This is a genomic window from Streptosporangium sp. NPDC023963 (assembly GCF_040639135.1).
GTDB lineage: Bacteria > Actinomycetota > Actinomycetes > Streptosporangiales > Streptosporangiaceae > Streptosporangium.
Window position 1 is genome coordinate 1 of the sequence record NZ_JBEZZK010000004.1, and the last position, 112,405, is coordinate 112,405.

The following is a 112,405-nucleotide window of genomic DNA, read 5'->3' on the forward strand; positions in this document are numbered from 1 at the left end:
ACTTCTGTGCCGAGGAGCCGAACCGGATCTGGACCGCCGACATCACGTACGTGCCGACCTGGCAGGGCTTCGTCTATCTGGCGGTGGTGCTGGATATTTTCTCCCGCCGGATCGTCGGCTGGGCGATGGCCGAGCACATGCGCACCGAGTTGGTGACCGATGCGCTGGCGATGGCGCTGCACCAGCGCCGCCCCGAGGCCGGGGTGATTCACCACAGCGACAAGGGGGGTCAATCACCTCGATTGCCTTCGGCCAGCGCTGTGAGCAGGCAGGTGTCCGCCCGTCGACGGGCCGGACCGGGGCGTGCTTCGACAATGCGATCACCGAGAGCTTCTTCGCCTCGCTGGAGTGCGAGCTGATTGACCGGAGCACCTTCCGCACCAGGTCAGAAGCCGAACGGGCCCTGTTCAGCTACATCGAGGGCTTCTACAACCCGCGCCGCCGTCACTCCGCCAACGGCCAGCTCAGCCCCGCCGAATACGAACGCCGACACGCGCTCAAGAACGCCCAAGACCTCGACTATGCTGCCGCGTAGTCGCAAGCCCTGATGTGTCTATCGAACCGGGGCAACTCCAACTCTCAAGTCGACTCTCAAGATCCGCGCCGAACTCTCAAGTTCGACAGTGCCAGACACTCATCCCAAATGCTTCCGACATTGTTGACATATCAAATGAACGTTCTTTTAATTGGCGCATGGGGCGTATCGCGGGCGTCACCGCCACCGAGACCCGGGAGCGGCTGCTGCGCGCGGCGGCCGAGGCCTTCGCCCAGCGCGGTTATGACGGCACGCGCGTGGCCGACATCGCCGTGGCCGCGGGGGTGAGCAACGGCGCCCTGTACGCCCACTTCGGCTCGAAGGCCGAGCTGCTGGTGGCGGCGCTGCGCGCGCACGGGCCGCAGCTGCTGGCCAAGTTGTTCGCCGCCGACCCGGACCGGCCGATCACGGAGTTGCTGGCCGTCGTCGGCCGCGGGCTCCCGCGCCGGCGCGACGCCCACGGCTACCTCATCGTCGAGGCGCTCGTGGCGGCGCGGCGCGACGAGGACGTCGCCCGGCCGATGCGCGGCTACGTCGGCGAACGCACCGACTGGCTCGCCGGGCTCATCCGTGCCGCCCGGAACGACGGCGAGCTGGACGGCGAGCTGTCGCCGGACGCGCTGGCGCACTTCTGCCTGCTGCTCGCGATGGGCAGCGCGCTCGTCACACCCGATCTGCACCCGGTCGACGACGGGGAGTGGGCCGCGTTGCTCGCCCGTGTCGTCTCCGCCCTGGCCCCTGCCGGCACCGCAGCACAGACCTCGGCCCCCGGCACCACAGCACACAGGGGAGCGTCACAGTGAAAGTAAGGATCGACCCCGAGCGATGCCAGGGACACGGTCGCTGCTACGACCTCGCTCCCGGCCTGTTCGGCGAGGACGACGAGGGCTACGGGCTGGTCGTCGGCGACGGCGTCGTACCCCCGGGCGAGGAGCAGACCGCGCGCCTGGCCATGGCGAACTGCCCGGAAAGAACGATCGAGATCCTTCAGGAGGCGCGACATGACCGTCGATGACCGCTTCGACCAGCGGGAATTCGAGGAGAGGCTGCGAGAGCGCCCTGACGGCGTGCGCAACGAGGTCATCACCGGACCGGTCTCCGACTGGGCGACCGACTTCTCCCACACCGAGCCGGAGTGGGCGGCCGACCCGTACCCGATCCAGGACGACCTGCGGCAGCGCTGCCCGATCGCGCACACCGACCGGTTCGGCGGCGCGTGGCTGCCGACCCGCTACGAGGACGTCGCGGCCATCGCCTACGACACCGAGCGCTTCTCCTCCCGGTCGGTCGTCATGAGCAACTTCCGGCCGCCGCGCGAGGTGGCGCCGGTGGGCGGCACGCCGCCGATCTCCTCCGACCCGCCCTTCCACCACGACGCGCGCAAGCTGCTGCTGCCGATGTTCACCAGGACGGTGGTCTCCAGGCAGGAGGCGGCGACGCGGGCGTTCTGCCACTCGCTCATCGACGGGCTGGAGGGGCAGGACGTCATCGACGCCGCCCGCGACTACGCCCAGCACATCCCGACGCGCGTCATCGCCGACATGCTGGGCTTCCCGCCCGAGGACGGGCCGCAGTTCCGTGAGTTCGTCGAGAACGCGCTGGAGGGCATCAACCTGCCGCCGGAGGAGCGCATCCCCCGGATGGAGAAGCTGTTCAGCTACCTGCTGGCGCAGATCCGCGACCACGTCGACAACCCGCGGGACGACCTCACGACCTACCTCGTCAACGCGGAGCTGTACGGCAGGAAGCTGGAGTCGCTCCACGTGGCGGGCACGATGGCGCTGCTGCTCATCGCCGGCATCGACACGACGTGGAGCGCGATCGGCGCCTCGCTGTGGCACCTGGCCAAGACTCCGGCCGACCGCGAGCGCCTGGTCGCCGAGCCCGCCCTGCTGCCGACCGCGATGGAGGAGTTCCTCCGGGCCTACGCGCCGGTCACGATGGCGCGGCTGGTCAAGGAGGACATGCACTGGCGCGGCGTCGACATGAAGGCCGACGACTGGGTCCTGCTGTCGTTCCCGGCGGCCAACCGCGACCAGGCCCAGTTCGACCGGGCGGACGAGGTCGTCATCGACCGCGAGGTCAACCGGCACGCCGCGTTCGGCCTGGGCATCCACCGCTGCGTGGGCTCGCACCTGGCCCGCATGGAACTGCAGGTCGCCCTCGAGGTCTGGCTGGAGCGGATCCCGGCCTTCAGCCTCGACGACCCGGCGGCGGTGACCTGGGCGACGGGTCAGGTCCGCGGGCCGCGCACGCTCCCGCTCCGCATCGGCTGACCGGGCCCGGGGCGGGACGGATCACCTACGCGGGGCGCCACAGGGCGCTCCCGTCCCGTCACGGGCATCCGCGCGACCCGCGACATCGTCCGCGTCCGGTGTGGCGGCGTCGAACACGGTCCGGTCCGGGCGTGACGGATCGCGTGACCGCGGCGCGGGCCCGTGCTCAGCCGTCCAGCGGGAGCGCCCCGGCCAGGCGACGCCACGCGTCGCGCGGCAGGTCGTGGAAGGGGTCGTCGGTCACCACCTGGATCGCGAGGTGATCGGCTCCCGCGGCCAGGAAGTCCACGGCCCTCCCGGCGACGGCGTCGGCGTCCCCGAGCGCGAACACCGCGTTCACCAGCCGGTCGCTGCCGCCGTCACGGAAGTCGTCCTCCTCGAAACCCAGCCGGAGCAGGTTGTTGGTGTAGTTGGGCAGCTTCAGGTAGAGGCGGAGATAGCCGCGCGCGGTGGCGCGGGCGCTTTCGAGGTCGGGATCGAGGACGACCTTCAGCTCGGGGGCGAGCAGGGCGTGCTCTCCCAGGATCTCGCGGGCCCGGGCCGTGTGTTCGACGGTGACGAGGTACGGGTGCGCGCCCGCGGCCCTGTCCCGGGCCAGCTCCAGCATCCTGGGGCCGAGAGCGGCCAGAACACGCGCCTGCGCGGGCACCGCCTCGGCGGCGGAGTCCAGCGCGTCCAGATACTCCCGCATCGCGGAGTACGGGCGCGCGTACCGCTCGGTGAAGCCCTCGTGGCTCACGCCGAGCCCCAGGACGAAGCGCCCGGGATACCTTCGCTCGAGAGCGGCCCGCCGGGCGGCCACCTCGGCGGCCTCGTAGTCCCAGATGCTGAGGATGCCGGTGGCCACGGTGATGCGAGGGGCCGCCTCAAGGACCGGTACGGCATAGTCGACGGCCGGGCTCCCGCCGAGCCAGAGGGTGCCGTACCCCAGCGCGTCCAGCTCGGCCACCGCGTCGTCGAACTCGCTCGTGTCGGCCGGGCCGTCGCCGCGCGACGCGTTGCTCCAGGCCCCGCTCCAGATGCCGAACCTGCCCAACCGGCTGTCTCGCGGCATGACGACCTCCCTGAACACAGGCGAACTGAACATAGGCGAACTGAACATGGGCGAACATGTCTGCCGCCCTCGGTCCTGCTCGCGGGAGCGAGGCGCGGCCACCGGCCCTCCGATGACACACCGGTCCTCCCACCTGCCCCTTCATCTCCACCATGTCCCGCGGTCAAACCGAACGTTCGCCCACGCTCCCGGGCGATGCCGGGTACCCGACCCGATGCGAAGAAGTTCGCGAACGCTGCCGGGAACCGGTGAAGTGCCCGACCGGAGCCGACCGTCGCGGGCGCGGGGAGCGCGGGCGCCGGCCCTGGCCTGGAGGTACCGGCCCGCCGCCCGGGATCAGCGTGGCGCCCGGCCTTGACCTGGAGGTACCGGCCCGCGGCGCGGGATCATCCCTCCCGCGTGGCGCCCGGCTTTACCGGCCGGAACCGGCCGCGGCTGGACTAAGGTGGCGGTGCCCCTGTCGCGCGGCCGGCCCGCGACGCGGGATGACCTCCCCCCTCACGCTTCGGAAGCCGAGGTCGAGGAGAGACTCACATGTCCCGCAGCCACATCGCCGCCACGGGGAGCGTCCTGGCGATCACCGCGCTCACCCTGACAGCCCTCCCGGCCGTCGTCGCGCACCGGGCGGCGGGCGCCGCCCACGTCCCCGCGCCTGCTCTGACACCTTCTCCTGCCGTCACCACGCCCCGGCCCGCGGGCACCGCACCCACCCCGCCGGCACCGACCCCGACCGCCTTCGCCCCGACGGTCCTCACCCCGGTGGCCCCACCTCGGACGGCGGCGAGCACTCCCCCCGCGATAAACCTGCCGCGGGGCGTCATCGAGGCGCTCCAGCGCGACCTCGGTCTCACCAGGAGTCAGGCCGAGACCCGGCTGCGCAACGAGATCCGGCTGGCACCGGTCGAGGAGCGGCTGCGCGAGGAGCTCGGCGGCCGCTTCGGCGGCTCCTGGCTCACGGGAACCCTCGCGCAGACCCTCGTGGTCGCCACCACCAGCGCCGCCGACATTCCGAGGATCATCTCCGCGGGCGCCAGGGCCGAGGTCGTCCGCGCGTCGCTGGCGACGCTCAAGGCGATCAAGCGGAAACTCGACGAGGCCCTGCCCGACCGCCCGATCGGGGGAAGCGTCCGGTACGTCGACGTGCGGAGCAACAAGGTCGTCGTCCTGTCCAGGCACGCCTCGGTGACCCAGAACGTCCTCAGGTCCATCGGGGTGGACACGGACCTGGTGGTCGTGGTGGCCTCCCAGGAGAACCCGCGTCCCCTGCACCTCGTGGAGCGTCCCCCGTACGGCCTCAAGGGGGGCGACGCCTACTACGTCGGGGAGAACCGCTGCTCCGTCGGCTTCCCGGTGACCCGCGGGACCCGGAGAGGGTTCGTCACCGCCGGCCACTGCGGCAGGAAGGGCGACGTCACCACCGGCTTCAACCGGATCGCCCAGGGCACCTTCCAGGCCTCGACCTTCCCGGTCAGCGACTTCGCGTGGATCGCGGTGAACGACCGCTGGGCGCCCACGGCGGAGGTGCGCGGCGGCGGCGCGGGAACCACCGTGCCCGTCGCCGGCGCCAGGGCGGCCGTCGAGGGCGCCTCGGTCTGCCGGTCGGGCTCCACGACCGGATGGCACTGCGGCCTCATCCTGCAGCGCGACGTCAGTGTCGTGTACCCCATGGGGAAAATCTTCGAGATGACCCGTACCAGCGTCTGCTCGGAGAGCGGCGACTCCGGCGGCGCCCTCGTCTCGATCGACCAGGCCCAGGGGGTCACCTCCGGCGGTTCCGGCGACTGCACCCCGAACGGCACGGGTGGCGTCACCTACTTCCAGCCGATCCGCGAGATCCTCAAGACCCACCGGCTGACCCTGATGACCGCCGCCCCCGCCCCGCTCCCGGCCCCCGCCCTCGCCGGGCGGGTCCGGTAGCCGACCGGTCCGGCGGGCAGGACCGGTCGGCAGGCAGGACCGGTGGCAGGGCCGGTGGCAGGGCCGGTCCGGTGGCAGGGCCGGTCAGCCCGCGAAGAGGAGAAGCAGGCCCACCACCGTGTAGGCCACCATCAGGACGAGGAGCGGAATCTGCCCGATGACGGCGGTCCGCCGCGGGAACAGGGCCAGCGCGCGGTCGTGGGCGAGCACGGTGCCGAGCACGTGACCGACGACGATGACCGTCACCTGGAGCATGGCGATCCCGGCCGGGGAGGTGCCGATCGCCTGGACGGTCCACCCCGCGGTGCCCAGCCAGTCGGCGCCGGTGACCAGCGGATCGGAGAGCAGGGCGAGGGTCCGCTGCCCTTCGAGGAGGAGAAGCGTGTAGTAGTGGGCGACCACGTACCCGACGGCGATCGGGACCACCGCGTGGGCGAGCTCGCCCGCCGTCGTGCCCGGCTCCGCCGCGCCCCACCTGCCGGCCAGCGAGGTCGCGCCGCGGTAGGCCGCGAGCACCAGGCCGATGACGACGAGCAGGCCCACCGTCCCCATGACCGGGGCCGGCACCGCGCTCTCCTGCACGAAGCGCACCCAGACCGGGGCGTTGGAGAGGCTGTCGTACATGGTGGAGCCCAGGAGCACCACCACCAGCACCGTCAGCCCCGGCACCGGCCGCAGCCCTGCCATCCCGTCCAGCGAGTTGCGCCAGGTCACGACGCCGTCGGGACCTCTCACCACCGGCGCGAGCCGGCCGACGAGGGTGCTGTAGACCTCGAACGCGTCCGCGTGGTCGAACCAGCGCGACCCGAAGAGCACCGCTCCCCCGAGCATGAACACGACGTACACGGCGAGCCAGGTCCCGATGACGGGCAGGGTGGCCCGCTCGGGGGCGACGAGTTCCAGCCAGACGAAGGCGAGGAGACCACCGGCGGCGGGCCAGTAGCCGAGCCCGCCCGGCAGCGGGCGCAGCCCGGTGCCGGGATCGCGTCCGAGCCCCCGGCAGGCCAGCAGGTGCAGCGTCCGCAGCGGGTTGAGGACCGGCCACACCGGCCCGAACAGCAGCGAGAGCGGCACCAGGCCGACCCAGAACAGGACGTAGAACACCCCCGCCGTGGGGTTCTCGACCTTGTCCGGGCCGAAGAGCAGGCCCACGCAGAAGTACGCCGCGGCGACGAGCCCGGCGACGCGCCAGAACCACGGCCACGCCCGCGCGGACACCACCCCCTGGACCAGGGAGGCCAGCGGGCGGGGACGGCGGAGGTCACCGCCCAGCCGCGGCTCGGTCCACAGGGCGCCCAGCGCCACGAACGACACCAGCAGGGCGAGGATCGCGCCGGTCAGCGCGGCCTCGAAGGGGATCGGCAGATCCTGGCGACCGCCGATGCCGTGAGCCAGGAACATCACGCCGGCCTAACGCACCACGAGCTGGAAGAGCTGCAGCTTCGAGTGGTGGGTCTCGACCTCGAACAGCCCGTCCTGGTCGGCGACGAACTCGATCGTCGCGGGGGTGCCCGGCTTCAGGTCCGCCGCCTTGTCGTAGCCGTGGACGTGCGCCTCGTCGGCCGCGTCACCGGTCACCGTGATCCGTACCGTCTGGCCCTTGGCCACGTCGATCCGTCCGGGCGGGGGCGTCACCTGCCGTCCGGCGATGGTCACCGCGATCTCCTTGACCGTCGAGGCGCCGGGGGCCGCGCTGGGCGAGCCGCAGGCCGTGGCCGTCAGCAGGGCCGTCAGCATGGTCACGCCGAGCATGAGCGCGGCGAGCAGCGGGCGGCGGCGGGCAAGGGGGGGCGTCATGGCTGTTCTCCTGGGGTGGGGGTGTCAGGCCGGCGCGGAGGCGGCGGGCCGGCCTGGCGGCGGGGACGGCGAATCGGTACGGGGGGCGGCGCCGGCGGGGCCGGGGACGGGCCGGTCAGCGCCGTTTGGCGGTCTTGACCGGTTTGGCGCCCTTCGCCTTGCGCGACGCGGTCGCGGGCCGGCCCGGGGGCGTTCGCGCGGGCGGGCCGGTGGGACGCCGCCGGACCTGCGCGCCGCGGGGCGACGGCCGCCGTGCCGCCCGGACCACCATGAACCCCACCCCGACGACGAGGACGGCGGGCAGCAGCCACACCGACAGGTCGAGGCCCGAGGCGGCCTGGGGCGCGTTCGACGCCGCGGCCTGCGGCGTGGTCTGAGGCGTGGCCTGGGGGGTGACGGGCGCGGCCGCTCCGGCCGACGGTCCGGCGGCGCCGGGTTCCGCGGGGTTGAGCAGCGCGGGGTCGGGCTCGTTCACGGGGGCCTTCCAGCCCTTGGGCGGTCCCGACGTCTTGCCCTTGTAGGTGAACTTGACCTCTCCGGTGACCTTCTCGCCGTCCGAGGCGACCGACATGTAACGGGCGACGTACAGGCCCTGCTCCGGCCAGTACGCGACCGGGACCATCGCCGGGAACCCGGTGTGGTAGAGGTTCGGCTGCCAGGTGCCGTCCACGAGGTTGTACTCCGTGACCGGCTCGTCGAGGCGCTTGGGCTGCCCGTGCGACCACGGCTCGTCGACGCGGGCACCGCTGGGGGTGGTGACGGTGAAGTACGCGTTCGGGGCGGGCTTCTCGGTGAAGTAGAGCGCGAGCGACTCCAACGGTTCTTTCACCGTGCTGTCCTTGGCCGGCGTCGACATCGCGAGCTGGCCGTGCGCGGACGCGGGCGTCGCGAGGGCGGTCAGCGCGACGCCGGCGACGACGGCCAGCACGAGCAGCTGACCCAACCAGCGCGCCATCGCCACCTCTGCTCTCCACCGGAAAGGCCCACTGGCCCTGGAAACCGCGGGCGATCCCGACCGCTCAAGGTCAATTCCCGTCGAGAGTAGCCGCTTTTGTCCCATATGAACAGAACTTCGACGCGCATCCAACCAAAGAGCGTCAGGGACTGTGAGCCACGCCGTCCCGCACCCGTTCCGCGACGCGAGGCGGACTCCCCCTGACCTCGCGGCCGGGCTTTGAGAGCGCTCTCAGGCTTTTTCCGACGGAGGTGTTGACCAAACTTAACCTTCGCGTAACAGTGAAACCAATCGGTCTTTACGCTGCAGCGACGTTCGGCCGTCCTTCTCGTTCGCCCTGTGAGAGGTTCCGAATGAGCAACCCCCCGCGAAGAAAGCGCTCTCTCGGATGGATCTCGGTCATCGCCGCCGCCCTGGTGCCGACGCTGATCGCGATCACCGCCCACGCCTCCGTACCGTCGACTCCGTCCGGGTGGTCCCTGGTGTGGAGCGACGATTTCAACGGCGGCGCCGGATCGCTCCCCTCGTCCGCCAACTGGATCGTCGACACCGGCCACGCCTACCCGGGCGGCCCCGCCAACTGGGGCACCGGTGAGGTCCAGCGCTACACCGACAGTCCCGCCAACCTGAGCCTCGACGGCGGCGGGAACCTGCGCATCACCCCGATCAGGAGCGGGAGCGAGTGGACGTCGGGCCGCGTCGAGACCCGCCGCGCGGACTTCAAGCCCGCCGCCGGGCGCGTCCTGCGCATCGAGAGCCGCCTGCAGATGCCCAACGTCACCGGCAGCGCGGCCCTGGGCTACTGGCCCGCCTTCTGGGCGCTGGGAGCGCCCTACCGCGGCAACTACTGGAACTGGCCCGGCATCGGCGAGTTCGACATCATGGAGAACGTCAACGGCGTCAACTCCGTCTGGGGCGTGCTCCACTGCGGCGTGAACCCCGGCGGCCCCTGCAACGAGACCACCGGCCTCGGCGCCAGCAGGGCCTGCCCCGGCTCCTCCTGCCAGTCGGCGTTCCACACCTACCGCTTCGAGTGGGACCGCGCCGTCACGCCGAACCAGTTGCGCTGGTACGTCGACGGGCAGCAGTTCCACAGCGTCAGCCAGGCGCAGTTCGACGCCGGGACCTGGAACGCCATGACCGGCCACCAGGGCTACTTCCTGCTGCTCAACGTGGCCATGGGCGGGGCGTTCCCCAACGCGCTGGCCGGGCCGACCCCGACCTCCGCCACGGTCTCGGGACGCCCGATGCTCGTCGACTACGTGGCCGTCTGGCAGAGCGGCTCCGGCTCCACCCCCACTCCGACGGTCACGCCACCTCCGGGCGGGGTGGACGCCCGCTCGACCATCCAGGCCGAGCGCTACCAGGCGCAGTCGGGCACGTCGCTGGAGACCACCACGGACAGCGGCGGCGGGCAGAACGTCGCGCAGATCGGCAACGGTGACTGGCTGCGCTTCGACGGCGTGAACTTCGGCACCGCGGCGGCCACGCAGTTCAACGCCCGCGTCGCGTCCGGGGCGGCCGGAGGGGTCAGCGGGCTGGTCCAGGTGCGCCTCGGCAGCCCGACGGCCACCCCGATCGGCGACTTCGCCGTCGGCAACACCGGGGGCTGGCAGAGCTGGCGCACGGTCCCGGCCAACATCGGCGGGGTGACCGGGACCCACACGGTCTACGTCACCTTCAGCAGCGGGCAGCCCGCCGACTTCGTCAACCTCAACTGGTTCTCCTTCGGCGGCTGACCCCCGGCCACCGGGCCCACCGCGGCTCGCGCGCCCCCCGGGACGCGCGAGCCGCACCGCTCCGGATCACACCCGCCGCGCCCCGTCCCGCCGGAGAGACACCGGAGAGACACCGGCCCGCCGGGGAGACGTCAGCCCGCCGGAGAAACGCCGGCCCGCCGGGGAGACACCGGCCGACCGGGGAGACACCGGCCGGCCTCAGTCGTCGACCCAGCCGTGGGACCGGGCGAACGCCAGGAAACGGCTCCTGACCTGCCCGATCTGCGCGCCCGTCAGCGTGGGCGCGTGCTCGATGAGCAGCTCGGTCACCGCACCGCTGAAGGACTTCGCCGACAACACGTCGCACACACCGTCGTCGTCACCGAGCTGCTGGGGGGCGGCGGTGGCGACCGGGGACGCCGCCGCGACCGGCCGCCGGACCGGCGGCGGGTCCAGAAGGGTGACGGTCGAGACCTTCAGGCCGCGCTCGCCCTCCATGACCTCGTACTCCACCCGCAGACCGGGCTGGACGGCGTGCCGGCTCTCGCCGAAGTCATTGGCGTGGAAGAACACATCCTCGCCGCCGCCGACGGCGGCGATGAAACCGTACCCGCGCACCTCATCGAAACGAAGAATCGTACCGAGTGCCACAACAACACCACCTGCACAGAGAATCGCGCCGCTTCGCTACCACTGTCCGGAACTATCCGGACAGTGAGTCCGCCTGCCTGTCACACCGGACGACCTGATGCTAGACCGGACGGCGCGCCATGTCCGAGCCGATTCCATGACACCGCCCGGTCCACCGGCTGTCCGGCGGGGATGGCAGGCTTCGAGTCCGAAGCCGTGCCGACCGAGAAGAGGCAGCCGATGTCCCCGTCACCGACGCCACCGACCTACGACGACGTCCTGAGCGCCGCCGCCCACATCGCGCCGCAGGCCCACCGCACCCCCGTGCTGCGCTCGCGTCGCATCAACGAGAGCGTCGGCGCCGACGTGGTGTTCAAGTGCGAGAACTTCCAGCGGATGGGCGCCTTCAAATTCCGCGGCGCGTTCAACGCGCTGTCGCGCTTCACCCCCGAACAGCGGCGCGCAGGCGTGGTCACCTACTCCTCGGGCAACCACGCCCAGGCGATCGCCCTCGCCGCCCGGCTGCTCGACATCCCGGCCACGATCATCATGCCGCACGACGCGCCGGCCTCGAAGGTGGCCGCCACCGAGGGGTACGGCGGGAAGGTCGTCCGCTACGACCGCTACACCGGGGACCGGGAGGAGATCGGCCGCGCGCTGGCCGCCGACCACGGCTTCACGCTGATCCCGCCGTACGACCACCCCCACGTGATCGCCGGTCAGGGCACCGCGGCCAAGGAGCTGTTCGACGAGGTCGGCGACCTCGACGCGCTCTTCGTCCCCCTGGGCGGGGGCGGCCTGCTCTCCGGTACGGCGCTGTCGGCCCGGGCGCTGTCGCCCGGCTGCGCGCTGTACGGGGTCGAGCCGGAAGCGGGCGACGACGGGCGGCGATCGCTGCGTGAAGGCTCCATCGTGCACATCGACACGCCCAAGACCATCGCCGACGGCGCGCAGACCCAGCACCTCGGCGCCCACCCTTTCGAGATCATCCGCCGCGAGGTCGACGACATCGTCACCGCCACCGACGCCGAACTCGTCGGCGCCATGAGGCTCTTCGGATCCGTCATGAAGATCGTCGTCGAGCCCACCGGCTGCCTCGGCCTGGCCGCCGTCCGCAACCTCGCCGCCGAGCTGGCCGGGAAGCGGGTCGGTGTGATCGTCAGCGGGGGCAACGTCGACCTGGAGCGCTACGCGTCACTGCTGGCCTCTTGACCGTCCGCCCCGCACCCGAGGTCCCGGCCGCAGGGCGCGCCCGGCCGGGAGGCGAGCCGGGGTCGTGGTCAGCGAACGGGACGGTAGGCCGGGATCGTGACCATCGGGGGGCGTTCGGCGACGGCGACGTCCCGGACGCTCACCTGGTGGCCGTCCGCGCCCCGGCGGAACTGGGCCAGGCGGGGAGAGGGCCGGTGCAGGGAGACCATCATGTTCTGGCGTTCCAGGCGCGACCACGAGGTCTGCAGGATCTGGGCGGCCATCCCGCCGAGCGCCTCCGTCGACTGGTGGGAGTGCACCCGGCGGCCCAGGTCGACCTGGGCCAGGGCGTCGAGACCGGCGAGCTCGAGCAGGTCGATCAGCAGGGCGAGCTCCACCCCGTAGCCGGTGACGAACGGGACGCTCTCCAGCACGGACCTGCGCCCGGCGTACTCCCCCGCGAGGGGTTGCACGAACCCGGCCAGCCGCGGCCAGTGCAGGTTGAGCAGGGGGCGGGCGACCAGCTCGGTGACCCGCCCGCCGCCGCTCGGCACGTTCCGCAGGGGCCGGTCGTAGCAGCCCTTGACGTAGACCACCGCCGGGTCGGCGAGCAGCGGGCCGAGCAGCCCGGTCACGAAGGAGGTGCGGAACTCGCGCAGGTCGGCGTCGACGAAGACCAGCAGGTCGCCGGAGGTCGCGGCGAGGGACTTCCAGAGCGCCTCGCCCTTGCCGTCCAGCGGTTTGAGATCGGGCAGGACCTCGTCCTGGGCGATCACCGTCGCCCCGGCCCGCGCGGCGCGGGCGGCGGTGTCGTCGACGGAGCGGGAGTCGATGACCACGAGCTCGTCGACGAGCGGCACGGCCTCCATGAGATCGCGGCGGATCGCGGCGACGATCTCCCCGACCGTCTCCTCCTCGTCGCGGGCGGGCAGCACGACGCTGATCGTCGTCCCCCCCTTGGCCCTCAGCAGCTCCGGCAGCGCCCAGTCGGCCGAGGATGAGGTGCGCCCGCGTAGCCACGCCTCGACCTCAGGCAGCACGACCCGTCCTTTCCATCACCTCGGTGGTTAGGGGTATCACCTTATGTGGCGCCGATTCCGCACACCTACCGGCTCCCGCCCCCATCGCGCAGGTGGGAAGATCAGTCCAGTCCGGAACGAGGGGGGACGGCATGAACCCGGTAGCCGTGATGCGGGCGGCGCGCGGCGTCCGCGACGAGCTCGACAGCTTGATGGGCGGCGCCTCCGGCGAGCTTCGCGACCGGCTGGATCCGCTGCTCGCCGAGGCGGGCAGCCGGCCTCCCGGGCAGCTGGCCGACGCGGTCATCATGCTCATCGCCGAGTACGGCCCCGCCTGGGACCGGCTCACCACGTTGCTGAGCCTGGACCGGGGCATCACCGCCGAGCAGGTGCTTCCCCTGCTCTCCCGGGGGGCGGGAGCCGAGTCCGGCTCGCACGGGAGCGGCCCCGGCTCGCACGGGGGCGGCGGGAGCAGCCTCAGCCCTCCGCCGCCGGGCGGCGCGGGTCCCACGCCGCCCTCCTGGGGCACGGCGCCGCCGACCGGTGCGGACCCCTCCGGCCGGGATCCGGCCGACGCTCCGCAGACCGCCGCCTACACCCCGGACTGGACGCTCCCCGGCGCGGAGGGGCAGGGGCATCCGGCGCCGGGTCCCGGGCGGGCACCGCGGGACCGGGGCGGGGACCCGCACGACGACGAGCGCGACAACGGGTACGGCGACATGCCGTCCACCGGCGCCATGAGCGCCGACTGGCTGCGCCCCGACCAGGTGCCGGACGCCGCGCCCCCTCAGTCCCCGCCGTCGCCTTCGCCGTCGCCGGGACCGTCGTTCGCGTCGCCTTCGCCGTCGCAGGAACCGTCGTTCGCGTCGCAGGAACCGTCGTTCGCGTCGTCGCAGGAACCGTCGTCCCAGGAGCCGCCGTTCCCCCGGCCGTCGCCGTCCCGGGAACCGCAGGACCCCCAGGTCCCGTCCCCGTCCCCGTTCCCCGGGACACCGCAGGCCCCCCAGGGGTCACCGCCGCCGGCGCCGGCCGAGCCGCCCGCCACGGCGGCGGCTCCCACCGAGGGGCGGGGGCCCTCGGTCCTCGACCGGCTGACCGGCGCCTTCCGCAGGCGGCGCAAGGAGACGCCCGCCGCGGCGCCGGGGCCCGAGTGGAAGGGGATCCCGCTGATCGAGTCCCCCGCCGAGGCGGTCGCGGGCTGGGGTGCCGAGGTGGCGATCGGCGTCGCCCCCGGCCAGGGGCAGGACGGCACCGCGACGCCGCGCGAGCCGCTCGACCTGGACATCCAGATCGTCGCCGAGGGCTTCGACGCGCCCGGCGGGTGGCGGGTGCGGCTGCGCGCGGACGAGACGGCACCGTACCCGCGCGCCTCGGTCAACCTGATCGCCCTCGCCCAGGAGGAGCCGGAGGTCTCCCGGCAGATCCAGGCGGCCTACACGGTACGCGGCCAGGTGATCGGGTTCGGCCTGCGCGCGATCACGGTCCACGGCTCGCCCGGCAGCCTGAGCGGGCACGAGGCGCTGGAGCCGGTCTCGGGTACCCGCATCCGCCCGGCCCTGATGGGCGAGCCCGCGGACGTCACGGCGATCATCGTGCACGGCGACAGGCCGGGACGGCTGTGGTGGACCTACCAGTCGCCGCACTTCGTCACCCCCGACCGCGCCGAGCTGTGCGACCTCGGCACGCGGGCCTCGGAGTTCGGCGGGCGTCTGACCGGGCGGGGCGGGCTCTCCGAGGAGCTGGGACGGGAGGTCGGCTCGCGCGTGCCGTGGGGTTTCTGGGAGTTGCTGAACGCGGTGGCCGGCCGGGTGGCGCCGCGCCGCCCGAGCGTGCTGATCCTCTCCCAGGAGCCGCACGTCCCCTGGGAGCTGGCCGTGCTGGAGCATCCGTACGACCCCTCGCTCCCCGGTTACCTGAACTGCCAGACGGTGACCGGCCGCTGGCCCCTCGGCGGGCGGCGTCCCGAGCTGCCCCCTCCTTCGAGCGCGCGCGCCGACCGCGTCGCGGTGGTGTACGGCGAGGCGCGGGCGCATCCGCTGGTGACGGAGTACGGCGCCACGCAGGTCTCCCCCGCGCTCGGCGACGTCCTGGGCGTGCTCGGCCAGGGCCCCGAGGTCGTCCACTTCACCGACGGCGGGGCCGCGTCCGAGGCGCTGGGCCACGAGCTGGCCGGGAACCCGTTCGTCTTCCTGGAGGAGCCGGGGGACGCCCGGGCGTTCCTGCTCGCGGGCGCGAGCGGGGTCGTCGCCCCGCTCTGGCCCGCCGGTGGCGGGCTGTCGCCGGAGTTCTACCGGCGCTGCTTCGCCGGTGAGCCGCCGGCCGAGGTGCTGCGGTCCATGCGCGGGCAGGCCCCCGACAGCGCGGGCGCCTACCAGTTCCACGGCCACCCGTCCCTGACGCTGCACCGGACGGCCCCGCCCGCGGGGTGAGGCCGGGTGCCCGCGCGTTCAGCCCGCGGCGTGGCGCTCCAGGAAGGTGTAGACGTCGGCCTCGTCCACCCCGGGGAAGGAACCGGGCGGCAGCGCGGCCAGGATGTGGGAGTTGCCGCGGGCCGAGGGCCAGGCGTACCCCTCCCAGCGCTGGGTCAGCTCGGCGGGCGGGCGGCGGCAGCAGTCGCCGGTGGGGCAGCCGGACTTGGTGCGGGTGGTGACCTCCCGGCCGCGGAACCAGCGCGACTCCCGGTACGGGACGCCCAGGGTGATGGCGAAGTCGCGCTCGCGCGAGATGTCGACGTGGGCGAGGCAGAAGTAGGTGCCGGTGGGCGAGTCGGAGTACTGGTAGTGGACGGAGAAGCGGTCGGGTGACAGGAAGACCTGGCGCCCCGACCACTGCAGGCACATGCGCTGGCCCTCGATCGCGCCCTGCTCGTCGGCGGGGAAGACGATGCCGTCGTTCTCGTACGCCTTGTAGATGATCCCGTCGGCGTTGTTGCGGACGAAGTGGCAGACCAGGTCCAGGAAATGGGTGGCCAGGTTGGTGAAGCGGTGCGCGGCCATCTCGTAGGAGACGGCGAACACGTCGCGCAGGTCCTCCACGCTCAGCGCGCGGTCCTTCTTGGCCTCCCGCAGGTACGGCACGGCGGCGGCCTCGGGCACCAGGACGGCGGCGGCGAAGTAGTTGGCCTCGGTCCGCTGGCGCAGGAAGTCGGCGAAGTCTCGGGGCCGGTGGTGGCCGAGGGAGAGGTGGCCGAGGGTCTGCAGCAGGATCGTCCGCGGGGTGTGCATGCCGACCTGCTCGTGCTTGACGTAGATGCGCCGGTTGCGCAGGTCGGAGATGGAGCGCACGGTGCGCGGCAGGTCCTGGACCGTCTGGACGGTGTAGCCGAAGTGGCCGACCAGCGCCTGGACCGTGCTCTGCGACAGCGCGCCCGAGCGGTAGCCGACCGCGGCGAGCGCCTCGGCGGCGGCCTGCTCGATCTCCGCGAAATAGTTGCCCTGCTCACGCTGCTTGCGGCGGAGCTCGGCGTTGGCGGCGCGGGCCTCCTCGGGGGTGGCGGTCCCCCTGGCCTGGCGTGAGCGCAGCTCACCGTAGAGGCCGAGGATGTGTTCGAGCACGTCGTTGGGGACGCGCGCGGAGAGTTTCAGCTTGGCCAGGCCGAGCCCGGCGTACAGGGGGTCGCGCTGCGCCTCCTCCAGGGCCATCTCCAGCTGGGCCCGCCGGTTGGGGGCCTGCCTGCGGAGCAGCTCCTCGATCGGCACGTTGAGCGCGGCGGCCAGGGACTTCAGCAGCGACAGCTTCGGCTCGCGCTTGCCGTTCTCCAGCAGGGAGAGCTGGCTGGGCGCGCGGCTCACGCGTTCGCCCAAATCGGAAAGGGTGAGGCCGCGCTGCTTGCGCAGGTGTCTCAGCCGCTGGCCGAACGCGATGAGATCGAGCTCCTGCGTCAAGGAAAGCGGTTCTTCACCCACCAAAGATGCCATGGCCCGATGCTAAACGAAATTTCCGAGGAAATTTCATCTCCTGGCGGGTCGTCCGGGCGAATGTCGCCGAGCCCGCCCCCGAAGCGTCGGACGCGCCCGCCCCGAGCCCGCCGCGCGCGCCGCCGGGGCCCGCCGGGCACGCCCGCGCGGCGGGGTCCGGCCACCGTCGACGATCACCGCGCCGGCCCGCCGGAGGCCCCCGCCGGCCCGGAACCGGCGCGCGCGACCCGGCGCGGACCTTCGCACACCTGATCCCAGCACAAGGATTGGTCTAGTCCATAGAGAAAACTATTAACTTCTTCCCTTCCAAATACCGATGAGTATTGATACGAGGAGAATAATCTCCATTCTTTCGTCCGAGTCGACCTTGTTTGCCCGTTTCGTCGAGGCACACACTCGAACTAGGCACCCAGGGGACGAAAAGGAGTCGCATCATGAATGATCGCCTCAAGGGAGCCGCAGACGAGCTGCGGCGCGAGTGGGAGAGCAACCCTCGCTGGAAGGGGACGGCGCGGACCTACACGGCCGAGGACGTGGTCCGGCTCCGGGGCTCCGTCCAGGAGGAGCACACCCTCGCCCGGCTCGGAGCCGAGCGGCTGTGGGACCTGCTGAACACCGAGGACTACGTGCACGCCCTGGGCGCGCTGACCGGCAACCAGGCCGTGCAGCAGGTCAAGGCCGGGCTCAAGGCCATCTACCTGTCCGGCTGGCAGGTCGCCGCCGACGCCAACCTCGGTGGCCAGACCTACCCCGACCAGAGCCTCTACCCGGCCAACTCGGTCCCGGCCGTCGTGCGGCGCATCAACAACGCGCTGCTGCGCGCCGACCAGATCACCTGGTCGGAGGACGACCGGGACGCGCCGCACTGGCTGGCGCCGATCGTGGCCGACGCCGAGGCCGGCTTCGGCGGCGTGCTGAACGCCTTCGAGCTGATGAAGGGCATGATCGCCGCGGGCGCCGCCGGGGTGCACTGGGAGGACCAGCTCGCCTCGGAGAAGAAGTGCGGCCACCTGGGCGGCAAGGTGCTCATCCCCACCGGCCAGCACATCAAGACCCTCAGCGCCGCCCGCCTCGCCGCGGACGTGCTGGGCGTGCCGACCCTGGTCATCGCGCGGACCGACGCTCAGGCCGCGACCCTGCTGACCACCGACGTCGACCCCCGCGACCAGGCGTTCACCACCGGCGACCGTACCGCGGAGGGCTTCTACCGGGTCCGCAACGGCGTGGACGCCTGCATCGCCCGCGGCCTGGCCTACGCGCCGCACTCCGACCTGCTCTGGATGGAGACCTCCACCCCGGACCTGGACGTGGCCCGTGAGTTCGCCGAGGCCATCAAGGCCGAGTACCCCGACCAGATGCTGTCCTACAACTGCTCGCCCTCGTTCAACTGGAAGAAGCACCTGGACGACTCCACCATCGCCAAGTTCCAGCGCGAGCTCGGCCACATGGGCTACAAGTTCCAGTTCATCACGCTGGCGGGCTTCCACTCACTGAACCACTCGATGTTCGACCTCGCCCGCGGCTACGCCGAGGACGGCATGACCTCCTACGTCGAGCTCCAGGAGGCCGAGTTCGCCTCCGAGGCGCGCGGCTACACCGCCACCCGCCACCAGCGCGAGGTCGGCACCGGATACTTCGACCTGGTCAGCACGGCCATCGCGCCGGACTCCTCCACCACGGCCCTGAGGGGGTCGACGGAGGAGCAGCAGTTCGCAGAGGCTCACTGACTCTCCGGACCGGGCCCGGCCGGACGGCTCCCAGGGCATGGGACGGTTCCCCCCGGACGAGCCCGACGACCAGGTCGACAGGCCCCGCCGCACGGATCTCCCGAATCCGCGCGGCGGGGCCTCCCCGTCTTCTCGGCCCCTCCCGCGCCGTGCGTCCCGCGCACCGGCCACGGCGGCCCCTCCCGCACCGATTCCCCACGGGTTCCCCACGGCCCGCGTCCCCGGGAGCTCTGCCCCCGGGGACGCGGACGGCGGACGGCGGGCGGCATCTCAGCGGCCGACGGCCTCGATGAGCTTGCGGCGCTGCTGGGTACCGAGACCTCCCAGACGGCGCGCCTCGTCCACGTCCGCCTGCGCCATCAGCTGCGCGGCCTTGACGGTCCCGACTCCGGGCAGGGCCCGCAGAGCCTGCGACACCTTGATGCGCTTGGCGATGTCGTCCTCACGGCCAAGCAGTTGCTCCAGGCTGAGCGCGCCGGTCTTGACCTCGGCGAGAAGCTTGGCTCGAGCTGTACGGGTCTCGGCGGCCTTGACCAGGGCGGCCTGACGCTGTTCGGGGGTGAGCTTGGGCAAAGCCATGGTGTTTTCTCCCTGATGACGGTAATTCCAGCGTCCTGCTACCCAAAGCCACCAGGTTAATCATCAGAGGACATACATATAGATCCACAGCCTCCATGCCGTGTAGCACGATATGCCCGTTTGGTTACCCCGCCCTTACCCGGTTCTCCGTAGCCTCGAGCTCATGGGTATCTGGCGAAGCCCCCAGGGCATCGAGGTCGAGGCGATCGTGGTCCGCGACGGCCCCTGTCTGCTGGTCACCCGCTGGATCGACGGGCGGCGGGTCCTGGTGGCGTACTGCATGAGCATTCGCGAGGTCGGAGAGCACGTCGACCTCGCGGAACTGGTCCCCGCGTAGCGAACCCCCGTGTATGCGAACGATCAACGGCCGATCACGTCCGAGTCTTGTTCGGTACGCGTGTCAACTCCCGCGACCCCTGAGGCGTCAAGTAGTCAGGGAGGCTCGATGGATGTTCTGATCGGCCTCGTTGACGAAGATCTCCTCCTGGAGCTCATCCTCGTCGAGGCACTGCACACGGAGGCGGAACGGCTGGCCGCCCAGCCCGACCGCTGAACGAGGCCGGGTGCCCGCCACCCGAAACGGCGGGCACCCGCGCGGCGAGCGGAAGACGGCCGGCCGCGCGGGGACCCCGTCACCGCGGAGACGTCACACCCGCGCGGCGAGTGGAGAACGGGGCTCGATTCACCGGGTGGTGATGGCGTTAACTGTTCCCATGAACAAGCGCGAGCTGATCGAGAAGGCCGCCGCCGAGGCCGGGCTCACCCGGAGGCAGACGGCCGCGGCTCTCGACGCGATCCTGGGGACGATCCAGACGGCCGTGGCGGCCGAGGACAAGGTGGCGATCCCCGGGTTCGGGTCCTTCGAGATGGTGCACAGGCCCGCGCGGAGCGGGCGCAACCCGCAGACCGGGGAACCGCTGGAGATCGCGGAGACCTGGACGGCGAGGTTCAAGCCCAGCCCGGGTTTCATGGGCCTGATCCGCCAGCGCAAGAAGGACTGATTCCCTCAGGCCCGTGTCGCCGTCCACAGCGTCATCGTCCCCGGCATCTCCGGACCGTCCACGACGTCCCTGTCCACGACGTCACCATCCGGGACGGGACGGGACGGATCGGAGGACCGCGGCGGGAGAGCGGCGGCGGGAAGGCGGCGGCCCCCGGGGAAGTATCCATTCCCCGAGGGCCTGGAGTGCCGCCATATCGCGGCACCGGCACGTTTAAGGATCCGGGTCACTCATGATGAGGTCGCACTCTGCCGTTAAGTTATAGACGCACGTGGAGCGTCCAGCGGGATTCGAACCCGCACTCGACCATCGTCGCCCGCATCCGTTCGATCCGGCGCCCGGCGGCGAATGCTGAATCTGGAGCGAGAGCCTGAGCTTGAGCGGCTGCCTCTACCGGTTGGGCTACCCCGGCAGGTGGTGCCGGGAGAGGGATTCGAACCCCCACTGTGACCGCGTGTCAGTCTGACGGTTTCAGTTTCAGCTTTCGCGCTTTCGCGCATCCCCGTGCTCCAACGGGGAGTCCTGTGATCTTACCCGAGCAGGTAGCCCAGCACCTTCTCACCGACGCGCTGGTAGGTGATCTCGGTGCCGTTGGCCTCCTCCCGGGCGAACTTCACCGCGTTCTGAAGCCTGCCGACCCGCTCCAGGAGCTCGTTGACCCGCTTCTGCGGCACGGCCCCCGAGAAGGTGACCTTGGTCCAGAAGCCGACGACGATGTCCTCGTGGTAGACCTCGACCTGGGCGGGGTGCTTGTCGGTGGCCTCCGCCTTGACGTGGTTGCGGGGCACCTTCTTGGTCCGGGTCGTCTTGACCGGCTCGGTCCGCCAGCAGTCGGTCGACTGGTCCAGCGTCCAGGCCTCGGCGGCGTCCAGGACGGGCAGCTTGGCGATGAAGGTGTGCAGGTCGACCAGCTGCTTCTCCAGGAACAGGAGATAGGTGACGGGCACGTCCTCCAGGAGGGTGGAACCGTCGACCTTCACATCGGCCCGCGCCGAGCAGTTGGCCCAGTCCTTGGTGGCGGTGACGTCGAACAGCCGGGTGAGCGCGGCGCCGACCTGCTTGAGCAGGTCCTCGCCCTGCACCTGGACCCGGGTCGACTCCGGGGGCAGTTGCTCGCCCTCGTCGTCGACGGGCTGGTAGGTCCGCGAGAGGCCCGACAGCAGGGCGTTCTTCTGGATCGTGTGGTAAGCGTCGGTCACCTTGCGCTGGGTGTCGGACTTGACGCCCTTCTCCACGGCGAGGATCTGGTTCAGCTTGGTCGCCATGCGTGACACCGTACCGGGAAGATCACCCGCATAACACCGCTTTTCCCGCAGATCGCCCCGTGTTCCGGCCGCTCCGTCACCGGCACGGCCCGCCCGGCCTCACGACCGGCCGGCGCCCCGCCCGCCGCGGCACCCTCAGCCGCGCACCGCGCGGGCGGACCAGCGACCGTCGAGGTGGTCGACGCGCAGCGGACGCCCGAAGCACTCCGACAGGTTCTCCGCGGTCAGGATCTCCGCCACCGGCCCGCCCACCTGGACGCGGGCGTCGCGCATCAGCAGGGCGTGGGTCGTGGTGGCCGGGACCTCCTCCAGGTGGTGGGTGACGGTGACCGTGGTCAGCGCCGGGCGGGTCGCCGCCAGGTCCTCCACCGCGGTGATCAGGTCCTCGCGGGCGGGCAGGTCGAGACCGGCGAACGGCTCGTCCAGCAGCAGGATCACCGGATCGGCCATCAGCGCCCTGGCGACGCGGACACGGGCCCGCTCGCCCTGGGAGCAGACACGGAAAAGCCGGTCGGCGAGGTCCTTGCAGCCCATGTCGGCCAGCAGGCGGTGGGCGCGCTCGTGCTCGGCGGGGCCGTAGCGGTCCCAGAGGGGGGCGCTGGTCCCGGTGTGGCCGGTCAGGACGACGGTGTGCGCGGTGGCGCCCTCCTCCTCCAGGAGCTCCTCGTCGACGAGCCGCTGGCTGGCCGCGACGAGGCCGATGTGGCGGCGCAGCTCCCGCAGGTCGACCCGGCCCAGCCGCTGGCCGAGCACGGTGACAGCCCCCTCTGTGGGGTGGCGTACGGCGGCGGCCAGCGAGAGCAGCGTGGTCTTCCCGGCCCCGTTGGGGCCGAGGACCACCCAGTGCTCCCCGTATCCGACCCGCCAGCCGATGCCGTCCAGCAGGGTACGGCCGACCACCCGGACCCCGACGCCGCTCAGTTCCACCGCACCGGACACAGGCCCGCCCATCGGTATCCCCCTCGCCTCGATTCGCGGCGCTCACTTTAACCGATGCACCGATACCTCCTTGTAAATCGCCCTAAAAGGATGACTCAGCCCATCTGTATGGAGGGACCGGTGGTGGGCTGCGGGGTGATGGTCGTCCCCGAGGGGGCGGGGGCGGTGGGCGTCGGGGACGGGCTCTCCCCGTCGCCGGTCTGCGGGATCTGGGTGAAGGAGGGCTTGGGATCGTTCGAGGCCGTCGGGCAGTCCCTGGCCCGGCCCTTGCCCTTGGCGGTCGTGTCCGCGCAGTCGCGCGGGTCGTCGCCGTCGTCCGGCAAGCCGCCCGAGCCGCGGGGTCCCCTGGGGCGCTCCGGCGGCGGGTCCTCCCGGCCGTCACCACGGCCGTCGTGGCCGTCACGGCCCGTGGTGGGCAGCGAGACGGTCCTGGTGGTGGTGATCTGGACGGTGGAGGGGGTGGTCGGCGTCGGCACCCGCGGCCTGCCGGCGGGCGGGCGGGTGCCGGCGCCGAAGACGGAGGCGGAGGGCGTGCCGTCGGCGGGGAGGACCAGCGGCACCGGCTCGGGAACGCCGGGGCCGCCGACGGGGCCGGGCCCGCCGCCACCGGTCGCGGCGGCCACGGTGACCGCCGCCATGGAGACCGTGGCCAGCGCCGCGAAGCCGGCCTGCGACAGGTGCGCGCCCTTACCCGGCCCTGCCCTGCGGGACCCCCTGCCGGGGATCCTCACCGGGACCGAGGGCTCGTCGTGGAGCGACGGGGACGAGAAGGGCGGCGAGGGTGACAGGGGCAGGGACGACGAGTACGGCGAGGACGACGAGGACGACGAGGACGACGAGGACAGGGCCGCGAGCCGGACCCTCCCGGCTCCCGGGGTGTGGGGCACCGGCGTCCAGATCTCCGCCAGCACCTCGGCGACCGCCTCGCGCAGGTCCCACGGGTCGCCCACGCCGCCCGCGGCGAGCAGCGCGCCGAGCAGGTCGGCGGCCCTGGGCCGCTCGGCGGGGTTCTTGGCCAGGGACGCCTCGACCGCCGGGCGCAGCAGCGCGGGCACCGAGGCCACCCTCGGCGGCTCGACCAGGATGCGCCGGGTCAGCACGTCCGCCTCCCCCGCGCCGAAGGGGTGGTGGCCGGTGGCCGCGTAGGCGATCAGGCAGCCCCAGGCGAAGACGTCGGAGGCGGGCAGCGCGAGCCCGCCGGTGAGCCGCTCGGGGGCGACCCAGCCGGGACTGCCCATGACCTGTCCCGCCTGCGTGTGCGCGGCGAGCACGTCGACGTCCCTGGCGATACCGAAGTCGATCACTCGGGGGCCGGTGTCGGACAGCAGCACGTTGCCGGGTTTGAGGTCGCGGTGGACCAGCCCTGCCTCGTGCACCGCCACCAGCGCGGCGGCCACCCCCAGGGCGACGCCGTACGCCAGGTCGGGGGTGAGGGGGCCGTGCGCGGAGACCACCTGGGACAGCGCGGGGCCGGGGACGTACTCCGACACCAGGTAGGGACGGTCCTTGTCGGTGCCGTCCTCGATCACCGCGGCGGTGCAGAAAGGCACCACTCTCCGGGAGAATTGCACTTCTTCGGCGAAACGGGCGCGGAGCGTGGCATCGTTGAGATGCACCGGGTGCGGCGTCTTGATCGCCACCACCCCGCCCTGCGGGTGTTCGGCCAGGTAGACGATGCCCATCCCGCCTACTCCGAGGCGGCCGAGCAGAAGGTAGCGGCCGATGATGACCGGGTCCCCGACGGTCAGCGGCCGCACACCGGTCGGCATGCCGTTCACGGGACCTGCTCCCCCACGTGCCATCCTCGTTGAGCCTCTCGTGCGCGGGCTACGGCAAGCACACTGTGGCGGGATTCGAGCGTCCTTCGCTCCCGACCGGTCAGAAGGGATATGAGAGGTAAGGCGAATGATCCCTCGGGGTAAGGAATTCGTGGTGTGCGGGATGCCCTTGGGACGGGGCGGAGCGGTGTGACCAGCGGGAAGGGCGCGCGCCCTCTCGCGGGCGCACGCCTCGGCACGCCTCAGGCGGCGGTGGACGCGGAGCGCGTGGAAGGGTTCCGCGGAGCCGGGGCGCAGGCCTCCTCGGCGGAGGGGACCGGCTGGGCGAGACCGGGGACGGCGAGACCCGGCAGGAGAAGGTCCGGTACGGAAAGGTCCGACACCGGAAGGTCCGAGGCCGAGAGATCCGGCACCTCCAGGACGGCCGGAGCGCGGCTCCGCTTCGAGGCGGCGCGGCCGGGCACGAGGTCCTGGGTCGCGGCGAGGAAGCGGGCGATGTGCGGGTACACCTCGCGGGCCTCGGGGATGACGTCGGCGAGGATCGCGAAGACGTGCGGCATGCGGGGCCACTCCTCGTACATGACCGGCACCCCGGCGGCGCGGGCCCGCTCGGCCACCCGGCGGCCCTCGTCGCGCAGGACCTCGGTGGAGCCCGTGACGATCATCAGCGGGGGCAGGCCGGTGTAGTCGCCGAGGACCGGGGACAGCAGGGGGTCCTGGGGGTCGAGCCCCGCGGTCCAGCGGCGGGCGAGCCAGTCGACACGGCCGGCCGGGATCATCGGGTCGAGCAGCCGGTTGACCCTGCGGGGCGCGCCGGTCAGGTCCGCCCACGGGGACAGGCACACGGCGGCGGCCGGCAGCGGCATGCCCTGGTCGCGGAGCGCCAGAAGGGTGGCCAGGGTGAGGTGGCCCCCGGCGGAGTCCCCGCCGAAGACGACGTCGCCGGGGCCGTAGCCGTGCTCCAGGAGACATCGGTAGGCGGCGATCGCGTCCTCGAGGGCCTCGGCCGGCCGGTGGACGGGGCCCTGGCGGTAGTCGACCGCCAGCACCGGGCGCCGGGTCGCGGCCGACAGACGCCAGGTGATCGGCCGGTGGGTCGCCGGGGAGCAGGAGAAGTAGCCCCCGCCGTGGAAGTAGAGCAGGACCTTGCCCTCGTCGAGCTCCTCCCCCGCGCGGACCCACTCCCCCGGGCACGCCCCCGCCTCGTCGGGGGTCACGCGTACGTGGACCGGCAGGCGGAACGGCACCCTGCCGGCCAGCGCGACGATGCGGGAGGCCGCGGCGAAACCGACGTCGTTTCTCAGCAACAGGTCGGAGATGGGCTTGAAGGTGCCTCGCATGATCGCGTTGAGGGTCGCGGCCTGCCAGCTGAAGGGGTAGGCCGGACTGACATCCATATTGATCTCGTCGCGCATGGGGGACCTCCACAAAAGGACATTCCCCCCAGAATGGGCTTTTATCGGCGATTGGACATATCGGAGAGATTACAACTATGTATCACGCGTGTATACCTCACCCTGACGACACGTCCGCACACCGAACGTCACCGGCCCGTGGAGCCCCGGAGCGGGCCGTGAATCACCAGCCCGTGGAGCCCCGGAGCGGGCCGTGAATCACCAGCCCGTGGAGCCCCGGAGCGGGCCGTGAAAACGACCGGTCCCGCCCCTTCCCCCTCCGGCGCGCCGCCGAAAATCCGTTGCCTCTCCCCGAAGCGCCCAGGAGGATAGGAGGGTTGTCCTGACACCCTCCAGGAGGCAGCCTTCCTGCTCTACGCGCGCATCGCCGGATACGGCTTCCGCCGCCACTCCACCTACCGCGCCGCCGCCGTCGCCGGAGCATTCACCAACACCGTCTTCGGCATCCTCCGCGCCTACGTCCTCATCGCCCTCTGGCAGGCCCGCCCCGGTCTCGCCGGGTACGACCTCGCCGACGCCGTGACCTTCTGCTTCCTCAGCCAGGCCTTCATCGGCCCCATGCAGGTCTTCGGCGGCGGCCTGGAGCTCTCCGAGCGCGTGCGCAGCGGGGACGTGGCCCTCGACCTGCTCCGTCCCGCGTCCCTGCAGATGTGGAACCTCGCCGACGACCTCGGCCGGGCCTGCTACCTCCTCCTCGGCCGCAGCCTGCCGCCCACGATCGCCGGCGCCGCCCTGTTCGGCCTCGTCGTACCGGACGACCCGCTGACCTGGCTGTCCTTCACGGCCGGCCTCGTCCTCGGGGTGATCGTCAGCTTCGCCCTGCGCTACCTGGTCGCACTGTCAGCCTGCTGGATCCTCGACGACCGGGGGGTGCACACGATCTCAATGGTGACGACCCTCTTCTTCAGCGGCATGGTCCTGCCCCTCAACCTCTTCCCCGGCCCGCTCGGCACCCTGGCCGAGGCCCTCCCCTGGTCGGCCATGGTCCAGATCCCCGCCGACCTCTACCTCGGCAAGCGCGACGTCCTGGAGGCCCTGGGCTTCCAGGCCATGTGGGCGGTGGCGCTGCTGGCCCTGGGAGCCCTGGCCACGAACGCGGCCCGCAGGAAGGTCGTGATCCAAGGTGGGTGACGACAACGGCCGGGACCCCCGGGACGGCGGGCCCGCCGCGCGGGAGAAGACCGGGGGAGGCGCCCGATGGTGAGGACGTACCTCCTGCTGGCCTGGACCTGGCTGAGGGCCTCGGCACAGTACCCGGGACCGTTGATCATGATGACGCTGGGCTCGTTCGCGGTCAACGCGCTGGACGTGGCGGCGATCTGGGTGATCTTCGAGCACACCGGGTCGCTCGGCGGCTTCGTCCTGGCCGAGGTGATGTTCCTGTACGGCACCGCCGGCCTGTCCTTCGCGCTGGCCGACATGCTCTTCGGCAACGTCGACCGGCTCAGCCAGCACATCAGGAGCGGCAGCTTCGACACCATGCTGATCCGCCCGGCGAGCGCGTTCACGCAGATGGCCGTCGACCGCTTCGGGGTACACCGCTTCGGCAGGCTGGCCCAGGCGGCCGTCGTGCTCGCCGTCGCCCTGCCCCAGCTCGGCCTGAGCTGGGGCAGGGCCTGGATGATCCCGCTGATGGTCGCGTGCGGGCTCGTCATCTTCACCTCGGTCTTCGCCCTCGGCGGGGCCGCGCAGTTCCTGCTGACCGACGCGCCCGAGGTGGCCAACGCCTTCACCTACGGAGGCGGCACCCTCACCCAGTACCCCCTGAGCGTCTATGGCTCCGAACTCGTCAAGGGCGTCACCTTCGTCGTGCCGCTGGCGTTCGTGAACTGGCAGCCCGCGCTGTTCGTACTCGACCGCGACGACCCCCTCGGCCTGCCGCACTGGCTCCGCTTCGCCTCGCCCCTGGCGGCCGTCCTGCTGGCGGCCGTCGCCGCCCTCGCCTGGCGGGCGGGCATCCGCCGCTACCGCTCGACGGGAAGTTGACACATGATCGAACTCGACCGGGTCGGCCGCTCGTTCACCGTGGGCCGCCGCAGGGCCAAAAAGACCGTGCACGCCGTACGGGATCTGTCGTTCACCGTGGAGGCCGGGGAGTTCGTCGGCTACCTCGGCCCCAACGGCGCGGGCAAGTCCACCACCATCAAGATGCTCACCGGCATCCTGGCGCCGACTTCGGGCAGCATCCGGGTGGCCGGGCTCGATCCGACCCGCCGCCGCGTGGCCCTGGCGCGCAGGATCGGGGTGGTGTTCGGCCAGCGGACGACCCTGTGGTGGGATCTGCCGCTGCGGGACAGTTTCGAGCTGGTCCGGCACCTTTACAAAGTAGATCAGCCGGTTTTCCGGCGGAGGCTGGCCGAGCTGACCGAGATCCTCGACCTCGCCGACTTCATGACCACCCCGGTCCGCCAGCTCAGCCTCGGCCAGCGCATGCGCGGCGACATCACCGCCGCCCTCCTGCACGACCCCGCCGTGCTGGTGCTCGACGAGCCCACGATCGGCCTGGACGTGGTGAGCAAGGCAGCCATGCGCGACTTCCTGCGACGCCTCAACGCCGACCGGGGCACCACCGTCCTGCTCACCACCCACGACATGGGCGACATCGAGAAGCTCTGCCACCGCGTGATGCTGATCGACCACGGCAGCCTGGCCTTCGACGGCACCCTGGACGACCTGCGCGCCACCGCCCCCGAGGGGGACTCCATCGAGGAGGTGGTCACCCGCCTCTACTCCGGCTGACCGCCGGACGTCCGGGGCGGCACCCCGGGGCACATCGCCGCGAGCGGCCGTGACCGGACGAGGGGGACGACCGCCTAGGCCCCCCGCGGCCGGGAGGTCAAGATGACCGCCCAAGAAGCTCCAGCGAGACATATGTGACGTTAGTCACATTTACGCGATCCCGACGGCGCGGAGGCCATCCTTCACTCGCGCTTTGAACCCTCTTGACCCCCGGGACCCCCTCCATACGAAAAACCGTTTCCCGGCGACCGTTCTCCGCCGCCCTTTACCCCCGGAATCCCCCACACGTAGCCGCGAATGGCACGGAGAGACAAAGGTAAAACACGACCGAACAAAGTTCGTCGATCATTCCCCCGGAGGGGGAAACGATCGGAAAGAAACCTTAGAAAAGGCTCCCACCAGGGAGTTCGTCAAGTCCGGGGAACGTTCGTGGGAGTAATACTGCCACCATGTCAAATGGGTTCTGACATACCGTAACGCTATGGACAGCGACAATCTCCTAGGTGAGTTCCTGCGCGCTCGGCGTGAACTCACCACCCCCGAACAGGTGGGCCTCCTGCCTGCCGGTTCCCGGCGCACACCGGGGCTGCGCCGGGAAGAGGTGGCGATGCTGGCCGGAGTCAGCACCGACTACTACATCCGCTTGGAGCAGGGACGGGAACGCCACCCGTCCGAGCGAGTGCTCGGCGCCCTCATGCAGGTCCTCAACCTCAGCACCGACGCCGCGGCCCACATGCACCAGCTGGCGCACCCCGGGCCGCGGCAGTCCGGAACCGCCGAGCGGCAGGCCCGGATCAAGCCGGCGCTGGTACGGCTGATACGGAGCTGGCCCTACACCCCGGCGATCGTGACCAGCCGCTGGATGGACGTGCTGGCCTCGAACCAGATGGCCGACGCCCTCTACAACGGGCTGAAACACCGGGACAACCTGCTCCGGCTGATCTTCCTGAACCCCGACTCCCGCCGGTTCTACCGCGATTGGGAGGAGTCCGCCCGCACCAAGGTGGCCCAGCTGCGCGCCATCGCGGGCGCGGACCTCGACGATCCCCACCTGACCGAACTGGTCGGCGAGCTCTCGCTCAAGAGCACGGACTTCCGCCGGATGTGGGCACGGCACGAGGTGTCCAGCGAGAACGTCGCGACCAAACGATTCCGTCACCATGACGTCGGCGACCTGACGCTCACCTACGAGGTGTTCAGCATCAACGGCTCTCCCGGCCAGAAACTGATCGTCTTCCAGGCCGAGCCCGGAAGCCCTTCCGCGCACGCTCTGGACCTGCTGGGCAGCCTCGCGGCGCTGACATCACCATGAGGGGGCCGCGCCCGCGCTCGATCCAAGCGCGCTACACGATCATCACGACGATGCTGTTGCTGGTCATCCTCGCCGTGGTGGGAGCGAGCATCGACATGGCGATCCGCTACCGGATCCAGGACGACGGCTTCGGCAACGCCGAGCGGGTCGCCAGCCAGTGGAGCGCGCTGGTGCGGATCGGCAGCATCCCCGAGCCGATCCCCGCCGCCGCCCCGGTCGACCTCGTCCAGCTGGTGAACTCCCGCGGCGTGGTCATCAACTCCAGCAGGCAGGCCGCGGGCCTGCCGCCGATCAGCACGAGCCGCCCCCCGGCCGACGACCGATTCCAGCAACTGACCGAGAAATCCGTCATGGTGATGGCCATCCGGGTCTCTCCCGCGGCCGACTCCCCCGTGGTCTACGCCGGCGTCGAGGAACCCGCCATCCTGCACAAGCACCACCTGGAGTACTTCATCAGCGCGGGTGTCCTCGTCCTCCTGGCCCTCGCGGCCTGGATGACCTGGTGCGTCGTGGGACGGACGTTACGCCCGGTGGAGGCGATCCGCGCGCGGATGTCCGAGATCACGGTGAGCGACCTGAGCCTGCGGGTACCCATCCCCCGGGGCGAGGACGAGATCGCCCTGCTCGCCTGCACCGCCAACCAGACGCTGGCCCGCCTGGAGGAGGCCGTGGAGCAGCAGCGCCGTTTCGCCTCCACCGCCTCCCACGAGCTCAGGACCCCGATCGCGGGCCTGCGCGTGCAGCTGGAGGAGGCCCTGCTCTACCCCGACGACGTCGATCCGCGCGACACCATCCGCGAGGCGCTGACGGCCAGCGGCCGGCTGGAGGCGATCGTCAACGACCTGTTGCAGCTGGCCAGGCTGCGCAACGCCGATCCGGCGCCGCAGGAGCTGATCGATCTCGGCGCCCTCGTGACGGAGGAGGCGGCCCAGGGCACCGGAATGCCCGTACGGGTCCAGGTGACCGCCCGCGTACAGGTCCGGGGCTCCCGGATCCAGCTGATCCGGGTGGTGAACAACCTGCTGAGCAACGCGCGGCGGCACGCCGACAGCCGCGTCGAGGTCTCCGTCGGCTTCGCGGACGGCAAGGCCGTCGTGGCCGTGGTCGACGACGGCGCGGGCATCGCGCCCGCCGACCGCGAGCGCGTCTTCGAGCGCTTCACCCGCCTGGACGACGGACGTCTGCGCGACTCCGGCGGCAGCGGGCTCGGCCTCGCCATCTCCCGCGACATCGCCCACGCCCACCAGGGAACCCTGCTGATCGAGGACTCGCCGCGCGGGGCGCGGTTCGTCCTCCGGCTCCCGCTGGAGGACGCGCAGCCGCTCGGGGCCGACCCGGAGGGCCGGCACGCCGGGGCGGGGAGGGCCGCCCCGCCCGCCGGGAGGGCGAAGGGCAAGGAGCCCGCCCGCGAGGAGGCCCCTCGCAAGGAGAACCCCTCCCAGAAGGAGGGGTCCCGGAAGGAGAACACCGGCACGGAGGGCCCCGTCAGCTCGGCCGGTCACCGCCGGCGGTGACCGGGGTGACGGCGCGGGGCCGGTGGCGGGGCCGGTGGACGCGCGGTGACGGGTGCGGCGATCGAGGGCTCAGCGGTAGCCCTGGGCGTCGGACTCCTCGTACTCCTCCTCGTCGCCCCGGAACCGCGGCGCCCAGCGGGAGGGCATCAGCACCGGCAGGAACAGCAGGATGCCGAGGAGCGCGTAGACGCCCGTGGTCAGCAGCAGGCCCATGCCACGACCGGCCTGCAGGAGCACCTCGTGGAAGGTCGGATCGTCGGGGACCAGGCCCATGGCTCGCCTGACGTCCAGGGCGTAGACCACCGTCCAGGCGAGCAGGACCATCGACGGGACGAAGGCCGCCAGCGGGGAGACGCGACCGGCGACCACCAGGCCGACCAGGAGGCCGATCCCGGCCATCACCCCGAGGGCGATCCAGGTCTTCGAACCGCTCTCCGCGGGAAGGGGCACCAGGCTCGCCCCCGCCTCCTGCACGGCCCAGCCCGCGCCGAAGAGAAGCACGGCCGCCACGAACAGCCCCACAAGCACCCCAACGACGTGCCGCATCGCCACCACCTCGGCTCGAAGGACCGGTCACGGTCGCGGCAACCATAGCGACAAAAACTCCAGAACGGCAGACATCCCAAGGCGTGAGAACATATGGGTCACCATGCGCGCCCGCCTCCCGTTACGCCTCACGCGCGCGGCCACCTTCTCGGCCGTCTGCCTGGCACTCGCCGTCCTCGGCCACGCGGCCGCGGGCGGTTCCTGGCCACGGCCGTGGGCGGTGGCCGTGGCGGGAGCGGCGGTCATGGTGACGGCCGTGCTGCTCGCCGGGCGTGAGCGGTCGATGGTGACGATCAACGCCGGGCTCGCCACCCTGCAACTGTCGCTGCACGAGCTGTTCGCGCTCGGTGGCGTCGCGGGGATCCCGCCCCCGCACCCGCACGTCAGGGGGCTGGGCGAGAACCTCGGCATGCTCGTCGCGCACCTCACCGCGACCTTGATCACCGGATGGTGGCTGGCCCGCGGCGAGAGCGCCCTGTGGGTGCTGCTCCGCTCGGCCGGTCGCCGCCTCGGCGCCCTGTTCCCGCTGTTCCCGCTGCTGCGGTCCCCCGCCGCGGTCGCCGTCCCGCCGGGTCCCGCGTACGTCCCGGCCGCGCCCGTTCCCGCCGTCCTCCGTCACTCCGTCAGCCGGCGCGGTCCTCCGCTTCCCGCCGCCTGACCCGACCCCGGAAAACCCGAAAACCCGAAGTGGAGAACCCCATGTCGCTCACGCACGCCTGCCGCCGCCTGGCCGCCGTCACCGCCGGTGTCACCGCCCTCACCCTCGGTCTCGCCCTTCCCGCCCTAGCGCACGTCACCATCAATCCCGGCAGCGCCCAGCAGGGCGGCTTCACCAAGGTCGCCTTCCGGGTCCCGAACGAGCGCGACGACGCCTCGACGACCAAGCTGGAGGTGACCTTCCCCACCGACCACCCCCTGGCCTTCGTCTCGGTCAAGCCGGTGCCGGGCTGGGACGTCAAGGTGGTGGAGGGCAAGCTGCCCAAGCCGGTCACCACCGAGTACGGCGAGCTCACCGAGGCGGTCACGAAGGTCACCTGGTCGGGCGGGAAGATCGATCCCGGCCAGTTCCAGGAGTTCGAGGTGTCCATGGGCGCGCTGCCCACCGACACCGACCAGCTCGTCTTCCCCGCCACCCAGACCTACAGCGGCGGCGAGGTCGTCAAGTGGGCGGACGAGCCCAAGGCCGACGGCTCCGAGCCCGAGCGCCCGGCCCCGACGTTGAAGCTCACCCCCGCCTCCGCCGAGGGAGACGGCCACGGCGCCTCCGCCACCCCCTCGGCCACGGCCCCGGCGGCGTCGGCGCCGTCGGTGGCTCCCGTCGCCGCCCAGGAGAGCTCGGACGGCACCGCCCGCCTGCTCGGCGGGGCCGGGCTGGTGCTCGGGCTCGCCGGGCTCGTGGTCGCGGCGTTCGGCCTGCGCCGGGGCCGCGCCTCCTGATCGCCTCCTGATCGCCTTCCGGCTGTCTTCCGGCTGTCTTCCGGTCTCCTTCCGATCGCGCGGGGCGGCCCCGGGAATCCTCCTTTCCCGGGGCCGTCCCGCGTTTTCCGTCACCGGCCGCGGCCGCCCGCCTCGCCGGGAGGGCGCCGCGTCGCGCACCCCCAGGCATCTCGCGGCGGCGCCGGCCCCGGCACCGTGCCGCAAAACGGGGCGGCGAGCCGCGCGTTTCGGAAATGTTTGCAGCTCAGGGCGGCGTTCTACTGTTATGCCCGTCACATCGCTTCCCTTATACCGGCCCATCACCTCCCCCTCCCGCGGCACCGCCCGTCCCGTCGGCCGGAGCCGCCGGGCAACGTTCTCCCGCCCCTCATGGAGGTCCTCGTCATGCGGCACAGCACGCGCGCCACAGCGCTCGCCGCGCTCTCCATCGTCCTGCTCGCCCTAGCGGCCTGCGGCGTGCCGCCCCGCCACTTCTCACAGTCTCCGCCACCCGAGATCAGAGCCGCCGACATCGAGAGGGCCCTGCGGACCAAGACCACGCTGACGTTCTGGTCGTGGGTGCCCAACCTTCAGAAGACAGTGGCGCTGTTCGAACGGAAATACCCCAAAATCAAGATCAATCTGATCAACGCCGGCCGATCCAGGGGTCAGTACGCCAGGCTCCGGGCGGCGCTGAAGACCGGCACCGGCATTCCCGACATGGCACAGATCGAGTACTTCGCGCTGCCCCGCTTCGCGTTCTCCGGAGTCGTGACCGACCTCAACCCGTACGGCGTGGAAAAGCTGACGAAGAAGTTCAGCCCCTCGGCCTGGGACCAGGTGGACCTCAACGGCAACGTCTACGCGGTCCCCCAGGACACCGGCCCGATGGCCATGATCTACCGGAAGGACGTCTTCGACCGGCTCGGCCTGACACCGCCGGAAACCTGGGCGGAGTTCGTGAGGGTCGCCGAGAAGATCAGGAAGAAGGATCCCCGCGTCTTCGTCACCAGCGTCGACCCGACCGACTCCGGCATCGCCGACAGCCTGATCTGGCAGGCGGGCGGGCGGCCGTTCGGCATCGAGAACGCCACGACCCTCCGGATCGACCTGCAGGACAAGGGGACCAGGCGGTGGGCGAGACTGTGGACCAGACTGACGCGGGAGAAACTCGTCGAGCCTGATGTGACCTGGACCAACGCGTGGTGGAAGAACATGGCGAGCGGCAGGTACGCGCTGTGGATAACGGGCGCCTGGGCACCCGGCGTCATCGAGGGCGCGATCCCGGAGACCAAAGGCAAGTGGCGCGCCGCACCCATCCCCCGCTGGGACGCCGGGAAACCGGTTAACGCCGAGAACGGAGGCTCCGGCGTGTCCGTGCTCTCGACGAGCAAGCACCGGCTCGCCGCCTTCGGGTTCGCCCGCTGGCTGAACTCCGACCCCGAGGCGGTCAGGTCGCTGAACACCGTCTCCGGGGTCTTCCCCGCGACGACCTGCCTGCTGAGGGACAAGGAGTTCCTCGACGTCGAGATCCCGGTCCTGGGGGGTCAGCGGGCGAACAGGCTGTTCAGCAAGGGCTCCATGCAGGTGGTGAAGGGCTGGCAGTACCTGCCGTTCCAGCTCTACGCCAACGGCCTCTTCGGCGACAGCGTGGGACGGTCGTTGTCGAACGCCACCGACCTCGACATCGGCCTGAGGGCCTGGCAGCTGCAGCTCAGCGCCCACGCGCGACGGCAGGGCTTCAGGGTCTCCCCCGGAAAATGAGTTTTCCCACCGCCTCTCCCCCGGTCGGAGACGTCGCGGGAAGCCCCGGCGATCCGGAACCCCGGCATCGCGAGAAGCAGGGGCGATCCGGAGCCCCTGCGTCGCGCGACGCCGGGCCGCCGGGCCGCCGGACCGCCGGACCGCCGGGGCACGGAAAACCGGCCGTCCGGCTCCCCGGGCGTCCGGCGCTCCCTCCGAACGACCCGGCGCGCCCCCGTACGACCTCCCGGACGGCCCGCGCCCCACGGGACGCGGGGACCGGTGAGGGGCGAGGGCCGGGACGAGGCCGGGGCAGGACGGAGAAGGCGCGCGGTGGGGTCAGGCGGTGATGTCCTTGCCGGTGAAACGCGCCCAGGCGATGGAGCCGAAGACGACGACATAGGCGGCGAAGACCAGCAGCCCCTGCCCCATGTCGCCGGTCGCCACCGGATCCCGCAGGACCCCGTCGAAACCGTTCCACCAATCGGTGAGCAGGTACGGCCGGATCGCCGACAGCTGCGGGATGACTCCCAGCACCTGGGCCACGATGACGACGACCACGGTCGAGGCGATGGCCCCGACGGACACCTCGGTCAGGGTCGACAGGGCCAGCGCGACGGCGGCCAGCGCGGCCATGCCCGCCGTGACGTACAGCACGACGACGCCGATTCGCAGCACGCCGTCGAGAAAGGGGATCGTCCCTCCCGACAGCAGCGTGATCGGACCGGCGGGGAACAGCAGCAGGCCGGTGAGCAGCGCGGACAGTGCCACGACGGTGACGGCGGCCAGGCAGAAGAGGATCACGCCGACGTACTTGACGGCCAGCAGGCGGGTCCGGCCGGCCGGGGCAGCGAGCAGGTAGCGCAACGTGCCGATGCCCGCCTCCCCGGCGATCGAGTCTCCGGCGACGACGGCGACGGTGACCGGCAGCAGCAACTGCACCAGGACCGAGAGCGCGGCGAAGGTGAGGAACAACCCGTTGCCGGTGACCTGCTCGAAGATCGCCGACCCGCCACCGGGCCCACCGGGCCCGTCGCCCACGGATCCGCCGAAGGTCAGCAGCACGATCCCGATCAGTACCGGGATCACGGCGAGCACCGCGAGCATGGCGAGGTTCCTCGGCCGCCGGAAGATCAGGCCGGCCTCCGAGCCCAGCAGCCGCAACCACGCCCGGGGCGCGCCCACCGCCCGCCCGGCGGGGGGCGGGCCCCCGGAGACGTGCCCGCCGCCCGCGAGAGCCGTTTCCGGCGCGAGGCCCGCCCCCGTGGGGGGCTCCCCGCCGGGAGTGGTGCGTGTGGCGTTCTCGGTGGACACGGCTTCCTTCCCGCTAACCGTCGACATCGAATCCCTCCCCGGTCAGGCCCACGAACATGTCCTCGAGGCTGGGCCGCTGGACGGCCAGGCCGCGTACGGCGACGCCGCCGCCGACCAGGGCCGCGCACACCCGCTCGGGCACGTCGGTGCCCAGCGCGGCGCTGACGTCGCCGTCGCCGAGACGCACATCCGGCAGGCCGAGCCCGGCCAGCACGGCCGCCGCCTCGACGGTGTCGGGGGTCTCCACCCGGATCCTGACCGTCTCCCCCGCGCGCAGCTCGGCGATGGACCCCTGGGCGACGAGCCGCCCGGTCCGCATGACGGCGATGTGGGAGCACATCTGCTCCACCTCGGCCAGCAGGTGGGAGGAGACGAACACCGTCGTCCCCTCGGCGGCGATCTCCTTGACCAGGCCGCGCACCTCGCGGGTGCCCTGCGGGTCCAGGCCGTTGGTCGGCTCGTCGAGGATCAGCAGCTCTCTCGGGCCGAGCAGCGCGGCGGCGATGGCCAGCCGCTGGCGCATGCCGAGCGAGTAGGCCCGGTAGCGCTTGCGGGCCGCGGCGGCCAGGCCCACCCGCTCCAGCGCGTACCCGATCCTGGCCGAGACGGTGCGCGGGTCGGCCGAGGGATCGGCGGCGTCGTAGCGGCGCAGGTTGGCCTCGCCCGACAGGTAGGGGTAGAAGGCCGGCCCCTCGACCAGGGCACCCACCCTGGGCAGCACGCCGCCCGCCCCGCCGGGCATCGGCGTGCCGAGCAGCCGCCAGTTCCCCGCCGTCGGGGTCACCAGGCCGAGCAGCATGCGGATCGTGGTGGTCTTGCCCGAGCCGTTGGGACCGAGGAAGCCGAACACCGACCCGCCGGGGACGGCCAGGTCGAGGGTGTCCACGGCCACCTGGCCGCCCCCGAAGCGCTTGGTCAGCCCGCTGGTGACGATGGCGAACTCCCCGCCGGAGGGGCTCGGGGCCGGTCTCTGGCCGGTCAGCACGGCGCTCCCGCCCGCCGGGGCTTCCCGGACCTCGCCGGCCGGGTCCTCCCCGCTCCCGCTGTTCCTCACGTTCTGGACGATCGGCACTTCTCCCCCACTGCTCGTCGGTTCCGGGACGGCCACGCGGCCGTCCCGGTCAGGGCTCGCGCCCTGGACGTTCACGAGCGCCCCGAGCGCTCATGAAGCGGCTGATACGTCGGATGCGCCGGATTTCCGGAACGTCGTGCGTGGCCCGGACGGCGTCCCCGATTCACGCCGCCGGACCATGACCGTGAGCCTCGGCCGCGGACCCTGACCGCCGGATCCTGGCCGGGAGCCTCGGCCGCGGACCCTGACCGGGAGCCTCGGCCGGGAGCCTCGGCCGTGAACCTCGGCCGTGAACCTCGGCCGTGAACCTCGGCCGCGGACCCTGGCCTCCGGACCCTGGCCGGGAGCCCGACGCCGCCCCGTGCGGGGGCGTCGGGCTCCCGGCGCCGGGCTCACTTCTGACCGGCCGCCTCGGACAGTTTCTCCGGGGTGACGGCGCCGACCAGCAGGCGGCCGTCGTCGGTCAGCAGCGCGGAGACCAGCTTGGTCTGGATGACCTTGCCACTGCCCCACGTGCCGCTGATCGGCTTGGCCGACCTCAGCAGGGTCTCGGTGACCGCGGCGGCGTCCTGTCCCGAGCCCTGCCCCGCGGGGCCCTCGCTCTGGGGTGCCGAGGCCAGTTTCGCCATCTCGGAGGCGGGGATCACCGCGACCGTGGTCCAGCCCGTACCGACGGTCCTGGCCTTCTCCCTGATCTCCTGACCCTCCTTCAGCTTCTCGTCCCGCCGCGCGCCGTGCTCCCCGGAGAGTTCGCCGATCGACGCCTCCTCGACCTTGGCCCCGGCGGGCGGGGTGAAGGTGAAGTTCTCCGCGGCGGGCGGGGTGAAGGTGACCGAGGTGAAGCCGACCTCGAAGGCGGGCTCGGCCGCGCTCCTGGCGTACACCTGGATCCGCAGCGGGACGAAGGTCTCCCCGTCCAGCGCCAGCTTGACCTCCTTGACCAGGGACGAGGTGTCCTTGGGCGCGAGGACGAGCTGGTAGGCCGCGCGGTCGGCGACCTTCTCGGTGTTGGTCACGCTGACCACGGTGTCGGCGCCGATCCGTCCCAGCAGTTCCTGGGCGAGCTGCTGGGGTGTGGTCGCCGTGGGCAGCGCCTTGTGCGCGTCGCCGGTGCCGACGCCCGGCTTGCCTTCTCCGAGGCCCTCGGCGCCTCCCGCCTTGACGCGGGTGGCCTTGTTGACGTCGCTCTGCCACAGCCATACCTGGTCGCCGTTGACGATCAGGTCGGTCTCGCTCATCCGTCCGGGGAGGGCGAAGCGGAACCTGTCCTCCCCGCCGTACCAGACCTTGAGCTCGTGCGAGCCCGCCAGCAGGGCGGCGGGCGAGGATCCGCCCACGCCCGGCACGCCGGGCAGTCCGGGCAGCCCGAGCGAGGCGGTCTGCATGACGGTGCCCGACATGGGCTTCAACCCGCTCCGGCTCGCCTGGGCGGCGCTCGCCAGCAGTTGCTCCGCGGTGCGCTCGGGCAGCGTGGGATCCCCCTGGACGGCGGCGATGACCGGCCCGGCTCCGATGGCTCCGGCGACCAGCGCGATCGCGGCGACCGGCACGGCCCACCTCACCGCGCGGCCCCGTCTCGCTTGCTCAGACATCTCATTCCTCCACGGTATGCCGTCGATCCCTGTCAACAGCAGACTGCGTGACAGGTCCTGTGCCGAAGCTGAGACAGACTGAGAGGGCTCACAGGCTTCTCAGCCGCCTCTCAGGCAGGGTGGTCGAGGATGGGCACGTCCAGGTGGCGACGGGTGGTGAAAGGGGCGGTCACATGCGGGTTCTCGTCGTGGAGGACGAGCGGAGGATGGCGGCCGCCCTTCAGCGTGGCCTGCAGGCCGAGGGGTTCGCGGTCGACCTCGCGCACGACGGGGAGGACGGCCTGCACCAGGCCCGACACGGCGAGTACGACGTCGTGGTGCTGGACATCATGCTGCCCAGGATCTCCGGCTACAACGTCTGCAAGCAGTTGCGGGCCGAGGAGAACTGGGTGCCGATCCTGATGCTGTCGGCCAAGGACGGCGAGTACGACATGGCCGACGGGCTCGACCTCGGCGCCGACGACTACCTGACCAAGCCGTTCTCGTACGTGGTGCTGGTGGCCAGGCTGAGGGCGTTGCTGAGGCGCGGGGCGAACCGGCGCCCGTCCGTGCTGAGGGCCGGGGACCTGGCGCTCGACCCGGCGCGGCGGCGGGTCACCAGGGGCGAGACGCCGATCGAGCTGACGCCCAGGGAGTTCGCGCTGCTGGAGTTCCTGATCCGCCACCATGACGAGGTGGTCTCCAAGACGGAGATCCTGGAGCACGTCTGGGACACCTTCGACACCGATCCCAACGTGGTCGAGGTCTACGTCGGCTACCTGCGGCGCAAGATCGACGTACCGTTCTCCCGGAACGCGCTGCAGACGGTACGGGGAGCGGGATACCGGCTGGCCGGCGATGGCGGCTGATCCGGCCCCCCGGGCCCGCCGGGATCCCCTGGCCCCCCGGGACAGGCCCGCCGCCGGGGCGGACGCGGGACATCCCACCGGAACGGCCTCCCCCGCCGACACCGCGTCCTCCGCCGGCACGGCCTCCCCGGCCGGCGCGGCCGCGCACGGGGGAGGGCGCGCGGTCGGCCGGTGGCGGCGCAAGAGCCTGCGCTTCCGGCTGACGGCGGTCGCCTCGGCCGTGCTGGCGGTGGCGCTGGTGGTCTCGGCCTACGTGATGATCACCGTGCTCGGCAACGCGCTGCTGGCCACCATCGACGACTCGATCTACCAGCGGGCCAGGGATACGGTCTCGCTGGCCGACGCCGGGCGGCTGCCCGACGAGATGACCTCACCTGACGGCACGCTCCTGCAGGTGATCGACGGCACGGGACGGATCACCCACACGACCACCGGCACCGACAGGCTGGTGCCGCTGCTGGGCGCCGGGGAGCGGGCGGCGGCGATCGGCATGGGCGAGGCGCGCTTCCTGGACGGGAAGCCGTACGGCATCCCGCACATGCTCCGGGTCCGGGTGCTCAGCGCCGACCGGGGGCAGACGGTGATCGCGGCGCGCCCCTTCAGCGAGGTGCAGACCAGTGTCTCCACGGCCGGGCACGTGCTGGTCATCGGTACGCCGCTGCTGCTGATCCTGCTCGCGGGAGCCAGCTGGGTGATCATCGGCAGGACCCTGCGGCCGATCGCGGCGCTGCGCCGGGGCGCGGACGAGATCACCGACACCGCCCGCTCGCGCCGCCTGCCGGTGCCCGAGGCACGCGACGAGGTGCACAGCCTGGCCACGACGCTGAACGCGATGCTGGCCCGGCTGGAGAAGGCCGGTGTCCGGCAGCGGGCCCTGGTCTCGGACGCGGCGCACGAGCTGCGCAGCCCGCTGGCGAGCATCCGGCTCCAACTGGAGGTGGCGCTCGGCCACCCCGAGGGGCAGGACTGGCGGGAGACGGCCGAGGGTGTGCTGGAGGACACCATGCGCCTGTCCAGGCTGGCCGAGGACCTGCTCTCGCTGGCCCGGCTGGACGAGCGCGGCGGCACGCCCGCGCGGGGGGAACCGGTGGAGCTGGACCAGCTGGTCGCGCAGACCGTCGAGCGGTACGGCGAGGCCGTCAAGGTGCGGATCGCGGGCGAACCGAAGAGGGGACCGGGGAGCGCACCCGGCACGGCCGGCGACAGGCCGGAAAGCGGACCCCGCACGGCCGCCGCACCAAGGAACGGACCCGGCAGGGCCGGCGGACCGGGAAGCGGACCGAGGAGTGCACCCGGCACGGCCGGCGGACCGAGGAGCGGGCCGGGAAGCAAGCCGGGCAACGGACCGGAGCGCGGGCCGGGCAACGGACCGGGAGGCGGGCCGGTCAGGGTCACCGGGGACGCGCTGGACCTGAGCCGGGTGCTGGTCAACCTGGTCGACAACGCGCTGCGGCACACCTCCGCCCCCGTGGTGGTCGAGCTGCGGGCAGAGGGAGCCGACGCCGTGCTGACCGTCACCGACGACGGGCCGGGCATCCCCGAGGCCGACCGGGAGCGGGTGTTCGACCGGTTCACCCGGCTGGACAGCGCGCGCAGCCGCGACGAGGGCGGAGCCGGGCTGGGCCTGGCCATCGTGCGCGAGACGGTCCACGCCCACGGCGGCGCCGTCCACCTGGAGGACGCCTCCCCGGGCCTCCGCGCGGTCGTACGGCTTCCGCTATCTTGACCGAGGCTTGTGATTCATCCGCTTGGCCGGGGGTCGATCGGGACCTAGCGTCACACTCATGACTTCCGTTGACGACAGCCGGCGGGAGCTTATCCTGCGGGTCGCCACCGGCCTGTTCGCCGCGCTGGGGTACGACAGCACGTCCACGAGCCAGATCGTCGAGGCCGCCGGGCTGAGCGTCGAGGCGTTCGGCGCGGAGTTCGGCTGCAAGCGAGAGCTCTATTTGGAGATCATGGAGCACGCGTACCGCATCGATCGGGCGTCCCTGGACAAGGCGATGGAGGGGGCGTCCACGGCGGCCCCCGAGCAGGCGGCGCTGGTGATCCACCGGATCGTCGACCACTACCTCGACCTGTGTCTCGCCCATCCCGAGTTCCCCTCCCATGGTGCACCGCGTCGCCGCCTTGCCCGGCTCCCCGCCCCTGCCCGGCTCCCCGCCCCTGCCCTGACCTCCGCCCGGCTCCCCATCTCCATCCTGGCCTCCGCCCCCGCTCTGACCCCCCGCCCTGGCCTCCGCCCGGTTCCCGGCCCCCTCCCGTATGCCGGGCCGGTGCGCGCCACCGGATCTCCGTACGGCACGATTTCGTGTTATTTCGTGTGATGCTGGCATTTCCCCGGCGGCCCTTGCGGGCCGCGTCCTTCCGGCCCGCGCGAGCCGTACCCCCGAGGAGACCGATGAGCCTGCCTGACAAGGGCCGCAGCACCGATGAACTGCTGGCCGAGATCGCCCGCCTCAAGCAGGACGACCTGCCGGTACGCGGCGGCAAGGTGACCGCGTACGTCTACGACACCGGACGGCCCGAGGTGCACGAGGCCGCCGCCAGGGCCTACTTCGAGATGCTGGAGGTCAACACTCTCGACCCGACGGCCTTCCCCAGCGTGGTGGAGATGGAGAAGCAGGTCGTCGGCGCGGTCGCCGAGCAGCTCGGCGGGGGGTCGGGCATCTTCACCAGCGGAGGCACCGAGTCGATCATGCTGGCGGTGAAGGCCGCGCGGGACTCCCGCGAGACGGCGGGCCGCCCCCGGATGGCGGTGCCGGTGACCGCGCACCCCGCCTTCCACAAGGCCGGGCACTACCTGGGAGTCGTGGTGGACGCCGTGCCGGTGGACCCGGTGACGTTCCGGGCCTCCCCCGCGGACGTCGAGGCCGCGATCACCGAGGACACCGTCCTGGTGGTCGCCTCGGCGCCGTCCTACCCGCAGGGCGTGATCGACCCGATCGCCGAGATCGCCGGGATCGCCGCCGCGCGCGGCGTGCTCTGCCACGTGGATGCCTGCGTGGGCGGGTGGCTGCTGCCGTGGCTGCGCGAGGCCGGGGCGGAGGTCCCGCCCTTCGACCTGTCGGTTCCCGGGGTCACGTCGCTCTCCTGCGATCTGCACAAGTTCGGGTACGCGCCCAAGGGCGCCTCGGTCGTGCTGTTCGCCGACCCGGCGCTGCGGCGCAGGGCGTACTTCGCCTCGGCGTCGTGGCCCGGCTACACGGTGATCAACGCCACCGTGCAGAGCTCGAAGTCCGCGGGCCCGCTGGGCGGCGCGTGGGCCACCTTCCAGGCCCTGGGCCGGGAGGGCTACCTGGAGCTCGGCCGCACCACCCTGGCGGCGGCCCGCGAGCTCCGCGAGGGCATCGCGAAGATCCCCGGGCTGCGGGTGCTCGGCGACCCGGAGTCGGCGCTGATCGCCTTCGGCTCCACGGAGGACGCGGACGGGGTGGACGTGTTCGTGCTGTCGGACGAGGCCAGGAAGCGCGGATGGTTCCTGCAACCGCAGCTGTCCTACGCGGGCATCCCGGCCAACATCCACATCACGGTGACCGGGGTGACCCTGCGGGGCGTCGAGGCGATGCTGGAGGTGATCGCGGAGGCCACGGAGGCGGCCCGCGAGCGGGGGCCCGCGGAGCTGCCGGAGGGGCTGGTGGAGCTGGTGGCGGGCCTGGACCTGGACGCGCTCGACGACGCCGCGTTCGGCGAGCTGGCGGCGGCGGTCGGGGTGGACCTGGGCGGCTCCGGGCAGCCGGAGATGGCCGTGGTCAACGCGGTTCTCGACGCGCTCCCCGCCGACCGGCGGGAGGCGATCCTGATCCGCTTCCTTTCCGTCATCTACGCCTGACCGCCGCCGTCCGCTCCCGGCCACCCGCGGACGACCACATAACAAATTGGTTTACCTCTGTCACGATATTGCAGTAAATATCACGCTGGCTGACGATGGGGACGCTCCACCGCCGCCCGGGATCCCCGACCGGGATGCCGGGCCCACCCCTCCAGGAGGTCCGCGAACATGAGCAAGACCCCCGCCCTCCGATTAGCGGGTTCGATCACCGCCGCACTCCTGCTCGCCCTCGTCTCGGTCACCCCGGCCTCGGCGCGGCAGCACACGGGATCCACGGGATCCACCGGTTCCATCGTCAAGGCCGACAGCGCGACCGCGCTCCCCGACAGCTACATCGTGGTCCTCAAGGGCCGGTTCAGCCGCGTCGACCGCGAACGCAGGGCACGCGAGGTCGCCGAGGGCGAGGGCGCGCAGGTCAGCGCCGTCTACCAGCGTGCCATCAACGGCTTCGCCGTCCGGGCGAGCGAGGAGCAGGCCCGGCGGATCGCCGCGCGGCCCGACGTCGCCTACGTAGAGCAGGACCAGGAGTTCACCCTGGTCGGCCAGGCCGTGTCCTCGTGGGGCCTGGACCGGGTCGACCAGCGGAACCTGCCGCTCGACGGCACCTACAGCGCGCCGAACAACGGTTCCGGCGTGCGCGCCTACATCATCGACACCGGCATCCGGGTCACCCACTCCGACTTCGGCGGGCGGGCGCAGGCCGGGCGCGACGTCTACGACGACGACAACGACGTGGCCGACTGCAACGGCCACGGCACCCACGTCTCGGGAACGGTCGGCGGCGGCCAGTACGGCATCGCCAAGGCCGTCACGCTGGTCGGCGTACGGGTGTTCGGCTGCGGCAACAGCACCTCCACCTCGATCATCATCGAGGGCGTGGACTGGGTCACCGCCAACGCGGTCAAACCCGCCGTGGCCAACATGAGCCTGGGTGGCAGCGCGAGCACCGCACTCGACACCGCGGTCTCCACCTCCATCGCCTCCGGCGTCGTGTACGCGCTCGCCGCGGGCAACGAGAGCACCAACGCGTGCACCCGCTCCCCCGCGCGGCTCCCCGCCGCGATCACGGTGGGCGCCACCACCAGCGCCGACGCCCGCGCGTCCTACTCCAACTTCGGCACCTGCCTGGACCTGTTCGCCCCCGGTTCGGGCATCACCTCGGCCTGGAACACGAACGACACCGCCGCCAACACGATCAACGGCACCTCGATGGCCTCCCCGCACGTCGCGGGCGCGGCGGCGCTGGTCCTGAGCGGCAGCCCCGCCGCCACCCCGGCGCAGGTCCGCGACACGATCGTCACCGCCGCCACGCCCGGCGTGGTGACCAACCCCGGCACCGGATCGCCGAACCTGCTGCTGTACGTCGGAGGCGGCCCCGGACCCGGCCCCGAGCCCACCGTGGTCTACTCCGACGACTTCGAGGCCGAGCGCGGCTGGACGGTCAACCCCGGCGGCACCGACACCGCCACGACGGGCCGCTTCGAGCGCGGCGACCCGGGACAGACGTCGAGCGGCGGCGTGACCACCCAGCCCGGCACCACCCCCAGTGGCACGTACGGTCTGGTCAGCGGCGCGGCGGCCGGGTCGAGCGCGGGTGACGGCGACATCGACGGCGGCGTGACGAGCGCGCAGTCGCCGGCGATCACGCTGCCCGCGAGCGGGACGCTCACGCTGTCCTTCTCCTGGTACCTCGGCCACCTGAACAACGCGAGCAGCGCGGACTACGTCCGGGTCCGCGTGGTCGGCACGACCACCACGACCGTGCTGAACCAGACCGGCGCCGCGTCCAACCGTGCCGCCGCCTGGGCCACCGCCACGGCCAACGTCTCCGGCCACGCCGGGCAGGTCGTCCGTGTCGTCGTGGAGGCGGCCGACGCCTCCGGAGCGAGCCTGGTGGAGGCCGGGGTCGACGACGTCAAGATCACCTCTCAGTAGACCTTCCCGGAGTGCGGGGCGCGCCCACGCCTCGCGGTCGGGCCGCCCTTCCCCCCGAGGGTGGCCCGGCCCCTCTCTCGCTCGGAGGTCCGGTCCGTCCCCCGGGAGCAGGCCCGTTCACCCCCGGAGCGGGTCCGGCTCGCCCTTCTCCAGGTTCGCCGCCTCCGGCCCGCTCCTCTCCCGGATCGGGGCCGGCCGGTCCTTGCGGATGAGAATCAGGCCGGGCCCGGCTCCGGCCCGTTCCCCGGCCGGTCGGGACGACGCTCTAGAGTTCCCCGGCCGATCGGGACGACGCTCTAGAAGAGCGTGACCCCGCCGACCACCGCCACCAGGCGGGGTTCGTCACCGGCGGCCACCTCCAGCTCGGCCCCGAGCGCGGCCAGGTCCGCGGTGACGGCCGCGGGGTCGGGGTGGCGGGCGGTGAGGGAGGTCAGCTCCACCACCGGCAGGCCGCGCTCGGCGGGGTGCGCCGTCGTCCCCCAGTCGATCAGGAACGGGACCAGGCCGTCGCCGGTGTCGTCGGGCGAGGAGGTGAGCCGCCATTCCAGCAGCTCGCCCTCCGGGGTGCGGCGCGACATCGGGTGGATCTCGCCCGGCTCGTACCCGCGCTCGCGGGCCCGCGCGACGGCCGCGTCGAGGTCGGCCGGGTGGATCGCCCAGGTGACCAGGCGCGGGCCGGGCAGCAGGTCGAGGCCGAACGGCCGGGCGAGGCCGGGATCAGGCTGGTCGGGGTCCGGGCCGATGATCTCCAGGTAACGGTGCCCGCCCAGGCCCAGCAGGTAGTTACGGGTGCCCAGGCCCACATGGCGTCCACCCTCGGCGGGTTCGGCGCCGAGCAGGTCGGCGATCTCCCGTACGGTCGCGTGCAGGTCGGGGGTGGCGTAGACGAGGTGGTCGAGTAGTTCTTCCGGCATGGGTCGGGCTCCCGTCCGTGTTCGCGGCGGGCGCGGCGCCCGCGGGAGAGGTGTGCCCGCGACGCGAGGCGAGGCGGGCGTCATCACCGGCACCGGCGTCGGCACCGGCGTCGGGGTGGCCGGGCGACGGCGTCGCGGGTGGCGCGGGTGTCGTCACCCTCACCCGCGCCCTCACCGCCACCGGCGCCGGAACGGTCGTCGTCACCGGCGCCGTCATCGTCACCGATGCCGTCGCCGTCGCCGGAACGGTCATCGGCGCAGCCTCGCGACGGTGGCCAGGGCGGCGCGGGCGGAGGTGGCGTCGTGGACCCGGAAGACCCGGGCCCCCTGCCAGGCGGAGACCGCCAGCGTGGCCATGGTCCCGGCGTGGCGCTCGTCCACCGGCAGGCCGCCGAGGGTCTCGCCGACGAAGTCCTTGTTGGAGACGGCGACGAGCACCGGCCAGCCGGTGGCGACCATCTCGTCCAGACGGCGGCTGACCTCCAGGGAGTGCCAGGTGTTCTTGCCGAAGTCGTGCGCCGGGTCGATGAGGATCGACTCCCTGGGCACCCCCGCGGCGACGGCGCGCTCGGCGAGGTCGACGGTGTAGCCGATGACGTCGGCGACCACGTCGGCGTAGGCGATGCGGTGCGGGCGGGTGCGCGGGGTCACGCGACCGGCGTGCGCGCAGACCAGGCCGATGCCGTGCTTGGCGGCGACCCCGGCCAGCTCGGGGTCGACCCCGCCCCAGGTGTCGTTGAGAAGGTCCGCGCCCGCCTCGGCGACGACCTCGGCGACCTCCGCGCGCCAGGTGTCGACGCTGACGATGAGCCGGGGGTGACGACGCCTCACCTCCGCGACCAGATCTGCCACCCGGCGGATCTCCTCCGCGGGATCGACCTCGTCGCCGGGACCCGCCTTGACGCCGCCGATGTCGACGATGTCCGCGCCTCCCGCGACGGCACCGTCCACCGCCTCCAGGGCCGCCGCGAAGCCGTACGTCCTTCCCCTGTCGAAGAAGGAGTCGGGGGTGCGGTTGACCACCGCCATGATCGCGAACTCGCCGGGCCGGAACTCACGGCCGCGCAGGCGCAAGATAGTCATCGAGACCGAGCCTATAGCCCGGTGTCGGAGAGGACGGCGCTCCCACCTGCGCCGCCTCTGGGGGAAAACTGGGGAAAACCGATGAGCCTCGGGGCTCCTACGCGGCCGACCCACTTTCGGCCACGGACAGGAACTCCTGGGCGATGGCGGGCAACCGCCGTCGCGCGTGAACGATGGCGATCACCCGGCGGACCGAGGGATCGAGGGTGCGGACCACGAGCCCGGCGCGGGCGGCCTGCTCGGCCATCCCCCGGTACCAGAGCATCGAGGCCGTACCCGAACGGACGGTGCTCAGCCAGTTGCCGCGCTCGTCGAGCTGCGTCGCCACCACGGGGGCCACACCGTGTTTGGCGAAGAGCGCGTCGAACTCCCGGCGCCGGGAACTGCCGGGAACCGGCAGCACCAGCCGCATGCCGTTGAGTCTCCTCATCGGCACCGGGTCGGGCAGGTCCACGCCGGGCGGGGAGATCAGCACGATCTCCTGGCGCTCCAGCGGATGACTGATCAGATCGGTGGGGACGGGAAGGTCCGTCAGGCCGAGGTCGGCCCGCTGGTCCCTGATGGCGCTCACCACGCCGTCCCGCCCGTCACAGCGGACGATGTGAATGCGTACCCCGGGATGTTCGGCGGTGTACGCGGGGAGGAGGCGTCCTGCCAGCCCCGGTTCGAGGCTGGGTATCGAGGCGATGCGAAGCTCCGCCTCGGACGCGTGGCCGTGCGTGGACAGTGATTCGATCTCGCGGACGGCGTCGAGCGCCTCCCGGGCCAGCTTGACCACCCGGCGTCCCTGCGCCGTGACGACCACGCCACGTCCGGAACGTGCGAACAACGTCATCCCGAGCTCTCGTTCCAAATCCCTGATCGCACGGGAAAGGGCAGGTTGTGCGATGTACAGCGACCTGGCCGCGTCGGTCATGGTGCGATGCTCCGCCGTCGCGACCACATAGCGGAGCTGCTGCAGATTCATGGTTTGAAGCTAGGTCACGAGCCCTGGATCGGTCCGGCACATCGCGGAGATCACCTCGGATGATTTCGGAATGTAATCGAATGCAGCGACATCCGTGACGGATGATAAATCAGTATGCTTACGCCCCAAATTCGGCAAAAGTCCGGACCTGTAGCTCACATCGGACGCTCGGGTCAACGGGGAGACAGCGTGACAGGCAACGGGCACCACCCCCCACCGCCCCCTCCACCTCAGGGGCGACCCCCTCAGCCACCTCCCGGGTGGACGGCTCAGGGCCATCCTCAGCCGCCACCCCCGGGATATCCGCAGCAGCAGCCACCACCACCGGGACAGGGATATCCGCACCTGCCCACGTATCCGGGGCAGGCGGGCCCGCCGGGACAGGCGGGGCATCCACCGGCACCACCGAGACAGGGGAACCATCCAGCGTCGCCGCCGGGGCACGGGAGCCACCCGGCGTCGCCGCCAGGACAGGGATTCCCTCCCGGATACGGGTACCCGCCCGCTCCCTCCCGGCCGCCGGTCCCACCCCCGCCCCCGCCCCCGCCCGGCCGGGGGTACCCGCCGGGACCACCGCAGGGCCACCCCCAGCCGCCGCCCCCGGGATATCCGCCGCGCTTCCCGCCCCCGCCGGCGCCTCCGCAGCCGCCGCCGCCGGGACAGGGATACCCGCACCTGCCGACGCAGCCCGGGGGCTGGGCGCCGTACGGGCAGCCGGCCCCGCCACCGCCACCGCCGCCGGACCCCCGGCAGCGGCACGCCCACCCGCCGCCGCAGTGGCAGCCGCAGCGCCCTCGCTCCGGCGGTGCCGGAGCGATCGTCGGCGGGATCCTCGGCGTGTTCGCGCTGGTGTTCGTCGGGCTCGTGGTGCTGGGCGCGGTGGCCAAGAACAGCCGCCGCTCGGACCCGGTCTCGCCGATCGCGATCCCCACCTTCGCGGACAGCAGGCCGTCGTACACGCCCACCGCGGAGCCCGCGCGCACCGCGTCCGCCGAGCCGCGGCGGACGACGGCCTCCTCCGACATCTCGGAGGACACGATCACGCCCCCGGTCAAGGTGCGGACGCTCAACACCAGCCTGGAGAACAACACGCTCTACCGGGCCGGCGGGCTTCCCCGGGTGAACTGCCCGGCGGGGTCGGCCAGCATCTACAGCCACAGCCAGCTCAAGGCGCTGATCCTCAGGACGTCCAAGTGCATGGACCGGGGCTGGTCGCAGATCATGCGCAAGCAGGGCATGGACTGGCGCCCGCCCGGCTACGCCCTCACCGCGACGAAGGGCCGCGGCGCCTGCGGCGACTTCCCCTCGCCGGGCAGCATGGTGCCGTACTACTGCCCGCGCAACACCACCATCTACGCCTCGACCAGGGCGATGGTGCGGGGGGTCGGCAACTCCGGCGGGTACGGCTCCATCACCGACTGGCACGGCGGGGTCATCAGCATGATGGCCCACGAGTACGGGCACCACGTGCAGCAGTTGTCGGGGCTGTCCAACACCTGGTGGCAGCGGTCGCTGAGGTCCAGCAGCCGGAGCGGGAAGCTCGCGCTGAGCCGCAGGTTCGAGCTCCAGGCGACCTGCTTCGGCGCGATGTTCATGCGCTCGGTCTCGGCCAGCTACCCGGTGACCCCGGCCCGGCGCAACACCCTCTACTACTTCTACTCCCGCGTGGGCGACTGGCCCGGCTACCCCCGTGACCACGGCTCCCCGGCGAACAACAACCGGTGGTTCCGCCAGGGCTACGAGAAGAACAAGGCGTTCCAGTGCAACACCTGGTTGGCGCCCTCCTCGTCCACGTCTTAGGCGACATCACGACTTAAGGGATCATTAACCACAGATTGGCTATCTGTCTGTCATGTCCAGGTATGGGGACTAGAATCCTGGCAAATTCCGTTCAATCGGGGAACCTTGGCTGTTTTGCCAGGTAGACCGGGGCAAAACGTAGTAGGAAGCGGTGTGACGATGCGCCTTGGGCAAGACTCGGGGGATCTCGCCGGCGACAGTGGGAAACGGCGCCCCCGGCGCCGCAGCGGAGGCCCGGCCGCGGGCCGCGGCGGCGCGCAAGGTCCGGCCGAGACGCGAATCCCCCCTGGCCCACCCGGCACGCCGCCGGCCCGGGACACTCCCGCCGGGGACGCGCACAACGGGAGCCGAGCGGTTCCCGAACTGGTCCAGGGCGTACCGGACGGGCGGGGGACGCTCCCTCCGCAGCCTCGGCCCGGCGCACGGGGCGCCGCCAACGGGCAGGAGGCGCGCTCCCTCCCTGACGCGCACAACGGACAGGGGATCAACGGGCAGGAGACACCTCCCCCGCACGGCGTACCCAACGGGCAGCCCTCGCACAACGGGCACGACACCCTCCCCCCTCAGGGCGCGCCCGACGGGCGGACGGCCTCTCCCTCGCAGACCGGAGCGGGCACCCGGCCCGGCCGCCAGACCGCCGGGCCGGGCCAGGGCTCAGGACCGGGCCAGGGCTCAGGACCGGGCCAGGCGACGGGGCAGGCCGGAGGGCCCGCCGGGTCTCCCCCCGGACCGCCCGGACCGCCCGGTCCGCCCGTGCCTCCCGGGAAGCGGCCGCAGTTCGCCAGGCCGCTGACGGTCGGCGCGCTCATCGGCTGGACCGCGCTGTCGGCGATCCTCCCCGGCGCGGCGCACCTGCGGTCGGGACACCGCCGCACCGGATACATCCTGCTCACGATCTTCGGTGCGCTGCTGCTGTCCGCCCTGGTCGGCTGGTTCGCCCTCGGCGGTACGGAGAACGCGGGTTTCGTGGCCCGCGACGGCATTCTGACGACCGCGGTGGTCCTGGCCGTCGTCGGCGCGATCGCCTGGTTCCTGCTGGTGCTCTTCTCCTACATCTCCCTCGGGCCCGACCGGCTCAGCGGCAGGGGGCAGATCGTGTCGGGCGTCGCGGTCGGCGTGCTGTGCGTGTCGGTGATGGCGCCGTTCGCGCTGACCGCGAGCACCGCGTTGACCGGCAAGCAGACGGTCAACGCCATCTTCGAGAGCGCCGCGAGCAACCCCACGGCCGTCCCCGTCAAGCACGAGGATCCGTGGGGCGGGCGCAAACGGGTGAACTTCCTGCTCGTCGGCGGTGACGGCGCCGGGAACCGGGAGGGCGTGCGGACCGACAGCATGACCATGGCCAGCGTGCACGTCGAGACCGGCAACACCGCCATGTTCAGCCTTCCCCGCAACCTCCAGCACGTCCGCTTCCCGCCCGGCACCGCGCTCGGCAAGCGGTTCCCCGACGGCTTCATGCGCGAGCTGCCCAACGGCGGCCTGCTCAACGAGGTCTGGCAGTACGCCGAGGACCACCCCGAGCTGATGCCCGGGGTCAAGAACGGGCAGCGGGGCCCCCGGGCACTCATGGACGCCATCGGCTACACGCTCAACCTGAAGATCGACTACTACGCCCTGGTCAACATGTTCGGCTTCGCCCACCTCGTGGACGCCATCGGCGGCCTCAGGATCAGGGTGGAGCGCGACGTCCCGTGGGGCGGCCTCTACGGCACCGCCGGGACCATCAAGGCCGGATACCGCAAGCTCTCCGGCGAGGAGGCGCTCTGGTACGGGCGTTCCCGCGTCGGCAGCGATGACTTCTCCCGGATGGCCCGCCAGCGCTGCGTCATCGGCGCCTTCGCCCAGCAGGCCACCCCGTCGGTCGTGCTCACCAACTTCGCCAAGATCGCGAACGTGGCCAAGAAGATGGCCAAGACCGACATCCCCCGAGAGCTGCTGGAGCACATCATCGACCTGGGACTGAAGGTCAAGGACGCCAAAATCGTCAGCCTCCAGTTCGTGCCGCCGCAGTTCTACACCGGCTCGCCCGACTGGCAGAAGATCCGTACGGCGACCGCCAGGGCGCTGCGCCGGTCGCTGCAGCCCGCCCGCCGCCCCCTGGCCGCGACGGCCTCGCCCGGCACGAGCGGCGCGACGCCCGCCGCCACCCCCACGGCCTCCAGGCCGACGGCGGCCAAGCCGAGCCAGACGCCCACCCAGAACGGCGAGGCCGAGTCCCTGGACGAGCTCTGCGGGTTCTGACCGCCCCGCGCGAGCGGCCTCGCCGCTGACGGCCACGCGCGGTCGCCACGCGCAGGTGGCCCGCCCTCCCTCGCGGGAGGACGGGCCACAACGCTTTTCCGGGCCCCCGGGACTTTCAGCACCCCGGGAGCGCAGAGCTCCGGGGCTCCAGGGCTCCGGGCTCCGGGGCCGCCCGGAGCCCGTCGGCTCAGCCGACCTTGACCGCGCCGGCGCCCCCGGCTCCCCCGCCGCCCGCGACGGTCCCGGAGGTCCTGGGCAGCAGGGCGAAGGCTCCCAGGTAGACCAGGCCCGCCACGATCAGCAGCGCCTGGTAGCCGATGACCAGCGCCAGGTACTCCAGGCAGCCGCCGACCATCGCGCCCAGCAGGTTCGCGCCGAAGGACACCGTGGCGTCCGCGGAGTCGGCGAAGCGCTTGGCGAACACCACGTTGGCCGCGAAGATCGGCAGGAACGCCACGACCACGGCGGTCACCGCGCGCAGCGGCAGCGGCAGGCTCAGCAGCCAGGAGTTGGGCACCAGCCAGGCCAGGACGAGCCCGGCGAGCAGCACGCCGTACATCACCGGCAGGGACGGCACCCTGAAGCGGCGTGTCACCTCCACCGCGGCGAGCACGGCGACCAGCACCCCGCCGAACACGATCGCGTTCACCACCCAGGTGGTGCCGAACAGCAGCGCGAACCCGGTGACGCTCTTCGTCTCCAGCAGCAGGAACGCCACCCCGAGCAGGAAGAGGTCGGCGTACGGGCGCATCCGCCGGTACGGACCGGCGACGGCGCGGACGGCGAGCAGGCTGACGATGAGGATCAGGCCGAGGGTGATGATGTAGATCTGCGGGATCGTCTGGTCCTTCAGGTAGAGGAAGGGCCGGTCGTCACTGGCCGGCGGCGGGGTGTCGGCCTTCGCCCCCGCCCACTCCGAGCCGCACCGCTGCGCCTCGGTGGTGAGCCCCGCGGTGATCACCGCCTGCTGGCCGGTCTCGCTGACGATGTCGACGCAGGGCTTGTGGCCGAAGGCGGCCTGCATGGTGGAGCCGAGGCGGTCCACCAGCCAGGTCTCGCGGTAGTAGTTGTACATCGAGAAGGCGCCGCCGGGCTTGAGGTGGTCCCTGGCCGCCTCCATCGCCTGCCGGGTGAACAGGTAGCTCTCCAGCCGCAGCGAGCTCGCCCCGGACACCAGGGTGAGCGAGTCGGGCAGCGCGAACAGGATCAGGTCGTACTTGTCGGAGGTCCGTTCCAGGAAGGCGCGGCCGTCGGTGACGTGGGTGGTGACTCGGGGGTCGGAGTAGGGCTTGTCCGGGTGGTAGGAGCGGCCGAGTTCGAGCAGCTTGGGGTCGATCTCCACGGCGTCCACGTGCTTGGCGCCCTTCGACAGCGCGATGGACACGTCGGTGCCGCTGCCCGCGCCCACGATGAGCACGTTGTCCAGCTTGCCGGAGGCCGCGCGCTCGTACGGCAGGGCGTACTGGCGCTCCCACTCCAGGCGGCTCTTGGCCGGGGTGGCCTGCTGGTGCGGGATGCCGTTGACGTCGATGTTCATCAGCGGCACGTCGTTCCAGTAGCCGCGCACGTAGGTCACCTTGTAGTAGGGCGACCACAGCGCCCCGGCCGTCAGCGACTCCGTCGCGAGGACGCCGACGACGATCAGCGACGGCACGAGCAGCGCCGCACGGGCCCAGACCTTGCGGGGCCACAGCAGCACCGCGTAGGCGATCGCGGCGATCGTCCCCCACACCACCGGGGGTGCGCTGAGGAACGACAGCGCGGTGAACAGCCCGATGCCGCTGAGGCTGCCGATCAGGTCGTAGCGGTAGGCCTCCAGCCGCTCCAGCTCGGGGAAGCACCGCCCGACCAGCTCGGCCGGGCCCATCAGCACTATCGCCGCCGCGGCGAAGATCACCGGCAGGATCAGCCAGGCGGGCGGCCCGCTCGCGCTCAGGCTCGTCCAGTACAGGACTCCCTCGGTCTGGCGGTCCACGGTGACCGGGAAGAGCCACACGACCACGACCAGGACGGCCAGCACGATCGGCGAGTAGTACGGCTGCCGGGTGCTGCGTCCCACCCGCAGGAAGCCGAGCCCGATGCCGAGGAAGGACCCCAGCAGGACGAAGTTCGTGAAGTAACTCAGATGAACGATGTTCGATCCGGTCCACCGGATCAGGGCCAGCTCCAGGAAGAGCATGAAACCACTGGCCACTATCAGCCTGGGCCGCGTGCTCAGCCAGTGTGCGTGCCGGACATCGGGGCTGGGGGATGGAGTCGTCTCCGCCGCTGCGGTCATGACGCCCAACGCTAGTGATCGGCAACCGCACAGGGAAGGAAATCCACGCCCGTCGTTTGCACGGGTTACATGCTGTGAGTCCGGATAGGGAGTGGTTTCAACGGCTGGACGCGATCGAGGCGGATGCAGGAACGTGGTGGGGCCCGATCCCCTCGAACCCCGGTGGTGCACATGCGGGTCCTGCTCCAGCTCCGTCCCTCCCCCGACGTCGTCGCGGCCGTGGCCGACCCCGCGGTGAGCACTCCGGCGGCCGCCGACGTCGCCGACGCGCTGCCCGGGGTCGTCGTGGACCCCTCCTTCACCCCGGTCGTCGCCCCCCGGCCGGTTCCCGTCGCCGGGGGCGACCCCCTCTCGCTCAACCAGCCGCTGACGTTCTCCTTCGCCGGCGACGAGGCCTCGGTCCTGGTCCGCGGGGAGATCTCCGACGACGAGATCTCCACCCGGATCACCCTGCTGCCCTCGCTCCGCCCGGATGTCGTGGGAGTCTTCGCCGACCCGGTGATCGAGCGGGGTCTCACCTGCGGCGGAACGCCCCCGGTGGGCGACTGGCGCGAGGTGGAGCGGCTGCTGAACGTCGCCGAGCTGGCCCGCGAGGGTCTCGACGGCTCGGGCGTCGCGCTCGCGGTGCTCGACACCGGCATCAACGCCGCGCACGTGGCCCGGCGCCTCGACCGCGCCGTGGCCCTCGACGCGCAGCGCAGCTGGAAGCCCTCGGGGGTACGGGGCACGGCGGGCGAGTTCCCCGTCGACCACGGCACGATGTGCGCCTTCGACGCGCTCATCGCCGCACCGAACGCGTCGCTGATCGACGTGCCCGTGCTGCTGTCGCGGCGCCCCGGAGGCAGCGCGCTGGACGGCCTGCTGTCGGACGCGGTGGCGGCCTTCGCCCACCTGCGCACCGTCCTGGAGGCCCAGCCCGCCGCCTCGCGCTCCCTGGTCGTCAGCAACAGCTGGGGCTCCTTCTCCCCCGACTGGGACTTCCCCGCGGGCCATCCCGGCAACTACTCCGACAACCCGGCCCACCCGTTCAACCTGATCGTCTCCAGCCTGGAGCGGGCGGGCGCCGACGTGCTGTTCGCCGCGGGGAACTGCGGGCGCGACTGTCCCGACGGCCGGTGCGCGTACCCCGACCGGCCGATCACGGGCGCCAACTCCCACCCGCGTGTCCTGTCGATCGGCGGCGTCGACGTCCGGGGCGAGCGGGTCGGCTACTCCTCCCAGGGCCCGGGCCGCCTCACCGCCCGCAAGCCCGACCTCTGCGCCTACACCCACTTCTCCGGCTCGGGGGCCTTCGGCGACGACGAGGCCGACTCGGGCACCTCGGCCGCGTGCCCCGTCGCCGCCGGGCTGGTCGCGGCCGTACGCACCCTGTGGCCCTCCTCGCGCCTGTCCCCCGCCCAGCTGCGCACCCTGCTCCGGCGCACCGCCGACGACCACGGCGACATCGGGTTCGGCCACGACTACGGCTACGGCGTCGTCGACACCGCCGGGATGCTCGCCTCGTTGCGCCGCCGCGCCAAACGCGTAGCGTGAGTGCATGCTCCTGATCACCGTACGGCTCCCGCCCGACGCGACGCTCGCGCAGGCCATGCGGCGCCTGGAGTTACCCGAGGAGGACGTCGACACCGACTACGGCCTGGTGCTCATCGACCCCGACCAGGGCCTGTACGGCCTGCGGGTGAGCGAGTCCGCCGCCCGCCGGGTCGCCCCCGAGGCGGACGGGGGCCCCTACTCCGACCCGAGGATCGAGCCGTACGGCCCCCCGGGTTGAACACCGCGCCCGCCGGGCGGGGCCCTTCGTTCCGACCCGGCCCCTGTTCCGGCCCGGCCCCTGCTCCGGCCCCTGCTCCGGCCCCTGCTCCGGGCCCTGTTCCGGGCCGGCGACGGCGCCGCGGCCTCGGGAGCCGATCGGCGGGAAGGGCGGTCAGGAGTTCTCGCGGTTGAAGACGCGGGTTCCCACGACGACGCAGAGCACCGACAGGATCACGGTCACCGCGACGCCGAGGCCGACGGTCCCGTTCACGTAGTGGCCGTTGAACAGCTCGCGCATGGCCTCCAGCACGTAGCGGAACGGCGTGACGCGCGACAGGAGGTCCAGCCAGCCCGGTGCCATCGACATCGGCAGGAACGCGCCGGACAACAGGACCAGCGGGACGATCGCCGTGCTCATGATCGGCGCGAACGCCTCGGGGTCCATCACGAGCGCGATCGCGTTGGACAGCGCGGCCAGGCTGACGCCGAGCAGGATCATCATCAGCAGCGCCACCAGCACGCCGGGAAGCGCGGCGCGCAGGCCGAAGGCGTAGCCCACCACGATCAGCATGATCGACTGGATCACCAGGGTGAGCGAGCTGGCCAGGACGCGGCCGAGCAGCAGGGAGGCGCGGTGCGCCGGGGTGACCCGCAGCCGCTCCAGCACCCCGGCCCTGGCGTCCATGACGATTCCGAACCCGGCCAGGCCCGCGCTGAACAGCGCCACCTGGATGAGCAGGCCGGGGATCAGCGTCTCCCAGGGGCCGATCGTGACGAACAGCGGGCCGAACAGCACCAGGTAGAGCAGGGGCTGCAGGACCCCGAAGACGATCCCGGCCTTCTGCCGCAGCGAGATCCGGACGTTGTGCCGGAAGATCAGCCAGGTGTCGCGGACGACGCTCATCCCCGCCCACCCGCCGGGTGAGCCGCCCGCCGCCCGCCGCCCGTTCCCGGTGAGGCCGGAGAACCCGGTGAGCCCGATGCGTCCGATGCGTCCGATGCGTCCGATGCGCCTGGTGGATCGTCCCTGAGAGAGCGGCCGGTGATGGACAGGAAGACGTCGTCGAGGGTGCCGGTGCCGCCCTTGAGCTCGGCCGGGGCGCCCTGGGCGACGATCACGCCGTCGTCGATGACGAACAGGCGGTCGGCGAGCGCGTCCGCCTCGTCGAGGTAGTGCGTGGTCAGGAAGACCGTGAGGCCGAGCCCGTCGCGCAGGCTTCTGATGTGGTCCCACAGCGCGGCCCTGCTCTGCGGGTCCAGGCCCGTGGTGGGCTCGTCGAGGAAGAGCAGGGCGGGGTCGTGGACCAGTCCGAAGGCGAGGTCGAAGCGGCGGCGCTGCCCGCCGGAGAGCGCGCCGCCCGGCCGCTCTCTCAGGCCGGTGAGCCCGAGCCGGTCGAGCACCTTCCCTGCCCGTTCGCGCGCCTCGGCCCGGCGCATGCCGTACAGCGTGGCGTGCAGTTCCAGCTCCTCCCCCACCGGGTTCGACAGGTCCGTCCCGCCGCCCTGTGACACGTAGCCGATACGCCGCCGCACGCCCCTCGGGTCGGTGAGCAGGTCGTGGCCCGCGACCGTGGCGGTGCCGCCGCTGGGACGCACCAGGGTGGTCAGCATCCGCATCGTGGTCGTCTTCCCCGCGCCGTTAGGGCCGAGGAATCCGACGATCTCCCCGGCCTCCACGGCCAGGTCGACGCCCCTGACGGCTTCCACGCCGCCGGGAAAGGTCTTGCTCAGTGCCGATGTCTTGATCATTTGATCGCCTCCATTTTTACAGTAACACCAATTTTAGAGTCACTGCAAAAATGTTCCGGCACCTAGAATGAGTCGCATGAGCGAGGGCCTGCGCGAGCGCAAGAAACGGGAGACCAGGCAGCGCATCTCCGACATCGCCACGTGGCTGTTCGTGACGAAGGGCTTCGACAACGTGACGGTGGCCGAGGTCGCCCGGACCGCCGACGTGTCGGTCAACACGGTCTTCAACTACTTCGGCACCAAGGAGGACCTGCTCTTCGACCGGCAGGAGGAGGTGGAGGACCTGCTGAGCAGGGTCGTACGGGAGCGGAGGCCCGGCGAGAGCCCGCTGGAGGCGCTGCGCCGCGACTTCCTGGACGCGCTCGACGCCCGCCACCACCGTTACGGGTTCCACGAGGGAAGCGACGCCTTCACCCGCATGGTCTCCCGGAGCCCGTCGCTCAACGCCCGGGTGCGGGAGATGAACGAGGCCCGGGAGAAGGCCCTGGCCAGGACGCTCACCGAGGAGGCCGGCGCCGATCCCGGCGACCTCACCCCCGTGTTCGTGGCCGCCCAGGTCAGCGCGGTGCTGCACCGGCTGATGACCCACGCCGTCGAGCGCATGCTGGCGGGCGAGACCATCGACGCCATCGCCCCCGACCTGCGACGGCACGCCGAGCGCGGCTTCGAGCTGCTGGAGTCGGGAATCGGCGGCCACCGCGCCCGCCGGCAGGACACCTCCCGGACCGTCGCGACCGAGGAATCTTCCTAGCGCCTTGTCTCTTTCGAAGGGTCAGATCAGGCGTGCCGTCCAGGGCCCGGCGGGCCGGTGATGGGCGGTGAGCGGTGCCGAAGCCTCCGTTCGCGCGGGCGCCGAAGGGCATGGTGGAGGAACGCGGGATCCGTAAGCCGGCCGGTGCCCCGCGCGTGCTCAGGCAACGGTCATGGGTGCGAGCCCGAGATCAGCCAGGACGGCGGCGCCACGGGTGGCATGCTCGCCACCGGCCAGCACCATCGTCCGCGCCACCTGGTAGCGGCAACCGGCGGCCTCGAACACGTCCGCGGTGGCGAGCAGGCGCTTGTGGTCCCGGTCGAGGAAGGCCTCTGCCCGCTCCACGATGGCGCCGGCGACCGGGTTGCCGGCGGTGACAGCACGGGCGTCGGCCAGGCGGTCGCGCGCGCCGGGGCTTCCGGCGAGAACGGTGGCCTCGGCGCGTACCGCCACGTACCAGTGAAGCCAGATCCAGGTCACCCACTTCCACACCTCGCCAGGTTCGGGCGCCATCCGCTCCATGGCCTCCCCGGCGTGCCCGTGATGGAGCATCCGCATCGCGTCGAAAAGCGCCCCGTAGCCGTACGTGCGCTCGGATGAGTCGCCGATCCGATCCAGGACCACCTGCCATTCGCGCTCGTCGTCGTGGTCGCCCCGGAAGTCGTGGATCATCGCCACCGCGGCGGCCGCCGGGCCGAGGGCCGCCTTGGCCGGGCTGCCGGCACGCCGCCACGCATCGAGGAAGCGCGCGCTGCCGGAGAGCAGTTCGTGGACGTTGCCCGCCAGCGCGTCGGCGACCAGCAGCCAGCTCGTGGCCCGATGGCCCACCTCGGCCAGTGCCGGATGGCCGGCCAGCTGCCGTCCCCTCCGGAGGGCGTCCGCCAGGTTCCCCACGCCGAGGCTGGTCTGAACGGCCATGCCGAGCCCGTCGATCAGTTCGTGGATACCGCCCGGCGTCTCCGGCCTGTCCGGCATGGAGGAGAGCAGCGTGATCCTGCGACCGGCCGTGGCCGCGCAGGCGAACATGTCACCGGCCCAGGCGTGTGCCGCGGTGAGCGCGTCGAGCGCCGCGGACTCCATGAGCGGGTTGCCGGTACGGCGAGCCAGCTCGACCGCGCGTTCGGCGCGCGCGAGCGTCTCCGGCACGGCGTTGTCGGCCGGACCCTGAACCGCGCCGAACGCGTCGCTGAGCACCCCGGCCTCCGCCAGCGCCACCGCCGCCTCGGCGGCCGGGTCGTCACCGGCCAGTTCCCGCGCTTCGCGGACCAGGGCGACCGCCTCCTCCTCGGACGGGATCCGCGCGAACGTGCTCGAGAACCGGTACGCGACGGTGGCGGCGGTGGCCAGATCCACGGCGGCGCCGGTGGTGTCCCCGGCACGGCGAGCGGCATCCGCGGCGGCGCGATGGAGGCGGTACATGTCATCGCCGCGCGTACGACAACCGGCCACCTCCGCGGCCCGCCGGAGCATGGACGCGGTGGCGGAGTCGTCGGCGAGCGCGGAAGCCTGCTCGTATCGCTGCTGCGATTCCCCGATCAGATGGCGGGTGAACGTCAGCTCGGCCAGGTGCCGGGCCAGGCGGTAGGCGTCCGCGCGCCGCTCCGGCTCGCTCGCCGCCCACCTCAGCGCTGCGCGGAGGTCATCGGCGACCGCGTCGAACCGGGCCCGCCAGTCCTGCCCGGCCACCACCAGGCCGACGGCCTGGGTGAGGCACCAGCGCAGGTGCCGGGCCCGGGCACCTGCCAGCTCACCGGCCTGATCGAGCCGTTCCGTCCCGTACTGGCGGATGGTCTCCAATGCCCGGTAGCGGGTGCCCTTCGGGGATGCCGTCACCCCCAGCAGGCTCTGCTCGGCGAGCCGGGCCAGCCCGTCGGCGACCACGTCTATCGCGGACCCGGCGACCTCGGCCGCGGCCGATGCGGTGAACGGCGCCACGAAGACCGACACTCGGTGCAGGAGCTCCTGGTCGGCCGGCTCCAGCAGGGCGTGACTCCAGTCCAGCACGGCCCGAACCGAGCGGTGCCGCTGATCGGCGCGGGAGCCGCCGGTGAGCATCCGAAGCGGGTGGGACACGGCGGCGGTGATGCCGTCCAGCCCGAGCGTCGGGTAGCGGGCCGCGGCCAGCTCGATCGCCAGCGCCATGCCGTCCAGCCGCGCGCAGATCGCGGCGATCTGGTCGTGCCGTGGCGGATCCAGCGGCCAGCCGGCTGCCTGCGCCCGCTCCATGAACAACGCGACCGCGTCCGACTCGCCCGCCAGCGACAGCGGCGGGACCTGGTACACCCGCTCGAACGGCACCATCAGCCGGGCCTGACTGGTCGCCAGCACGGTCACTCCAGGGCAGGCCGCGAGCAGCCGCTCGAGAAACAGCGCCACCCCGTCCACGACGTGCTCGCAGTTGTCGAACACCAGCAACGCCTGACGGTCGGCCAGCGCGGTGACCACCGACTCGGTCAAGTCGCGGCCGGGCTGCTCGCCGAGTCCCAGCGCACCCGCGACAGCGGTCGCGATCATGCCGGGATCGGTGACCGGGATCAGGTCGACGAACCACACCCCGTCGGCGTACCGGCCGGCCGTCTCCGCCGCCACCGCCAACGCGAGCCGGGTCTTGCCCACGCCGCCGGGACCGGCCGCGGTCACCTGGCGGTGCGCCATGATCATCTCGGACAGCTCCGCCCGCTCCCCGGCCCGGCCGACGAACGAGGTCAGCGGGGCCGGCAGGGGAACCGGTTCCCGATGGGGCCGATCGACGGTCGCGCGCTGGGCGAGGACTCGCCGATCCGGCACGTCCAGCTTGCGCAGCAGTGAGGAAACGTGGCTTTCGACGGTGCGTACCGAGATGAACAGCCGCGCTGCGATCTCAGCGTTGCTGAAGTGAGATCCGAGGAGCTCCAGCACCTCGGCCTCCCTCGGAGAGATATCACCCTCTGTCGCCATGGTCGCATTCTGTCGCATCCGCTCCGTGCTCCGTCCTGGCCTGCGATCCGTGGTCGGCTCCGTGCTCCGTCCTGGCCTGCGATCCGTGGTCGGTTCCGTGGTCGGTTCCGTGGTCACCACGGATGCTCACCGACCGGGCCGGGATGGAAGCTAGGAGCACAACAGATCGCGCCCACAGGAGAAATCATGATCAAGACCGTGCTGCACCCCGTGTCCGACCTGGCCAAGGCCAAGAAGGTCTACGCAGCCCTGCTCGGCCTCCAGCCGGATGACGACACTCCTTACTACGTCGGCTTCGAGACCGGCGATCAGCACATCGGGCTGGTGCCGAACGGTGGACCGCAGGGCATGACCGCCCCGGTGGCCTACTGGCACGTGCCGGACATCGAGGCGAAGCTCGCCGAGGTGACCGCCGCAGGGGCCACGGTGCGGGAGGCGGCACACGACGTCGGCGGCGGCCGTCTGGTGGCCACCTTCACCGACCCCGACGGCAACGTCCTCGGCCTCATCCAGGACTGACAAGAAGGAAACCGCAATGACCTCCATTCACTCCGTCACGTTCGAAGTCCCCGACCCCGCGGCCGCCGACGACTTCTACGCCACCGCTTTCGGCGTGGGGGGCCACGTACTCACCCGCGCTTCGCAGGCGCCCACGACCGGCTTCCGCGGATATCTCATGTCGCTGGTGGTGTCCCAGCCGAGCACGGTGGACAGCCTCTTCGGCACCGCTCTGCAGGGCGGTGCGACCACCCTGAAACCACCCACGAAGAGCTTCTGGGGGTATGGCGGTGTCCTGCGTGATCCGTACGGCACGATCTGGAAGATCGCGTCGTCGTCAAAGAAGGACACCGGACCGACCACCCGGAACATCGACGACATCGTGCTCCTGCTGGGCGTCGAGGACGTCGCCGTGACCAAGCGCTTCTACGTCGAGCGCGGCCTGTCGGTGACCAAGAGCTTCGGTCGCAAGTACGTCGAGTTCGCCACCGCGCCCGTCAGGCTGGCCCTCTACAGCCGCCGCGCCGCCGCCAAGGACGCAGGCGTTCCCCCCGAGGGAACCGGCTCACACCGGCTCATCATCGACACCGACGCCGGTGCCCTCACCGACCCGGACGGGTTCACCTGGGAGGCCGCCTCCCGCTCTGTCCGGTGAACCCACCACCGGCCGGACGGCGATGACGCCCGCCGTCCGACCGGCCCGCCGCGCGCCGGGGAGACGACGTGGCGGTGCCCGTTTTCGGGTCAGGTGATGTTTCCGGACAGCGAAGATCGAATGACCGGAATGTTTCATGACATCAACGGCGGATCCGGAACTTCACCAGTCCGTTATGATCTTGGCTTGTCCTTGGCCTCTCCGACCCCCGGGAGCCCCCGTGCCTCCGCGCGAGCGTCTCCGCGCTCTGCTCGAAACGCACCGTTTCCAGCAGTTCATCATCGCCGTCATCGTGATCAACGCGGCCACCCTCGGGCTGGAGACCTCCGTGTCGACCGTCGAGCGGTACGGCACGGTGCTCACCGTCGTCGACCACCTGGCGCTCTACATCTTCGTCGTCGAACTGGCCGCCAGGCTCTACGCCTACGGCTGGCGGTTCTTCCGCAACCCGTGGAACCTCTTCGACGCCGCGATCGTGACGGTCTCGCTGCTGCCCACGGCGGGCGGGCTCTCGGTGTTGCGGGCGCTGCGGATCCTGCGGGCGCTGCGGCTGATCTCCGTGGTGCCGAGCCTGCGCCGGGTGGTGACCGCGCTGCTCACCGCGATGCCGGGGATGAGCTCGATCGTGCTGCTGCTGGCACTGGTGCTCTACGTCACGGCGGTGATGGGCACGAAGCTCTACCACGTCACCGCCCCGGAGTACTTCGGCGACCTGCCCACCTCGCTGTTCACCCTGTTCCAGATGATGACCGGGGACGCCTGGTCCGACATCACCCGCGAGGTGATGGCCGTACACCCGTCGGCGTGGGTGTTCTTCGTGGCGTTCATGCTCGTGTGCACCTTCGTGGTGCTGAACTTGTTCATCGCGGTGGTGGTCAGCGCGATGGAGGAGGAGCACGCCGAGGAGTCCGTGCAGGCGACCGAGGACCTGGGCAGGGCGGTGCTCGCCGAGCTGGCCACGCTCCGGGCCGAGGTGCGGGAGCTGCGGGACCGGGTCCCGGTGACGCCGAACGGCGGTCCGGGCCCTGCCGCGAAGGGCCGCCCGCGCGCGGCGGGAAACGGCACCCCGGACCCCGTGCCGTCCCCCGGGAACACGGCGAACGGCGACGCCCGGGACACCACGGCGAACGGCGACGCGCGCTCAGACGTACGCTCAGCGGGAAACGGCGGCCCGGTCTCCGGGAACGCGGCGGCGAACGGCGACGTCCGGAACACGACGGCGAACGGCGACGCGCGCCCGGAGAAAAACGGCGGCTCTGACCCCAAGGGCGCGCGGAGGAACGGTGGCGCGAAGAAGCCCGCCACCCGGGGGGCGGCGGGCCGGCGCCGCGGATCGGCGTCAGGTCAGCGCGAGTAGAACTCCACCACGAGCTGCTCGTCCACCGGGACCACGATCTGCTCGCGCAGCGGGCGGCTGAACAGGGTGAACTTGAGCTCGGCGTGATCGACGTCGAGATAGGCGGCGACCCGATCGTCCGCGTAAACGCCCTCGGACGCGGCGACGAAGGGCTGCATCCGGCGTGACTTCTCGCGCACCGCGATGACCTGGCCCGGCCTGACCAGGTAGCTGGGGATGTCGACCTTGCGGCCGTCCACGGTGATGTGGCCGTGGGCGACGTACTGGCGGGCCGCGTAAATGGACGGGGCGAGGCCGGAGCGCAGGACCAGGGAGGCGAGGCGCGTCTCCAGCAGCACCACCAGCTCCGCGCCCGCGCGTCCGGTGCCGCGCAACGCCAGGTCCCAGTAGCGGCGCATCTGCCGCTCGGAGACGTCGTAGTACCAGCGGAGCTTCTGCTTCTCCATCAACCGCAGTCCATAGTCACCGGTCTGTCGCCGGTTGGTCTTGCGACCGTGCTCACCCGGCGGGTAGGGGCGCTCCTCGAAGTAGCGGACGGCCTTGCGGGTCAGCGGCACGCCGGCCCTCCGGGACAGCCGCACCTTCGGTCCGGTGTAGCGCATGCTCACTCCCTTGTGGTTAGGTCTACCTTAGTTAGGCAAGGCTAATCTTACACAGCAACAGCAGTATCTCCCGACCTCAAGGAGAGCCGGTCCATGCAGCCCGTCACCGCTCCGCCGATCCCCGAGCGGGTCCGCACCCTCGCCGCCACGGCCGCTCCCACCCACGTGTCCATCTCCGGGACCACCGGCCCCGCGAGGCCCGCCAGGGGCGGCGTGGACGGCGCCGGCCGGCCCGTGCTCCTCGTCCTGCCGGGCGACCCGCTCCATGACGCGCGGGACGAGCCTGTGGTGACCGTGGATCTGACGTCGAACCGCTCGCTGGGAGAGCACGAGCTGTCACGCGGCCTGCTCAAGGTGCAGGGTTGGCTGCAGGCCGTGCCCGAGGCCGAGGTGAGGGAGACGGCGGTGTCGATCGCCGAGCGCTGCCCCGACGAGGCCCTGTTCGAGGTGCTGGAGGGGACGGACGGCCCCCGGCTGCTCCGCGTCGACATCGGCAGGGTGATCTATCTCACCGGGCCGGAGTCGGGCGTGCTGGACGCCGAGGAGTATCTCGGCGCCGCCCCCGATCCACTGATGGGTGAGGCCGAGCGCATGCTCCACCATGTCAACGACGCCCACCGCAGGCAGCTGGAGACCGCGCTGGGCTCCCTGCTCGCCGCGCCGGTGCCGGAGGCCTGGCTCTGGGAGCTCGACCGCTTCGGGGCGACCGTCCGCTGCGGCGTGGACGACCCGACGCTGATCCGGCTTCCCTGGCCCTCGCCCATCACCGACGCGGAGTCTCTCGAACACGCCGTGCGCTGCCTGCTCTGCCACCACTGACGGGAGTCACCACTGACGGAGCCACCACAGGCGGGAGCCACCACAGGCGAAACCACCCGGAAGAAACCGGTACGGGCGGAACCACGCTGCCGGAGCCACCACGGGCGGCAGAAGACGGCCAGGGGGCCGGGGGCGGCGAGGGGAAGCGGGGGTCGAGGGGCGCGGGGCGGCGAGTGACCGGAGGACGCCCGGATGACGGCCGGAGGACGGCCGTTGAGGCGATCGGGCGGCAGCCGTTCAACGGCAGGCGGGGCGATGTTTTACCGCCGATGTTTTATCGCCGTGGCGTCATTTCCCACCTCAACGGGAAATGACGCCAAGCCATTCCGCGCGAAACAATCCCGGAAGCGTAATTATTCCCAGGATGCGATCATCCCGAGAGAAGGTCGCCTCGGGAACGGAATGTCAGCCCTCGGACACCACCTCGCTGGTGTTCCGGATGACCTGGTCGACGAAACCGTAGTCCTTGGCCTCGGTGGCGGTGAACCAGCGGTCGCGATCCCAGTCCTCCTCGATCCGCTCCAGCGGCTGGCCGGTGTGGAAGGCGATCCGCTCGCGCATCGTCTGCTTGGTGTAGAGCATCTGCTCGGCCTGGATGGCGATGTCGGCGGCCGTGCCCCCGAGGCCCCCCGAGGGCTGATGCATGATCACCCTGGCGTGCGGCAGGATGTAGCGCTTGCCCGGGGCTCCCGAGCAGAGCAGGAACTGCCCCATGGACCCCGCGATGCCCATGGCCACGGTGGCGACGTCGTTGGGGATGTACTGCATCACGTCGTAGATGGCCATTCCGGCCGACACCGAGCCACCGGGTGAGTTGATGTAGAGCCAGATGTCGCGCCGGTCGTCGTCGGCGGAGAGCAGGAGCAGCTCCCCGCAGATCCGGTTGGCGACCTCGTCGTTCACCTCGCTGCCGAGCACGACGATCCGCTTGCGCAGCAGCCGCTGGTACAGCTGGTCTTCGGGGACGATCCGGGGACCGCTCATGTCTTCCACCCACTCCGAACCCGGGTTTGCGAATAACGAATACTCGCGACCATAGTCCCGTCGGAGACCGCGTTTTCCGTTCGTTCGCTGTCAGCGCTTTCCGCTGAAAGCGCAGCGTCCGTCATTCCGTTTTCCCGCCGGACCCGGCCGCCACGGAACCGCACCCGGCCGTTCCGGAACCAGCGCCCCGCGCCCCGCGCCCGGCGCCCATCCGAAGCCTGGCACGGCCGTTTCGCGGGCACGGCACTTCGCGGGCACGGCACGGGCGTTTCGCGGCCAGGGCACTTCCCCCTCCGGCGAGGAACGCGATCCCGCCGTGCGGGCGACGTCCGTCGGCGGAGGCGGTCCGGCCGACCCGCCGACCCGCCGACCCGCCGACCCGCCGACCCGGCCAGCGGTACCGGGAGTGGACATGACCCGCGCACCCGTCCTCCGGACGTCCTCGTCGGCCGGCCGCTTCCGGATCGGATCGGCCTCCAGAGCAGGCATGTTTACCCCCTCCTCTCTGGGAGAGGGGAAGCAGTGCATGGACAAGATTCCACAAACGGGAGGAATTGCACCATGGGTGCCGACGACAAGATTGCCAACAAGGCCGAAGAGCTCGGGGGCAAGGTCAAGGAGGGCGCGGGACGCGCCACCGGCAACGAGCGACTCGAGGCCGAGGGCAGGACCGAACAGGCCGACAGCCACCTCAAGCAGGCCGGGGAGAAGCTGAAGGACGGCGCGGAGAAGGTCAAGGACGCTTTCAAGAGCTGAACCTCGGCCACGTGGAGGGGGTCCCGGTTTTCCGGGACCCCCTCCGCCGCGTCACCGGACCTCCTCCGCCGCGTCACCGGGCCTCCTCCGCCGCGTCAGGGGGCGGCTCCCCGGAGGTCGCCGGGCCGGGAGGGAGGTCGCCGGGCCGGGAGGCTTCGAAGAGAGCGACTTCCAGGAGGCCGGGTAACCCCTCGGAAAGCCGCGTCAGGGAAGGCCGGGTCAGGTAACCCCCGGAAGGCCGGGTCAGGAGGCCGGGCCGACCTCCGGTTCCGGCGTTCCGTTGCCGGACGCGCCCTTCCTGTCCCCCTCGCTCTCCTCGGTCCCGTCCTCGCCGCCATCGTCGTCCTCGGCACCGACCCCGGCGCCGTCAGCCCCGTCGACCCCGGCGCCGTCAGCCCCGTCGACCCCGGCGCCGTCAGCCCCGTCGACCCCGGCTCCGTCGGCCCCGTCGTCGGCCCCGTCGTCGGCCACGGCCTCGGCCTGGCTCGCCCCCTCGGGGCTCTCCTCTTCAGGGGTGCGGCGCGCGTCGTCGGGGTCCGCCAGAAGCGGCCGCTCGGGGAAGGCCGTGTCCGACCCCGACCGCTCCGCCACGACCCGGCTCTCGCCGTCGGCCCCTCGCGGGCCCGCGGGCGGCAGGTCCTGCTCGGGGGTCTCACGCTCGGCCGTTTCTTCGCTCACCTCAGGAGTGTCGGTCATGCCGATCCACTCCCCCGGGAAAGCCCAAATATGTCGCGGGCAGGCATGGGTCCGGTCACCCGGGTATGGGGACCCTCGACGAAGGGAGCGAGATCATGACGGTCACCCGCTTTCAGGATCTGCCACTGGCCGATCACGACAGGACCTGGGACGGCGAAGCGGCCGAGAAGCGCGTCCGCTCGTGGTCGGGTGCCACGGAGGAGCCCAACGACCGCTACCGGGAGGCCCATCTCTGGTACGACGGCGACGAACCGGAGAACTTCGGAAGCTACAAGCTCCCCATCGCCGATGTGATCGACGGCAGGCTCAAGGTGGTGCCCCATGCCGTGCGGGCCGCGGGAGGGGTCCTCCAGGGGGCCCGGGGCGGGGTCAAGGTGCCGGAGGAGGACCTCGGCCGGATCAAGGCCCACCTGGCCAAGTACTACGCCAAGATGGGCGAGACCGCCCCGTGGGAGTCCTGACGAGATGACGCGCTTCGCGTTCGGCTTCGACCCGGCGTGGCGTATACCGCTGCTGCTGTTCGGTGTGAGGCCCGGCAGGGCCTTCGCCGAGGTCCGCGAGGACGAGTTCTCGGTCCGCTTCGGCTTCTGGTCGCTGCGCACGCCCCTGTCCAACGTCGCGGGCACCACCGTGACGGGCCCGTACGCGCCGTGGAAGGCCATCGGGCCGCGCCTGTCCCTGGCCGACCGCGGGGTGACGTTCGGCACCAACGCCAGGCGGGGCGTGTGCGTCCGGTTCCACATTCCGGTGCCCGCTCTGGCACCCGGCGGTTTCCTGACCCATCCGGGCGCAACCCTGACGGTCTCCGATCCCGAAGGACTGGTGGAAGCCCTCGAACAGTCACGTCGGACGTGAGGTGGACACATGACCGCCGGGCATCCGGGTAAAGGGTGCGTCTCAACCAAGGAGGGAAACATGACGGCCGAAGGACAGATGCCGGAGGAGACTTCGGCGAGCGGGAAGCCCATGGTCGCGGCCACCCCGCGCGACGTCGTTCACATTCGCCTGGGCTCGTTCGCCCTGATAGCGGTGATCGGCCTCGGGGTGCTCGGCGTCGTGGCCGGGATCACCTGGCTCACCGTCGCGATGGCCGTGCTGGCCCTGATCGCGATCGCGGACATCGTCCTGGCGATGCGCCGGCAGTCACGTACCGCTCCGGGCACGACGACGGAAGCGGGCTGAGCCGCCGCGAGCGGCTCCCGGGACGCGCCCGCCGCGCGTCCCCCCGGCCCGGACACCTTCCGTCCCGCGCGGGGCGGGACAAAGCGGGCCACCTCACGAATGACGTCCCCGTACGACGGAGGGCGTACGTGAGAGGCCAACCGGTGGAGGACGGCCCGGTGGACGTTCCCGGTCAGAGTGGAGTGGACACCATGACGATCCCGTCCCGCTCCCGCCGGGCCGTTTCGCCGGTCCTCCCCACGCCCCGGGCCCCCTGACGGCCCTCGCGGCAGGGGCCGGTACGCGGCGCGGCACGTGCCCGGAAGGCGCCCATGCCCCCGACCGCCCCATCCGACGACCGCACCGCGCGTACCGCCCGCCGCCCCGTGCCGGTCATGTCGCCTCCGGTCCGCAGGACCGTCCTGACCCTGCACGTGGTGATCTCGGTCGGCTGGCTCGGGCTCGACCTCGGCCTGCTCAGCCTCGGGGTCGCCGCGCTGACGACCGGGGATCCGGAGGTGCTGCGGGCCTCCTACCTGGCCATGGACGTCTTCGGTGACGTGCTGATCGTCCCGGTGAGCCTCGGCGCGTTGCTGACCGGCGTGCTGCTCTGCCTGGGCACGCCGTGGGGATTCGTCAGGTACCGCTGGGTGCTGATCAAGCTGGTGACCACGCTGGTGGCGGCCACCGCGTCCATAATCGCGTTGCGCTCCCACATCGAGACGGCCGCCGCCACGGTGTCGAAGGCCCTCCCGGGGGAGTCGCTCTCCCTGGATCTCGGCGGCGTGGACCGCGTCCTGGTCATCGCGCCGAGCGTCGCCCTGACCCTCTACGTGCTCAACGTGGCGCTCTCGGTCTTCAAACCGTTCGGCCGGACGGCGTACGGACGGCGGCGATCGGCCCGGCCGGATCGTGCGGCCGGACCGCGGCGGGCGGCGACGACACCACCGGTGCCACCGTCACCGTGACGGCGAACGGCGCCGGGCGTGGTCGGCCACGCCCGGCGCCGTCATACTCGGCCATTACCGTGCTCTACCGTTTTCGGGCTTACCAGTGGGTGTGGAAGACAAAAGGACGGTAGTAAGGCCGGAAGCCGAAAGGAACATATGTGTTGTAGACACCGAAGGGCGAATACCGGGGGTAGAAACCGAAGGGGTTGAAGGGGTCGAAGCTGCTGCCGCCCGCGGTCGCCGGGAGTGCCGACAGGGAGGCGACCTGCTGGGGCGCCGCACTTGCGCCGGCGGGCTGGGCCGCCATCGTCATGCCGACGATCAGGGTGGATGCCACCAAGGTTCCGGCGGCGAGAGCATGCTTGAACATGGAAAATCACTCCGTGTCTGATGGTTGAACCCGGCGTGCCGCCAGGACTTACAGGGCGTCGAACAGATTTCCAGGAAATATGCTGAATCGACGTCACGTAAGACGCTAGTTCACAGGCATAAGGACTTTCGCCCCAGAGAGGACAAAGCCTTGGTCCGGGATTGTCGCCGGAAAGGAAAGGCGGAGGTTACACCGGAGTGGAGATCACGAACCCGCCCACACCGGGGATCCGCACCCCGCCCACCGCCCCGCCTGTCATCCGGTCCGCCACCCCGCTCGTCGCCCCGCCCGGCCTGCCGCCCCGTTCACCGCCCTGTCCACCGCCCCGGCCGTCGTTCCTTCCGCCGCCCCGGCCGTCACCCGGCTGTCACCCGGCCTGTCGCCCCGTCCGCCGCGCGGTCCGGCGTACCGGCAACTGGAAGCGGCCGGTCCACTCCAGCCGGTCCAGCAGATAGGCCACCCCGCGCGCGGTGTAGGAGACCTGGAACCTTTCCGCGATCAGCGCGGCGACGCGTTCGGTGGTCCAGCGGCTGTCGGCCCATCCGTGAGCGGCGGCGCCCTCCTCCAGGGCCTCCTCCAGCCGCGCCAGTTGCTCGTCGGTGAGCTTGCGGCCACTACCGGTGCCCTTGGAGACCAGTGCCGCCCTGCCGCCCCGCCGCCAGAGCGCGTACCACTCGTAGGCGGACTTCCGGGTGACTCCCAGCAGCCGGGCCACCCGCACCGGCGCGATCTCCCCCGCGAACATGTCCGCGGCCTGGAACCGCAGCCTCTCGCGCCTGGCCCGCTCCTGAGCGGACAGCCCACCACCCCTGTCTGAATATCTCATACTTTAAGGCTCTCACCTGGGCAAATAGGATCTAACAGGCACCCACCTCATGTCACCCCCGCGTTTCCCGGTAAAAGCGAAATCGGTGAGCCCGGCCCGGCCCGCGAGGCCGCCCGGGGCGGCGGGAGCTCCGCGGAATCGGTGAGCCCGGCTCGGCCCGCGAAGCCGTCCGGGGCGGCGGGACCTCTTCCGGCCGGAAGGTTCCCCCGGGTCAGCGGGCCGCGGGGATCCGCGCGGAGGGATGGGCGTTCAGGAACTCGTCCAGGACGAGGGTGGCGGCCCCGTGGGCCACGGCGTCGGGGCCGAGGCGGCCCAGGACGATGGAGGTCGCCGCGTACGGCCGGGGCAGGGAGTTCTCCGCCGAGGCGGCGCGGATGTCGTCGAGCAGGTGCCTGCCGAGCAGGAGCCCGAGCCAGCCGCCGATGACGATCCGCTCGGGGTTGATGAGGTTGATCAGGTTGGACAGGCCGACGCCCAGGTAGGTGACGGTCTGGGTGATCACCGGCGACCTGGACTCCACCAGGGCGGCCAGCTCGGCCTGCCAGTCGGTCGTCCGGGTGGGCACCCCGGCGCGGTCGAGGATGCCCTCGGCCCCGATGTAGGCCTCCAGGCAGCCGCGCCCGCCGCACCGGCAGATCCGGCCGTTCACCACTATCTTGGTGTGGCCCCACTCCCCCGCGCTGCTGCTCACGCCGCGGAAGGTCACGCTGTCGGAGACGATGGCGGCCCCGACGCCGGAGCCGATCAGCACGATCACCGCGTCACCGGACCCGTGTCCCGCGCCGTCGCGGCCCGGGTCACCGGCCCGGCGGAGGGCGGGCCACAGTTCGGCGCGTCCCAGCGCCTTGGCGCCGTTCTCGACGAACAGCGGGAGCGCGGTGCCGGCCCGTAGGAGCGCTCCCATGGGTACGCCGTCCCAGCCGAAGGTCCTGGTGTGGATGAGCGCGTCGGGACCGTCCTCGACGATGCCCGGAACGCCCACCCCCACGCCGAGGGCCTGACCGGCCGGGATACCCGCGTCGTCGAGGACGACCTCGATCCCGGCGAGGATGTGGCGTACCACGAGCTCGATCTGGTGCCCGGCGGGACGCAGGGCGTACTCGACCCTCGCCCGCTCGTTCATCTCGAGGTCGAACAGCTCGACGCGCACGTGGGTCTCGGCGACGTCGACGCCGATCACGTGGCCGTACACGGGGTTGACGCGGAGGATCGCGCGAGGGCGGCCGCCGTCGGACTCGGCCTGGCCGGCCTCGACGACGATGTTCTCGGCGAGGAGGTCGCCCGTCATGCTGCTGACCGTGGCGGCGCTGAGGCCGGTGAGCCTGGTCAGCTCGTTGCGGGTCACGGGACCGCTGAAGTAGAGCGTCCGCAGCAGCATGGCCCGGTTGCCCTTGCGCACGTCGCGGACCGTCCTGCGCTCGGGCCTCACGATGGCCCACCTCCCCATGTCACGGCACATGGTAATTGAGAACTCGAAGATCTTCGCGCGGCCCCCGGACCCCCGGACGACCCCTGCCCCACGGGTGGCCTACGCCCGTCTCTCCTCCGTGTTACCAAAGCGTTTCTCAAGGGGACTGAACTTTTTTCACATCTTACATTATCGTCCGTTGCACCCCCCATCAGGAGGAAGAAATGATCAGGAGAGTCACAGGGGCTGCGGCCGGTATGGCACTGCTCGCCGGACTCGTCGCTTGCGGCGGCGACAACGGGACGGCCTCGGAGGCCACGACACTGACCTACTGGATGTTCCAGGACCGCACCCCGCAGGCAGGGGAGGTCATCGAGAAGCTGCGTACCGACTTCGAGAAGGCCAACAACGTCACCGTCAAGATCGTCAAGATCCCCAAGGACGACTACAACACCAAGCTGGGCAGCGCCGTCGCCGCCGGGACCGTCCCCGACGTGGGCATCCTGGACCAGCCGCTGGTCGCCAGGTACGCGCTGGACGGCACCATCAAGGAGATGCCCGCCGGCACGGTCGACGAGAAGATCTTCTACGAGGGCGCCCTCAACACCAACAAGGTGAACGACAAGCTCTACGGGCTGCCGCTCGACCACACCGCGGTGGCGCTCTTCTACAACAAGAAGCTGGTGCCGACGCCTCCCAAGACCTGGGACGAGCTCAAGGCGACGGCCGCGAAGATCCACCAGGCCGACCCGAAGGTCGCGGGCATGGTCGTGCCGAAGGGCGACGGCTACGGCGGCTGGATGTGGCCGGGCTTCCTCGGCGGCGCCGGAGGCTCCCTCGTCGACGAGAAGAACAAGAAGATCCTGTTCGACCAGCAGCCCGGAGTCGACGCGCTCCAGCTCTGGGTCGACCTGCTGCCCTCGTCGCCCCGGCAGATCACCGACTCGGACAAGCCCTTCGAGAACGGCCTCGCCGGAATGATGATCTCCGGCCCCTGGGACGTGGCCACCATCAAGGCGGACTTCCCCGACCTGGAGTTCAGCACCGCCCCGCTGCCGTACAAGACCGAGCCCTCCGGCAACATCGGCGGCGAGAACGCGGTGGTCTTCAGCAAGGGCAAGAACGCCGAGCTGGCGTGGAAGTGGCTGACCTTCCTGACGAACGCCCAGAACAACACCACGCTGGCGCAGGCGCTGGGCGGCTTCCCGACCAACATCGAGGCGGCCGAGCGGGACGCGGCCACGTTCGGGCCCGACCAGGCGGCGTTCCTGGAGCAGCTCAAGGTCGCCCAGGCCAGGCCGGCGCTGCCGGAGTGGATCCAGATCAACGACGAGATCATCGCACCCGCCATCGAGGCGGCGCTGAGCGGCAAGGTCACCTCCCAGCAGGCGCTGACCGAGGCCGCGGACAAGACGCGCGCGCTGCTCAAGTGGAACGGCTAACGCGAAAGCGAGGCAAACGTGGCATCTCCGGTGCTGGCTGACAAGCCCGCCGTGACGCCTCCTCCCGGGCGGCGCCGCCGTCGCCCGGGGTTCGGGCGACGCGACCACGTCATCGGATGGCTGCTGATCGCCCCCGCGGTGATCTACTTCGTCATCTTCCTGCTCTACCCCGCCCTGGCCGCCCTCTACTACAGCTTCACCGACTGGAACCTGCGGACGGCGCCGAACTGGGTCGGCCTGGCCAACTACACCGACCTGCTGTTCGACGACGTGAAGTATCCGCACTTCTGGAAGTCGGTCCAGGTCACCCTGCAGTACACGCTGATCGCCGTGCCGCTGACGCTGGGCACCGCGCTCGTCCAGGCGCTGCTGATCAACGCGATCCGCCGGGGTTCCAACACGTTCCGGCTGTTGCTGTTCCTGCCGGTCGTGACCGCCGAGGCGGCCGTGGGCGCCATCTGGCGCTGGCTCTACGACCCGCAGTACGGCCTGGTCAACACCATGATCGGGCTGGTCGGCATCCCGCCGCAGAACTGGCTCAACACCCCGGACCTGGTCATCCCGGCACTGTCGTTCATCGCCGCCTGGCAGTGCGGCATCTCGATGATCATCTATCTCGCCGGCCTGAAGGGCATCCCCGACTCGATCCGCGAGGCGGCGATCATCGACGGCGCGGGACCCGTCCAGCGGTTCTGGAAGATCGTCGTGCCGATGCTGCGGCCCACCACCTTCTACCTGCTGGTCACCGGCGTGATCGCGGCGCTCCAGGTCTTCGGCCTGGTGTACGTGATCTTCTCGGGCGGCGGCGGCAGGAGCGTCACCGGCGGCCCCGAGCAGTCGGGCCTGACCTACGTCCTGCACCTGTACCTGTTCGCGTTCCGCTACGACGCGATGGGCGCGGCCTGCGCGATGTCGTTCATCCTGTTTGTCTTCATCATGATCATTACTGCGTTGCAGTTCAAGTTCGTCAAGCAGGAGGCGTCGTGAAGGCCGCGAGGAAAGTACGGCTCGCGCCCATCTACATCGCGCTGGTGCTGCTGGCCCTGGTGTCGGTCGTCCCGTTCCTGTGGATGCTGGCGACCTCGTTCAAGCACGGCTCGGACGTCTACACCAAGGTGCCCAGCCTGCTGCCGCTCGACCGCAAGACCGGCGAGTTCTCCCCCACGCTGGAGAACTACGAGCACGTCCTGCAGGTCAGCGGGCTGGGCCAGGCGTTCGTCAACAGCGTCTGGGTCTGCCTGATCCTGGTCCCGGCCAAGCTCCTGGTGGACGCGCTGGCCGCCTACGCCTTCGCCAGGATCCCCTTCCCCGGCAGGGACAAGCTGTTCGTCGTCCTGCTCGCGGGCATGATGGTCCCCACGATCACGCTGCTGGTGCCGCGCATCCACGTCACCCAGGCGCTCGGCATGTTCGACTCCGGGTGGGGCCTGATCCTGCCCAACATCGCCTCGGTGCTGGACATCTTCCTGCTGCGCCAGTTCTTCATGTCGCTGCCCGCCGAGCTGGAGGAGGCGGCGCGCATCGACGGCGCGGGGCGGATGCAGATCTTCTGGCGCATCATCATCCCGCTGTCGAAGCCGGTGCTGGCGGTCGTGACGATCACCAGCTTCATCTTCCACTGGAACGACCTGGTCTGGCCGCTGGTGGTGCTCAACGACCCCGAGCTCTACACGCTGCCGCTGGCCCTGCAGCAGCTGGCCAGCAGCGAGTCCGGGCGGGCGTACTACATCATGGCGGGCGCGGCCCTGGCGGTCATCCCGGTCATCGTGGTGCTGCTGATCTTCCAGCGCCGCATCATGCAGGGGATCGCGTTCACCGGGCTCAAGAGTTGACCTCTCCACCGGGTGCGGGCGGGGCGATGCGCGGCCGCGAGGACATGCGCCGGCTCGTGGCCGAGCTGGCCGAGCCGCTGGTCCCCCGCTTCAGCCCCGGGCGGGCGCGCCTGCGGCTCGGGACCAACGCGGCCACCTACGGCGACGAGGCCGCCGAGCTGGAGGCGTTCGCCCGCCCGCTGTGGGGGCTGGCGCCGCTGGCGGCCGGAGGGGGGTCCTTCGGGCACTGGGAGCTGTGGCGGCGGGGTCTGGTCTCCGGGACCGACCCCGGGCACGGGGAGTTCTGGGGGACGGCGACCGACGTCGACCAGCGGCTGGTGGAGACCGCCGCGATCGGCCTGGCGCTCGCCCTCGCACCCGAGGCCGTGTGGGACCCGCTGAGCGGCCGGGAACGGGACAACCTCGCGGCCTGGCTGCTCCACGCGATGACCCGCGAGACCGCCGACAACAACTGGCGGTTCTTCCCCGTGCTGGTGGGGCTCGGGCTGGACCGGGTCGGGGTGCGCTTCGACCTCGGGCCCAACCACGCCCGGCTGGAGCGGCTGGAGTCCTTCGCCCTGGGCGGCGGCTGGTACGGCGACGGCCCCACCGCGCAGCGCGACTACTACGTCCCCTTCGCGATGCACTTCTACGGCCTGGTCTACGCCGCCCTGGCCGGTGACCGCGACCCCGGCCGGGCGGAGCGCCTGCGCGGGCGGGCGTCGGCGTTCGCGCTCGACTTCCAGCACTGGTTCACCTCGGACGGGGCCGCGGTGCCCTTCGGCCGGAGCCTGACCTACCGCTTCGCCCAGGGGGCCTTCTGGGGCGCCCTGGGCTTCGCGGGGGTCGAGGCCCTGCCGTGGGGGGAGGTGCGCGGCCACCTGATGCGGCACCTGCGCTGGTGGCTGCGGCGGCCGCTCCGCGACGCCTCGGGCCTGCTGACCCTGGGGTACGGCTACGCCCAGCCCGCCCTCGCCGAGCAGTACAACGCCCCCGGCTCCCCGTACTGGGCGATGAAGGCGTTCCTGCCGCTCGCGCTCGCCGGCGACCACCCCTTCTGGGCGGCGGGCGAGGAGCCCGCGCGGGAGCTCCCCGAGACCGGCGTGCAGCCCGAGGCCGGTGTCGCGCTGATGCGGTGCGAGGAGGGCCGGCAGGTCGTCATGCTCAGCGCGGGGCAGCACAACACGTGGGTGCGGCACGGCGCGGCGAAGTACGCCAAGTTCGCCTACTCGACGTCCTTCGGGTTCAGCGTGCCCGCCGGCTCGTGGGGGCTGGAGCAGGGCGCCTTCGACAGCACCCTGGCCCTGAGCGACGACGGGACGCACTGGCGGCCCTGCGAGGCGCCCGGGGACTTCTCCGCGCGTGACGGGGCGCTGCACGCCCGGTGGGCGCCGTGGCCGGACGTGGAGGTCGACACCTGGCTGCTCGCCCGCTCCCCGTGGCACGTGCGGGTGCACCGCGTACGGTCGGGGCGGGGTCTGCTGTCGGCCGAGGGGGCGTTCGCGGTCGATCGCGACCCCGTCGCCCACCGCGTCGCCGAGGGGCCCGGGCACGCCCGCCTCGACTCCCCGGCCGGGCTGTGCGTGATCGAGGACCTCGGCGGGACTCCCGGAGCGGGAAGGGCCGGGGAACTCGTCCGTGCCCTGCCGGGGACGAACGTCGTCGTCCCGCGTACGGTCATCCCCACGCTGCGCGGCGAGCACGAGCCGGGCGAGTACTGGCTGGCCTGCGCGGTCCTCGGCCTCTCCGGCACCGAGGAGCCCGCGGACTGGCCGGAACCGCCCGGCCTGGAAGGCGTCCTGGCGCTCCTCCCGGACGGCCACCCCTTCGGGACCGGTTGACCAGACCGGCAGGCCGGTCGATTCCAGAAGACAGGTCCGAACGGGACCCGACGGCACGCGACCCCCGGTACGACCGGGGGTCGCGGCCGTACGGGCGGAGGCCGTGGCCGAAAAGGTGTCGAAGCAGGTCAGAATGGGAATTTTCCTCCCAGACCTACCTTTTTCTCCCGGTCGCGCTCTCGACCGGGAGGGTGCCACGACGGCCGGGACGCCGAACGGAGCGCCGCGCCGTCGCGACGGCCCGCGAGCGCCGCGCGTCGGCCGCGCGCGTCACGGCCATGGATCTTCCAGATGCCCCACCGGGAGGAGGCGACCGTGAAGTCCTTCACAGACGGCGCGTTGCCCTCGGACGATGTCGTCGTCGCGGCCCTGCGCGCCGGGGATGAGGCGATGTTCACGGCACTGCTGGACACCTGGTCGCGGGGGATGCTGTGGCTGGCCCGCGCGCACGTGTCCACCAACGACTCGGCGGAAGAGGTCGTGCAGGACACCTGGCTGGCGGTGATCCGGGGCATCGAGGGCTTCGAGGGCCGCTCGTCGGTCAAGACCTGGGTCTACCGGATCCTGGTCAACACGGCCAGGAAGCGGGGCGTGCGCGAGAATCGCACGGTGCCCTGGAGCAGTGCCTTCGAGCAGGAGAGGCAGACCGTCGACCGCTCGTGCTTCCAGGGGGTGGACGACCCCCTCCCGGGACACTGGAAGGATTTTCCCGCCGCCTGGCCGACCCCGGAGAGCGAGGTTCTCGCCGCCGAGGTGCGCGGCCGGATCGCCGCCGCCCTGGCCGAGCTGCCGATCAGGCAGCGCACCGTGATCACGCTCCGCGACGTCGAGGGATGCACCTCCGAGGAGGTCTGCGAGATCCTGGAGATCTCCGCCGCCAACCAGCGCGTCCTGCTGCACCGCGCCCGCACGGCGGTGCGCGGGCGGCTGGAGGACTATTTCGAGACGGCGAGACGTCCGGCGTAGCGCCGGGCGGCGCGGCAGGTCAGGTCAGGTCAGGTCAAAGGGTCGATTACAGGTCCGGTCATCGGGACGGTGAGGTGGTCAAGGTTGTGAAGCGGTTCAGCTGCGAGGAGGCGGTGGAACTCGTCACCGCCTTCCTGGAGGGTGAACTCGACGAGCCCACCCGGCACCGGTTCGAGGAGCACCTGGGCGGCTGTGAGGGCTGCGAGCGCTATCTCGACCAGTTCCGCGTCACCGTCGAGGCCCTCGGCCGCCTCCGGACCGCCGAAGCCCCCGACCGTCTCCACGACGCCGTCGAGGCCACTGAGGCCACTGAGGCCACTGAGGCCGACGACCCGCACCCCGACAACGCCCGCACCACCGACACCGCCGACACTGCTGACACCGCCGACGCACCCGGCCCGCCGCGGCCGGGAGGCCTGCCGGAGGGCATGCGCGACCGGCTGCGGGCCGCCTTCCGCGCCGGGCGGTCCACCTGAGCCGGTGCGGACCCCGCCTCCCGCGACGCCGTGTCGGCCCGGCCACCCTCGCCACCCTCGCCACCCCGCCGCCCCGCCACCTCGCCTGTCGCGGCGAGGGCCCGCCCGGCCCTCCCCTCCTGCCCTCCTGTAACGCCTGAGCGCCTCGCGACTCTATAAATCCGTACACATCTGGATATTTCAGGCGAAAGGGGATGGGGATGACCGGTCTGGCGACCGAGAACACACTGATCCGGAACGCCTCCGATGTGGAGACCTTCGCGCGACGCTGTTTCCTCGGCTCCCCCGGTGATCGGGTGGGGATCGAGCTGGAGTTCCTGGTCTTCGACCGTACGGCCCCCGCCCGGCAGGTCCCGATGGCCAGGATCGCCGCCGCCCTGCCCCCGCTGCCCGGCGGGAGCCTGGTGACCTTCGAACCGGGCGGCCAGCTGGAGCTCTCCGGGCCACCCGGCTCGCTGCCGGGCGCGATCGCCCTCCTCACCGCCGACGTGAACGCCGTGCGCCTGGCGCTGCGGGACGCCGGCCTGGCGCTGTGCGGGGTGGGCCTCGACCCGCTGCGCCCGGCCAGGCGGCAGCTGCGCCTGCCCAGGTACGAGGTGATGGCGCGGTTCCTCGGCACGCCGTACGGATCGTTGATGATGTGCTCGACGGCGTCGATCCAGGTCAACCTGGACCTGGGCGACCGGCCCGCGGTGCGGTGGGAGCGCGCCCACCTGCTGGGGCCCGTCCTCGTGGCGGCCTTCGCGAACTCGCCGCTCAGCGAGGGCCGGCCGTGCGGGTGGATGTCGGGGCGCCAGGCGGTGTGGGAGCGGCTCGACCGCACCCGGACGGCCGCCGTCCCGGCGGGCGGCGACCCCGGCACCGCGTGGGCCGAGTACCTGCTCGACGCCCGTCTCATGGCCGTGCGCGACACCGCCGGGGACGAGAGCGGGGACGGCGCGGAGCCGTACCGCCCGATCCTCGACGGCTCGACCTTCCGCGACCGGCTGGCCTGGTCCGAACACCCGCCGACCCTGGCGGACCTGAACTACCACGCCACGACGCTCTTCCCGCCCGTACGGCCGCGCGGCTGGCTGGAGATCCGCTATCTCGACGCCCAGCACCCGGCGAGCTGGCCGGTGTGCGTGGCGGTGACCCACGCCCTGGTGACGGACGACCGCGCGGCCGACGCGGCGCTGGCCGCGGCCGGACCGTGCGCGGGGATGTGGTCGGCGGCGGCGCGCCACGGCCTGTCGGAGCCCCGGCTGCGCAGGGCCGCCGGAGCCTGTTTCCGTGCCGCGCTCTCGGCGCTGCCCCGGCTGGGGGCGGGCCCGGCCCTGGTCTGCGAGGTGGCCGCGTTCGCCGACCGCCACGTGACGCCCGGCCGTGCCCCCGCCGCGGACCTGCTGGACCTGGCGAGAGGACCGGGAGGGCGCCTGCCGGACTGGCTGGCCCAGGAAGGACGGATCTGAGCTCCCCCGGAACCGGGCCGCTCCTGGTCCGGCACCGGATCGGAGCCGGACCAGGACCGGACCGGTTCCGGACCGGACCGGCGCAGACGGGACCGGGAGCCCGGGCCGGAAGAGCCCGGGGTCTCCACGCTGGAGGTATTTGATGAGCGACTTCAAGGAACGGATCGCCGCCGAGCTGACCGCCGCGCGGAACCGCTCCACGGCCTACACCGACGCCGAGGACGACCTGCTGGTCACGCAGCACTCACCGCTGATGTCACCGCTGGTGTGGGACCTCGCCCACGTGGGCAACTACGAGGAGCTGTGGGTGCTGCGGCAGGTCGGCGGGATCACCCCGCTCCGCCCGGAGATCGACGACCTGTACGACGCGTTCAAGCACCCGCGCGCCGACCGCCCGTCCCTGCCCATCCTCGGACCGGTGGAGGCGCGCCACTACATCGAGGGCGTGCGCGGCCGGGTGCTGGACGTCCTGGACACGGTCGACCTGCACGACCCCGACCCGCTGCGGCGGTACGGCTTCGTCTTCGGCCTGGTGATCCAGCACGAGCACCAGCACGACGAGACGATGCTCGCCACCCTGCAGCTGTCGGGGCGGCCGGGACTGGTCCGCGACGGCGACCTGCCGCCCGGCGGGTCCCGGCGGACGCAGGGCGCCGACGAGGTGTTCGTCCCCGCGGGCCCCTTCATGATGGGCACCGACACCCAGCCGTGGGCCTACGACAACGAGCGTCCCGCCCACCGGCTCGACCTTCCCGGCTACTGGATCGACAGGCTGCCCGTCGGCAACCGCGCCTACGCGGACTTCATCGAGGACGGCGGCTACGACGACCCCCGCTGGTGGGCTCCGGACGGCCTGCGCTGGCTGCGGCGGACCCGCGCCTTCGCCCCGCTGTTCTGGACCAGGGACGGCGACACCTGGTGGCGTACCCGTTTCGGCAGGACCGAGCCCGTCCCCATGGACGAGCCCGTGCAGCACGTTTGCTGGTACGAGGCCGACGCCTACGCCCGGTGGGCGGGGCGGCGGCTGCCCACCGAGGCCGAGTGGGAGAAGGCCTGCGGCTGGGACGCCGAGGCCGGGCGGTCGCGGACGTACCCGTGGGGCGACGACGCCCCCGGGCCCGGCATGGCGAACCTCGGGCACCGGGCGGCACGGCCCGCGCCGCTCGGCGCCTTCCCCGCGGGAGCGAGCCCCTGCGGCGCGGAGCAGATGATCGGGGACGTGTGGGAGTGGACCGGTTCGTGGTTCCTGCCCCACCCCGGCTTCCGCAGCTTCCCCTACCGCGAGTACAGCGAGGTGTTCTTCGGCGCCCACTACCGGGTGCTGCGCGGCGGATCCTGGGCCTCCGACCCGGCCGTGGTCCGCACCACGTTCAGGAACTGGGACCGCCCGGCCCGCAGGCAGATCTTCTCCGGCTTCCGGTGCGCCCGCTCGGCCTCCCCCGAGCACTCCCCCGGACACACCCGGGACTCCACGAAGCGCTCCCCGGGCTCCACGGCGCGCCCCCCTGGGCACTTCCCGCAGCGTTCCCCGGGACGCTCGGCGGAGCGAGGATAGATGTGCCGCCACGCGTCCTGGCTGGGTACGCCCCGCACCCTCGCCTCGCTGATCCACGAGCCGGTCCACGGCCTGCTCCGGCAGTCCTACGCCCCGCGCCTGCAGCGTCACGGCACGATCAACGCCGACGGCTTCGGCATGGGCTGGTACGACGCCGCCCGCGCGGAGCCGGTCCGCTACCGCCGGACGATCCCCGCCTGGACGGACGCCAACCTGGCGGGCCTCGCGCGGACGGCCCGTTCCGGCTGCCTGCTGGCCGCCGTGCGGTCGGCCAGCGCCGGGATGCCGATCGAGGAGACCGCGACGGCGCCCTTCACCGACGGGCCGTGGTTGCTCAGCCACAACGGCCGTGTCGCGCGGGAGGTGGCCAGGGAACTCGCCGACGACGCGGAGAGCCCGTGCGACTCCGCGTGGCTCGCCGCCGCGGTGTTCCTCCGGCGCCGGGCCGGCGATCCGCTCGGCGAGGCCCTCGCGGAGGTCGTCACCCGCGCCGGGCTGAAGGATCCCCGCGCCCGCCTGAACCTCCTCGCCTGCGACGGTACGTCGATCGCCGCGACCGCCTGGGGCGACACGCTCTTCCTCCGCCTCGACGGCCACCCGCACGACGGCGTGATCGTGACGAGCGAGCCGCTGGACGACCGGCCCGGCTGGCAGGCCGTGCCGGACCACAGCCTGGTCCTCGCCTCACCCGACGGGGTGCGCGTCCAGCCCCTTTGACCGGGCGGAGCGAGACCGCAGGAAAGCACAGCACCCGGCCACGGACCGGCGAGCGGGACCGTGGCCCACACACCCAGGAGGCCCCGTGTCCGTCAGCCAGTCAGCCATCAGCCTGGTCAACCATCTCGGCCGCGACCATCTTCGCCAGGCACTCGAACACGACGTCCGCGCCGGGCTGACGTCGACGCCGAAGTGGCTACCGCCCAAGTGGTTCTACGACGAGGCGGGCAGCGAGCTGTTCTCCCGCATCACCCGGCTGCCCGAGTACTACCCCACCCGCCGCGAGCTCGCCATCCTGCGCAGGGAGGCCCTCGACATCGCCGTGCGCGGCGGCGCGGACACCCTGGTCGAGCTCGGCTCCGGGACCAGCGAGAAGACCGTCCTGCTGCTGGACGCCCTCTCCGCCACGGGAACGCTGCGCGTCTACACGCCGGTGGACGTCGACGCGGTCACCCTGGGCGAGGCCGCGCACCGGCTCGCCTCCCGCTACCGGGGCCTGACCGTGCGCGCGATCTGCGCCGACTTCGAGGTGCACCTGGCCCTGCTGCCCCGTACGGGACGGCGGATGGTGGCCTTCCTCGGCGGGACCGTCGGCAACCTGGCCCCGGCGGCACGCGAGGTGTTCCTGAAGGAGCTGCGCGCCACCCTCCGCCCCGGCGACACCTTCCTGCTCGGCGCGGACCTGGTCAAGGACACCGACCGGCTCGTCGCGGCGTACGACGACGTGAGCGGGGTGACCGCCGCCTTCAACCGGAACGTCCTGCACGTGATCAACAGGGAGCTGGACGCCGACTTCGAGCCGGACGACTTCGAGCACGTCGCGCTGTACGACGCGCGGAACGAGTGGATCGAGATGCGGCTGCGCGCGAGCCGCGCCATGCGCGTGCGGATCGGCGACCTCGGCCTGCGGGTCTCCTTCGCGGCCGGGGAGGAGATGCGGACCGAGATCAGCGCCAAGTTCCGCCCGGAAGGACTGCGACGGGAGCTCCTCGCGGCCGGTTTCGGGATGATCCGCCAGTACACCGACCCGACCGGCGACTTCGTCCTCGTCCTGGCCCACCCGTGATCCGTGACCGCCGTGACCGCCGTGACCGCCGCGACGCGTCCACGCCGCCCGTCGCCGCCGCCGTCGCGTCACGGTGAGGGTCGTCAGGGCACGGCTCCCGGCCGTCGTACGCGATGACGATCAGGGCACGGCTCCCGGCTCCCGGGCGGTGATCCTCCGGAAGACCGGACACGGTTCGGGAAGCCTGCCCTCCCGGGCCGTGCACTGCGCGGCGACCCGGGCGGCCGTATCCGGCAGGAAGGGCGCCAGCTGATCGCCCAGCGTCTGGCACGCCCGGACGAGGGCGGCGAGGACGGCGTCGAGCAGGGCCGTGGCGCCGGGGGCGCCGGGGTCGCCGTCGCGTTCGGCCCGGGCCAGTGCCCAGGGCCGGCTGTGGTCGACGTAGCGGTTGGCCTCGTCCACGATGGCCCAGACCGGCGCGGTGGCCCGGCGGAACTCGAAGTCGTCCAGGGCCGCGCGGACGAGCTCCGGCGCCCGGCGGCAGGCCTCCTCCAGACCTTCCCCTCCCGGGGCGCCGGTTCCGGGCTCCGGCCGGGGAACGCGCCCGTCGCGGTAACGGTGGACCATGGTGACGACCCGGTTGACGAGGTTGCCCAGCCCGTTGGCGAGCTCGTCATCGGCGCGGGCGACGAGCCGGTCGACCGTGAAGTCGGCGTCCCCGACGCGGGGCACCTCGCGCAGCAGCCACCAGCGGACGGCGTCGGTGCCGTACTGCCCGGCCAGGGCGGCCGGGTCGGCCGTGACCCCGCCGGACTTGCTGATCTTGCGGCCACCGGCGGTGAGGTAGTCGTGCACCACGATGTCCGTGGGCAGCGGCTGCCCGGCCGACAGCAGCAGCGCCGGCCAGTAGACGGCGTGGAAGCGCAGCACCCCCTTGCCGACCAGGTGGACGCGGCGGCCGGCGCCGGTCCACCAGCGCCGGTAGCTCTCACCGCCGGTGCCGTAGTCCAGGGCCGTGACGTAGTTGCCGAGCGCGTCCCACCACACGTAGACGACCTGGCCGGGATCGCCGGGAACGGGGATCCCCCACCCGCGGGCGCGGGCCGTCGACCGGGAGACCGAGAGGTCCTCCAGGCCACCGGCGATGAAGCCGAGGACCTCGTTGCGGCGTTCTGCGGGCTCGATCCTCAGGCGCCCGCCGGAGACGAGGTCGTGGAGCCGGTCCGCGTAGCGCGAGAGGCGGAAGAACCAGTTCTCCTCGGCGACCCGCCGGGGCTCGACGCCGTGTTCCGGGCAGCGTCCGCCGGTGAGCTCGGCCGGGGTGTAGAACTGCTCGCAGCCGACGCAGTAGAGACCCTCGTAGTGCTTGCGGTAGAGGTCACCGGCGTCGGCGCAGGCCCGCCAGAGCCGCTCCACCCCGACCCGGTGGCGGGGGTCGCGGCTGGTACGGATGACGTCGTCGACCGCGAGCGCCAGCGGCTCGCGCAGCGCGACGAACGCCTCGGCGTTGCGGTCGACGAACTCCTGGACGGGAACGCCCGCGGCCTCGGCGGCCAGCACGTTCTTCAGCGAGTTGTCGTCGGTGCCGGTCTGGAACCGCACCCGCTCGCCCCGCGTCCGGCGGAACCGGGCGAGCACGTCGGCCTGCACGAGTTCCAGCGCGAATCCCAGATGGGGACGGGCGTTGACGTACGGGATGGTGGTGGTGACGTAGGTGTGCGGTGCGGTCATCGGAACCTCCGGGAGAACGGGGGCTCCGACCGGTGAGCACGCGTCGAGGCCCCGTGAGCGGGCCTCGGAAACGATCGTCCGTGCGGCGTCAGCGGCCCCGTGAGCGGGGCATCATCACCTGACATGCGGACGCGTTCATGCGGTCAGGCTAACACCCGCCACCCGGCACGAGCCGGTGGTTTTACAGCGGGCAGTCATTGCCCGAGCACCGGCCGGAGCCGCCTGTCATACGAACGCGCCGAGTACCCGTTCAAGCAGGACACCCGGCAGCACGACACCCGCCGGCGCGGTTTCACCCTCAACCGGCTTCGCCGCTCCCGGCTCACTCACCTGGCCGAAGACGGCTACCCCGCTCCCGTGCTCATGACCCTGTCCGGCGATGAGACCGGCCTGGAGTCATTACGCCTGGAGGCCCTGCCGCCAGGTCGGGTGCGCCGGGCGCCAGCCCAGCTCGCGCTTGGCCTTCGCGTTCGACGCGCCGCGAAGCTCGGTCATCAGCACGACGCCGGCCTCCCCTGCGGCCAGCCTCCCGACGAACCGCGGCACGCGCATCGGCTTCTTGGCGCCCAGCATCCTGGCCAGCTCCGGCAGCCACTCGGCGACCGGGGCGGGGTCATCGTCGACGATGTTGTAGACACCGCGGGCGCCGTTCTCGACCGCCGCGACGGTCGCCTCAGCCGCGTCGGCGATGTGGATGAACGACCACACCCCGCCGCCCTCGCCGACGATCGGGAACCTGCGCCTGCGGATCATCTCGAGCTGCTCGGAACCCGGCTCCATCGAGGTGCCCGGTCCGTAGAAGGCGCCGTAGCGAAGCACGATCCCCTCGGTCCAGCCGGCACCCAGCACGGCCCTCTCCAGATGCCCGATCGCGGCGATCATCGGGGCCATCTGGCTGACCGGCGACGGGTCCAGCCGGTCCTCTTCGTTCTTCACCGGCCCACCCGTTCGGGCATAGGTGAACGCGCCATTGCTCTGCGCCACGAACCGCCGCACACCTGCCGCGCGCCCTGCCGCGCGCCCTGCCGCGAGGAGATTGTCGGTGCCCTCGATCCGCAGCCGGTTGGTGGCGGCGAAACTGCGATCGAAATGGCGTGTGTCCACGTGTCCGATGGCGGTCAGCTGATGAACGATCACATCCGGCTTCGCCTCGCGCACGGCCGCCTCGACCTGGCCGCGATCGAGCGCATCGGCGACGATCGGCACCGCGCCCGGCTCGGACAGCCTGGCCTTGTTCGACTCGTTCCGCGTCATGGCGAAGACCTCGTGCCCCGCGCCGATCAGACGCGGCACCAGCTGCTGGCCCATCGCTCCGGTCGCTCCTGCCACCAGCACTCTCATGGTCGGCTCCTGATTCAGGTGTTCCTGCTCTTCAAGGGTGGTGCCGTTCAAGGGTCACCCGCACCTGCGTGCGCCCCTTGTGTCGAGCCGCAGCCGAATCGCCGCGGCCACGCCCACATACCGGCGATGAGGGGATCAGCGAGGTCAGGTGTCCTCCCTCAGCTCTCCCACCATCGAAACGTAACGTTTCGTTTCAGAGAATATCGGCCGCAACCGGCTTGTCAATACGTAACGTCACGTTTCAGCGATAGGGTGGCCCCATGGAGAGCACGACCGGTCGTACCGCGCGCTCACGCGCGAAGATCCTCCAGGCGGCACTTGATCTGTGCGCGGAACGCGGCTACAACGCGGTGACGATGGAGGCGATCGCGACACGCGCCCAGGTCGGTAAACCCACGCTGTATCGCTGGTGGTCCTCCAAGGGAACGCTGTTCCTGGACGCGTTGACCGAACGGTTCGGTGATCCCTACTTCCAGATCGGCGACACCGGCGACCTCGTCGCCGACCTGCGCAACTGGCTGTACGGCATCACCGAACTGTTCCTCGACCCGGTTTCGAGCGACCTCGTCGTGGGGGTCGCCGGGACGGCACAGCACGATCCCGAACTCGCCGCGATCCTCCACCGGCAGATCCACCTCACCCTGTCCGGCCGCAACCAGGAACGGATCCGCGCCGGGCAACGGAACGGCCAGCTGATCGGCTTCGACCCCCTGCTGCTTGAAGACCTGCTCGTCGCGCCGCTGTGGTACCGGCTACTGATCACCGACCGGCCGGTCAGCCGGGCATACGCCGACACGGTCCTGAACACCGTCCTCGGTGCCGCCGCCTCGCCGTCCGGCGACGCGTGAACCCGACCACGCGGCGTAGAACCAACGCCGTGGAATAACAAGTCCGGAACCTGTCAATTTGATTGAGGCAGTTGAGCTGGGCTGATTCCGTGCCGGCCTGTCTGGCGTGTCCCTTGGTTCGTCGATCTCGGGCTTGTCGATCCAGGCCGGGCCGGGCGGATCGGGCGGGGTGGGGTACCGCCGCCGGCGAAGCGCTGGGGTGGGTGGCCTGTGCGGTGGCCAGATGAAGCGATCCGGGTTCGGTGGAGGCTCTGGTGTGTCCCGAGATTCCTGCGGATATTGGAATGCTGACGGATGAATGGCCATGCTAACGTCAGCCTCATGCCTGGTCCGGAGTTCCCGATTCTCGGGACGGAACCTCTTGCGGTGGAGTTGGCCAACACGCTCTACGGCAGCGGGAACGAACAGATCGACTTCTTACGGACTGTTCGATGGATCGACGAGTGGTTCACGCTGGTTTCCACAGAGCATGGGGTGACGGCTCCCGCCGGGATGGGACGTGACGCCGAGCGCGTCCGGATGCTGCGCGACTGTGTGCACTCCCTGCTTTCCGCGGCCGTCGACGGGCGAACACCCGACAAGGTGCCGCTCGAGCGGGTCAACGGCTTCGCGGCGGCGGCGCCGACGCATCTGCGGCTGGATTGGACCGGTGCCGGCGGACCGGTTTCGCGGTGGCTCGACACCACCACCGGCACTACCGCGGTGCTCGGCCGGATCGCCACCTGCTGCATCGAGCTGCTGACCGGACCCGAAGCGGGGAAAGTACGGCGATGCCAAGGCCCCGGCTGCTCGCTGATCTTCATAAAGAGTCACCCGCGTCGTCGCTGGTGCCATCCCTCGTGCGGCCACAGGGATCGGCAGGCCCGGTACTACCGTCGGCACCTCACCCCCGGAGCATTCCAATGATCACATGGCGTCGGCTCGATGAGCGGGACTTCCCGCTGCTGAGGGAGTGGCTGGAGCGGCCGCACGTGGCCCGGTGGTGGAATCACGAAACCTCGGCGGAGGCGGTGGCGCGCGACTTCGGCCCCGCCGCCAGGGGAGAGGAGCCGTCCGAGGACCTGCTCGTCTTCCTCGACGGCCGGCCGCTCGGCCTGGTCCAGCGGATGATGCTGGCCGACTACCCCGAGTATGTGGCCGAGTTGGCGCCCGTCGTCGCCGTTCCCGAGGGCGCGATGAGTATCGACTATCTGATCGGCGACCCGCAGCAGGTCGGTCGCGGCCTCGGACCGAGAATTATCCGCGACATCATCGAGCGAACCTGGGAGGAACTCCCGGCTGCCACCTGCGTCCTGGTTCCCGTGTCAACGGCCAACCGCGCGTCCTGGAGAGCACTGGAGAAGGCCGGGCTGCGCCGAGTCGCGGAAGGCGACCTGGAGCCGGACAACCCGATCGACGACCGCGCCCACTACGTGTACCGAATCGACCGGTCGACGCAGCCGGACCAGGACGGCCCTGCTCCACTCCGACGCGCGACGACGGGCTGACGCGAGGGCGGTCCTGGATCGCCATGCGTTCACCGTGCTACGGCGGGGATCCCGACCTCGTTGGCGGTACTTTCTTTCTGAGCGAGAACGAGCACGCTTCCGGGTTCGAACTGACCGGCTTCCTCCTCACCGATCGCCTTCGAGACGAGGGGGCGCCGGATCCGAACCGTGCGAGTGTCCCGTGCCTTCGACGAACGCGAGACCGCTGAGGCCGGATCGTTGGCCATGCCCTCGTCCGATGACCATCCTGGCCGGACCGCCCCGGCGCCGTAGTCCTGCCTGTTCCCGTCCGCCATCGTCCTCTTCGCATGAGCGGGCCGCCCCTGGCGTGAAGGTGCGAGCCCATCCCTTAAGGGCACACCCCATCCGCTTCTCTCTCCGGAGGGGCACCGGGCAGCGCCGGGAAGCCGGGGAATCAGAGGTCTGCACCCACCGCCCCTGGTCGTCCCCGACCGCGCCCCGTTGGAGGTCGACGCCGGGCCAGACGGCAATCAGCGGGTAACCACCGGTCAAAGACGGGCCCTTGACCTCCCCGTCCCCATCGATCGTTGGGGTGATCCGCTCCAGCGAAGCACCAGTTCACGGCCGGAACGACGAGTTCCGAGGGGGTACGGGGTATGGGGAGGCCATGACCGACAAGCGCAGGCAGGACGAGCCCGAGGTGGGCGACGACGTCACGTGGGAGAGCCACGGCTCGTCGACCTCGGGCAAGGTCGAGAAGAAGATCACGGAGCGTACCGAGGAGGCGGGACGCACCGTGGACGCCTCGGCCGACGATCCGCAGTACCTCGTGCGCAGCGACAAGAGCGGCAAGACCGCCGTGCACAAGGCATCGGCACTGCACAGGAAAGACCGCCATGACTGAGGACAGCGAGCGGATCGCCGCGGACTTCGGCCAGGCGGTCAACATGACGGCCGCGGAGCTGGAACGCTGGCTGGAGACCGAGGAGTCCAAGCGCGTGGGGGACAAGTCGGGCGGTGAGGAGTCGACAGGTCACCGGTCCGGCCGCCGGATCGCCGAGATCCTGCGGAAGCGGAAGGACGACCTGGACGAGGACGACTACGCCCACATGCGCAAGGTGACCGGCTACGTCCGCCGTCACCTGACGCAGCGTCCGTCCGGGGACGTCAAGGAGACCCCGTGGCGATACTCCCTCATGAACTGGGGACACGACCCGCTCAGGTGAGCGGTGTGTCCCGGCTTCGAAGGCCGTGCCGGCCATCACGAGCGGCATGCCGGTCAGTCCGCGGCCGACTCCGGTGGGGTTGCGGTTGAGCGCGTGGGCGGGCAACACGATGCGACGGTCTTCTCGGATACGTCGCTAAGATCATCCGCATCGTCACTCGAATCCGGGCCGCCGCCGGCCGATACCGCTTCGGGCGCGCGGCCGCGGTCGTCGTCGCGCTCTACCTGGCCGTCGTGGCCGTCGCCGCGTTGTTCGCCGTCGTGTCCGGCGAGGTGTCGGCGCTGTCGGTGGCCGCGACGGCCACGACCTGGGGACGCCTCATGCGGGGAGCCTGGGTGGTCCCCCTGCTCACCGGGATCTGCGGGCTCAACGCGTGGGCACTGTGGCAGGTGCTGCGCGGTCCCGCGCTGCCGCGCGCCGAGGGGCTGCCGCGCGGCGTGGTCTGGCTCCGGCGCCTGCTCTACGTGGGCGTCGCCGGTGACCTGGTGCTCTGGGAACTCGTCGAAGCGCTGTCCGACACCGTGGAGTACGTCGCGAGCCTGGTCCTATGGGTCGCCACGCTGATCCTGCTGGCGCGGGTCGTCTCCGGGGTCTCGGCCCGGTTCCGGGCGATCACCCTCGCGCTCGGCCTGATCGGCACGCTGACCCCGGCGCTGCTGCTCTTCCTCGACGACTTCAGCTTGCGGGTGTTCAGCCTGCCGACGGTGGCGAGCCTCGGCTGGACGGCGATGGCCCTCATCGGGCAGCGCCGCGACGGCCGATGGAGCGGCACCACGATCGGCATCGGGAGGATCGCCCTCACCGCCTCGCTGACCTTCTACATGCTCAACCTCGTCTTCTGGAGCGGTTGGCTGCTGTTCGACGGCTCGTTCCTCGTGGTGAACGCGTTCGGCGTGTTCACCGCGGTGTGGCTGGCGCGCACCGCGCACGAGCTCGCCGGGCCCGCCGCCGGACCCGCCGCCGAAACCACCTCCCGGTCCGCCACCGGCCGCGAGCCGCGGCTGCTCGTCGCCGCCGCGCTCGTGCTGCCGCTCGTCGTGGTCGGCGCCGAGGAAGGCGCCCGGTTCGGTCTCACCGGCCTGGACGAGGGCTGCCGCGAGCGGATCCGGGCCTACGCCGACACCCGGCCGCAGGACCGGCGCCGGTCGTTCGTCTGCCTCGCCAGGGACGACGGCCGCGGAGGGGCGGCGATGTTCCCCGGGAACCTGCCGGAACAGCGCATCCTGGCCCATGGCGAGGAACTGTGCGCGGTGCCCGGCGCCGAGGAGCGGCAGGCGCTGCTCCGGCGGGCGGGCGGGTCGGCGACCACGGACGAGCTCGGCGACGCCCTGGAGTTCCTGTGCCCCGGCGTCGTCGCCGGGCAACGGGCGGACCAGGCGCGCGAACGGGCGCGTGAGCAGGCCGAGCGGGAGCGGGAACTGGCCGCGTGGGAAGCCGGGATGAACGCCCGGTGCGCCGACCCCTGGCCGAAGCAGCGGGCCAGGAGGCAGGGCACGGCCGCTACCAAATGCGCGTCTACGCCCGCGAGCTCGAATGGGACGAGGACGACCCCGAGGCGCCCTCCGAGGAGCACCTGATCGTCGTCTATCCCGGCCGTTCCACGAAGAAGGTCATTCACCGCCCGTGGCGGTGACCGGTCATGAGCCGTCCGGACGCCGCGTCCGCGCAGGTGGGGGTAGGCAAAAGTACGTCTTGCCGACGGCCCGCGCTCCCCGTGAATCCGGTCGACGCCCTGTACGTTCGTCCTGTTCGACATCTCCGCCGACGGCAAGGACCTGTCATGCGCGCCATCACCGTCCGAGACCGCGCCGCCGGTCTGGCCGGGCTCTCCCTGACAGAGGAGCCGTACCCCCATGCCGCCGAGAACGACGTCGTCGTCCGGGTGCATGCCGCCGGGTTCACCCCCGGAGAGCTCGACTGGCCGGGAACGTGGACCGATCGCGCGGGCCGGGACCGGACGCCCAGTGTCCTCGGGAACGAGCTGTCGGGGGTCGTCGCCGAGCTGGGGTACGGGACCACCGGCCTGACCGTCGGCCAGCGGGTCTTCGGGCTGACCGACTGGACCCGCAACGGCTCGCTGGCCGAGTACGCGGCGGTGGAGGCCCGCAACCTCGCGCCGCTGCCGGCCGACGTCGACCACACCGTGGCCGCCGCGCTGCCGATCTCGGGGCTGACCGCGTGGCAGGCCCTGTTCGACCACGGCCGCCTCGCCGCCGGGCAGACCGTCCTGATCCACGGCGCCGCGGGCGGCGTCGGTTCCGTCGCGGTGCAACTCGCGCGCGAGGCAGGCGCCCGGGTGATCGGCACCGGCAGGGCCGGCGACAGGGAAACGGTACTCGGTCTCGGCGTCGACGCCTTCCTGGACCTGCAGGCCGATCCCCTTGAGGACGCCGGTCAGGTCGACGTGGTGCTCGACGTGATCGGCGGCGACATCCTGGACCGCTCGGCCGCGCTGGTACGCGCCGGCGGCACGCTCGTCACCATCGCCTCGCCGCCCACGGTCCGGCCCCGGGACGGGCAGGCGATCTTCTTCGTCGTCGAGCCCGATCGCGCCCGGCTCGCGGACCTGGTCCGGCGGGTCCGGGAGGGACGGCTCCGCCTGATCGTCGGGGCCACGCGGACGCTCGCCGAGGCGCCCTCCGCGTTCGCGCCCGCCCGGCGCACCCCCGGCAAGACGATCATCAGGGTCGCGGAAGGGGAACAGCCGGGTGCGCGCAAGGCGATGAGAGCCCGGTAACCGGCCGGGTGCCGCTCGCCGGTGTGACGCTCGGTCATGGGTTCCGGTTTGAGCGGAACTTGAGCAGGCCATCGCCAAGGCTTGAATCCGCTCGTGTTAGACATCGAAATACTGCAGGACACGACACTCAAGCGACAACGCGGACCTCTCGGGCGGAAGCCGAGACACCTCGCCGTTCCCGTGCGCCCCGAAGGTCCAAGCAGGACAGGAGGGCTGTCATGATCCGGGTACGGATTGCCGGTGGCTTTCTCGTCGGCGGCATGGTGGCTGCGGCCGCCGCGTACGCTCCCACGGTGGAGCGCGCGACCGGCGAGACGCCCGTCGCCGCCGTGGTTTCGCAGCCGCCGTCCGACAAGCTGTCGCCTCTCCTGGAACAGGCGCTTCCGAATGTCAAGGGCAAGACGTTCACCTCGGCGGTCGTGGACTTCCCGCCCACCGCGCGCGCGGCGCCGCATCGGCACGGCAGGGCCTTCGTCTACGCCTACGTGCTCGAGGGCACCGTGCGCAGCCGGTTGGGTGGCGAGCCGGTGCGCACGTACCGCCAGGGCGAGAACTGGGTCGAGTCGCCGGGAGCCCATCATGTGCTCGCGGAGAACCCCAGCCGGACACGACCGGCGAAGTTGCTGGTCGTCTTCATCTCCGACACGGGAGACAAGATCAAGGTCGACGACCCGCCGAGGTAGGCCGTCGGGCGGACGTCGGGCCGGCGTTGGACCGGCGTTGGACCGGCGTTGGACCGGCACGGCCGGGCGTGACGGCGCGGTCTCACCGGCGAGCGGATACGGGGAGCGACGAACCCCGGGCGGCGGCGGACCCGAGCGGGACCGATTCGCCTGTTGACGGGCGGCACGGCATTTCGTACGTTCCGCGTGGGCCGTCTTCCGGGCGCCCCGGACCGGAAGGGGCTGCCATGACCGCCGAACCGGATCCGGACGGGGCCTGGCCGGACATCGTGCCGGGACCGCTCGCCACGCCGCCGCCGGAGTTCGCCCGCAGGCACGAGTCGGGGCCGCTGGAGCCGGCGGCCATGCCCAGCGGCGACCGCGTCCCGGTGGCCGTCAGGTACGAGGACGTCCGCGCCCTGCTGGCCTCGCCGGCCTCCAGCCGCAACCTGCGCCTGCCGGGGTTGCCGCGGCTGGTGAGCGGCATCGGCATCGACGACGACCCCGACGCGCTGATCAACCAGGACCCGCCGGAGCACACCCGCTACCGCCGGATCATGCACGGCACCTTCACCCCGCGCCAGATCGAACCGTGGCGCCCCCGCATCGCGAAGATCGCCCAAGAGCTCCTCGACGGCCTGGGCGACGACTTCGATCTGGTCGAGGGGTACGCGCTGCAGCTGCCGGGCCGTGTCATCTGCGAGATGCTCGGCGTGCCGATGGACCACTACGAGCGGTTCGTCCGGTGGACGGACATGTTCCTGACCACCTCCACGGCAGACGAGCGGGCGCGCTACGAGGGCTACACCGACTTCATGGCCTACGCCGCCGAACTGGTCGCCCAGCACCGCGCGGAGCCCGGCGGGGACCTCATCGACCTGCTCATCCAGGCCAGGGACGAGGACGACCGGCTGTCGGAGGGCGAGCTGGTCAACACCGTCTTCTCCCTCATCACGGCCGGGCACGAGACGACGGCCTCGATGATCGGCCGGGGTGTCTTCCGGCTGCTCCTGCACCCCGGCCAGTGGGCCGAGCTGGTCGCGGACCCGGCCCTGGCGGCCACCGCCGTCGAGGAGATCCTGCGCTTCGACGGGCCGCCCGCCAGCGCCTTCATGCGCCGGATCACCAGGGACACCGACCTCCCCGGTGGCTGTCTTCGCGCGGGGACGGTCGTCATGCCGAACCTGAACGCGGCCAACCACGACCCGCGGGCCTTTCCCGATCCCGGCCGGTTCGACATCCACCGCTTCACCGAGCATCCCCCCAACCCGCACGTGGCGTTCGGTTACGGCCCGCACCGCTGCCTGGCCGCCAGCCTCGCGAGGGTCGAGCTCACCGAGGCGGTCCGGGCCCTGGTCACCCGGCGGCCCGGCCTCCGCCTGGCCGGCCCGCCCGAGTCGGTGACCTGGACCGACGGCCTGACCCTCCGGCCGGTCGCCATGCGCGTCACGACCGGCGAACGTGCGTGACGGTGACCGCGGGCGCCGGTGGCCGATCGATCCCAGCCTCGGCGGGGCCGCGACCGGCTCCGCAAGACGGCTGCGCGCAGCCGAAGGCGCGGGTGGCCCGCGGTGCCGCGATCTCATGCCCGGCGGTGACTCACCCCGGAACCGGCCGGCAGTGACTCACTCCGGATCCGGCAGGTCCGTCGACGCGAGCCTGACCGGGTCGATCACGGTCGCGATGGCGACGATCCGGCCGTCGGCGACGGTGAACGCCATGACCGAGAGCGGAGTCCCGTCCTCGCGCCAGGAGACGAACCCGGGAAGGCCGTTGACGAGCACCGCCCGCCCTCGCGCGGCCGCGCCGGCGGCGACTCGCGCGGTCGCGCCGGCGGCGACCTTGGTGGCGCCGAGGACGACGACCACACCGCCGGGCGTGTCGACGGTCAGCCTCACCTCCGGATCGAGCACGCGCAGCAACCCCTCGAAGTCGCCCCGGCGAGCCGCCGCCAGGAAGGCCTGGACGACCTGTCGCTGCTCCCGTCCGGCGGCCGCCGGCCGCTCGGTCGCCCGCACCTTCCTGCGGGCGCGGCTGGCGAGCATCTTGGTGGCGTCGGTGGACCTGCCGAGGATCCGGCCGATCTCGTCGAACGGCACCGCGAACAGGTCGTGCAGCACGAACGCCAGCCGCTCGCTCGGTCCGAGCGACTCCAGGACGACCAGGAGCGCGAGCCCGACCGAGTCGGCGAGCGCCACGTCGTCCTCCGGCGCGGGGCCGTCGTCGACCGTCACGACGAGTTCGGGCAGCCGGTCGTCGTAGGAGGCCTCGGGGCGGGCCTGGCGTGATCGCAGGACGTCGAGACTGATCCGGCCGACCACCGTGGTCAGCCAGCCGGCGAGGTTGTGGATGGTCGCCGTGTCCTGGCGGGAGAGCCGCAGCCAGGCCTCCTGGACCACGTCCTCGGCGTCGGCGTGCGAGCCGAGCATGCGGTGGGCGACCGCGCGCAGCCGGTCGCGCTGGGCCTCGAACGCCTCGCCCACCGGGTCCGCCGGGCTGGTGTCGGACATGTTGTTACCTTCCTCGGATCCGCTCCGTCATAGGTCATGACGGGCCCGGACGGGCACAGGTAACCGATGAAGGGGCAAGACCGATGGAAGCACGCATGAAGAGCCGGGCGAACGCCGACGTGATGACGGCGATCCAGCAGCTCTACAAGGCGATTCACGCCGGTGGCGTCGACCCGCGCCTGCTCGGGCTGGTCCACGTGCGCGCCAGCCAGATCAACGGCTGCAGCCCGTGCGTCTTCGCCGGGGTCACGGCGGCCAGGAAGCACGGGGAGACCGACGAGCGGCTGCACAACGTGGCCGCCTGGCGCGAGACGCCGTTCTTCACCGAGGCGGAGCGGGCAGCGCTCGCGCTGGCCGAGGCCGCCACCCGGATCCAGGACGGCGCGCCGGGTGTGACCGACGAGATCTGGGACGCCGCCGTCGCCCACTTCGACGACGAGCAGCTGTCCGCGCTCAACCTGGAGATCGCGCTGACCAACTTCTTCAACCGGATCAACCGCACGATCCGGGAACAGGCCGGCAAGACCTGGTGAGCGCCCACCACCACGCCGCCGGAACGGTCCTGGACGGCCGTCCGGCCCGGGGCCCGTTACCCGGGGACGATCGGCAGGGTGACGTAGGAGTCGGGGAAGACGGTCTGGTGCTGGACGACCAGGTCGGCCTCGGTGGAGTCGGCGGAGGTCCGGCCGTTGCCGGGGTTGCGGTCGAAGCGGGGGAAGTTGGAGCTGGAGATCTCGACGCGGATGCGGTGGCCGGTCTTGAAGACCTGGCTGGTGGCGACGAGGTCGATCTCGTGCACCCCCGACGGGACGGAGGTCCGCACGATGCCGTCGGTCACGCTCATCGCCCGGCCGTCGGGATGGACGTCGACGAGCTTGGCCGTCCAGTCGGTGGAGAGCGCCGAGGTCTCGGCGTGCAGGGTGACGGAGAGGGGGCCGGTCACCTCGACGTCGGAGGCGAGCGCCTCGGTGGTGAAGCAGAGCACGTCGGGGCGGAGCTCGACGTCGCGCTGGTCCTGGGGGCCGATGTTCGTCACGTCGGGAAGCAGGAGGGGGCCACCGGTCGTGGGCACGGGATCGCGGGGGTCGAAGGTGAAGGTGGACGGCGCGGCGTCCGAGGGAGGCTCGGCGGAGAGCAGGCCGCCGGTGTGCAGGTGGTAGCGGGTGCCGACCGCGCGGGTCAGCGGCCATTCCTCCTCGTCCCGCCAGACGTCGTCGCCCATGACGAAGATCTTCACGGCCGGGCCGGTGTCCCTGCCCCGCAGAAAGTCCATCTGCCGCTGCGGCAGCATGGCCGCCTGCGCCGAGGCGGCGAACCCGAAGTCCAGGTGGCCGGTGCCCGTCGCGCCGGAACCGTGCGACCAGGGGCCGATGACGAGCGGGCCGCCCAGCCGCCGGTGGTTCTCCAGGGTTCCGGCGAGGAACAGGTCGAACCAGCCCGCGACGTGCATCACGGGCACCTCGATCCGGTCGTGCCGCAGGGTCTCGGCCAGTCCCTCCCAGTAGGCGTCGCGGGTCGGGTGCGAGATCCAGTCGTTCCACCACGGCACCCCGGGGATGTCGCGCAGCGGCAGCGTTCGCACGGCGGTGGCCTGGTCGCCCAGCACGGGCAGGAGCGCGCCGAGGCCGGCGCCCACGTCCTCGCCGGCCTCCATCCCGTGCATCAGGCCGAGCATCGCCTGCAGCAGGCCCCAGTTCAGCGCCGAGCCGAGCGCGAGAGCCCCGCCGTGGTACTTCAGCCCGTCGTAAAAGTCGTGCGGGGTCATCGAGGCGACCACGGCCTTGAGCCCCGGCGGGCGCGTCGCGGCGGCCTGGAGCGCGCATCCGGCGAGATAGGAGACCCCGAAGGCCACGACCTCGCCGTTCGACCACGGCTGGGAGGTGATCCACTCGATGGTGTCGTAGCCGTCGTCGCCCTCGTCCAGCCACGGCCGGAACTCCCCGTCGCTGCTTCCGCGCCCCCGGCAGTGCTGGAGCACCACCGCGAAGCCGGCCTCCAGCGCGGGGATCGTCGGCGCCATCGGGAACGAGCCCTCGCCGTACGGCGTGCGGACGAGCAGGGCGGGGAACGGCCCGTCCGAGGCGGGGCGGTGGACGTCGCCGCGCAGGATCGTGCCGTCGCGCACCGGCATCGGGGTGTCGTGCTCGGCGACGATGGGGAGCGGGAGGCGGTTCAGCTTCGGCATCGCGAGTTCCTCGGGTCGTCCGTCGGACCCCGGGGGTCATGCCGGGGCCGTGGTGTGAGCGGTGTGAGCGCCCGGAGCGCGGTGGTCCGGTTCGGGAGAGGTCAGGTCAGGGTGTAGGCGTCGTAGCGGACGGCGTCGGGCAGCCGGCCGGCCTTTCCCACGGCGAGGGTGCGGTTGAGCCACAGGTAGCGCTCGTCACCGGTCTCGAAACGGCAGAACAGCCGGAAGTAGTACTCCGACGGGTCCACCGGCTCCCCCTGGGCGAGGCGGGCCATGACCTCGGCGGGGCCGTGCCGCACGCCGGAGGTGGACAGGTAGAGGTGCGCGCCGTCATGGGTGCGCAGGGTGTAACGGGTGTCGACGCTGGCCATGCCGTCGGCGTGCACGACCTGCCAGTCGGCCCCGCCGGGCAGGACGACGCCGGAGAACCGCGGGCCCTCGAACGATCCGCCCACGATGTTGATCACCCGTCGCCGGCCCCAGTGGGTGCCGCCGAGTTCGAGGATCGGGTCCAGCATCACGGTGAACGTGGCGAGGTGTTCGAGGTTCATCGGATACCTCCAGCGTGGAGACCCCGGGCTTCGGCCGTGGGGAGGATGTCAACGGACGACGTTCCAGGACGGGGACCCGTTCAGCGAGGCCGGGTCGAACCCCGCCGTGCGCTTGTAGGAGGCGGCGATCTCGGCCCGCTCCGCGTAGGGGATGACCTGTTCGATGTCGTCGAACCCGCCGGGCGCGCGCTCGTGGGCGAGTTTCATCACGATCTCGGGGCCCATCCGCCGGTTGGACAGCTGCAGAGTGGTCGTGGCGGGCCGCCGCACGGCCTCGTACGCCGCCAGGTCGCCGTGCGCGAGGGAGTGGGCCAGCACCCGGGCGTCGATGATCGCCTGGGAGGCGCCGTTGGAACCGATCGGGTACATCGCGTGGGCGGCGTCGCCCAGCAGCGTGACGTTCCCCTCGGTCCAGTGCGGCAGCGGGTCGCGGTCCACCATCGGATACTCGTAGGCCGTCTCGGCTCCGGCGATGATCCCCGGCACGTCCAGCCAGTCGAACCGCCAGTCCGCGAAGTGCTTCTCGACCTCGGCGAGGTCCGCCGGCCGGTTCCAGTCGCCCCGGCCGGGGGCCGCGCCGCCGGAGGGCTTCTCGGCGATCCAGTTGATCAGTGTCCGCTCGCCGGTCTCGATCGGGTAGGCCACGAACTTCTGCGTCCCGTCACCGACCATGATCATGGACCGTCCGGTCAGGAACGGCGCGCCGTACGTGGTGCCGCGCCACAGGACCAGCCCGTTCCACGGAGGGGGTCCCTCGCCGGGGAACAGGCGGGCGCGGATCGCCGAGTGGATGCCGTCCGCCCCGATCAGCAGGTCTTCGCCGCCCGGGCCGGTGACGCGGCTGCCGGTCACGACCGACCGCGGGCCGAGCCGCTCGATCACGGCGTCCAGCAGCATCATCTGCAGCCGTCCCCGGTGGACGGAGTACTGCGGCCACCTGTATCCCGCGTCGACGCCTCGCGGCTCGGACCAGATCGCGGAGCCGTACCGGTCGAAGTAGGCGAGTTCGGCGGTGGCGACGCCGATCGCCGCCAGCCGGTCGGCGAGGCCGAGCTCCGTCAGTTCCCGTACGGCGTGGGGCAGCAGGTTGATGCCCACGCCCAGGGGGCGGATCTCGCGGGCGGCCTCGTGGACGGTGAGGTTCTCGAAGCCCGCCGCGTGCAGGCTGAGCGCGGTGGCGAGGCCGCCGATACCGCCACCGGCGATGACGATGTCCACGGGCGCCTCCCGCCGATTGTTATGGCCATAACAATATTCACGGTGAGGGTGCTCCTGCGCAAGACTTGTGCGGTGGAACCATCAGTGGAGCCGGCGGGCAGGGCGGATCTCCGGTATGCCGCGTACGCGCGGGAACGCCTGGCCGGCATGCCGCCGCCCGCCGACCCGGAGGGGTTCGAGCTCGCCTACAACCTGCTGCAGCTGGCCTACCTGCTGGTGACGGACCTGGAGACACGGATCCACCGCCCGCGCGGCTGGACGCTGCCCGGTTTCCGGCTGATGTTCAAGCTCTGGATTCTCGGGCCGACCCAGCCCGCCCGGCTCGCCGAGATCTCCGCCATGTCCCGCTCGGCGGTGACGAACGTGGTCAACACCCTGGAGCGCGACGCCCTGGTCGAGCGTCGCCCGATGCCCGGGGACAGGCGCGCGGTGGTGGTCGCGCTGTCCGCCAAGGGGGAGGCCGCCGTCCGCGAGGCGTTCGCCGAGCAGGCCCGCAGGGAGCAGGAGTGGTTCTCCCCCCTGAACGCGCGCGAGCAGGCCGATCTCAGCGGCCTGCTCGCCCGCATCCTCACCGCCCGCCCGGCCGGCACTCCGTAGACTCGCCCGGCCGGCACTTCGCGGAGTTCCCGCCGCACCGCTCGCCCCGCACCGCGCGCCCGGGCCGGCGGAAAGGCGGGGAAGGCGGGGAAGGCGGGGAAGGCAGGGAAAGCGGGCTACTCCCCGCCGCGCAGGTCGGACAGGCGCTTGGGCGAGTACTCGATGTTCTCGAAGCGCACGGTGCTGCCCTCGCCGGTGGGGCTCTGCGCGAGGAAGCCGACCTCCGGATCCCCGTCGAGCGCGAAGTATCTGATGAGGTTCCAGAACCCGGACTCGTCGGCGACGTGGAAGGCGAAGGCGGAGCCGAGGCGGGACATCCGCAGCCGGATGTCCCGGCCCTCCATGGTCACGGAGTTGCAGTCGTCGGACACCCCGCGGGTGACCACCGAGACGATCGTCGGCCTGCCCTGCGGGGAGAGTTCGAGGCCGCACTTGGCCCACCGGTCGTCGCCGGCGTACAGCAGCAGCGCGGCCGCGTCGTAGGTGGACAGCAGGTCGAGCCTGACCCGCGCGCTGAGCGTGAAGTCGCCGTCCAGACGGCCCACGAGGGCGGGAGCGTTGGCGTAGCGGTTCGGCTCCCCGGGGTCGAAGAAGAGGTCGGTGCCCGCTCCCGCGACGATGGAGAGCGTGTCGCCGTCGGCACTCCAGTCCTCGGGCCGGTTCAGCCAGCGCAGCGGCGTGGGGAAGGCGGGCAGGGAGACGGTTTCGCTCACGGGTGTTCCTCCAGACGGGTTGCGAACGCGTGGGCGTCCGCGACGAGACGGCCGACGACCTCGGCGTCGTGGACGGTACAGACCGGATCGCTCCCGCCCCTGACGCTACGGGCGAAGTCGGCCGTGAGGGAGGGAGACGGGCTCTCCGGCGGGACCCGCGTGGCGTCCCTGTCCCGCGCACAGGCAACGGTCTCGTCCAGAGGCGGCAGGTCAGGCAGGGCCTTCCCGCTGACGATGTCGCCGGATACGGCGATCCCCCGTCTCAGTCCCGGTCTGGACATACGACGATCTTAAGCGTTTCAGGGGGCGGAGTCTGGAAAAGCGCGGCGCCGGGCACGGAACCTGCCAGACGAAGGAGCGGTTCAGGAACGAGAACCGCTCAGGCGAGGGAGCGGACGGAGCGGAGCGGCTGCCAGCCGGCGGAGTCGACGGCCTCGGGCGACAGGATGTGGTCCAGGACCATGTGGGCGCAGCCGATGATCCCGGCGCTCGGGCCGAGCCGGCTGCGCTCGATGCGCAGGTTGCGGGTGGCCAGGGCCGTCGAGCGGCGGTGGATGACCTCGCGCACCCCCGAGACCATCGGCTGGAAGGTCTCCGCGACGTCGCCGCCGAGGACCACCACCGAGGGGTTGAGGAGGTTGACCGCGCTGGCGACGACCTCGCCGAGCATCCGGGCGGCGTTGCGGACCACGGTCATGGTCTCCGCGTCCCCGGCCCTGACCAGGCTCACCACGTCGGCCAGGGTGTCGACCTCGTGTCCCAGGTCGCGGAGCCTGCGCAGGATCGCGGTGCCGCTGGCGATGGAGTCGACGCAGTCGATGTTGCCGCAGCGGCAGAGGACTCCCCCGCCGTCGCGGACCGGGATGTGCCCGATCTCCCCCGCGGCGCCCAGCGCCCCCCGCAGGATCTCGCCCCCGGCGATGACCCCGGAGCCGATCCGGGTGGAGACCTTGATGAACAGCAGGTCGTCGGCCTCGCCCGCGTAGATCTCGCGGTGCTCGCCGATCGCGATGACGTTCACGTCGTTGTCGAGGAAGACGGGGACGGGGAAGCGCGCGGCGATGATCGGCGGGATGGCCACGCCGGTCCAGCTGGCCATGATCCGGGCGCTCTCGGTGCGGCCGGCCGCGAACTCCACCGTGGCGGGGACGCCCAGGCCGACCCCGCGGATCAGGGAGGCGGGACGGTCGCCGAGCAGCTCGCTCCAGGTCTGCATGACCAGGGGCAGGACGACGTCCGGCCCCTCCTCCACGTCCACGGACAGGGCGGCACTGGCCAGCACCTCGCCCGCGAGGTCGCAGACGGCGATCTGGGCGCGGCTCGCGCCCAGGGAGCCGACCAGGACGACCCCGCCGGAGGCGTTGAAGGCCAGGCGGGTGGGCGGGCGGCCTCCGGTGGAGGGGCCCTCGCTGTCCTCCACGACGAGGCGCCGGTCCAGCAGCTCGGTGACGCGCAGGGAGACGGCGGGTCTGGACAGACCGGTGACACGCCCTATGTCCGCGCGGGTGACGGCCTCACCGGAGCGGATGAGGCGCAGCACCTCACCGCTGGTGGCCAGCGCGGCAGCGGGACGTCGAGGCATCCGCCAAGTGAATCACACCCACTTAGGAAATGAAAACTTCCAACTTTCTCATCTCAAATTACAAAACTCCGCTTGTGTAGAGCGCAAGATCTAGCTAGTGTCCGATCTATACCCAATTTTGGTAGATCACTACTGGTAGATCACTACGGAGCGCCGCCCCATGTCTGAGACCCCGCAACCCGCCGACCTCATCGTCTTCGGCGGCACAGGCGACCTCTCCATGCGGAAGCTCCTGCCCGCGCTCTACCACGCCGACCGCGACGGGCGTCTCGCCCCCGAGACCCGCGTGATCGCGATGTCCCGCGGCGGGCTCGACGACGCCGACTTCCGCGGCAAGGTGGACGCCGAGGTGCGCGGCTCGGTGCCGGTGGACGACCTCGACACCTGGCAGCGCTTCCTCGGCCGCCTGCACCACGTCACCGTCGACATCGGCGGCCAGGACCCGACCGGGTGGGCCAGGCTCGCCGGGATGCTCGGCGGGCACGAGCACCGCGACCGGGTGTTCTACCTGGCCAGCCCGCCCATGACGTTCGGCCCGTTCTGCCGGGAGGCGCACCGCGCCGGCCTGGTCACCCCCGCCTCGCGGGTGGTGCTGGAGAAGCCCCTCGGCCGCGACCTGGCCAGCGCGCTGCGCATCAACGACGAGGTCGGCGCCATCTTCGAGGAGCGGCAGATCTACCGCATCGACCACTACCTCGGCAAGGAGACGGTCCAGAACCTCCTCGTGCTCCGGTTCGCCAACGCCTTCCTGGAGCCGATCTGGAACTCCCTCTGGATCGACCACGTCCAGATCACCGTCGCCGAGACCGTGGGCACCCCGGGCCGCCGCGGCTACTACGACCACGCGGGCGCGCTGCGCGACATGGTGCAGAACCACCTGCTCCAGCTGCTGTGCCTGGTGGCGATGGAGCCGCCGTCGCGCAACGACCGCGAGTCGATCCGCGACGAGAAGGTCAAGGTCCTCCAGTCGCTGCGGGCCGTCACCGGCGGCGAGGTGGACCGTTTCACCGTACGCGGCCAGTACACGGCGGGCGAGTCCGGCGGTGTCCAGGTGCCCGGCTACCTCGACGAGCCCGACAGCACCGCGCCCACCGAGGACTCCCGCCGGGTGGAGACCTTCGCCGCGATCCGCGCCGAGGTGAAGAACTGGCGCTGGGCCGGGGTGCCGTTCTACCTGCGGACGGGCAAGCGCATGCCGAACCGCTGCTCGGAGATCGTGGTGCAGTTCAAGGACGTGCCCCACTCGATCTTCCCCGGCAGCACGCCCAACCGGCTGGTGCTGCGGCTGCAGCCGAGCGAGGGCATCCAGCTGAACATCATGGCCAAGGAGCCGGGCGCGGGCGAGGTGGCGCTCAAGCCGGTCCCGCTGAGCCTCAGCTTCGCCGAGACCTTCACCGGCCGGGTGCCCGAGGCCTACGAGCGGCTGCTCATGGACGTCCTCACCGGCAACCCGACCCTGTTCATGCGGCGCGACGAGGTCGAGGCCGCCTGGCGGTGGATCGATCCGATCCTCGCCGAGTGGGAGTCCCAGGGCACCCCGCCCGAGCCGTACCCGGCGGGCAGCGCGGGCCCCGCCTCCGCCCACGAGCTGGTCGGCCGCAGCGGCCGCGTCTGGCACGAGGAGGGGCAGGCGTGAGCGCGCGAGCCGGGCAGCCGGACCCGAACGACCACCGCACCGGAAACGACGACGCAGATTACGACCGAGGAGGCCGGATGCATCCCGTGATCCAGGAGGTGACCGACCGTCTGGTCGAGCGCAGCCGCCCCAGCCGCACCGCGTACCTGAACCGGCTGCACGCCGAGGCCGAGGCGGCCCGCCTGCGCGGCCCCGCCAGGGCGAGCCTGGGCTGCGCCAACCTGGCGCACGGCTTCGCCGCCGTGGGCGAGAGCGACAAGCGGGACCTGCGCGCCAACGTCAAGCCGGGTGTGGCGATCGTGTCGAGCTACAACGACATGCTGTCGGCGCACCAGCCCTACGAGGCCTACCCGGCGATCCTCAAGGCGGCCGTCAGGAAGGCGGGCGGCGTCGCGCAGTTCGCCGGGGGCGTGCCCGCGATGTGCGACGGCGTCACCCAGGGCCGGGCCGGCATGGAGCTGTCGCTCTACAGCCGCGAGGTCATCGCGATGGCCACCGCGATCGCGCTCTCGCACGACATGTTCGACGCCTCCCTCATGCTCGGCGTCTGCGACAAGATCGTTCCAGGCCTGCTGATCGGGGCGCTGCACTTCGGCCACCTGCCCGCGATCTTCGTTCCCGCCGGTCCGATGACCTCCGGCCTGCCCAACAAGGTCAAGGCCCGCACCCGGCAGCTGTTCGCCGAGGGCAAGGTCGGCAAGGACGAGCTGCTCGACGCCGAGGCGAAGTCGTACCACTCCCCCGGCACCTGCACCTTCTACGGCACCGCCAACTCCAACCAGGTCATGATCGAGGTCATGGGCCTGCACCTGCCCGGCTCGACGTTCGTCAACCCGCGCACCGAGCTGCGCGAGGCCCTGACGAAGGCGGCGGGCAGGCGGGCGGTCGAGCTGACCGCGCACGGCCCCGAGTACACCCCCGTCGGCGAGGTCGTCGACGAGAAGGCGATCGTCAACGCCTGCGTGGCACTGCTGGCGACCGGCGGCTCGACCAACCACACCATGCACATCGTCGCCATCGCCGCGGCGGCCGGCATCGAGCTCCTCTGGGACGACCTGGCCGCGCTGTCGAAGGCCGTGCCGCTGCTCACCCGCATGTACCCCAACGGCCAGGCGGACGTGAACCACTTCCAGGCCGCGGGCGGCATGCAGGTGCTCATCGGCGACCTGCTAGACGCCGGGCTGCTGCACGGCGACGTGCTGACGGTCGCCGGGCGCGGGCTGGACCACTACCGCTCGGCCGCCGAGCTGAAGGAGGGCGAGCTGGTCTGGGAGGAGCGCACCGAGGGCAGCGCCGACCTCGACGTGCTGCGCCCGGTCTCCGACGCGTTCTCCGCCGACGGCGGCATCCACATGCTCGACGGCAACCTGGGACGCGCGGTCAGCAAGGTCTCCGCGGTCAAGGACGAGCACCTGGTCATCGAGGCCCCGGCCAAGGTCTTCGACGACCAGCTGGAGCTGCTGAGCGCTTTCGACGCGGGAGAGCTGGACGGGCAGGACTTCGTGGCGGTCATCCGCTACCAGGGGCCGAGCGCGAACGGCATGCCCGAGCTGCACAAGCTCACCCCGCCGATGGCGGTGCTGCTGGACAGGGGGCAGCGGGTGGCGATCGTCACCGACGGCCGCATGTCCGGCGCGTCCGGCAAGGTCCCGGCCGCCATCCACCTGTCGCCCGAGGCCGCCGACGGCGGTCCCATCGCGCTGGTGCGGGACGGCGACCCGATCCGCCTCGACGCCGCCGCCGGAACCCTGGAGCTGCTGGTCCCCGCCGCGGAACTGGCCGCCAGGCCCGTTCAGGGCGCGCCGCTCACCGACGCCCAGTGGGTGGGCACCGGCCGCGAGCTGTTCGGCGCCTTCCGCCGCGCGGCGGGCCCCGCCGAGCGCGGCGCGGGCGTCTTCGCCCTGAACGGCCACGCCGAGGCCGTCGCGAACGGCACCCGCCTGGCGACCGCCCAGAGCGGAATCCGTGCGTGAGGGAACACACCACCGTCTCCTTCGCACGATCCGCATTCGCACGATCCGCATTCGTACGGTCTCCGTCGGCGCGGCCCACGTCCGCACGGGTCGCGCCGGTCGCGCGGATCGCGCCGGTCGCGTGGCTTGTGGAGGTCGTACGGTCTCCGTCCGCGCCGGTCGCGCGGCCCGTGGAGGTCGTACGGCCGGTGAACCTCGGGCGGCCCGCCACGGCCGCACGATCCGCGAAGGAGATTTCGTGAGCCTTCCCTGGCTCGTCGCCGACATCGGCGGCACCAACGCCCGGTTCGGGCTGGTCACCGAGCCCGGTGGACAGCCCGAGGCGGTGGCCGTGCTCGCGGGCGCGGAACACGATGGCCTACCCGAAGCCGTAGCCGCCTATATCGCAGATCATGCGGGCGGAGTTCAGCCGGGAGCCGCGTGCGTCGCGATCGCGGGGCCCGTGAAGGGCGACCGCTACCGGCTCACCAACGCCGGGTGGACGGGGTCGATACGCGACCTGGGCATCCCGAACGCCTGGCTGCTCAACGACTTCGAGGCCCTGGCCGCGTCCCTGCCGCACCTGCGGGGCGACGACCTGGTCTCCCTGGGCGGCCCCGAGCCCTCGCACGGCGTCAAGGCCGTGCTCGGGCCCGGGACCGGTCTCGGCGTGGGCGGCCTGGTGCCCGCCGCCGAGGGCTGGGTGCCGATCCCCGGGGAGGGAGGGCACGTCACCGCGCCCGTCCTCGACCGGCGGGACCACGAGATCGTCCGGGCACTGCGCGCGGACGGCCTGGAGCACGTGGTGGCCGAGCATCTGCTGTCAGGGCCGGGACTGTCGCGCCTGCACCGGGGGCTCGCGCTCGTCCACGGGACCGACGCGCCGAGGCTGTCCGCCTCCGACATCGTGACCCGGATGGACGACTCGCTGTGCGCGGAGACCGTCGAGGTCTTCTGCGCCATGCTCGGCACCTTCGCCGGGAACGTCGCCCTCACCCTCGGCGCGCGGGGCGGCGTCTACCTGGGCGGCGGCGTGCTGCCGCGTATCGTGGACCGGGTCCGCTCCAGCGACTTCCGCCGTCGCTTCGAGGCCACCCCGACCCTGAACGACTACCTTTCCGGCATCGCCACGGCGCTGATCGTGGCCCCCCAGCCCGCCCTGACCGGCGCGGCGGCCTGGCTGAACCAGCGCCTGTCCACCCTGGAGTTCACATGAGTCTGCTCGACATCGCCCCGGTCGTCCCGGTCGTCGTGATCGACGACCCGGAGACCGCGGTCCCTCTGGCCCGCGCCCTGGTCGCGGGCGGCCTGCCGGTCATCGAGGTGACCCTCCGCACCCCCGCCGCCCTGGACGCCATCGCGCGCATCGCCGCCGAGGTCCCGGAGGCGGTGATCGGCGCGGGCACCATCCGCACCCCGGCCGACGTGGCGGCCTCCGTGGCCGCCGGTTCCAGGTTCCTGGTCAGCCCGGGGACCACGCCGGGCCTGGTCGACGCCATGGAGGTCAGCGGGGTGCCGTTCCTGCCCGGGGTGGCGACCGCGTCGGAGGTCATGGCACTCGCCGAGCGCGGGGTGACCGAGATGAAGTTCTTCCCCGCCGAGGCGGCCGGCGGCCTGCCGTACCTGAAGGCGCTCGGCGGCCCGCTGCCGCAGGTCAGGTTCTGCCCGACGGGCGGCATCAAGCTCGCGACGGCCCCCGACTACCTCGCGCTGCCGAACGTCGGCTGCGTGGGCGGGACCTGGCTCACCCCGGCCGACGCGCTCGCCACCGGCGACTACGCCAGGATCGAGAAGCTGGCCACCGAGGCGGCCGCCCTCCGCTGATCCTCCGCTGATCCTCACCCCTCGGCGGGACCTCGCGAGACCCCGCGGGCGCGCCTTCTCCTCCCTTGGCGCGCGCCGCGGCCATGAGTCGCCGTGACCCGGTGTGACGCTCATGGGATCAGGCCCGTGGCCGCCCCACCCGGCGGTCACGGGCCGCCCTTTCCGCCCTCCCGGCTCCTCCCGGGCCCGGGCCTTTCCGAAACGGACTGAACCGCGCACGAACCCCACGCGTATCTCGCGGCGAAAGGCACTCCCTCACAGAGGAGCCATGAATGCGAGTACGCATCGTCACGATCTGCGCCACGGTCCTGGTCATGGGCGTCGCCGGTACGGCGTCCGCCGGGACCCACCAGGCGCAGGCCGGAGCGAAACAGACCAAGGCCGGCAGCGGCCCGGAGAAAGCCGGTCGGCAGTCCCTGCGAAACCACTTCGCGGTCACCAACCTGGTCTCGGACGTCAGCGGACGGGCCGCGGTCACCGACCCCACGCTGGTCAACCCGTGGGGACTGGCCATGGGCAAGACCCTGTGGGTCTCGGCCGCGGGCACCGGCCTGGCCACGGTCTACTCCGGCGGCGCGGGCACCGTGAAGCAGGAGAAGACGCAGGTACGCGTCCCCGGCGGCAGGCCCACCGGGCAGGTCGTCAACAAGGGCGATGAGTTCGTCGTCAAGGGTCCCGGCGGTTCCGGACCGGCGACGTTCATCTTCGCCAGCCCCAGCGGGGCGATCACCGGCTGGAACGCCGAGGCCGACCCGGACGACGCGATCATCAGCGCGTTCGTCAAGGGCGCCGACTTCAAGGGCCTGGCCCTCGCCGAGACGAACCGGGGGGCGATGCTGCTGGCCGCCGACTTCGCCCACAACCGGGTCCACGTCTTCGACGGCGACTTCGACCGGATCTCGTTCGGCCGCCGCGCGTTCCGCGACCCCGGCCTGCCGGAGGACTACGCGCCGTTCAACGTGGAGGTCGTGGGCAACTCCATCCTCGTCGCGTACGCCAAGCGCGACCCCGAGACCGGCAAGTCGGTGGCCGGGCAGGGCAAGGGGTTCGTCAGCCAGTTCAACGGCTCGGGCCGGTTCGTCGGCCGCTTCGCCGCGCGCGGAGCCCTCAACGCCCCCTGGGCGATGACGCTGGCCCCGAAGGGGTTCGGCGCCCACTCCGGGGCCCTGCTGGTCGGCAATTTCGGCGATGGCCGGATCAACGCCTACAACCCGCGCAACGGCCGCCCGCTCGGCCCGCTGCGCTCCTCCGATGGCAGGGCCATCACCCTGGGCGGCCTGTGGGACCTGGAGCCCGGTACCGAGACCGTCGGCGGCACGAACTCCCTGTGGTTCAGCGCGGGCAGCGACGGCGGCACGCACGGCCTGCTCGGCCTGATCCGGCCTTCGGGAGCAGCCACCTCGACGAGCTCCCCCACGGGCAACGCCTCCCCCTCCCCCTCCTCCTCGCACCCGAGTTCCCACAACTCCGGGTCCAACAACTCCGGGTCCAACAACTCGGGATCGAACAACTCCGGGTCGAACAACTCCGGCTACTGAACCCGCCTGTAGTGCTCCGATGTTCATCCCGGAGGTGATGCGGACTTCTCCCTCGTAGCGAGGCAAGAGGCGCCGATTCGCCCTCACCGCGGATTGGCGCTCGGTGAGGCGCTCGCGCCAGGTACCGCCGGACGGGCGGGAACCGAGCTCGTGAGGGCTCGAAAGCCTGCGGAGACCCGGTAAGACCACCGTCTCGGTGGCCCAGGTCGGTGAAGCGGGAAGCCACAGAGGTGTCGCGAGAGCGGCACGGGCTGGATCCTTGGCCGTTCATTCCGAGGAGCGCGTCAAAATCACTGACGGACCACCGCCGGGCGCCAGGGCCCGGGGGTTTCTCCGGCTGCGCCGGCACCCCATACCGGCGGACCGCGATACCGAGCCGACAGGCCGGTCCGCGCGGACCGCCGGAGGGGTGCCGGCGCCGCGGCGCGTCCGGACCGGGGAACGAGGAGCGCTGAGCGGAGACCGGGAACCGGAGAGCGGGAACCGGAGATCGAGGACCAGGAAGCAGCGAGCGGGAAGCGGAGACCGGGAAGCGGAGAGCGGGGACCGGGAAGCAGCGAGCGGGGACCGGGAAGCAGCGAGCGGGAAGCGGACCGGGAACCGGAGATCGAGGACGGTCGACCGGTGATCTGGACTCCCGATTCCCCCCGCGGGCGCCCCGGCACGACGCCACCCGGGAGAGTCACCCGTCGGTGACCGCGCCACCGCCCGGTTTCCTTTAACCTTGAACGAACGAGGGGAGTACTTCCCAAGAACCGGCCCGGTCAATACGGACGCCCTGTGGCGTCCCCGGGCGGTCGCCCGCGAGGTGCGGGTGAAGGAGACCTCGAATGGCCGAGCGCATTCGAGGAGCGAGCATGCCCCTGACAGTCCCCTCCCCCTCCGGGCACCACCTCACAGGCGTTCCCCCACCAGGGCGCCCGCCCCTGCGGGGCCGTGTCTCCGGGGTTTCCCGGCCTTGCCGGCTTTCCCGGGTTTCCCGGGTTTCCGGAGCCTTCGAGGTCTCCCCGGCCTTCCGGCGCGACGCCCCACCTCGCCGCTCCCCCGCCGCGACCCGCCCCGTGGCCGTCGCCGGACCGTACCGTCCCGGCCGTCGTCCACCACCGTCTCCGGACGCGCCTCACGAGTAGCCCTCGGTCCGATCTTCGCCAGGTTCGTCCCCTCCGGTGCCCGCCGGACCGAAGGCGAACTCGATCCCGCCACTGGAAGGCCGCGAGACGCACTATGAGAGAAGTTCCCCATACCAGCGAGGTGCACGTGATGGCCACCACACCGGCCAGCCGGTCCTCCGTCGACGATCTGCACTACCCGGCGGGATCGCTGGTGCTCCTCGCAGGGCTCCCCGGCGCGGGCAAGAGCACCCTGCTCGACCGGTTGTACGGGCTGAGCGGCGACGAGAGGGAACCGGTGCGCGCCGGTGAGGCCCGCGTCATCGACTCGCGCCAGTCCCGCAACTGGTGGGCCCGCTACCTGGGCCCGGTCCCCCCGAGAGCCCGCATCCCGCTCGTGCACACCACTCACGTGGTGCGGATCGCCCGCGCCCTGCTGAAGGGGCACGCCGTCGTCGCGCACACCCGCGGCACGTGGCCGCACATCCTGTACGGGTTCGCCTGGCTGGCCCGCAGGGTCGGCAGCGAGGTCCACCTGATCCTGCTCGACGTGGAGCCGAGGACGGCCCGCGAGGGACAGCTCTCGCGCGGCAGGGTCGTCA

Annotated in this window: 102 protein-coding genes and 1 pseudogene (1 of these 103 cut by a window edge); 65 read left to right on the forward strand and 38 right to left on the reverse strand. The window is 71.7% G+C overall.

Translation table 11 applies throughout. The features are described from left to right. From AB0F88_RS14530 to AB0F88_RS14545, 4 genes and pseudogenes are all read left to right on the forward strand, one after another. Positions 1–535: pseudogene (locus tag AB0F88_RS14530) on the forward strand (IS3 family transposase); the annotation flags it as partial. A gap of 158 nt (positions 536–693) precedes the next feature. Next, positions 694–1,338: a TetR/AcrR family transcriptional regulator gene (locus AB0F88_RS14535; RefSeq protein WP_362682549.1), complete on the forward strand. Its 645-nt coding sequence runs from the start codon at positions 694–696 to the stop codon at positions 1,336–1,338. Beyond that, entirely contained in the window at positions 1,335–1,550 is a 216-nt protein-coding gene (locus AB0F88_RS14540) for a ferredoxin (RefSeq protein ID WP_362682552.1), read from the forward strand. The genes AB0F88_RS14535 and AB0F88_RS14540 overlap by 4 nt, the downstream gene beginning before the upstream one ends. Further along, positions 1,537–2,811, forward strand: a complete 1,275-nt coding sequence (locus AB0F88_RS14545; protein WP_362682555.1) for a cytochrome P450 — start codon at positions 1,537–1,539, stop codon at positions 2,809–2,811. The genes AB0F88_RS14540 and AB0F88_RS14545 overlap by 14 nt, the downstream gene beginning before the upstream one ends. 166 nt (positions 2,812–2,977) lie before the next feature. Here the strand turns inward: AB0F88_RS14545 and AB0F88_RS14550 are convergent, their stop codons facing one another. Next, positions 2,978–3,865 (reverse strand): LLM class F420-dependent oxidoreductase, encoded by an 888-nt coding sequence (locus AB0F88_RS14550; protein WP_362682558.1) that lies wholly within the window; start codon positions 3,863–3,865, stop codon positions 2,978–2,980. Between the two features lie 534 nt (positions 3,866–4,399). On the opposite strand from AB0F88_RS14550, the gene AB0F88_RS14555 reads away from it, so the two are divergent. After that, complete coding sequence (locus tag AB0F88_RS14555; protein WP_362682561.1) at positions 4,400–5,782, forward strand: S1 family peptidase; 1,383 nt, start codon at positions 4,400–4,402, stop codon at positions 5,780–5,782. Between the two features lie 84 nt (positions 5,783–5,866). Here AB0F88_RS14555 and AB0F88_RS14560 read toward each other — a convergent pair whose 3' ends face one another. The 3 genes from AB0F88_RS14560 to AB0F88_RS14570 all read right to left on the reverse strand — a co-directional run bounded on the left by AB0F88_RS14560 (position 5,867) and on the right by AB0F88_RS14570 (position 8,534). Next, on the reverse strand, positions 5,867–7,183 hold the full coding sequence (locus AB0F88_RS14560) for a hypothetical protein (RefSeq protein WP_362682564.1): 1,317 nt from the start codon (positions 7,181–7,183) through the stop codon (positions 5,867–5,869). A 9-nt stretch (positions 7,184–7,192) separates the two neighbouring features. Next, complete coding sequence (locus AB0F88_RS14565; protein ID WP_362682567.1) at positions 7,193–7,579, reverse strand: hypothetical protein; 387 nt, start codon at positions 7,577–7,579, stop codon at positions 7,193–7,195. A gap of 115 nt (positions 7,580–7,694) precedes the next feature. Beyond that, a complete protein-coding gene (locus tag AB0F88_RS14570) occupies positions 7,695–8,534 on the reverse strand; it encodes a copper resistance protein CopC (RefSeq protein WP_362682570.1) in 840 nt (279 codons plus the stop codon). A gap of 353 nt (positions 8,535–8,887) precedes the next feature. Between AB0F88_RS14570 and AB0F88_RS14575 the strand changes: the two genes are divergently transcribed. Continuing rightward, positions 8,888–10,273 carry a glycoside hydrolase family 16 protein gene (locus AB0F88_RS14575; RefSeq protein WP_362682573.1) on the forward strand — a complete coding sequence of 462 codons (1,386 nt, stop codon included), beginning with the start codon at positions 8,888–8,890 and terminating at the stop codon, positions 10,271–10,273. 198 nt (positions 10,274–10,471) lie between these two features. Here the strand turns inward: AB0F88_RS14575 and AB0F88_RS14580 are convergent, their stop codons facing one another. Then, the gene (locus AB0F88_RS14580; protein WP_362682576.1) at positions 10,472–10,903 is read right to left on the reverse strand and encodes a cold shock domain-containing protein; all 432 of its coding nucleotides are present in this window, start codon (positions 10,901–10,903) and stop codon (positions 10,472–10,474) included. 219 nt (positions 10,904–11,122) lie between these two features. Between AB0F88_RS14580 and AB0F88_RS14585 the strand changes: the two genes are divergently transcribed. Further along, positions 11,123–12,094 carry a threo-3-hydroxy-L-aspartate ammonia-lyase gene (locus AB0F88_RS14585; protein ID WP_362682579.1) on the forward strand — a complete coding sequence of 324 codons (972 nt, stop codon included), beginning with the start codon at positions 11,123–11,125 and terminating at the stop codon, positions 12,092–12,094. A 68-nt stretch (positions 12,095–12,162) separates the two neighbouring features. Here the strand turns inward: AB0F88_RS14585 and AB0F88_RS14590 are convergent, their stop codons facing one another. Then, the gene (locus AB0F88_RS14590; protein WP_362682582.1) at positions 12,163–13,113 is read right to left on the reverse strand and encodes a glucosyl-3-phosphoglycerate synthase; all 951 of its coding nucleotides are present in this window, start codon (positions 13,111–13,113) and stop codon (positions 12,163–12,165) included. A gap of 131 nt (positions 13,114–13,244) precedes the next feature. On the opposite strand from AB0F88_RS14590, the gene AB0F88_RS14595 reads away from it, so the two are divergent. Further along, complete coding sequence (locus tag AB0F88_RS14595; protein ID WP_362682585.1) at positions 13,245–15,521, forward strand: hypothetical protein; 2,277 nt, start codon at positions 13,245–13,247, stop codon at positions 15,519–15,521. Between the two features lie 18 nt (positions 15,522–15,539). Here the strand turns inward: AB0F88_RS14595 and AB0F88_RS14600 are convergent, their stop codons facing one another. Continuing rightward, complete coding sequence (locus AB0F88_RS14600; protein ID WP_362682588.1) at positions 15,540–17,009, reverse strand: helix-turn-helix domain-containing protein; 1,470 nt, start codon at positions 17,007–17,009, stop codon at positions 15,540–15,542. A 434-nt stretch (positions 17,010–17,443) separates the two neighbouring features. Between AB0F88_RS14600 and aceA the strand changes: the two genes are divergently transcribed. Next, positions 17,444–18,736 carry an isocitrate lyase gene (gene aceA, locus AB0F88_RS14605; RefSeq protein ID WP_362682591.1) on the forward strand — a complete coding sequence of 431 codons (1,293 nt, stop codon included), beginning with the start codon at positions 17,444–17,446 and terminating at the stop codon, positions 18,734–18,736. Between the two features lie 270 nt (positions 18,737–19,006). On the opposite strand, the gene mihF is transcribed toward aceA, so the two are convergent. Next, positions 19,007–19,315: an integration host factor, actinobacterial type gene (mihF, locus tag AB0F88_RS14610; protein WP_362682594.1), complete on the reverse strand. Its 309-nt coding sequence runs from the start codon at positions 19,313–19,315 to the stop codon at positions 19,007–19,009. Positions 19,316–19,478: 163 nt separating this feature from the next. Here mihF and AB0F88_RS14615 point away from each other — a divergent pair, with 163 nt between their 5' ends. Together AB0F88_RS14615 and AB0F88_RS14620 are read left to right on the forward strand one after the other, a co-directional pair. After that, positions 19,479–19,652, forward strand: a complete 174-nt coding sequence (locus AB0F88_RS14615) for a hypothetical protein (protein ID WP_362682597.1) — start codon at positions 19,479–19,481, stop codon at positions 19,650–19,652. A gap of 376 nt (positions 19,653–20,028) precedes the next feature. Further along, positions 20,029–20,316, forward strand: coding sequence for an HU family DNA-binding protein (locus tag AB0F88_RS14620; RefSeq protein ID WP_344750228.1), 288 nt, complete (start codon positions 20,029–20,031; stop codon positions 20,314–20,316). 530 nt (positions 20,317–20,846) lie between these two features. Here AB0F88_RS14620 and AB0F88_RS14625 read toward each other — a convergent pair. The 4 genes from AB0F88_RS14625 to AB0F88_RS14640 form a co-directional block, all read right to left on the reverse strand. Beyond that, positions 20,847–21,581: a hypothetical protein gene (locus tag AB0F88_RS14625; RefSeq protein WP_362682601.1), complete on the reverse strand. Its 735-nt coding sequence runs from the start codon at positions 21,579–21,581 to the stop codon at positions 20,847–20,849. 135 nt (positions 21,582–21,716) lie between these two features. Continuing rightward, positions 21,717–22,532: an ATP-binding cassette domain-containing protein gene (locus AB0F88_RS14630; protein ID WP_362682604.1), complete on the reverse strand. Its 816-nt coding sequence runs from the start codon at positions 22,530–22,532 to the stop codon at positions 21,717–21,719. 83 nt (positions 22,533–22,615) lie between these two features. Next, positions 22,616–24,289, reverse strand: a complete 1,674-nt coding sequence (locus AB0F88_RS14635) for a serine/threonine-protein kinase (protein WP_362684346.1) — start codon at positions 24,287–24,289, stop codon at positions 22,616–22,618. Between the two features lie 251 nt (positions 24,290–24,540). Continuing rightward, the gene (locus AB0F88_RS14640) at positions 24,541–25,713 is read right to left on the reverse strand and encodes an alpha/beta hydrolase (protein WP_362682607.1); all 1,173 of its coding nucleotides are present in this window, start codon (positions 25,711–25,713) and stop codon (positions 24,541–24,543) included. A 444-nt stretch (positions 25,714–26,157) separates the two neighbouring features. Here AB0F88_RS14640 and AB0F88_RS14645 point away from each other — a divergent pair, with 444 nt between their 5' ends. From AB0F88_RS14645 to AB0F88_RS14665, 5 genes are all read left to right on the forward strand, one after another. Beyond that, on the forward strand, positions 26,158–26,844 hold the full coding sequence (locus AB0F88_RS14645; protein ID WP_362684349.1) for an ABC-2 family transporter protein: 687 nt from the start codon (positions 26,158–26,160) through the stop codon (positions 26,842–26,844). A gap of 66 nt (positions 26,845–26,910) precedes the next feature. Continuing rightward, positions 26,911–27,699: an ABC-2 family transporter protein gene (locus AB0F88_RS14650; RefSeq protein WP_362682610.1), complete on the forward strand. Its 789-nt coding sequence runs from the start codon at positions 26,911–26,913 to the stop codon at positions 27,697–27,699. A gap of 3 nt (positions 27,700–27,702) precedes the next feature. Further along, a complete protein-coding gene (locus AB0F88_RS14655) occupies positions 27,703–28,452 on the forward strand; it encodes an ATP-binding cassette domain-containing protein (RefSeq protein ID WP_362682613.1) in 750 nt (249 codons plus the stop codon). Between the two features lie 481 nt (positions 28,453–28,933). Further along, positions 28,934–29,764 carry a helix-turn-helix transcriptional regulator gene (locus AB0F88_RS14660; RefSeq protein WP_362682616.1) on the forward strand — a complete coding sequence of 277 codons (831 nt, stop codon included), beginning with the start codon at positions 28,934–28,936 and terminating at the stop codon, positions 29,762–29,764. Between the two features lie 50 nt (positions 29,765–29,814). After that, the gene (locus tag AB0F88_RS14665; RefSeq protein ID WP_362682619.1) at positions 29,815–31,278 is read left to right on the forward strand and encodes an ATP-binding protein; all 1,464 of its coding nucleotides are present in this window, start codon (positions 29,815–29,817) and stop codon (positions 31,276–31,278) included. A 69-nt stretch (positions 31,279–31,347) separates the two neighbouring features. Here the strand turns inward: AB0F88_RS14665 and AB0F88_RS14670 are convergent, their stop codons facing one another. Continuing rightward, positions 31,348–31,824, reverse strand: coding sequence for a hypothetical protein (locus tag AB0F88_RS14670; RefSeq protein WP_362682622.1), 477 nt, complete (start codon positions 31,822–31,824; stop codon positions 31,348–31,350). Positions 31,825–31,927: 103 nt separating this feature from the next. Here AB0F88_RS14670 and AB0F88_RS14675 point away from each other — a divergent pair, with 103 nt between their 5' ends. The 3 genes from AB0F88_RS14675 to AB0F88_RS14685 all read left to right on the forward strand — a co-directional run bounded on the left by AB0F88_RS14675 (position 31,928) and on the right by AB0F88_RS14685 (position 35,004). Further along, positions 31,928–32,482 (forward strand): MFS transporter, encoded by a 555-nt coding sequence (locus tag AB0F88_RS14675; RefSeq protein WP_362682625.1) that lies wholly within the window; start codon positions 31,928–31,930, stop codon positions 32,480–32,482. Positions 32,483–32,523: 41 nt separating this feature from the next. Then, positions 32,524–33,261 (forward strand): YcnI family protein, encoded by a 738-nt coding sequence (locus AB0F88_RS14680; RefSeq protein WP_362682627.1) that lies wholly within the window; start codon positions 32,524–32,526, stop codon positions 33,259–33,261. Positions 33,262–33,645: 384 nt separating this feature from the next. Further along, a complete protein-coding gene (locus AB0F88_RS14685; RefSeq protein ID WP_362682630.1) occupies positions 33,646–35,004 on the forward strand; it encodes a sugar ABC transporter substrate-binding protein in 1,359 nt (452 codons plus the stop codon). Positions 35,005–35,322: 318 nt separating this feature from the next. Here the strand turns inward: AB0F88_RS14685 and AB0F88_RS14690 are convergent, their stop codons facing one another. The 3 genes from AB0F88_RS14690 to AB0F88_RS14700 form a co-directional block, all read right to left on the reverse strand. Beyond that, on the reverse strand, positions 35,323–36,324 hold the full coding sequence (locus tag AB0F88_RS14690; RefSeq protein WP_362682633.1) for an ABC transporter permease: 1,002 nt from the start codon (positions 36,322–36,324) through the stop codon (positions 35,323–35,325). Beyond that, positions 36,311–37,351, reverse strand: a complete 1,041-nt coding sequence (locus AB0F88_RS14695) for an ABC transporter ATP-binding protein (protein WP_362682636.1) — start codon at positions 37,349–37,351, stop codon at positions 36,311–36,313. Before AB0F88_RS14695 ends, AB0F88_RS14690 begins: the two co-directional genes overlap by 14 nt. A 410-nt stretch (positions 37,352–37,761) precedes the next feature. Then, on the reverse strand, positions 37,762–38,961 hold the full coding sequence (locus AB0F88_RS14700) for a DUF2092 domain-containing protein (RefSeq protein ID WP_362682639.1): 1,200 nt from the start codon (positions 38,959–38,961) through the stop codon (positions 37,762–37,764). Positions 38,962–39,134: 173 nt separating this feature from the next. Between AB0F88_RS14700 and AB0F88_RS14705 the strand changes: the two genes are divergently transcribed. The 5 genes from AB0F88_RS14705 (at position 39,135) to AB0F88_RS14725 (ending at position 45,576) form a co-directional block, all read left to right on the forward strand. Next, positions 39,135–39,809 carry a response regulator transcription factor gene (locus tag AB0F88_RS14705; protein WP_362682642.1) on the forward strand — a complete coding sequence of 225 codons (675 nt, stop codon included), beginning with the start codon at positions 39,135–39,137 and terminating at the stop codon, positions 39,807–39,809. Next, positions 39,799–41,535 carry an ATP-binding protein gene (locus tag AB0F88_RS14710; RefSeq protein ID WP_362682645.1) on the forward strand — a complete coding sequence of 579 codons (1,737 nt, stop codon included), beginning with the start codon at positions 39,799–39,801 and terminating at the stop codon, positions 41,533–41,535. Before AB0F88_RS14705 ends, AB0F88_RS14710 begins: the two co-directional genes overlap by 11 nt. Before the next feature lie 58 nt (positions 41,536–41,593). Beyond that, positions 41,594–42,136, forward strand: coding sequence for a TetR/AcrR family transcriptional regulator (locus AB0F88_RS14715; protein WP_362682648.1), 543 nt, complete (start codon positions 41,594–41,596; stop codon positions 42,134–42,136). 74 nt (positions 42,137–42,210) lie between these two features. Next, positions 42,211–43,641 carry an aspartate aminotransferase family protein gene (locus tag AB0F88_RS14720; protein WP_362682651.1) on the forward strand — a complete coding sequence of 477 codons (1,431 nt, stop codon included), beginning with the start codon at positions 42,211–42,213 and terminating at the stop codon, positions 43,639–43,641. Between the two features lie 168 nt (positions 43,642–43,809). Beyond that, complete coding sequence (locus AB0F88_RS14725; protein ID WP_362682654.1) at positions 43,810–45,576, forward strand: S8 family peptidase; 1,767 nt, start codon at positions 43,810–43,812, stop codon at positions 45,574–45,576. A 296-nt stretch (positions 45,577–45,872) separates the two neighbouring features. Here the strand turns inward: AB0F88_RS14725 and AB0F88_RS14730 are convergent, their stop codons facing one another. From AB0F88_RS14730 to AB0F88_RS14740, 3 genes are all read right to left on the reverse strand, one after another. Next, a complete protein-coding gene (locus AB0F88_RS14730; RefSeq protein ID WP_362682657.1) occupies positions 45,873–46,490 on the reverse strand; it encodes a VOC family protein in 618 nt (205 codons plus the stop codon). 249 nt (positions 46,491–46,739) lie between these two features. Next, complete coding sequence (folP, locus tag AB0F88_RS14735; protein ID WP_362682660.1) at positions 46,740–47,573, reverse strand: dihydropteroate synthase; 834 nt, start codon at positions 47,571–47,573, stop codon at positions 46,740–46,742. Positions 47,574–47,670: 97 nt separating this feature from the next. Beyond that, positions 47,671–48,540, reverse strand: coding sequence for a LysR family transcriptional regulator (locus AB0F88_RS14740; RefSeq protein WP_350966547.1), 870 nt, complete (start codon positions 48,538–48,540; stop codon positions 47,671–47,673). Positions 48,541–49,377: 837 nt separating this feature from the next. Between AB0F88_RS14740 and AB0F88_RS14745 the strand changes: the two genes are divergently transcribed. Both AB0F88_RS14745 and AB0F88_RS14750 read left to right on the forward strand, forming a co-directional pair. Further along, positions 49,378–50,340 (forward strand): neutral zinc metallopeptidase, encoded by a 963-nt coding sequence (locus AB0F88_RS14745; RefSeq protein ID WP_362682664.1) that lies wholly within the window; start codon positions 49,378–49,380, stop codon positions 50,338–50,340. Between the two features lie 753 nt (positions 50,341–51,093). Continuing rightward, the gene (locus AB0F88_RS14750; protein ID WP_362682667.1) at positions 51,094–52,581 is read left to right on the forward strand and encodes an LCP family protein; all 1,488 of its coding nucleotides are present in this window, start codon (positions 51,094–51,096) and stop codon (positions 52,579–52,581) included. 187 nt (positions 52,582–52,768) lie between these two features. Here the strand turns inward: AB0F88_RS14750 and AB0F88_RS14755 are convergent, their stop codons facing one another. Then, on the reverse strand, positions 52,769–54,859 hold the full coding sequence (locus AB0F88_RS14755) for a spermidine synthase (RefSeq protein WP_362682670.1): 2,091 nt from the start codon (positions 54,857–54,859) through the stop codon (positions 52,769–52,771). Positions 54,860–55,030: 171 nt separating this feature from the next. On the opposite strand from AB0F88_RS14755, the gene AB0F88_RS14760 reads away from it, so the two are divergent. Beyond that, entirely contained in the window at positions 55,031–56,392 is a 1,362-nt protein-coding gene (locus tag AB0F88_RS14760) for a S8 family serine peptidase (protein WP_362682673.1), read from the forward strand. Between the two features lie 4 nt (positions 56,393–56,396). Continuing rightward, entirely contained in the window at positions 56,397–56,630 is a 234-nt protein-coding gene (locus tag AB0F88_RS14765) for a hypothetical protein (RefSeq protein WP_362682676.1), read from the forward strand. A gap of 153 nt (positions 56,631–56,783) precedes the next feature. Here AB0F88_RS14765 and AB0F88_RS14770 read toward each other — a convergent pair whose 3' ends face one another. Together AB0F88_RS14770 and AB0F88_RS14775 are read right to left on the reverse strand one after the other, a co-directional pair. After that, positions 56,784–57,515, reverse strand: a complete 732-nt coding sequence (locus AB0F88_RS14770; protein WP_362682679.1) for an ABC transporter permease — start codon at positions 57,513–57,515, stop codon at positions 56,784–56,786. Next, positions 57,512–58,360 carry an ATP-binding cassette domain-containing protein gene (locus tag AB0F88_RS14775; protein WP_362682682.1) on the reverse strand — a complete coding sequence of 283 codons (849 nt, stop codon included), beginning with the start codon at positions 58,358–58,360 and terminating at the stop codon, positions 57,512–57,514. Before AB0F88_RS14775 ends, AB0F88_RS14770 begins: the two co-directional genes overlap by 4 nt. A 76-nt stretch (positions 58,361–58,436) precedes the next feature. On the opposite strand from AB0F88_RS14775, the gene AB0F88_RS14780 reads away from it, so the two are divergent. Next, positions 58,437–59,111, forward strand: coding sequence for a TetR/AcrR family transcriptional regulator (locus AB0F88_RS14780; protein ID WP_362682685.1), 675 nt, complete (start codon positions 58,437–58,439; stop codon positions 59,109–59,111). A 159-nt stretch (positions 59,112–59,270) separates the two neighbouring features. Here AB0F88_RS14780 and AB0F88_RS14785 read toward each other — a convergent pair whose 3' ends face one another. Then, complete coding sequence (locus AB0F88_RS14785; RefSeq protein WP_362682688.1) at positions 59,271–62,048, reverse strand: LuxR C-terminal-related transcriptional regulator; 2,778 nt, start codon at positions 62,046–62,048, stop codon at positions 59,271–59,273. A 186-nt stretch (positions 62,049–62,234) separates the two neighbouring features. On the opposite strand from AB0F88_RS14785, the gene AB0F88_RS14790 reads away from it, so the two are divergent. From AB0F88_RS14790 to AB0F88_RS14800, 3 genes are all read left to right on the forward strand, one after another. Further along, complete coding sequence (locus tag AB0F88_RS14790; RefSeq protein ID WP_362682691.1) at positions 62,235–62,567, forward strand: VOC family protein; 333 nt, start codon at positions 62,235–62,237, stop codon at positions 62,565–62,567. 16 nt (positions 62,568–62,583) lie between these two features. Continuing rightward, complete coding sequence (locus AB0F88_RS14795) at positions 62,584–63,201, forward strand: glyoxalase (protein ID WP_362682694.1); 618 nt, start codon at positions 62,584–62,586, stop codon at positions 63,199–63,201. Positions 63,202–63,421: 220 nt separating this feature from the next. Then, the gene (locus AB0F88_RS14800) at positions 63,422–64,558 is read left to right on the forward strand and encodes an ion transporter (RefSeq protein ID WP_362682697.1); all 1,137 of its coding nucleotides are present in this window, start codon (positions 63,422–63,424) and stop codon (positions 64,556–64,558) included. Here the strand turns inward: AB0F88_RS14800 and rpsD are convergent. Next, positions 64,546–65,160 carry a 30S ribosomal protein S4 gene (gene rpsD / locus AB0F88_RS14805; protein ID WP_362682700.1) on the reverse strand — a complete coding sequence of 205 codons (615 nt, stop codon included), beginning with the start codon at positions 65,158–65,160 and terminating at the stop codon, positions 64,546–64,548. The genes AB0F88_RS14800 and rpsD overlap by 13 nt on opposite strands. A 93-nt stretch (positions 65,161–65,253) precedes the next feature. Here rpsD and AB0F88_RS14810 point away from each other — a divergent pair, with 93 nt between their 5' ends. Beyond that, positions 65,254–65,979 (forward strand): DUF2470 domain-containing protein, encoded by a 726-nt coding sequence (locus AB0F88_RS14810; RefSeq protein WP_362682703.1) that lies wholly within the window; start codon positions 65,254–65,256, stop codon positions 65,977–65,979. A 405-nt stretch (positions 65,980–66,384) separates the two neighbouring features. Here the strand turns inward: AB0F88_RS14810 and AB0F88_RS14815 are convergent, their stop codons facing one another. After that, positions 66,385–66,963 (reverse strand): ATP-dependent Clp protease proteolytic subunit, encoded by a 579-nt coding sequence (locus tag AB0F88_RS14815; RefSeq protein WP_362682706.1) that lies wholly within the window; start codon positions 66,961–66,963, stop codon positions 66,385–66,387. 561 nt (positions 66,964–67,524) lie between these two features. Between AB0F88_RS14815 and AB0F88_RS14820 the strand changes: the two genes are divergently transcribed. Beyond that, positions 67,525–67,719 (forward strand): CsbD family protein, encoded by a 195-nt coding sequence (locus AB0F88_RS14820; RefSeq protein WP_362682709.1) that lies wholly within the window; start codon positions 67,525–67,527, stop codon positions 67,717–67,719. A gap of 243 nt (positions 67,720–67,962) precedes the next feature. On the opposite strand, the gene AB0F88_RS14825 is transcribed toward AB0F88_RS14820, so the two are convergent. Then, the gene (locus AB0F88_RS14825) at positions 67,963–68,397 is read right to left on the reverse strand and encodes a hypothetical protein (RefSeq protein ID WP_362682712.1); all 435 of its coding nucleotides are present in this window, start codon (positions 68,395–68,397) and stop codon (positions 67,963–67,965) included. A gap of 113 nt (positions 68,398–68,510) precedes the next feature. On the opposite strand from AB0F88_RS14825, the gene AB0F88_RS14830 reads away from it, so the two are divergent. From AB0F88_RS14830 to AB0F88_RS14845, 4 genes are all read left to right on the forward strand, one after another. Continuing rightward, positions 68,511–68,876: a hypothetical protein gene (locus AB0F88_RS14830; RefSeq protein WP_362682715.1), complete on the forward strand. Its 366-nt coding sequence runs from the start codon at positions 68,511–68,513 to the stop codon at positions 68,874–68,876. A 4-nt stretch (positions 68,877–68,880) separates the two neighbouring features. Beyond that, a complete protein-coding gene (locus AB0F88_RS14835) occupies positions 68,881–69,270 on the forward strand; it encodes a hypothetical protein (RefSeq protein ID WP_362682717.1) in 390 nt (129 codons plus the stop codon). Between the two features lie 60 nt (positions 69,271–69,330). Beyond that, complete coding sequence (locus AB0F88_RS14840; RefSeq protein ID WP_362682720.1) at positions 69,331–69,597, forward strand: hypothetical protein; 267 nt, start codon at positions 69,331–69,333, stop codon at positions 69,595–69,597. Between the two features lie 374 nt (positions 69,598–69,971). Further along, positions 69,972–70,544 carry a hypothetical protein gene (locus AB0F88_RS14845; RefSeq protein WP_362682723.1) on the forward strand — a complete coding sequence of 191 codons (573 nt, stop codon included), beginning with the start codon at positions 69,972–69,974 and terminating at the stop codon, positions 70,542–70,544. A gap of 79 nt (positions 70,545–70,623) precedes the next feature. Here the strand turns inward: AB0F88_RS14845 and AB0F88_RS14850 are convergent, their stop codons facing one another. The 3 genes from AB0F88_RS14850 to AB0F88_RS14860 all read right to left on the reverse strand — a co-directional run bounded on the left by AB0F88_RS14850 (position 70,624) and on the right by AB0F88_RS14860 (position 73,169). Further along, positions 70,624–70,896: a hypothetical protein gene (locus AB0F88_RS14850; RefSeq protein ID WP_362682726.1), complete on the reverse strand. Its 273-nt coding sequence runs from the start codon at positions 70,894–70,896 to the stop codon at positions 70,624–70,626. A 367-nt stretch (positions 70,897–71,263) separates the two neighbouring features. After that, positions 71,264–71,722 carry a winged helix-turn-helix domain-containing protein gene (locus AB0F88_RS14855; protein ID WP_362682729.1) on the reverse strand — a complete coding sequence of 153 codons (459 nt, stop codon included), beginning with the start codon at positions 71,720–71,722 and terminating at the stop codon, positions 71,264–71,266. A gap of 211 nt (positions 71,723–71,933) precedes the next feature. Then, positions 71,934–73,169, reverse strand: coding sequence for an ROK family protein (locus AB0F88_RS14860; protein WP_362682732.1), 1,236 nt, complete (start codon positions 73,167–73,169; stop codon positions 71,934–71,936). Positions 73,170–73,354: 185 nt separating this feature from the next. Between AB0F88_RS14860 and AB0F88_RS14865 the strand changes: the two genes are divergently transcribed. The 10 genes from AB0F88_RS14865 to egtD all read left to right on the forward strand — a co-directional run bounded on the left by AB0F88_RS14865 (position 73,355) and on the right by egtD (position 84,455). Continuing rightward, complete coding sequence (locus AB0F88_RS14865; protein WP_362682735.1) at positions 73,355–74,572, forward strand: ABC transporter substrate-binding protein; 1,218 nt, start codon at positions 73,355–73,357, stop codon at positions 74,570–74,572. Positions 74,573–74,590: 18 nt separating this feature from the next. After that, positions 74,591–75,559, forward strand: a complete 969-nt coding sequence (locus AB0F88_RS14870) for a sugar ABC transporter permease (RefSeq protein WP_362682738.1) — start codon at positions 74,591–74,593, stop codon at positions 75,557–75,559. Beyond that, entirely contained in the window at positions 75,556–76,404 is an 849-nt protein-coding gene (locus AB0F88_RS14875; RefSeq protein ID WP_362682741.1) for a carbohydrate ABC transporter permease, read from the forward strand. Before AB0F88_RS14870 ends, AB0F88_RS14875 begins: the two co-directional genes overlap by 4 nt. Beyond that, positions 76,401–78,224, forward strand: a complete 1,824-nt coding sequence (locus AB0F88_RS14880; protein WP_362682744.1) for a DUF2264 domain-containing protein — start codon at positions 76,401–76,403, stop codon at positions 78,222–78,224. Before AB0F88_RS14875 ends, AB0F88_RS14880 begins: the two co-directional genes overlap by 4 nt. Before the next feature lie 315 nt (positions 78,225–78,539). Continuing rightward, entirely contained in the window at positions 78,540–79,190 is a 651-nt protein-coding gene (locus AB0F88_RS14885) for a sigma-70 family RNA polymerase sigma factor (RefSeq protein WP_362682747.1), read from the forward strand. 74 nt (positions 79,191–79,264) lie between these two features. Next, the gene (locus tag AB0F88_RS14890; RefSeq protein WP_362682750.1) at positions 79,265–79,666 is read left to right on the forward strand and encodes a zf-HC2 domain-containing protein; all 402 of its coding nucleotides are present in this window, start codon (positions 79,265–79,267) and stop codon (positions 79,664–79,666) included. A gap of 200 nt (positions 79,667–79,866) precedes the next feature. Next, on the forward strand, positions 79,867–81,117 hold the full coding sequence (egtA, locus tag AB0F88_RS14895) for an ergothioneine biosynthesis glutamate--cysteine ligase EgtA (RefSeq protein ID WP_362682753.1): 1,251 nt from the start codon (positions 79,867–79,869) through the stop codon (positions 81,115–81,117). A 142-nt stretch (positions 81,118–81,259) separates the two neighbouring features. Then, positions 81,260–82,672, forward strand: coding sequence for an ergothioneine biosynthesis protein EgtB (gene egtB, locus AB0F88_RS14900; RefSeq protein WP_362682756.1), 1,413 nt, complete (start codon positions 81,260–81,262; stop codon positions 82,670–82,672). After that, the gene (gene egtC / locus AB0F88_RS14905; protein WP_362682759.1) at positions 82,673–83,389 is read left to right on the forward strand and encodes an ergothioneine biosynthesis protein EgtC; all 717 of its coding nucleotides are present in this window, start codon (positions 82,673–82,675) and stop codon (positions 83,387–83,389) included. A gap of 85 nt (positions 83,390–83,474) precedes the next feature. Next, positions 83,475–84,455, forward strand: coding sequence for an L-histidine N(alpha)-methyltransferase (gene egtD / locus AB0F88_RS14910; protein WP_362682762.1), 981 nt, complete (start codon positions 83,475–83,477; stop codon positions 84,453–84,455). A 120-nt stretch (positions 84,456–84,575) separates the two neighbouring features. Here the strand turns inward: egtD and AB0F88_RS14915 are convergent, their stop codons facing one another. Both AB0F88_RS14915 and AB0F88_RS14920 read right to left on the reverse strand, forming a co-directional pair. Beyond that, a complete protein-coding gene (locus AB0F88_RS14915) occupies positions 84,576–86,126 on the reverse strand; it encodes a methionine--tRNA ligase (protein ID WP_362682765.1) in 1,551 nt (516 codons plus the stop codon). A 399-nt stretch (positions 86,127–86,525) separates the two neighbouring features. Continuing rightward, positions 86,526–87,518 carry an NAD(P)-dependent oxidoreductase gene (locus AB0F88_RS14920; protein WP_362682768.1) on the reverse strand — a complete coding sequence of 331 codons (993 nt, stop codon included), beginning with the start codon at positions 87,516–87,518 and terminating at the stop codon, positions 86,526–86,528. Between the two features lie 209 nt (positions 87,519–87,727). On the opposite strand from AB0F88_RS14920, the gene AB0F88_RS14925 reads away from it, so the two are divergent. The 9 genes from AB0F88_RS14925 to AB0F88_RS14965 all read left to right on the forward strand — a co-directional run bounded on the left by AB0F88_RS14925 (position 87,728) and on the right by AB0F88_RS14965 (position 95,857). Next, positions 87,728–88,315, forward strand: coding sequence for a TetR/AcrR family transcriptional regulator (locus tag AB0F88_RS14925; RefSeq protein ID WP_362682771.1), 588 nt, complete (start codon positions 87,728–87,730; stop codon positions 88,313–88,315). Positions 88,316–88,681: 366 nt separating this feature from the next. Then, positions 88,682–89,221, forward strand: a complete 540-nt coding sequence (locus AB0F88_RS14930; protein WP_362682774.1) for an ABATE domain-containing protein — start codon at positions 88,682–88,684, stop codon at positions 89,219–89,221. After that, positions 89,218–89,802, forward strand: coding sequence for a GNAT family N-acetyltransferase (locus tag AB0F88_RS14935; RefSeq protein ID WP_362682777.1), 585 nt, complete (start codon positions 89,218–89,220; stop codon positions 89,800–89,802). Before AB0F88_RS14930 ends, AB0F88_RS14935 begins: the two co-directional genes overlap by 4 nt. Positions 89,803–90,430: 628 nt before the next feature. After that, positions 90,431–90,667: a DUF2945 domain-containing protein gene (locus AB0F88_RS14940; protein ID WP_362682780.1), complete on the forward strand. Its 237-nt coding sequence runs from the start codon at positions 90,431–90,433 to the stop codon at positions 90,665–90,667. Beyond that, the gene (locus AB0F88_RS14945; RefSeq protein ID WP_362682783.1) at positions 90,660–90,989 is read left to right on the forward strand and encodes a DUF3140 domain-containing protein; all 330 of its coding nucleotides are present in this window, start codon (positions 90,660–90,662) and stop codon (positions 90,987–90,989) included. Before AB0F88_RS14940 ends, AB0F88_RS14945 begins: the two co-directional genes overlap by 8 nt. Before the next feature lie 233 nt (positions 90,990–91,222). After that, on the forward strand, positions 91,223–92,566 hold the full coding sequence (locus tag AB0F88_RS14950) for a hypothetical protein (RefSeq protein ID WP_362682786.1): 1,344 nt from the start codon (positions 91,223–91,225) through the stop codon (positions 92,564–92,566). A 203-nt stretch (positions 92,567–92,769) separates the two neighbouring features. After that, positions 92,770–93,726: an NADP-dependent oxidoreductase gene (locus AB0F88_RS14955; RefSeq protein WP_362682789.1), complete on the forward strand. Its 957-nt coding sequence runs from the start codon at positions 92,770–92,772 to the stop codon at positions 93,724–93,726. Positions 93,727–93,944: 218 nt separating this feature from the next. Then, positions 93,945–94,409, forward strand: coding sequence for a cupin domain-containing protein (locus tag AB0F88_RS14960; RefSeq protein ID WP_362682792.1), 465 nt, complete (start codon positions 93,945–93,947; stop codon positions 94,407–94,409). 227 nt (positions 94,410–94,636) lie between these two features. Next, complete coding sequence (locus AB0F88_RS14965; RefSeq protein ID WP_362682794.1) at positions 94,637–95,857, forward strand: cytochrome P450; 1,221 nt, start codon at positions 94,637–94,639, stop codon at positions 95,855–95,857. A gap of 156 nt (positions 95,858–96,013) precedes the next feature. Here AB0F88_RS14965 and AB0F88_RS14970 read toward each other — a convergent pair whose 3' ends face one another. Continuing rightward, the gene (locus tag AB0F88_RS14970; RefSeq protein WP_362682797.1) at positions 96,014–96,898 is read right to left on the reverse strand and encodes a sigma-70 family RNA polymerase sigma factor; all 885 of its coding nucleotides are present in this window, start codon (positions 96,896–96,898) and stop codon (positions 96,014–96,016) included. Positions 96,899–96,981: 83 nt separating this feature from the next. Between AB0F88_RS14970 and AB0F88_RS14975 the strand changes: the two genes are divergently transcribed. Further along, positions 96,982–97,431: a carboxymuconolactone decarboxylase family protein gene (locus tag AB0F88_RS14975; protein ID WP_362682800.1), complete on the forward strand. Its 450-nt coding sequence runs from the start codon at positions 96,982–96,984 to the stop codon at positions 97,429–97,431. 56 nt (positions 97,432–97,487) lie between these two features. Here the strand turns inward: AB0F88_RS14975 and AB0F88_RS14980 are convergent, their stop codons facing one another. The 3 genes from AB0F88_RS14980 to AB0F88_RS14990 all read right to left on the reverse strand — a co-directional run bounded on the left by AB0F88_RS14980 (position 97,488) and on the right by AB0F88_RS14990 (position 100,852). Further along, positions 97,488–99,083: a CocE/NonD family hydrolase gene (locus AB0F88_RS14980; RefSeq protein WP_362682803.1), complete on the reverse strand. Its 1,596-nt coding sequence runs from the start codon at positions 99,081–99,083 to the stop codon at positions 97,488–97,490. 101 nt (positions 99,084–99,184) lie between these two features. Beyond that, positions 99,185–99,634 (reverse strand): DUF3237 domain-containing protein, encoded by a 450-nt coding sequence (locus AB0F88_RS14985; RefSeq protein ID WP_362682806.1) that lies wholly within the window; start codon positions 99,632–99,634, stop codon positions 99,185–99,187. 48 nt (positions 99,635–99,682) lie between these two features. Next, positions 99,683–100,852, reverse strand: a complete 1,170-nt coding sequence (locus AB0F88_RS14990) for a flavin-dependent oxidoreductase (protein ID WP_362682809.1) — start codon at positions 100,850–100,852, stop codon at positions 99,683–99,685. A gap of 72 nt (positions 100,853–100,924) precedes the next feature. Here AB0F88_RS14990 and AB0F88_RS14995 point away from each other — a divergent pair, with 72 nt between their 5' ends. Beyond that, the gene (locus tag AB0F88_RS14995; protein ID WP_362682813.1) at positions 100,925–101,449 is read left to right on the forward strand and encodes a MarR family transcriptional regulator; all 525 of its coding nucleotides are present in this window, start codon (positions 100,925–100,927) and stop codon (positions 101,447–101,449) included. A gap of 116 nt (positions 101,450–101,565) precedes the next feature. On the opposite strand, the gene AB0F88_RS15000 is transcribed toward AB0F88_RS14995, so the two are convergent. The 3 genes from AB0F88_RS15000 to AB0F88_RS15010 form a co-directional block, all read right to left on the reverse strand. Next, positions 101,566–102,162: a DUF1349 domain-containing protein gene (locus AB0F88_RS15000; RefSeq protein ID WP_362682816.1), complete on the reverse strand. Its 597-nt coding sequence runs from the start codon at positions 102,160–102,162 to the stop codon at positions 101,566–101,568. After that, positions 102,159–102,443: a hypothetical protein gene (locus tag AB0F88_RS15005; protein ID WP_362682819.1), complete on the reverse strand. Its 285-nt coding sequence runs from the start codon at positions 102,441–102,443 to the stop codon at positions 102,159–102,161. Before AB0F88_RS15005 ends, AB0F88_RS15000 begins: the two co-directional genes overlap by 4 nt. 98 nt (positions 102,444–102,541) lie before the next feature. Continuing rightward, on the reverse strand, positions 102,542–103,744 hold the full coding sequence (locus AB0F88_RS15010; RefSeq protein WP_362682822.1) for an ROK family transcriptional regulator: 1,203 nt from the start codon (positions 103,742–103,744) through the stop codon (positions 102,542–102,544). Positions 103,745–103,904: 160 nt separating this feature from the next. On the opposite strand from AB0F88_RS15010, the gene zwf reads away from it, so the two are divergent. The 6 genes from zwf to AB0F88_RS15040 all read left to right on the forward strand — a co-directional run. After that, positions 103,905–105,380, forward strand: coding sequence for a glucose-6-phosphate dehydrogenase (gene zwf, locus AB0F88_RS15015; RefSeq protein ID WP_362682825.1), 1,476 nt, complete (start codon positions 103,905–103,907; stop codon positions 105,378–105,380). Between the two features lie 77 nt (positions 105,381–105,457). After that, positions 105,458–107,353 (forward strand): phosphogluconate dehydratase, encoded by a 1,896-nt coding sequence (gene edd, locus AB0F88_RS15020; RefSeq protein ID WP_362682828.1) that lies wholly within the window; start codon positions 105,458–105,460, stop codon positions 107,351–107,353. 238 nt (positions 107,354–107,591) lie between these two features. Beyond that, a complete protein-coding gene (locus AB0F88_RS15025; RefSeq protein ID WP_362682831.1) occupies positions 107,592–108,548 on the forward strand; it encodes a glucokinase in 957 nt (318 codons plus the stop codon). Beyond that, positions 108,545–109,156, forward strand: coding sequence for a bifunctional 4-hydroxy-2-oxoglutarate aldolase/2-dehydro-3-deoxy-phosphogluconate aldolase (gene eda / locus AB0F88_RS15030; RefSeq protein ID WP_362682834.1), 612 nt, complete (start codon positions 108,545–108,547; stop codon positions 109,154–109,156). Before AB0F88_RS15025 ends, eda begins: the two co-directional genes overlap by 4 nt. Before the next feature lie 272 nt (positions 109,157–109,428). Further along, a complete protein-coding gene (locus AB0F88_RS15035) occupies positions 109,429–110,694 on the forward strand; it encodes a TIGR03118 family protein (protein ID WP_362682837.1) in 1,266 nt (421 codons plus the stop codon). A 1,260-nt stretch (positions 110,695–111,954) separates the two neighbouring features. Next, on the forward strand, positions 111,955–112,405 hold the 5' portion of the coding sequence (locus AB0F88_RS15040; protein WP_362682840.1) for an AAA family ATPase. The gene runs 170 nt beyond the window's last position; only the first 451 of its 621 coding nucleotides appear in the window; its start codon is at positions 111,955–111,957; its stop codon lies beyond the right edge, outside the window.

What these genes read in the sequence shown, in the direction of transcription:
- AB0F88_RS14535 (WP_362682549.1), top strand. Translation starts at nt 694, where the DNA reads ATGGGGCGTATCGCGGGCGTCACCGCCACCGAGACCCGGGAGCGGCTG.
- AB0F88_RS14545 (WP_362682555.1), top strand. Translation starts at nt 1,537, where the DNA reads ATGACCGTCGATGACCGCTTCGACCAGCGGGAATTCGAGGAGAGGCTG.
- AB0F88_RS14550 (WP_362682558.1), bottom strand. Translation starts at nt 3,865, where the DNA reads ATGCCGCGAGACAGCCGGTTGGGCAGGTTCGGCATCTGGAGCGGGGCC.
- AB0F88_RS14555 (WP_362682561.1), top strand. Translation starts at nt 4,400, where the DNA reads ATGTCCCGCAGCCACATCGCCGCCACGGGGAGCGTCCTGGCGATCACC.
- AB0F88_RS14560 (WP_362682564.1), bottom strand. Translation starts at nt 7,183, where the DNA reads ATGTTCCTGGCTCACGGCATCGGCGGTCGCCAGGATCTGCCGATCCCC.
- AB0F88_RS14565 (WP_362682567.1), bottom strand. Translation starts at nt 7,579, where the DNA reads ATGACGCCCCCCCTTGCCCGCCGCCGCCCGCTGCTCGCCGCGCTCATG.
- AB0F88_RS14570 (WP_362682570.1), bottom strand. Translation starts at nt 8,534, where the DNA reads ATGGCGCGCTGGTTGGGTCAGCTGCTCGTGCTGGCCGTCGTCGCCGGC.
- AB0F88_RS14575 (WP_362682573.1), top strand. Translation starts at nt 8,888, where the DNA reads ATGAGCAACCCCCCGCGAAGAAAGCGCTCTCTCGGATGGATCTCGGTC.
- AB0F88_RS14585 (WP_362682579.1), top strand. Translation starts at nt 11,123, where the DNA reads ATGTCCCCGTCACCGACGCCACCGACCTACGACGACGTCCTGAGCGCC.
- AB0F88_RS14595 (WP_362682585.1), top strand. Translation starts at nt 13,245, where the DNA reads ATGAACCCGGTAGCCGTGATGCGGGCGGCGCGCGGCGTCCGCGACGAG.
- AB0F88_RS14600 (WP_362682588.1), bottom strand. Translation starts at nt 17,009, where the DNA reads ATGGCATCTTTGGTGGGTGAAGAACCGCTTTCCTTGACGCAGGAGCTC.
- aceA (WP_362682591.1), top strand. Translation starts at nt 17,444, where the DNA reads ATGAATGATCGCCTCAAGGGAGCCGCAGACGAGCTGCGGCGCGAGTGG.
- mihF (WP_362682594.1), bottom strand. Translation starts at nt 19,315, where the DNA reads ATGGCTTTGCCCAAGCTCACCCCCGAACAGCGTCAGGCCGCCCTGGTC.
- AB0F88_RS14615 (WP_362682597.1), top strand. Translation starts at nt 19,479, where the DNA reads ATGGGTATCTGGCGAAGCCCCCAGGGCATCGAGGTCGAGGCGATCGTG.
- AB0F88_RS14620 (WP_344750228.1), top strand. Translation starts at nt 20,029, where the DNA reads ATGAACAAGCGCGAGCTGATCGAGAAGGCCGCCGCCGAGGCCGGGCTC.
- AB0F88_RS14625 (WP_362682601.1), bottom strand. Translation starts at nt 21,581, where the DNA reads ATGGCGACCAAGCTGAACCAGATCCTCGCCGTGGAGAAGGGCGTCAAG.
- AB0F88_RS14630 (WP_362682604.1), bottom strand. Translation starts at nt 22,532, where the DNA reads ATGGGCGGGCCTGTGTCCGGTGCGGTGGAACTGAGCGGCGTCGGGGTC.
- AB0F88_RS14635 (WP_362684346.1), bottom strand. Translation starts at nt 24,289, where the DNA reads ATGCCGACCGGTGTGCGGCCGCTGACCGTCGGGGACCCGGTCATCATC.
- AB0F88_RS14640 (WP_362682607.1), bottom strand. Translation starts at nt 25,713, where the DNA reads ATGCGCGACGAGATCAATATGGATGTCAGTCCGGCCTACCCCTTCAGC.
- AB0F88_RS14650 (WP_362682610.1), top strand. Translation starts at nt 26,911, where the DNA reads ATGGTGAGGACGTACCTCCTGCTGGCCTGGACCTGGCTGAGGGCCTCG.
- AB0F88_RS14655 (WP_362682613.1), top strand. Translation starts at nt 27,703, where the DNA reads ATGATCGAACTCGACCGGGTCGGCCGCTCGTTCACCGTGGGCCGCCGC.
- AB0F88_RS14660 (WP_362682616.1), top strand. Translation starts at nt 28,934, where the DNA reads ATGGACAGCGACAATCTCCTAGGTGAGTTCCTGCGCGCTCGGCGTGAA.
- AB0F88_RS14665 (WP_362682619.1), top strand. Translation starts at nt 29,815, where the DNA reads ATGCTGTTGCTGGTCATCCTCGCCGTGGTGGGAGCGAGCATCGACATG.
- AB0F88_RS14670 (WP_362682622.1), bottom strand. Translation starts at nt 31,824, where the DNA reads ATGCGGCACGTCGTTGGGGTGCTTGTGGGGCTGTTCGTGGCGGCCGTG.
- AB0F88_RS14675 (WP_362682625.1), top strand. Translation starts at nt 31,928, where the DNA reads ATGCGCGCCCGCCTCCCGTTACGCCTCACGCGCGCGGCCACCTTCTCG.
- AB0F88_RS14680 (WP_362682627.1), top strand. Translation starts at nt 32,524, where the DNA reads ATGTCGCTCACGCACGCCTGCCGCCGCCTGGCCGCCGTCACCGCCGGT.
- AB0F88_RS14685 (WP_362682630.1), top strand. Translation starts at nt 33,646, where the DNA reads ATGCGGCACAGCACGCGCGCCACAGCGCTCGCCGCGCTCTCCATCGTC.
- AB0F88_RS14690 (WP_362682633.1), bottom strand. Translation starts at nt 36,324, where the DNA reads ATGTCGACGGTTAGCGGGAAGGAAGCCGTGTCCACCGAGAACGCCACA.
- AB0F88_RS14700 (WP_362682639.1), bottom strand. Translation starts at nt 38,961, where the DNA reads ATGTCTGAGCAAGCGAGACGGGGCCGCGCGGTGAGGTGGGCCGTGCCG.
- AB0F88_RS14705 (WP_362682642.1), top strand. Translation starts at nt 39,135, where the DNA reads ATGCGGGTTCTCGTCGTGGAGGACGAGCGGAGGATGGCGGCCGCCCTT.
- AB0F88_RS14710 (WP_362682645.1), top strand. Translation starts at nt 39,799, where the DNA reads ATGGCGGCTGATCCGGCCCCCCGGGCCCGCCGGGATCCCCTGGCCCCC.
- AB0F88_RS14715 (WP_362682648.1), top strand. Translation starts at nt 41,594, where the DNA reads ATGACTTCCGTTGACGACAGCCGGCGGGAGCTTATCCTGCGGGTCGCC.
- AB0F88_RS14720 (WP_362682651.1), top strand. Translation starts at nt 42,211, where the DNA reads ATGAGCCTGCCTGACAAGGGCCGCAGCACCGATGAACTGCTGGCCGAG.
- AB0F88_RS14725 (WP_362682654.1), top strand. Translation starts at nt 43,810, where the DNA reads ATGAGCAAGACCCCCGCCCTCCGATTAGCGGGTTCGATCACCGCCGCA.
- AB0F88_RS14730 (WP_362682657.1), bottom strand. Translation starts at nt 46,490, where the DNA reads ATGCCGGAAGAACTACTCGACCACCTCGTCTACGCCACCCCCGACCTG.
- folP (WP_362682660.1), bottom strand. Translation starts at nt 47,573, where the DNA reads ATGACTATCTTGCGCCTGCGCGGCCGTGAGTTCCGGCCCGGCGAGTTC.
- AB0F88_RS14740 (WP_350966547.1), bottom strand. Translation starts at nt 48,540, where the DNA reads ATGAATCTGCAGCAGCTCCGCTATGTGGTCGCGACGGCGGAGCATCGC.
- AB0F88_RS14755 (WP_362682670.1), bottom strand. Translation starts at nt 54,859, where the DNA reads ATGACCGCAGCGGCGGAGACGACTCCATCCCCCAGCCCCGATGTCCGG.
- AB0F88_RS14760 (WP_362682673.1), top strand. Translation starts at nt 55,031, where the DNA reads ATGCGGGTCCTGCTCCAGCTCCGTCCCTCCCCCGACGTCGTCGCGGCC.
- AB0F88_RS14765 (WP_362682676.1), top strand. Translation starts at nt 56,397, where the DNA reads ATGCTCCTGATCACCGTACGGCTCCCGCCCGACGCGACGCTCGCGCAG.
- AB0F88_RS14770 (WP_362682679.1), bottom strand. Translation starts at nt 57,515, where the DNA reads ATGAGCGTCGTCCGCGACACCTGGCTGATCTTCCGGCACAACGTCCGG.
- AB0F88_RS14775 (WP_362682682.1), bottom strand. Translation starts at nt 58,360, where the DNA reads ATGATCAAGACATCGGCACTGAGCAAGACCTTTCCCGGCGGCGTGGAA.
- AB0F88_RS14780 (WP_362682685.1), top strand. Translation starts at nt 58,437, where the DNA reads ATGAGCGAGGGCCTGCGCGAGCGCAAGAAACGGGAGACCAGGCAGCGC.
- AB0F88_RS14785 (WP_362682688.1), bottom strand. Translation starts at nt 62,048, where the DNA reads ATGGCGACAGAGGGTGATATCTCTCCGAGGGAGGCCGAGGTGCTGGAG.
- AB0F88_RS14790 (WP_362682691.1), top strand. Translation starts at nt 62,235, where the DNA reads ATGATCAAGACCGTGCTGCACCCCGTGTCCGACCTGGCCAAGGCCAAG.
- AB0F88_RS14795 (WP_362682694.1), top strand. Translation starts at nt 62,584, where the DNA reads ATGACCTCCATTCACTCCGTCACGTTCGAAGTCCCCGACCCCGCGGCC.
- rpsD (WP_362682700.1), bottom strand. Translation starts at nt 65,160, where the DNA reads ATGCGCTACACCGGACCGAAGGTGCGGCTGTCCCGGAGGGCCGGCGTG.
- AB0F88_RS14810 (WP_362682703.1), top strand. Translation starts at nt 65,254, where the DNA reads ATGCAGCCCGTCACCGCTCCGCCGATCCCCGAGCGGGTCCGCACCCTC.
- AB0F88_RS14815 (WP_362682706.1), bottom strand. Translation starts at nt 66,963, where the DNA reads ATGAGCGGTCCCCGGATCGTCCCCGAAGACCAGCTGTACCAGCGGCTG.
- AB0F88_RS14820 (WP_362682709.1), top strand. Translation starts at nt 67,525, where the DNA reads ATGGGTGCCGACGACAAGATTGCCAACAAGGCCGAAGAGCTCGGGGGC.
- AB0F88_RS14830 (WP_362682715.1), top strand. Translation starts at nt 68,511, where the DNA reads ATGACGGTCACCCGCTTTCAGGATCTGCCACTGGCCGATCACGACAGG.
- AB0F88_RS14835 (WP_362682717.1), top strand. Translation starts at nt 68,881, where the DNA reads ATGACGCGCTTCGCGTTCGGCTTCGACCCGGCGTGGCGTATACCGCTG.
- AB0F88_RS14840 (WP_362682720.1), top strand. Translation starts at nt 69,331, where the DNA reads ATGACGGCCGAAGGACAGATGCCGGAGGAGACTTCGGCGAGCGGGAAG.
- AB0F88_RS14845 (WP_362682723.1), top strand. Translation starts at nt 69,972, where the DNA reads ATGTCGCCTCCGGTCCGCAGGACCGTCCTGACCCTGCACGTGGTGATC.
- AB0F88_RS14850 (WP_362682726.1), bottom strand. Translation starts at nt 70,896, where the DNA reads ATGTTCAAGCATGCTCTCGCCGCCGGAACCTTGGTGGCATCCACCCTG.
- AB0F88_RS14855 (WP_362682729.1), bottom strand. Translation starts at nt 71,722, where the DNA reads ATGAGATATTCAGACAGGGGTGGTGGGCTGTCCGCTCAGGAGCGGGCC.
- AB0F88_RS14860 (WP_362682732.1), bottom strand. Translation starts at nt 73,169, where the DNA reads ATGGGGAGGTGGGCCATCGTGAGGCCCGAGCGCAGGACGGTCCGCGAC.
- AB0F88_RS14865 (WP_362682735.1), top strand. Translation starts at nt 73,355, where the DNA reads ATGATCAGGAGAGTCACAGGGGCTGCGGCCGGTATGGCACTGCTCGCC.
- egtA (WP_362682753.1), top strand. Translation starts at nt 79,867, where the DNA reads ATGACCGGTCTGGCGACCGAGAACACACTGATCCGGAACGCCTCCGAT.
- egtB (WP_362682756.1), top strand. Translation starts at nt 81,260, where the DNA reads ATGAGCGACTTCAAGGAACGGATCGCCGCCGAGCTGACCGCCGCGCGG.
- egtC (WP_362682759.1), top strand. Translation starts at nt 82,673, where the DNA reads ATGTGCCGCCACGCGTCCTGGCTGGGTACGCCCCGCACCCTCGCCTCG.
- AB0F88_RS14915 (WP_362682765.1), bottom strand. Translation starts at nt 86,126, where the DNA reads ATGACCGCACCGCACACCTACGTCACCACCACCATCCCGTACGTCAAC.
- AB0F88_RS14925 (WP_362682771.1), top strand. Translation starts at nt 87,728, where the DNA reads ATGGAGAGCACGACCGGTCGTACCGCGCGCTCACGCGCGAAGATCCTC.
- AB0F88_RS14935 (WP_362682777.1), top strand. Translation starts at nt 89,218, where the DNA reads ATGATCACATGGCGTCGGCTCGATGAGCGGGACTTCCCGCTGCTGAGG.
- AB0F88_RS14940 (WP_362682780.1), top strand. Translation starts at nt 90,431, where the DNA reads ATGACCGACAAGCGCAGGCAGGACGAGCCCGAGGTGGGCGACGACGTC.
- AB0F88_RS14945 (WP_362682783.1), top strand. Translation starts at nt 90,660, where the DNA reads ATGACTGAGGACAGCGAGCGGATCGCCGCGGACTTCGGCCAGGCGGTC.
- AB0F88_RS14955 (WP_362682789.1), top strand. Translation starts at nt 92,770, where the DNA reads ATGCGCGCCATCACCGTCCGAGACCGCGCCGCCGGTCTGGCCGGGCTC.
- AB0F88_RS14960 (WP_362682792.1), top strand. Translation starts at nt 93,945, where the DNA reads ATGATCCGGGTACGGATTGCCGGTGGCTTTCTCGTCGGCGGCATGGTG.
- AB0F88_RS14965 (WP_362682794.1), top strand. Translation starts at nt 94,637, where the DNA reads ATGACCGCCGAACCGGATCCGGACGGGGCCTGGCCGGACATCGTGCCG.
- AB0F88_RS14970 (WP_362682797.1), bottom strand. Translation starts at nt 96,898, where the DNA reads ATGTCCGACACCAGCCCGGCGGACCCGGTGGGCGAGGCGTTCGAGGCC.
- AB0F88_RS14975 (WP_362682800.1), top strand. Translation starts at nt 96,982, where the DNA reads ATGGAAGCACGCATGAAGAGCCGGGCGAACGCCGACGTGATGACGGCG.
- AB0F88_RS14980 (WP_362682803.1), bottom strand. Translation starts at nt 99,083, where the DNA reads ATGCCGAAGCTGAACCGCCTCCCGCTCCCCATCGTCGCCGAGCACGAC.
- AB0F88_RS14985 (WP_362682806.1), bottom strand. Translation starts at nt 99,634, where the DNA reads ATGAACCTCGAACACCTCGCCACGTTCACCGTGATGCTGGACCCGATC.
- AB0F88_RS15005 (WP_362682819.1), bottom strand. Translation starts at nt 102,443, where the DNA reads ATGTCCAGACCGGGACTGAGACGGGGGATCGCCGTATCCGGCGACATC.
- AB0F88_RS15010 (WP_362682822.1), bottom strand. Translation starts at nt 103,744, where the DNA reads ATGCCTCGACGTCCCGCTGCCGCGCTGGCCACCAGCGGTGAGGTGCTG.
- zwf (WP_362682825.1), top strand. Translation starts at nt 103,905, where the DNA reads ATGTCTGAGACCCCGCAACCCGCCGACCTCATCGTCTTCGGCGGCACA.
- edd (WP_362682828.1), top strand. Translation starts at nt 105,458, where the DNA reads ATGCATCCCGTGATCCAGGAGGTGACCGACCGTCTGGTCGAGCGCAGC.
- eda (WP_362682834.1), top strand. Translation starts at nt 108,545, where the DNA reads ATGAGTCTGCTCGACATCGCCCCGGTCGTCCCGGTCGTCGTGATCGAC.
- AB0F88_RS15035 (WP_362682837.1), top strand. Translation starts at nt 109,429, where the DNA reads ATGCGAGTACGCATCGTCACGATCTGCGCCACGGTCCTGGTCATGGGC.